At 56.6% G+C, this 115343-nt stretch carries 79 protein-coding genes (1 of these 79 cut by a window edge); 18 read left to right on the top strand and 61 right to left on the bottom strand.

Features of this window, described 5'->3' with window-relative positions:
- From WHS88_00845 to WHS88_00835, 3 genes are all read left to right on the top strand, one after another.
- On the top strand, positions 1–2639 hold the 3' portion of the coding sequence (locus WHS88_00845) for a glycoside hydrolase N-terminal domain-containing protein (protein ID MEJ5258720.1). It extends 106 nt beyond the left edge of the window; the window shows 2639 of its 2745 coding nt (coding positions 107–2745); its start codon lies beyond the left edge, outside the window; it ends in the stop codon at positions 2637–2639.
- Positions 2636–3883 (top strand): NAD(P)/FAD-dependent oxidoreductase, encoded by a 1248-nt coding sequence (locus WHS88_00840; protein ID MEJ5258719.1) that lies wholly within the window; start codon positions 2636–2638, stop codon positions 3881–3883. The genes WHS88_00845 and WHS88_00840 overlap by 4 nt, the downstream gene beginning before the upstream one ends.
- A 266-nt stretch (positions 3884–4149) precedes the next feature.
- Entirely contained in the window at positions 4150–5463 is a 1314-nt protein-coding gene (locus WHS88_00835; GenBank protein ID MEJ5258718.1) for an SH3 domain-containing protein, read from the top strand.
- 114 nt (positions 5464–5577) lie between these two features.
- Here WHS88_00835 and WHS88_00830 read toward each other — a convergent pair whose 3' ends face one another.
- The 6 genes from WHS88_00830 to msrA all read right to left on the bottom strand — a co-directional run bounded on the left by WHS88_00830 (position 5578) and on the right by msrA (position 13586).
- A complete protein-coding gene (locus tag WHS88_00830) occupies positions 5578–8811 on the bottom strand; it encodes a hypothetical protein (protein ID MEJ5258717.1) in 3234 nt (1077 codons plus the stop codon).
- Positions 8812–8845: 34 nt separating this feature from the next.
- Positions 8846–10114, bottom strand: coding sequence for a phosphoribosylamine--glycine ligase (purD, locus tag WHS88_00825; GenBank protein MEJ5258716.1), 1269 nt, complete (start codon positions 10112–10114; stop codon positions 8846–8848).
- Positions 10115–10272: 158 nt separating this feature from the next.
- Positions 10273–10929: a PEP-CTERM sorting domain-containing protein gene (locus WHS88_00820; protein ID MEJ5258715.1), complete on the bottom strand. Its 657-nt coding sequence runs from the start codon at positions 10927–10929 to the stop codon at positions 10273–10275.
- 183 nt (positions 10930–11112) lie between these two features.
- Positions 11113–12069: a PAS domain S-box protein gene (locus WHS88_00815; GenBank protein ID MEJ5258714.1), complete on the bottom strand. Its 957-nt coding sequence runs from the start codon at positions 12067–12069 to the stop codon at positions 11113–11115.
- 215 nt (positions 12070–12284) lie between these two features.
- A complete protein-coding gene (locus WHS88_00810; GenBank protein ID MEJ5258713.1) occupies positions 12285–12929 on the bottom strand; it encodes an HAD family hydrolase in 645 nt (214 codons plus the stop codon).
- A 33-nt stretch (positions 12930–12962) separates the two neighbouring features.
- Positions 12963–13586, bottom strand: coding sequence for a peptide-methionine (S)-S-oxide reductase MsrA (gene msrA / locus WHS88_00805; protein MEJ5258712.1), 624 nt, complete (start codon positions 13584–13586; stop codon positions 12963–12965).
- Positions 13587–13806: 220 nt separating this feature from the next.
- On the opposite strand from msrA, the gene WHS88_00800 reads away from it, so the two are divergent.
- A complete protein-coding gene (locus tag WHS88_00800) occupies positions 13807–15294 on the top strand; it encodes an AAA family ATPase (protein MEJ5258711.1) in 1488 nt (495 codons plus the stop codon).
- A gap of 1 nt (position 15295) precedes the next feature.
- Positions 15296–15571, top strand: coding sequence for an acylphosphatase (locus WHS88_00795; protein ID MEJ5258710.1), 276 nt, complete (start codon positions 15296–15298; stop codon positions 15569–15571).
- 1 nt (position 15572) lies between these two features.
- Here the strand turns inward: WHS88_00795 and dtd are convergent, their stop codons facing one another.
- From dtd to WHS88_00690, 21 genes are all read right to left on the bottom strand, one after another.
- On the bottom strand, positions 15573–16022 hold the full coding sequence (dtd, locus tag WHS88_00790) for a D-aminoacyl-tRNA deacylase (protein ID MEJ5258709.1): 450 nt from the start codon (positions 16020–16022) through the stop codon (positions 15573–15575).
- 72 nt (positions 16023–16094) lie between these two features.
- Positions 16095–17138 (bottom strand): hypothetical protein, encoded by a 1044-nt coding sequence (locus tag WHS88_00785; protein ID MEJ5258708.1) that lies wholly within the window; start codon positions 17136–17138, stop codon positions 16095–16097.
- A gap of 153 nt (positions 17139–17291) precedes the next feature.
- A complete protein-coding gene (locus WHS88_00780; protein MEJ5258707.1) occupies positions 17292–18065 on the bottom strand; it encodes an imidazole glycerol phosphate synthase cyclase subunit in 774 nt (257 codons plus the stop codon).
- A complete protein-coding gene (locus WHS88_00775; protein ID MEJ5258706.1) occupies positions 18062–19744 on the bottom strand; it encodes a PrsW family glutamic-type intramembrane protease in 1683 nt (560 codons plus the stop codon). The genes WHS88_00780 and WHS88_00775 overlap by 4 nt, the downstream gene beginning before the upstream one ends.
- A gap of 35 nt (positions 19745–19779) precedes the next feature.
- Positions 19780–21306 (bottom strand): YifB family Mg chelatase-like AAA ATPase, encoded by a 1527-nt coding sequence (locus tag WHS88_00770; protein MEJ5258705.1) that lies wholly within the window; start codon positions 21304–21306, stop codon positions 19780–19782.
- Between the two features lie 80 nt (positions 21307–21386).
- Entirely contained in the window at positions 21387–22700 is a 1314-nt protein-coding gene (gene lysA / locus WHS88_00765) for a diaminopimelate decarboxylase (GenBank protein ID MEJ5258704.1), read from the bottom strand.
- Positions 22701–22762: 62 nt separating this feature from the next.
- Entirely contained in the window at positions 22763–23419 is a 657-nt protein-coding gene (gene hypB / locus WHS88_00760; GenBank protein MEJ5258703.1) for a hydrogenase nickel incorporation protein HypB, read from the bottom strand.
- Positions 23416–23763, bottom strand: a complete 348-nt coding sequence (locus tag WHS88_00755) for a hydrogenase maturation nickel metallochaperone HypA (protein MEJ5258702.1) — start codon at positions 23761–23763, stop codon at positions 23416–23418. The genes hypB and WHS88_00755 overlap by 4 nt, the downstream gene beginning before the upstream one ends.
- Entirely contained in the window at positions 23763–24851 is a 1089-nt protein-coding gene (gene hypE, locus WHS88_00750; protein ID MEJ5258701.1) for a hydrogenase expression/formation protein HypE, read from the bottom strand. The genes WHS88_00755 and hypE overlap by 1 nt, the downstream gene beginning before the upstream one ends.
- Positions 24826–25608, bottom strand: a complete 783-nt coding sequence (locus WHS88_00745; protein ID MEJ5258700.1) for a prepilin-type N-terminal cleavage/methylation domain-containing protein — start codon at positions 25606–25608, stop codon at positions 24826–24828. The genes hypE and WHS88_00745 overlap by 26 nt, the downstream gene beginning before the upstream one ends.
- Positions 25605–26414, bottom strand: coding sequence for a hypothetical protein (locus WHS88_00740; protein ID MEJ5258699.1), 810 nt, complete (start codon positions 26412–26414; stop codon positions 25605–25607). Before WHS88_00740 ends, WHS88_00745 begins: the two co-directional genes overlap by 4 nt.
- 54 nt (positions 26415–26468) lie before the next feature.
- The gene (locus WHS88_00735; GenBank protein ID MEJ5258698.1) at positions 26469–28946 is read right to left on the bottom strand and encodes a PQQ-binding-like beta-propeller repeat protein; all 2478 of its coding nucleotides are present in this window, start codon (positions 28944–28946) and stop codon (positions 26469–26471) included.
- Positions 28947–28966: 20 nt separating this feature from the next.
- Complete coding sequence (locus tag WHS88_00730; GenBank protein MEJ5258697.1) at positions 28967–30529, bottom strand: 2Fe-2S iron-sulfur cluster-binding protein; 1563 nt, start codon at positions 30527–30529, stop codon at positions 28967–28969.
- The gene (locus WHS88_00725) at positions 30526–32886 is read right to left on the bottom strand and encodes an NAD(P)H-dependent oxidoreductase subunit E (GenBank protein MEJ5258696.1); all 2361 of its coding nucleotides are present in this window, start codon (positions 32884–32886) and stop codon (positions 30526–30528) included. The genes WHS88_00730 and WHS88_00725 overlap by 4 nt, the downstream gene beginning before the upstream one ends.
- Positions 32883–34628 carry a PQQ-binding-like beta-propeller repeat protein gene (locus WHS88_00720; GenBank protein ID MEJ5258695.1) on the bottom strand — a complete coding sequence of 582 codons (1746 nt, stop codon included), beginning with the start codon at positions 34626–34628 and terminating at the stop codon, positions 32883–32885. Before WHS88_00720 ends, WHS88_00725 begins: the two co-directional genes overlap by 4 nt.
- On the bottom strand, positions 34625–35926 hold the full coding sequence (locus WHS88_00715) for a 4Fe-4S binding protein (GenBank protein MEJ5258694.1): 1302 nt from the start codon (positions 35924–35926) through the stop codon (positions 34625–34627). The genes WHS88_00720 and WHS88_00715 overlap by 4 nt, the downstream gene beginning before the upstream one ends.
- Positions 35923–36489 carry a 4Fe-4S binding protein gene (locus WHS88_00710; GenBank protein MEJ5258693.1) on the bottom strand — a complete coding sequence of 189 codons (567 nt, stop codon included), beginning with the start codon at positions 36487–36489 and terminating at the stop codon, positions 35923–35925. Before WHS88_00710 ends, WHS88_00715 begins: the two co-directional genes overlap by 4 nt.
- Complete coding sequence (locus WHS88_00705; GenBank protein ID MEJ5258692.1) at positions 36470–36730, bottom strand: twin-arginine translocation signal domain-containing protein; 261 nt, start codon at positions 36728–36730, stop codon at positions 36470–36472. Before WHS88_00705 ends, WHS88_00710 begins: the two co-directional genes overlap by 20 nt.
- Entirely contained in the window at positions 36727–37764 is a 1038-nt protein-coding gene (locus WHS88_00700) for a hypothetical protein (protein MEJ5258691.1), read from the bottom strand. The genes WHS88_00705 and WHS88_00700 overlap by 4 nt, the downstream gene beginning before the upstream one ends.
- Positions 37765–37820: 56 nt before the next feature.
- Entirely contained in the window at positions 37821–39224 is a 1404-nt protein-coding gene (locus WHS88_00695; GenBank protein ID MEJ5258690.1) for a PQQ-binding-like beta-propeller repeat protein, read from the bottom strand.
- A gap of 144 nt (positions 39225–39368) precedes the next feature.
- Positions 39369–40001, bottom strand: coding sequence for a LysM peptidoglycan-binding domain-containing protein (locus WHS88_00690; GenBank protein ID MEJ5258689.1), 633 nt, complete (start codon positions 39999–40001; stop codon positions 39369–39371).
- 174 nt (positions 40002–40175) lie between these two features.
- Here WHS88_00690 and secA point away from each other — a divergent pair, with 174 nt between their 5' ends.
- A complete protein-coding gene (gene secA / locus WHS88_00685; protein ID MEJ5258688.1) occupies positions 40176–43805 on the top strand; it encodes a preprotein translocase subunit SecA in 3630 nt (1209 codons plus the stop codon).
- 35 nt (positions 43806–43840) lie between these two features.
- A complete protein-coding gene (locus WHS88_00680; GenBank protein MEJ5258687.1) occupies positions 43841–46273 on the top strand; it encodes a glycoside hydrolase family 2 TIM barrel-domain containing protein in 2433 nt (810 codons plus the stop codon).
- Positions 46274–46338: 65 nt separating this feature from the next.
- Here WHS88_00680 and WHS88_00675 read toward each other — a convergent pair whose 3' ends face one another.
- The 3 genes from WHS88_00675 to murF are packed head-to-tail and all read right to left on the bottom strand — an operon-like array spanning position 46339 to position 50455.
- The gene (locus WHS88_00675; GenBank protein ID MEJ5258686.1) at positions 46339–47913 is read right to left on the bottom strand and encodes a glycosyltransferase family 39 protein; all 1575 of its coding nucleotides are present in this window, start codon (positions 47911–47913) and stop codon (positions 46339–46341) included.
- A 4-nt stretch (positions 47914–47917) separates the two neighbouring features.
- Positions 47918–49063 carry a phospho-N-acetylmuramoyl-pentapeptide-transferase gene (gene mraY, locus WHS88_00670; protein ID MEJ5258685.1) on the bottom strand — a complete coding sequence of 382 codons (1146 nt, stop codon included), beginning with the start codon at positions 49061–49063 and terminating at the stop codon, positions 47918–47920.
- 15 nt (positions 49064–49078) lie between these two features.
- Positions 49079–50455, bottom strand: a complete 1377-nt coding sequence (gene murF / locus WHS88_00665; GenBank protein ID MEJ5258684.1) for a UDP-N-acetylmuramoyl-tripeptide--D-alanyl-D-alanine ligase — start codon at positions 50453–50455, stop codon at positions 49079–49081.
- A gap of 609 nt (positions 50456–51064) precedes the next feature.
- On the opposite strand from murF, the gene WHS88_00660 reads away from it, so the two are divergent.
- Complete coding sequence (locus WHS88_00660) at positions 51065–51892, top strand: prepilin-type N-terminal cleavage/methylation domain-containing protein (protein ID MEJ5258683.1); 828 nt, start codon at positions 51065–51067, stop codon at positions 51890–51892.
- A gap of 24 nt (positions 51893–51916) precedes the next feature.
- Here the strand turns inward: WHS88_00660 and WHS88_00655 are convergent, their stop codons facing one another.
- Positions 51917–52111, bottom strand: a complete 195-nt coding sequence (locus WHS88_00655; protein ID MEJ5258682.1) for a DUF6485 family protein — start codon at positions 52109–52111, stop codon at positions 51917–51919.
- Positions 52112–52146: 35 nt separating this feature from the next.
- Positions 52147–53418 carry a UDP-N-acetylglucosamine 1-carboxyvinyltransferase gene (murA, locus tag WHS88_00650; GenBank protein ID MEJ5258681.1) on the bottom strand — a complete coding sequence of 424 codons (1272 nt, stop codon included), beginning with the start codon at positions 53416–53418 and terminating at the stop codon, positions 52147–52149.
- A gap of 62 nt (positions 53419–53480) precedes the next feature.
- Between murA and WHS88_00645 the strand changes: the two genes are divergently transcribed.
- The 6 genes from WHS88_00645 (at position 53481) to WHS88_00620 (ending at position 60209) form a co-directional block, all read left to right on the top strand.
- Positions 53481–54374 (top strand): type II CAAX endopeptidase family protein, encoded by an 894-nt coding sequence (locus tag WHS88_00645; GenBank protein MEJ5258680.1) that lies wholly within the window; start codon positions 53481–53483, stop codon positions 54372–54374.
- Between the two features lie 116 nt (positions 54375–54490).
- Positions 54491–55069 carry a DUF2062 domain-containing protein gene (locus WHS88_00640; GenBank protein MEJ5258679.1) on the top strand — a complete coding sequence of 193 codons (579 nt, stop codon included), beginning with the start codon at positions 54491–54493 and terminating at the stop codon, positions 55067–55069.
- Between the two features lie 250 nt (positions 55070–55319).
- Complete coding sequence (gene mgtE, locus WHS88_00635) at positions 55320–56699, top strand: magnesium transporter (protein ID MEJ5258678.1); 1380 nt, start codon at positions 55320–55322, stop codon at positions 56697–56699.
- A gap of 2 nt (positions 56700–56701) precedes the next feature.
- The gene (gene mtnA, locus WHS88_00630; protein ID MEJ5258677.1) at positions 56702–57784 is read left to right on the top strand and encodes an S-methyl-5-thioribose-1-phosphate isomerase; all 1083 of its coding nucleotides are present in this window, start codon (positions 56702–56704) and stop codon (positions 57782–57784) included.
- 69 nt (positions 57785–57853) lie between these two features.
- Entirely contained in the window at positions 57854–59197 is a 1344-nt protein-coding gene (locus WHS88_00625; GenBank protein MEJ5258676.1) for an oligosaccharide flippase family protein, read from the top strand.
- 160 nt (positions 59198–59357) lie between these two features.
- Positions 59358–60209, top strand: a complete 852-nt coding sequence (locus WHS88_00620) for a hypothetical protein (GenBank protein ID MEJ5258675.1) — start codon at positions 59358–59360, stop codon at positions 60207–60209.
- Between the two features lie 96 nt (positions 60210–60305).
- Here the strand turns inward: WHS88_00620 and WHS88_00615 are convergent, their stop codons facing one another.
- The 18 genes from WHS88_00615 to WHS88_00530 form a co-directional block, all read right to left on the bottom strand.
- On the bottom strand, positions 60306–61868 hold the full coding sequence (locus tag WHS88_00615) for a hypothetical protein (GenBank protein MEJ5258674.1): 1563 nt from the start codon (positions 61866–61868) through the stop codon (positions 60306–60308).
- A 164-nt stretch (positions 61869–62032) separates the two neighbouring features.
- Positions 62033–62875, bottom strand: a complete 843-nt coding sequence (locus WHS88_00610; GenBank protein MEJ5258673.1) for a prepilin-type N-terminal cleavage/methylation domain-containing protein — start codon at positions 62873–62875, stop codon at positions 62033–62035.
- 307 nt (positions 62876–63182) lie between these two features.
- A complete protein-coding gene (locus WHS88_00605; GenBank protein ID MEJ5258672.1) occupies positions 63183–64064 on the bottom strand; it encodes a PEP-CTERM sorting domain-containing protein in 882 nt (293 codons plus the stop codon).
- 90 nt (positions 64065–64154) lie between these two features.
- Positions 64155–66206 (bottom strand): LamG-like jellyroll fold domain-containing protein, encoded by a 2052-nt coding sequence (locus WHS88_00600; GenBank protein ID MEJ5258671.1) that lies wholly within the window; start codon positions 66204–66206, stop codon positions 64155–64157.
- Positions 66207–66269: 63 nt separating this feature from the next.
- On the bottom strand, positions 66270–68498 hold the full coding sequence (locus WHS88_00595; GenBank protein ID MEJ5258670.1) for a LamG-like jellyroll fold domain-containing protein: 2229 nt from the start codon (positions 68496–68498) through the stop codon (positions 66270–66272).
- A 515-nt stretch (positions 68499–69013) separates the two neighbouring features.
- Positions 69014–71665 (bottom strand): glycoside hydrolase family 95 protein, encoded by a 2652-nt coding sequence (locus tag WHS88_00590; protein ID MEJ5258669.1) that lies wholly within the window; start codon positions 71663–71665, stop codon positions 69014–69016.
- Between the two features lie 25 nt (positions 71666–71690).
- Entirely contained in the window at positions 71691–74714 is a 3024-nt protein-coding gene (locus WHS88_00585) for a LamG-like jellyroll fold domain-containing protein (GenBank protein ID MEJ5258668.1), read from the bottom strand.
- 242 nt (positions 74715–74956) lie between these two features.
- The gene (locus WHS88_00580; GenBank protein MEJ5258667.1) at positions 74957–76519 is read right to left on the bottom strand and encodes a DUF5060 domain-containing protein; all 1563 of its coding nucleotides are present in this window, start codon (positions 76517–76519) and stop codon (positions 74957–74959) included.
- 42 nt (positions 76520–76561) lie between these two features.
- Positions 76562–78568: a glycoside hydrolase family 127 protein gene (locus WHS88_00575; GenBank protein MEJ5258666.1), complete on the bottom strand. Its 2007-nt coding sequence runs from the start codon at positions 78566–78568 to the stop codon at positions 76562–76564.
- Complete coding sequence (locus WHS88_00570) at positions 78565–81921, bottom strand: glycoside hydrolase family 2 TIM barrel-domain containing protein (GenBank protein MEJ5258665.1); 3357 nt, start codon at positions 81919–81921, stop codon at positions 78565–78567. Before WHS88_00570 ends, WHS88_00575 begins: the two co-directional genes overlap by 4 nt.
- Entirely contained in the window at positions 81918–84668 is a 2751-nt protein-coding gene (locus WHS88_00565; protein MEJ5258664.1) for a family 78 glycoside hydrolase catalytic domain, read from the bottom strand. The genes WHS88_00570 and WHS88_00565 overlap by 4 nt, the downstream gene beginning before the upstream one ends.
- 21 nt (positions 84669–84689) lie before the next feature.
- Positions 84690–84878, bottom strand: a complete 189-nt coding sequence (locus WHS88_00560; GenBank protein MEJ5258663.1) for a hypothetical protein — start codon at positions 84876–84878, stop codon at positions 84690–84692.
- Positions 84875–86545 carry a hypothetical protein gene (locus tag WHS88_00555; protein MEJ5258662.1) on the bottom strand — a complete coding sequence of 557 codons (1671 nt, stop codon included), beginning with the start codon at positions 86543–86545 and terminating at the stop codon, positions 84875–84877. The genes WHS88_00560 and WHS88_00555 overlap by 4 nt, the downstream gene beginning before the upstream one ends.
- A gap of 50 nt (positions 86546–86595) precedes the next feature.
- Positions 86596–88203, bottom strand: a complete 1608-nt coding sequence (glpK, locus tag WHS88_00550) for a glycerol kinase GlpK (protein MEJ5258661.1) — start codon at positions 88201–88203, stop codon at positions 86596–86598.
- Positions 88200–89165: a transketolase C-terminal domain-containing protein gene (locus tag WHS88_00545; GenBank protein MEJ5258660.1), complete on the bottom strand. Its 966-nt coding sequence runs from the start codon at positions 89163–89165 to the stop codon at positions 88200–88202. Before WHS88_00545 ends, glpK begins: the two co-directional genes overlap by 4 nt.
- A complete protein-coding gene (locus WHS88_00540) occupies positions 89162–90037 on the bottom strand; it encodes a transketolase (protein ID MEJ5258659.1) in 876 nt (291 codons plus the stop codon). Before WHS88_00540 ends, WHS88_00545 begins: the two co-directional genes overlap by 4 nt.
- Before the next feature lie 2 nt (positions 90038–90039).
- A complete protein-coding gene (locus WHS88_00535) occupies positions 90040–91623 on the bottom strand; it encodes a DUF5060 domain-containing protein (protein ID MEJ5258658.1) in 1584 nt (527 codons plus the stop codon).
- 25 nt (positions 91624–91648) lie between these two features.
- A complete protein-coding gene (locus WHS88_00530) occupies positions 91649–93073 on the bottom strand; it encodes a hypothetical protein (GenBank protein ID MEJ5258657.1) in 1425 nt (474 codons plus the stop codon).
- Positions 93074–93455: 382 nt separating this feature from the next.
- On the opposite strand from WHS88_00530, the gene WHS88_00525 reads away from it, so the two are divergent.
- Together WHS88_00525 and WHS88_00520 are read left to right on the top strand one after the other, a co-directional pair.
- Positions 93456–94274: a helix-turn-helix domain-containing protein gene (locus WHS88_00525; protein MEJ5258656.1), complete on the top strand. Its 819-nt coding sequence runs from the start codon at positions 93456–93458 to the stop codon at positions 94272–94274.
- Positions 94275–94323: 49 nt separating this feature from the next.
- Positions 94324–96999 carry a hypothetical protein gene (locus WHS88_00520; GenBank protein ID MEJ5258655.1) on the top strand — a complete coding sequence of 892 codons (2676 nt, stop codon included), beginning with the start codon at positions 94324–94326 and terminating at the stop codon, positions 96997–96999.
- A gap of 10 nt (positions 97000–97009) precedes the next feature.
- Here the strand turns inward: WHS88_00520 and WHS88_00515 are convergent, their stop codons facing one another.
- From WHS88_00515 to dnaK, 9 genes are all read right to left on the bottom strand, one after another.
- A complete protein-coding gene (locus WHS88_00515; GenBank protein MEJ5258654.1) occupies positions 97010–98110 on the bottom strand; it encodes a hypothetical protein in 1101 nt (366 codons plus the stop codon).
- A gap of 3 nt (positions 98111–98113) precedes the next feature.
- Positions 98114–100120: a hypothetical protein gene (locus WHS88_00510; GenBank protein MEJ5258653.1), complete on the bottom strand. Its 2007-nt coding sequence runs from the start codon at positions 100118–100120 to the stop codon at positions 98114–98116.
- Positions 100117–101757: a sodium/solute symporter gene (locus tag WHS88_00505; protein MEJ5258652.1), complete on the bottom strand. Its 1641-nt coding sequence runs from the start codon at positions 101755–101757 to the stop codon at positions 100117–100119. The genes WHS88_00510 and WHS88_00505 overlap by 4 nt, the downstream gene beginning before the upstream one ends.
- Positions 101750–102553: an L-rhamnose mutarotase gene (locus WHS88_00500; protein ID MEJ5258651.1), complete on the bottom strand. Its 804-nt coding sequence runs from the start codon at positions 102551–102553 to the stop codon at positions 101750–101752. Before WHS88_00500 ends, WHS88_00505 begins: the two co-directional genes overlap by 8 nt.
- Positions 102554–102556: 3 nt before the next feature.
- Positions 102557–104923, bottom strand: coding sequence for a glycosyl hydrolase family 65 protein (locus WHS88_00495; GenBank protein MEJ5258650.1), 2367 nt, complete (start codon positions 104921–104923; stop codon positions 102557–102559).
- Positions 104924–105608: 685 nt separating this feature from the next.
- Positions 105609–106946, bottom strand: a complete 1338-nt coding sequence (locus WHS88_00490; protein MEJ5258649.1) for a M50 family metallopeptidase — start codon at positions 106944–106946, stop codon at positions 105609–105611.
- A 405-nt stretch (positions 106947–107351) separates the two neighbouring features.
- Positions 107352–107609, bottom strand: coding sequence for a NifU family protein (locus WHS88_00485; GenBank protein ID MEJ5258648.1), 258 nt, complete (start codon positions 107607–107609; stop codon positions 107352–107354).
- 214 nt (positions 107610–107823) lie between these two features.
- Entirely contained in the window at positions 107824–108201 is a 378-nt protein-coding gene (locus WHS88_00480) for a DUF4174 domain-containing protein (GenBank protein ID MEJ5258647.1), read from the bottom strand.
- 301 nt (positions 108202–108502) lie between these two features.
- Positions 108503–110428, bottom strand: coding sequence for a molecular chaperone DnaK (gene dnaK / locus WHS88_00475; protein MEJ5258646.1), 1926 nt, complete (start codon positions 110426–110428; stop codon positions 108503–108505).
- Between the two features lie 242 nt (positions 110429–110670).
- Here dnaK and WHS88_00470 point away from each other — a divergent pair, with 242 nt between their 5' ends.
- Positions 110671–111444 (top strand): MBL fold metallo-hydrolase, encoded by a 774-nt coding sequence (locus WHS88_00470; protein MEJ5258645.1) that lies wholly within the window; start codon positions 110671–110673, stop codon positions 111442–111444.
- Positions 111445–111558: 114 nt separating this feature from the next.
- Here WHS88_00470 and mscL read toward each other — a convergent pair whose 3' ends face one another.
- Positions 111559–111975, bottom strand: coding sequence for a large-conductance mechanosensitive channel protein MscL (mscL, locus tag WHS88_00465; GenBank protein ID MEJ5258644.1), 417 nt, complete (start codon positions 111973–111975; stop codon positions 111559–111561).
- A gap of 195 nt (positions 111976–112170) precedes the next feature.
- Here mscL and WHS88_00460 point away from each other — a divergent pair, with 195 nt between their 5' ends.
- Positions 112171–113664, top strand: coding sequence for a nitrilase-related carbon-nitrogen hydrolase (locus WHS88_00460; protein ID MEJ5258643.1), 1494 nt, complete (start codon positions 112171–112173; stop codon positions 113662–113664).
- Here WHS88_00460 and WHS88_00455 read toward each other — a convergent pair.
- Positions 113617–115343, bottom strand: a 1727-nt coding sequence (locus WHS88_00455; GenBank protein MEJ5258642.1) for a hypothetical protein, incomplete at its 5' end; no start/stop codon positions are given. The two genes, WHS88_00460 and WHS88_00455, sit on opposite strands and share 48 nt — an antisense overlap.

Genomic DNA, 115343 nt, shown 5'->3' with positions numbered 1-115343 from the left:
CGGTGGGCAACGGCCGGCTGGGGGCGATGGTCTTCGGGGGCACGGTGGAGGAACGGCTTCAGCTCAATGAAGAAACAATTTGGGCGGGTCCTCCGGTACCGCAGGCCAAAGAGGGCTTTCGGGAAGCGGTTGAAAAGGCCCGGGCTCTCTGGTTCGAAGGACGATACGCCGAAGCCCAGCGCGTCGTTCAGGCTGTGATGGGTGACCCGATTGAACCGCGAAGCTATCAGACGCTCGGAGACCTCTATCTGCGAATGGACGGTGCGCCGCAGCCGACAGTGCCTCCTTTGCCTATCCAGGGCTGGAAGCGGGGACCGGTGCTGGACGGAGTTGATGCATCTCAACTGGCTGAAACGTTTGACGACAGCGGCTGGCCGGCGGCTTCGTCGCTGGACGTGCCGGAGGGAAAAACCGTTGTCTTTCGCACCCGCTTTTCTCTGACGGCTGAGCAAATCGAAAAAGGGCTGACCCGTCTGGAGCTGGAGCCGATTGACGACCGAGGCATCCTTTCCCTGAACGGCAAAGAGCTGGGCCGTACCAGTCAATGGAACAAACCATATGCGTTTGATGCGGGTCCTCTGCTTCGGGCAGGAGAGAATGTTCTGGCGGCAGCCGTGACCAACTATTCCGGCCCCGGACAGATGGCCGGGGAGGTTCGTCTGGCCCAGCAGCAGCGAGTGCCGGTGGAGAACTACCGCCGTCAACTGTGCCTGGACACCGCCGCCGTGACAACTCGCTTTACATATGAAGGAGTGTCCTACACGCGAGAGGTCTTTTCATCGCCTGCCGCCGATGTACTGGTTATTCGAATTACGGCTGAACAGCCCGGGCGACTGAATCTGAAAGCAGCCCTGGAACGGCCCGCCGATTTTACCACCGCCGCCGCAGGACCGGACGCCATCGAAATGTACGGCCGGGCCCAGCACGGAGGCCGGCAGTTGGGGGTCAAGTGGCATTGTCTGCTGAAAGGACAGACGCAAGGAGGACGCCTCCGCACGGAAAACAATCAGCTGGTGATTGAAGAGGCGGATGCGGCGACCTTGTATCTTGCGGCCGCCACGGATTACAATCTGAAAGACCCCGCCAAACCGCTGACACGAGACCGCCGGCAGGTCTGCCGACAGCAGATTGAGGCCGCCTGCAGGAAACCCTATGAACAGCTCAAGGCCGAGCATATCGCCGAACACCAGCGGCTTTTCCGACGGTGTCTTCTTGATTTGGCCGGGCCGGATTCTTCCAACAAACCGACGGATGTGCGGCTTCAGGCAGTCCGAGACGGGGCGGATGACCCCGGTCTGGCGGCCCTGTATTTTCATTTCGGCAGGTATTTGTTAATCAGCTCGTCACGGCCGGGCTGTCTGCCCGCCAATCTGCAGGGAATCTGGAACGACAACATTCGAGCCCCGTGGAACAGCGATTATCACATCAACATCAATATCCAGATGAATTACTGGCCTGCAGAGGTGACGAACCTGTCGGAGTGCCATATTCCTTTTTTGGATTTCATTGAGCGGCTGGTGCCCAACGGCCGCCGGACAGCGCAGCGGCTTTATGGGGCCCGCGGTTTCTGTGCATCGTTTACAACGGATGCCTGGCTGTACACTGACCCGTTCGGGAACGTCCAGTACGGCCTGTGGCCGCACGGGGGCGGCTGGGCCGCTCAGCATTTCATGGAACATTACCGATTCACGCAGGATAAGGATTTTCTGCGGAAACGCGCCTATCCGCTTTTGAAGGAAGCGGCCCTGTTTTATCTGGACTATCTGACGCCGCATCCGCAAACAGGCCTTTTGACAGCCGGGCCGGATACCTCTCCGGAAAATCTGTACCTGAGCCCCGACAAACAGAAAATCGCTGTTTCGATGGGCGCTGCGATGAGTCAGCAGATTATCTGGGACGTCTTTAGCAATACGCTCGAGGCGGCGGAGATTCTCGGCATTCGGGATGACTTCACCCAGCGGGTGCGGACGGCACTGGAAAAACTGGCTCCGACACAAATCGGGCCGGACGGCCGCCTGATGGAATGGGCGCAGCCGTTTGAAGAGGCCGAGCCGGGCCATCGGCATATGTCGCATTTGTTTGCGCTGCATCCGGGCCGCCAGTACAATGTCTATGACCATCCGGACTTTACGCAGGCGGCCAAAAAAACGATTGAATACCGTCTGGCACACGGCGGCGGACACACGGGCTGGTCGCGGGCCTGGATGATTCTTTTCTGGGCGCGCCTTCACGAACCGCAAAAGGCCTATGAAAACCTGCAGGCCCTGCTGGCCAAAAGCACGCTGGCGAATCTGTTTGACACACATCCGCCGTTTCAGATCGACGGCAACTTCGGAGGAACGGCGGCCATCGCGGAGATGCTGCTGCAGTCTCATGTCCGTACACCGGATGGGACGGTTCTGATTGAACTGCTGCCGGCCTTGCCCGCTGAATGGCCGCGGGGGCGTATTCAAGGGCTGCGGGCACGGGGCGGTTTTGAAATCGACCTTGCCTGGGAAGAGCATGGTCTCGAAAAGGCCGTCATTCGGGCGGGGGCGGACAATGCCTGCCGGATTCGATACCGCAATCAAACACTGAACAGAACATTCAAATCCGGTGACACTCTGACTTTGACCGCCGACGAGTTTAATAAAAGATGAAAACGAAACTGTGCATCATTGGAGCCGGGCCGGCGGGCCTGACAGCGGCGATTTTTGCCGCCCGGCAAGGCGCGCAAGTCCTCCTGGTCGAGCGCAACACCACGGCCGGACGGAAACTGCTGAAAACCGGACGGGGCCGGTGCAATCTGACGCATACGGGAAGCATCGAGGAGTTTGTGCGGGCTTACGGCCCCTGCGGCCGCTTCCTGAAACCGGCTCTGTATGCCTTTTCGCCGCAGCAGGTTCGAGAGTTTTTTCACAGCCGAAATGTGCCGACGCAGGAAGAAAAAGACGGCTGCGTATTTCCGGTCAGCAGCAAAGCTTCGGATATCTCTCAATGTCTGCTGGAAACGGCCCGCGAACTGGGGGTCTGGTTTCTGTACGGGCGGCGTGCCGAACATATCACCGCCAACCATCAGGAATTTGAGATTCGCACCGACAAAGAGACGATTGTCAGCCGGGCGGTCATTTTGGCTACAGGGGGAGCCAGCTGGCCTATGACCGGCTCCACCGGCGACGGATACCGTCTGGCGGCGGACTTCGGCCATTCCATTATTGCCCCCAAACCGGCCCTCTGTCCGCTGGTTACGGAGGAAAAGTGGCCCGGCTGCTTACAGGGGGTGGGCATCCCAACTGTTCGGATTCGGGCCTGTGCCGAAGGACGCCGGTGGGAATCGGAAGGCCCTTTAATGTTCACTGCAGACGGAATCGGCGGTCCGGCCGTCTTCGACCTGAGCCGCCATCTGACGGATATCCTCTCTCATAATGAAAAACCGGTTCCGGCTCATATAGACTGGCTGCCGGACCTGGACCTTCAGACGCTCGAAAATCGACTGCTGGCGGAAATGGCGGCTCACCCCAAGAAAGAGCCGGCCGGAATTCTGTCCGCCTTCCTGCCGCGCCAGCTGGCCCAGCAGATACAGTCCCTGCTGTGGGGAAACGAAAAGATTCCGGCTTCTCATATCAGCCGTTCCCAGCGAAAAGACCTCCTGAATCTCCTCAAATCCTGTGCTTTAACTGTGGCGAAAACAGCCCCATTGGAACAGGCTACGATTACGCGGGGCGGGGTGAGCCGCAATGAAATCGACCCTTCGACAATGGAATCACGCCTGCACTCGAATCTGTTCTTTGCCGGAGAAGTGATTGATGCCGACGGCCCCTGCGGCGGATATAATCTGCAAATAGCGTGGTCCACAGGTGCCCTGGCCGGCCTGTCAGCCGCCCAGAAAAACAGACAACAATAGTCTTGTTATAAGGCCCGATAATACCGTTTTTTAAGCCATTGTTTTGCCCATCTTAATTTTTGGTCCAGTTTGATTTGTGAACTTTTGAGGAAATTGCCGATAATAAGAGAATGAGCAGGGGCTCAAAATATCCCTTGTTTGTCCTGAATCAAGTCAAAAAGCCTTTGACAGGCCGTATCTATAGTGATAAGGTGAAAAACAAGATAATGGAATAAAAACCTCCGGTTTTCGGAGACGAAGGATTGGTTTTGGACGGAGACAAAACTATGGTCATCGGAACAAATTCGATTGTTTATATGGTTGGGCTTTTGTGGAGTTTGTCGGCCGCCGCGGCCGCAACGGAACCGGCAGCTCAGCCGTCCGGCGGAAATCTGCTGGAAAAACTGGCCCAAATGGAATTTCCGCAAATTGCGGAGGTAACAGGCACCGATGTGAATATTCGCTCCGGCCCGGGAACCAGCTATTATCGATGCGGAAAATTGAACCCCGGCGATAAGGTCACGGTGGTGGATATTCTGCACAACACGTGGGCCAAGATTGTTCCGCCGGAGGGAAGTTACTCGTGGATTTCCAAAACCTATGTGCAGCTGAATCCGAACAACCCCAAAGTCGGTGTTCTGACGGGCGACGATGTGCGCGTCTGGGCGGGGTCCGATTTTGTCGAGCCTCTTCATTCCCATTCTCAACAGACGAAGCTGTACAAAGGAGATATTGTAGAATTGGTGGGACCGGCGGACCTGGATGCAGACTATTATAAGATTAAACCGCCGGCGGATGCCTATTTGTGGGTAAGCATGGATTATCTGAAACTGCTGGGCCCGGTTTCCGCCCTGAAACCCGCTCAGCCGACTCCGGCGGCTCCGCAAGCCCCGGCAGCACCGCAGCCCAGCCCTGCGGCTGTGACTCCTCCGACTGTACCACCGAGTGCCCCGGCCGCTCCTGCCGCAGAGCAGCCCGCGGCCCCTGCCGCAGAGGCGGCACAGCCGCAGCCGACTCCTCCGGCTCCGGCGGCTCCGTCTGCGGACAGTCTGGCCCTGCAGAGATGTTCCCAACTGCGAACAGAAATAGAAGAACAGCTGAAAAAACCGCTTCCGGAGCAGGATTACAGAGCCATCAAAGATGAACTAAACAAAATCCTTCAGTCCCCGGATGTTGACCGGGCGAAAATTTATGCAGAATCGCTTCTGAAACAGGTAGCCAGCTATGAATTGGCTGTGGAAGTCCACAGACAGCTCCAGCTTCAGGACAAGATGCTGGAAGAAACCAGAGCCAAAATTGCCGCCGCCCATCAGGCCCAGCTTCAGCAGGCCATCCCGGCGGAGGCCAAATATCTGTTTGTGGGAGTCCTGAAACCCTCGTACATCTACACTGGACGAGTGGGACCCCGGCGGTTTGTCATTATGGACCAGAATACCCGTATTCTCTGCTACCTGATGACCAGAGATCCCGCTCAGCAGTCAAAAATGGAAGTCCTGACGGACAAAATCGTCGGCGTCAGGGGCACCATTCTGGACGCTCCGAATGCCCTGATTCCGGTGGTTATGGTTGATGAGGTCGTGGGGATTTTTGAACAGCAATAGCCGTCGGAACAAGCAGGAAACTGCTGCTGAAAAATTTGGATTCCCGCCTACCTCCTTCGCTAAAGCTTCGGAGGATAAGGCAAGAGAACGGCAGGGCTCAAAGGGCCGTGTCTGCTAAAAGGGTCGGGGCAGCAGCGGAAGCGGGATTTGAGTAATCACCGGCTGAGCAAGTGTGCCGCTGATTTCGACTCGGGCCAGGGCCGCTCCGAGATTTTCCGCCAGTCCCGTCAAAAGACCGGGGTCCTGGTTTCGGCGTCTTCCAAATGCCGTCAGAGCCAACTGAACCGTTCCATCGGCTAAATTCAGGCGTCCCTGCCCCTGATAGACATCATTTCTCCCGGCCAGAAGAATCCGTTCACAAAGGACCGTACGCCCCTTCAGGGCAGCTTCGGCAAACAGCTGATTAAAAAGATACTCATCGGCCTGGCGCAGCTGCATCACCATCAGCGCCTTTCCCAGCAGCGACTCCCGTCCAATCTTCATCTGGTCGGCTTCCAGTGTGATTCGCCCCTCACTTTCCTGGAGGGCGCCGATTTTTCCCCGGATGCCGGCCGCCCCGCGAATCCGTCCGGAGGTTCCCTGCCGGCTTTCTGAGGGCGACTTCAGAAGCCAGGACAGAGGGATATCCTCAAAGGCCGCCTCTGTCTCAAACGGCAGCCGGGAATCCAGCAGATTCAGACGCAGACCGCCTGCAAAACGGCCCTCCTGACCGCATCGTCCCCGAACCTCCCGAATCTGCAGAAAGCCGCTGTTGGGGTCCGCCGTCCAGAGACCCTCTATGTCAGAAAAAGAGCGGCTGAGCACATCGGCCGAATCGAGCCGAAAACGCCCCCCGCCCTGCGGCAGTCCGCCCTGCGGCGGCCAGTTCAGCACCCCTTCCAAAAAGCCGCCCGCCTCCGAAACAGCCAGACCGGTTATTCCGCTCTGATGAAATTGCGCTCGCCATGCAATCTGCTGCAGTGGAGGCGACAGATGCGGATTCCACCGAAGCGAAGCGATATGCACATCCGCCCGTCCCATCGGTTTCAGGTCGGTCGGCGTCTTGGATACCTGCCGATTCAGAGCGGACAAGACTTCGTGAATCGGTACAGCCGAAATGCGCCAATCGTCGAAGGTCAAATGACCGTTCTCAAAAATCAGAGTGCCCGAAGCCGAGCCGCTTCGCCATCGGCCGTCGGGTGGGCACAGCACCCCTTCCTTCAGACGCAGGGTCAAAAAACTGTATTCGGACATTTCGGACGGGTGATTCGGCTCCGGAACATTGAAGGAAAAATGCCCGTCTGCCTGGGCAATTCCCTCCGCGTGCACTTCCGAAAGCAGTTCCCGGTACAGTCCTGTCTGCTCCATCGCCTTCCAAACCGCCGCAGAGAGTGCAACATCGTCCGCCGTAAAGGCGATTTGAAGCCCTGGCTGATGGGGTTCTCTGCCGCTCCCCCAAAAGCGGCCTTGAAGCTGACCGCTTCCGCCGTCCGGAAAAAGAGCTGCCGCCTGCCATTCGGCGTTTCCATTTTCCGCCGTGCCCTGAACCGAAACGCGTTGAAAATCAAGCGGAAACGGCTTCCATCGCAAACGCCCTGCTTTGGCGGCAAACGATGCGCGATACGGCAGCGGTTTCTCTTCTTCATAGGTTCCCTGCACCTGAATCTGCAAATCCACAGCGCCGTCTGTGTCAAAGTCAGATAAAACATGCTGAGTTCGAGCGGGAAAAATACTTCGAAATGCCGCATCCAGAGGAAGGTTCCTCGCCCGGATGCTCAAATCGCACACCGGAGCCGCAGACCGCAGGTTTCTGATTGTGCCGTCGATTCGAATTTCCTCCCCTCGGCCCGAATGAGCCGTAATGTCCTGCAAAGCCAGCATGTCGGGCTCAATCACGGCCGTTCCGGTCAGGTTGTTCAGCGGATACGGGAAGCGGTCATACAGGCAGCTGAGTCCCTCCAGCCGGATTACCGACTTATAGAAACGCTCTGCATTCGGATATCGCGTAAACTGATAATCGAATCCGCAGGTTCCGGCGGGGGCAAACTCAAACCACTTCTTCTGCAGGGCCTCCGGCAGAGCCCGCTTGATTTCCTCCGTCAGAAATACCTTCTCCGAGGTAACTTGAAGCTGAATTTCGGCATTCGGACCGAAATTTGTGATTTGCCCGCGGATGGTAAATTGTGAAGCACCATTCTGTGCCTGCAAATCCTTCAGATGCAGATTCCGGCCCGTGAATTCAATATCGCCGCGGATATGCTCAAGCCGATAGGGAAACTGCCGGTCCAGAATCGCAATATCCCGGCAGACAATCTTCCCCTCGAGCCGGCTTTGAGCTAAATCCGAAAGCGGCCCGGTGATTCGGACAAACGCATCCGCCGTCCCTTCGGGCTGATAGCGCCGCAGAAACCGCTCCAGCCCGCCGGTCATCATCCGAAGAACCGGTTCAGAATAAACGATTCGGTCCGGATGAGATGCTGCAGATAAATACAAATTTTCCAGCTCCGTCTCCAAAGACAGATTCCGGCGGCCTGCCTGTCCGCCGAGCTGACCGCGAAGAAGAATGCGGCCGTCCCCAAGTCCGCAGGAAAATTGTTCCACCCGAAACTGCTCCCGATCATAGTTGCATGCAAACCGAATATCCTTCAGGTTCCAGGCGTTTCCCCAGATATAAATCAGCGGCATTCGAATCTGCCCGCCCCCTTCCAAACGGCCGCGGCGGCCTTCGGGCCTCCAAATTCCCTCAAGACAGCTGCCGGCAAACGGTCCGGTCGGCAAGGCATCCAGACGCACCCGATACTCTCCTGCATCTTGTTTCATCCGCCCCTGGAAATCGACAACCGCCAGTGTCTGCCGTTTTCCGTCTTCGATTCTCTGAACGGTCAGTCGGCCTGCTTCTATAATGATGTCAGGTATTCGGACGGGCCGTTTTCCCTTTCCGGCCGATTTGAAAAGGTTCAGATTCCACTGTTTGGAATCGGCGTCGTACCGCAGTTCCGCCGCCGCCCTTTTGATTCGAATCCGCTGGGGCTGAACATCCAGCCGCAGCAGCTGCTTCCACGACAAAACGCAATCCGCCTGTTCCGCCCAGAAAAGCAGCGTTTCCTGAGGACAGGCGGCATCTTCCGCCAGAATCAATCCGGTCAGCCGCAGGGTAAAGGGGCTTCGCCAACGAACATGCTCCAGACAGACCGCCGCACCGGTCCCGGATTCCAAAATCCGCTTCAGTTTCGGAGTGAGGAACCAATCAGATGCCAAATAAAACAAAAAAAGGAATCCGATTGCCAGTCCGCCTATCCATGCAACCCGCTCGGCCAATCGGCTGACCCGCCGCGGGTGAAGCCATCGGATATAGGTCTTGACCTTCATCGGAAACCGGCTCTCTGCTTTGCCGCAGTCCAGACTACCGCAGGGCCTTATCGGCAATATCTCTGCGGTAATAAGCCCCCTCAAAATGAATCAATGAAACGGCCTCATAGGCGCGTTTTTTGGCGTCGGCAATCGTCTGTCCCATCGCTGTCACCCCCAGCACCCGCCCGCCGGCCGTGACGATTTGTCCATCGCGTTTGGCCGTGCCCGCATGGAAGACTTTGACATCTTTCAGCCGAGATGCCTCCTCCAGACCGGTAATCACCTTGCCCTTCTCGTAGGCATCCGGATAGCCTTGAGAGGCCATCACGACACACACAGCAGGCCGGGGGTCCCACTCTATCGTAACATCGGACAGACGGCCTCGGCAGACGGCCTCCATCACTTCCAAAAGGTCGCTTTTCATCCGCATCAGGATGGGTTGGGTTTCCGGGTCACCGAATCGGGCATTGAATTCGAGCACACGCGGCCCGCCCGGCGTAATCATCAGCCCCGCATACAGCACCCCTTTGTAAGGCGTTTCGTTGCGGTTCATTCCATCGACGAGGGGCACAAGAATTTCCCGGATAATCTGGTCCATCAGGGCATCCGTGACAATCGGGGCCGGACTGTAGGCCCCCATCCCGCCGGTATTCGGCCCGGTATCCTGTTCTCCGATGGGTTTGTGGTCCTGCGCGCTTTCCATCACATAAATCGTCCGCCCGTCCACGAAAGCCAGAACCGAGGCCTCCTGCCCGAGCAGCTTATCTTCCACCACAATGGTATTGCCCGCATCGCCGAAGATTTTATTGACCATAATCTTCTCGGCAGCCAGGATGCCGTCCGCGGGGTCATCGCAGACAAAAACTCCCTTGCCTTTGGCCAGACCGGCGGCCTTGACGACGACGGGTTCATCCCGGCTGGCGATATACATTTTGGCGTCTTCATAATGGGTAAAGATTCTGGCTTCGGCAGTCGGAATGCTGTTGGCCCGCATGATATGCTTGGCAAAGGCCTTGTCGGCCTCCAGCCGTGCAGCTTCCTGTGTCGGCCCAAATGCCAAAATTCCTTCCGCTTCCAGCCGGTTGACAAGCCCGGCGGCCAGCGGGTCCTCCGGTCCGACCACCACCAGGTCTATCCGCTTGTCCTTGGCAAAGGAAACCAAACCGTCAAGATTGGTGTCGGCAATCTCTACATTGGTGCCGACTTCCGCTGTACCGGGATTGCCCGGGGCAATATACAGCTGCTTGAGCTGTTTGGATTGACTTAATTTCCAGGCGATTGCGTGTTCCCGCCCCCCGCTGCCGACCAGCAAAACTTTCATAAAATACCTCGATTCCGGACCTTGTTTTTTCTGTAATCCGCCAGCCGGCAATCTACCAAAAAAGACCTTTTTCGACAAGGTTTTCCAGCACAGATACAAAAAAAGAGGTTCCTTGCTGAAAGGAACCTCTTTTCCAGGCGAATCCCTGCCTGAAACGTTTATTTTTTACGCCCGACCAGCCAAAGTCCCAGTCCTATCAAGCCGAGACTAGCCGGTTCGGGAATCGGGGACACATCAATGTGATACCAGTCCGGATTCGAGGGATTCGTCGGGGCCCAATAGGGATACTCATCCATATTAGCTCCAACCTGGAATCCGATATTGGTTACATGATGGAGATTCACAGCCCCTACAGCGGAAAAATCGAGGATGATTGTTGTCATCTGACCCGGCAGCAGCTCAACCCAGTCGCTTTGATAAAAATTATCCGGTTCATTGTAGGGCGGGTCGGTCCAGCCGGTGTTCAGATAGAGATTGACAAACCGGGCACTGTTGTTGGTATTCAGGAAGTTAAGGGCATACCCATCATAGCCGCTTAAGTCCTGCAATCCTGCCGGCGGCGGCCAATCATATCCGACCCCCATCGAGGCCCAGCCGTCCGCCGTCCCGTCTCCAGATTGAAGCAGGCAGGAAAATCGGATTGCCATGCCTACGTTCTGAACTGTCAGGTCTGAAGACGTGGTGTTTGCCGCATCCCATGTTTTGCTCATCCCCGCGATTGTGGACAGATCGGGGCTAAAATACAGTGCCCCTTCCGCCCCCAGCGACCCTAAAAGGATTAGAGCCGCTGCCAGACATACAATCCCATTCTTCATTTCCTCACTCCTTTCCAAAACAAAGCCGCTTTTCCACTTACGAGGAGATAATTGGGGAATATCTTCCCTCACCCTCTCCTCTCCATAATAACCTATTATGTTTAAGATTAACCGAACTCCGCCGACCTAACAATCGTGGAAACTACGGGATTTTCTATAAAAACCATCATACCTCTTTTTTGTCTATTTTTGTTTTGACAATGATCGGGCTGCTGCCGCCAATTCCACCAGATTATGGGCATTCAGTTTGTGCATAATGTGCGCACGATGGTCTTCAATGGTTCGTACAGAGCGAAACATCTCTCTGGCAATCTGTCGGCTGCTTTTGCCCTGCATGACAAGTTCGAGAATCCTCTTCTCTGTCTCCGTAAGAATCTTGGCCGCGGTAATCTCCCTCATCGCCCCTTCAATATACCCCTCGTTCGGATAGAGCTCTGCTGTTATTTCCACCCAAATAATTTTTCCATCCTCCCGGCGAACCTGGATTTCAAAGCCCGTGATTTTTTTCTCTTTCTTCAGACGCTCTAACAAGATTTGCCTTTGCTGCGGCTGGACATAATGATGAACCGAATAATGCTCCGCCGTACACTCTTCGACGCTGCTGTAGCCCAATAAATCCGCCAGGGCTCTGTTGCATTCAAGCAGCTTGCCGTCGCTGACCCGCGTTCGGTACAGACCGATCGGGGATTGATTATACAGTTCTTTGTATTTGTTTTCCTGCTCCGCCAGCTGTTCCTGCATCTTTTTGTATTCCGTAATGTCTCGGCACAAAAGGATAACCGCGTGAACCTTTTGGGTGGAATCTCGAACGGGAATGCATTCCGTCTGCAGGATTTTCATTGGCTCCTGATGCCTCAATTCAGAAAGGAATTGGGCTCGTCTGCCTGTGCGGAAAATCTGCTGAACTTTCTGAAGCCAGAGAGCAAACGGCTCCGGCTGGTTCTGAGCCCTGTCGCAAAGATTCCAGGATTTTCGACCCTGTCCGCATTGCCGCAGAAAAGAGACAGCCGACCGATTGGCATAAAGACAGGAAAATTGTTCGTCAAAAAGAAACAGGGCATCCGAGTGACTCTCGATGACCTCCGTCCATCCCCCAAAAACAAAAGACCGGTTTGGCGGTTCCTCCTCAACTGGATTCAAAATGTGATTTTCGCCTGAATGAGGGGTTTTCGTCTTCGGAAACTTCTCCTTCCGGGCCCGCCAATGACAAAATTGACATGGGTCGCGCATAGTTTCTCCCCGCCGACCCCTGTGGTTTCACTTTCTGCAAAAAAGAACCCTTTAGCGGTGAATTTCTCGCGGGAGCATCCTTCTTTCATTATTGTAAAAAACCAAACCTTAAACGTCAACCCCAATTACAACAGGGTGAGAATTTCCTGAGGATGATTTAAAATCTTCGCCGCCCCGGCTTCTTTGAGCCGTTCGACAGGACGAAATCCCCAGCTGACGCCGACGGGCTCTATGCCGGCGGCACGAGCCGTGAGGATATCCATATCACTATCGCCTACAAGAAGGACTTGTGACGGGGTTAGCGAAAGGGCATTTAGAGCCGCCAGAGCCATATCAGGGGCGGGTTTGGGACGGAAAGAGTCCGACATTCCGCAAATAAAATCAAAGGTACGCGGACCGAAATAATACTCGACAATCTTGACCGTTTGGGGATGGTTTTTATTGGAGATGACCGCCAGCTGCACCCCCAGCTGTTTCAAACGAGGCAAAACCTCCTGCAGACCGTCATAGGGACGGGTCTTCTCAAGACAATGATGGTGATAATAGTTCAGCATCAAAGACTGGAGCCGTTCGGTCAAATGCTCCTGACCGGCCGGCAAGGCCCTGCGGGCAAATTCGCGGGTGCCGTAGCCAATCATCTCTCGGCAGGCCTGGGGCGAATGCGTCGGAAAACCGAGCTGCTGAAGGCCCCAATTCATTGCATCGGTCAAATCCTCGAGCGTATCGACCAGCGTACCGTCCAAATCAAATAGGATTCCTTTGTATTTCATGGCCGCAGATTGAACGGCACTGCTGTCAAAAAGTCAATCTTCCTTTTTTGAAGGAACCTGATTGGGCTCGGCGGGGACAGATTTCTTCAGCTCTTCGATAACAGGGACCGGAAAGTGAATATGACAATAGCCCGCCGGATTCTTTTCCAAATAGCGCTGGTGGGATTCGGGACCGGGCCAAAATGTGCCGGCCGGAACAATTTCCGTAACAATCGGCCGACGATACCGGCCGCTTTTGTTTAAATCGGCTATAGCTGTCCGGACGGCTTTTTCCTGTTCCGGATTATGGATAAAAATGACCGAGCGATACTGTGTGCCGATGTCGTTGCCCTGGCGGTTCTTCAGGGTGGGATTGTGGATTTCAAAAAAGACCGTCAGCAGCTGAATATAAGAAACCGCATTGGGGTCATATCGCAGCTGAACAACCTCCGCATGGCCGGTATCGCCGCGGCAGACCCGCTCATACGTCGGATTTTCGATTCGTCCGCCCATAAACCCAACGGCCGTCGCGGCCACACCGGGAACCTCACGGAAGGCCTGTTCAACACCCCAGTAGCAGCCGGCCCCAAAGGTCGCCGCCGGCAGCGATAGGAGCTGATTGGGGTCCTGGATTTTCAGGACTGTTTGTGCGTACTTTGTCAGCGAATAGGGAATCATGGCGGCCTCCCTGCGAGCGTGTGCCGACGAAATCATCGGCCAAACACAGCACAACCACAGAAACCATCGTTTTGTTTTCGCATGTTTCACAATATATTCTTACGGTCCCTGTCCGGCCGCAGTTCTCGGAAAAAGCCGCCCGAAGCCGCCGATGAAAAAACTTGAAATTTTGCGGTCCGCCGGTACCATACCAATCAGGATGGCCAAGTCAGAAACAGCGATGAATGATGTTCAGGAACTGCTCCGGCTGGTGGAAGGCGGGGTCAGCTGCCTTTCGATTGTCACCTATGAGGAGCATCAGGCCCTCGAGCTCATTCGCAAGGCCGCTCAAATCCTGGACTGGAAGATGCGGATTTGGTCCGTCGGACGCGGCAGCCGAGACGGCCTCCACCCGGTGCTGGGCGGCAAAACGGAAAACCCGTCTCCGGAAGAGGGACTCAAGGAGTTCTGCAACCTGCCTTCCCGCACGTTCTGCGTTGCGCTGGATTTGGGCAGGTATCTTCAGTCTCATCTGATTCTGCGGATGCTGCGGGACACCATCCATCGGGTTGAACTTAACCAGAATGTTCTGATTCTGATTGACGGGGAGGATTGTCTGCCGGAGTGCATCCGCAGCTACAGCCGGCGGTTTGAGCTGTCGCTGCCGAGTGAAGAAGAACTGGAAAACGTTTTTCGAAATACCCTGCGTCAAATCCACAACAAAACCCCGCTGGAAATCGGCTTAAGCAAACAGGGCCTGAAGGCCATCATTCGGAATCTGCGGGGGCTTTCGATTCGCCAGGCCCGCCGGGTGGTGGAGGAGGCCGTGGCGGGCGACCACCGGCTGGATGATGAGGACGTCAACCGGATTATCGCCGGCAAACGCCGCCTTCTGGAGGCCGATGCTCTGCTGGAATATGTCGAGGCCCCCCTGACGCTGGACGAAATCGGCGGGATGAAAAACTTAAAAGAATGGCTGGCAACCCGCGAAAAGGCCTTCAGTCCTCAGGCGGCTGAATTCGGACTGACCCCGCCGCGGGGGATTCTCATCCTCGGCGTGCAGGGAGCGGGGAAGAGTTTGTGTGCCAAAGCGATTGCGGCGGCGTGGCGTCAGCCGCTCTTTCGGCTCGACTGCGGAACCCTTTACAACAAGTATATCGGCGAATCGGAAAACAACCTGCGAAAGGCGCTGCGCCAGATTGAGGCGATGTCGCCGGCGATTTTGTGGATTGATGAGATTGAAAAGGCGTTTGCCTCCGCCGCCAGCCAAAGCACGGACGGCGGGCTGAGCAAACGGATGTTTGCGACGCTGCTGACCTGGATGCAGGAACACAAGCAGCCGGTGTTTCTGGTGGCCACGGCCAACGACATTGAGGCCCTGCCGCCGGAACTGCTGCGAAAGGGCCGGTTTGATGAAATCTTTTTTGTCGGCCTGCCCGGCAAAGAGGTACGGCGGGAAATTTTTGCGATTCATCTGAAAAAACGCAAGCGGAAGCCGGAAGAGTTTGATTTGGAGGCCCTGGCGGAGGCGGCCGAAGGATTCAGCGGTTCGGAGATTGAGCAGGCCGTTCTCTCGGCTCTGTACAAGGCCTTCCACCAGAAAAAAGAGGTGGATACAGATCTTCTCCTCGAATCGGTGCGCAATACGGTCCCGCTGTCAGTTACGATGCGGGAGCGGGTGGAAGCCCTTTACCAATGGGCACAGGGGCGTGTGATTTGGGCGGATTGAGATGGAACCGATTGCCGAACATGTTATCTTTTCCGGACGGGTGCAGGGAGTCGGGTTTCGCTATACAACGCGTCGGATTGCCGAGCGGTACAACCTGACCGGCTGGGTGAGAAACCTTCCCGACGGGACGGTGGAAGCGGTCTTTCAGGGCTCCCCCGAAGCCGTGCAGGGCTGTCTGAATGAAATCAGCGAGCATTTCGTGGGGTATCTGCGGGACAAGCAAATCAGCCCAATGGTCTATAATCCGAACTGGAAAGATTTTCGAATCACATACTGAATTAAAAAAGCCGCCGGCTGTCCAGCAGAATTGTCACCGGCCCATCCTGAAGGCAGTCGATTTCCATCATCGCCGCAAAGATGCCGGTCTGAACCGTCAGGCCTTTCGCCCGAAGCAGTTCAATGAATTCTTCATACATCTTCCGGGCCTTCTCCGGGCCCGCGGCGGCGGTAAAATCCGGCCGGCGGCCTTTGCGACAATCGCCGTAGAGCGTAAACTGACTGATTAGAAGCACGCCGCCGCCGACCTGCTGCACATTCCGATTCATCCGTCCGTCGGCGTCTTCAAACACACGAAGATGAGCTATCTTGTCGGCCAGATAAACGGCATCCGCATCGGCATCCTCCGCACCGATGCCGACAAAGACCAAAAGCCCCTGCTGAATCTGTCCGGTGATCTGCCCGTCCACTCGGCAGACGGCTTTTTTGACCCGCTGAACAACCGCACGCATCGTCTTCTCCTGAAAAGAACGACTGGACAGATTATCCGCTTTTAAGAAAAGAAACAAGAGGAGAAAAACCCATCAGGACTGCGGCTGCAGACCGCTCAGGAGGACATAAATGCGAAGGGAGGGGTCCTGGTCCTCGTAAATGCCCCGATGAACGCGGGCTCGTCCGAGCAGGGCTGTCAGGACATCGAAACCATACAGCAGCACATCCGGCAGCCCCGGAATATCGGCCATCATCTCCTGTCCGCCGACCATCAGGCAGGCCGCCGCCTGTGTCTGCTTCAGGGAGAATCGGCCGCCGAGCGTGCATTGTTCGAGTGCCTGCCGGACCGCTCGGGAAATGCTGCTTCGGTCGGGCGGTTCAGACAGCCGGCTTTCTCCCATCACCGTCCAGCCGCCCGCCGTCAGGACATCCAGATAATCCATGGAATCAAATGTCAAATAGGGCGTCGGCTGAGCGCTGAACCGATTAAACAAAGCAAACAATTCCGCACGGCGGCGGAGGAAATCCTCATTCGCCTGTCTGCGTCCGCCGCCGACCTGCGAACCGGCCGCTACCATAGGCCGGATAAGGCCGTGAAACCTGTTGAGAAGATGCGGCAATTCGAATAAAAAAATGCCTGCGGTGCGTCCCGGACGTCGAAAACTGAGCAGACGGGCATAGCTGTTCACCACATCCATCAGGGAACAAACCAAACCGCCCTTTTCCGATTCGTCCTCTGACAGGCACAGCATCAGAAAATCTGCATCTTCCCCAAAGACCTCTTCCATTCTCCCGAATAAATCCCGTCCGATGGCACGGGGAGATTCTTTCGGACTGCCGAAACGGAGACGTTTTGGAAGAGCCGCGGGCCAGAGACATTTTTGGTTTTCCGGCAGATTGAGCGATTTGAGATGTGCCGCATCGGAACTGACAGCAATGACCTTTTCATAGCCGAGACGAGAAAACCATTCGGCCAGACAGCAGCCGGCCGCCCCGGCCCCTACCCAGCCAAACCGAACGGAACCGACCGGATGGCGGACCGGACCGGGCTCCGAAACCGGCGGCTGAAAGTGTTCCAGTTCCAGCTCCGGAATCAGAATCGGCCCTGTTCGAGATGAACGGCTTACGGCGGCCATATCCGAAATATCTTACTCCTCGAAACAATGCTCCGATAAAGTCTTCGACTTCGAAGTCTCTATCCATCCATCGGCAGGAAAAGACCTTCGGATAACCTCTTTTCCAGAGCCCCCCTGAAAAGCCGCTGTCGGAAATTTCTGTCCGATAAAACTCTATTTTTCCGACAGACTGACCGGAACTCCCTTGCTTTTTAAATAGCGTTTTAACTGGGGAATATCGATCAGGTGAAAATGGAAAACGGAGGCCGCCAGAAGGATAGAGGCCCCGGCCTGAACGGCCTGATAGAAATGCTCCATCGTACCCGCTCCGCCGGAGGCGACGACTTCCGCGGAACAATTTCGTGCAATCGCTTCGATAAGCGGCAAATCATATCCGGTTTTGGCCCCGTCGGCGGCCTTGCTGGTCGGCAGGATGACGGACACGCCGAACCCATCCACACGTTTGGCCCATTCGAGGGCATCCGTTCCGGTGGCAGTGCGGCCGCCGTCAATATAGACCTCATAGCCGGAAGGCAGAGCCGGATTGCGGTCCACGTCGATGGCTACAGTGATGCGCTCGGGACCGAACTCTTTGACCATTTCTCCGATGACGGACGGTCTTCGGAAGGCCGCACTGCTGACGGAGATTTTATCCGCTCCCGCCTCCAGAACCGCTTCCGCTGAAGCGGCATCCGTAATGCCGCCGCCGACCGTAAAAGGAACTGTAACCGCCTCTGCCGTGCGGCGGACCACCTCCAGCAGTGTCGGGCGGTTTTCCACCGTGGCGGTAATATCGAGCATAGCCAGCTCATCGGCCCCGGCCTCACAGTAGGCCTGCGCACAGGCGACCGGATCGCCGGCGTCCCGGATATCCACAAAATGCACGCCTTTCACGACGCGTCCGTTCTGCATGTCCAGACAAGGCATAATCCGAACCGACTTTTTCATAACTGCTCTCCTGCAACAAGATTTTGGGTGGGCAGCTTCGGTTTTCGCAGCCACGGAAGCCAGAAACCCCGTCGCAGATTGTAGGTCCCCAGCGCTGAGGCAAAGAAGAAAACCAGTACCCACGTAAACGAAATAGTCCCGCGAAACTGCTCATACGCCAGCGACGGCCCGACTGCAAGAGCCGCCGCCAGATACTCCAACATCACCACCCCAACCAGTCCGGCACCGAGCCGCTCTCGCAGACGAAAAAGCCGAGATGCCTGCGCCGCATCAAAATACTTGGACTGATTGAGCGCATTATTCAGCATCCGAACATACAAAAGCACTTCCAGAAAAACCAGCCCGACCGAAATCAGCCGCGCCTCTTTCCAGACAAACCGACTTATCAGAAAGAAATCATAAAATCCGTGGAGGAAAGATGCCAGCAGAAAACAGAACAGAACATTGCGCCGGACGGTGCCCGTACGTCCATAGCGGGCCAAAATGACTCCATACATCACCAAAGAAGTATAGAACATGTGGCCCACACAGCACATCATCGCTCTGGTTTTCACAAGGGACAGCCCGGAACGGTCAAAATAAAGAATATTCTCCAGAAAGGCAAACCCAAGGGCTCCCAGCGAGGCATAAATCAAATAATCAATCGATTCATTGATTTCTTTCGTAAAGCGCAGGATGACCAGCACCGGCAGCAGTTTGACAGCCTCCTCCGCCAGACCGATTGCCACGATACAATACAGCAAATCTCTGCCGGCACTGACATTCAGTCGGAGCGAAAAGGAAACGGCAAGCAAATCCCCCAGAGGAAAGACCAGCAGCAAGGCGGCCATTCCCATCAGAACGGTCAACCAGACCCAGCGGGCTTTTTCCGGCTCAAACAAATCCAGACGCCGCAGAAACCCAACCCAAAGAAGCAGAATGAAAAATGCGGCGGCAATCCCGGTCGGATGAGCCGCCTGCCGAAACGGCCGAAAAACGGCGGCGGCATACACAAGGGGCTGTCTGTTCCGGAGGGCCAGACGGCGGACGGTGGGGGCGGGCAGAAAAGCCCGGAAATGCGGATTCTCGCAAAGCCGACGCAAAGACTGCGAATCCTGGGTTTTCTCAAATAAGTCAGCCAGTTCTTTGACGGCCGCGGCGGTATGTCCTCTGTTCTGAATTTCCGCTTCAAATGCCGCCCGGGCTTGTGAATAGTTTCCCTGTCCGGCCAGGGCCTGTCCCAGAAAAAGATGCACATACGGCCAATGCGGATTTTCAATCTGCTGCAGATACGCGGATGCCTGAATGAGCTGACCGGTTTTGATATGAATCAGAGCATAAACCAGCCGTCCGATGTCGCGGCGGTTCGGCTCCGAATCATTCAGCCAGCCGGCATATTCTTCGAAAAGAGCCGAAACGGAGGAAGCTCCGCCGTCCTTCTGAAAAAACGTCTCCGCATAAAGGATATGGTACGGCAGCGACGCCGGATGTTCGGTGCGCAGGCGTTCAACAGCCGTCCGGACGGCTTCCGGATTGCGCATCTTGACTGCCGCGGCCAGTCGAGACGCATCATCCGGCGGCTCCGGCACAAAGCGGTTGACCAGCCAAACCGCCGCCAGAGGCGGCAGAACCACCATCAAAAGAAACGCCGGCGAAACGGAATGTCGGGGCTGTACCGGATTGTCTGTCTGCGCCTCCATCAAGTCCGGTTCATCCGTCAGGGTTCAATCTCCGTCTATAACTTCCGATCCAGTTTCCGATAGCCGACGGCCTCAGCAATATGGGCCGGCTGAATGTTTTCCGCCCCCTCCAAATCCGCAATCGTTCGGGCAACCTTGCAGATTTTATCGTGGGCTCGGGCCGAAAGGGCAAACTCCGTCATCGCCTGACGAAGCATCATCTCGGAGGTCGAATCGAGCGTGCAGAACTGCTCGACCTGCTTATGGCCCATCGCCGCATTGGTCATAAAGGGATGATCAAAGCGCTGCCGCTGAATCTGCCGGGCCTGCTGAACCTGAAGACGGATTTGGGCGGAGCCGTCGCCGCTGCGCCGGGAGCGAAGCTTTCGAAACTCCACCGGCGGCACATCAATATGGATATCCATTCGGTCCATCAGAGGACCGGAAATTTTCGCCATATACCGTTCAATCTGCGTCGGGGTGCAGCGACACCGCCGCATTGCCGTGCCGAAATAGCCGCACGGACAGGGATTCATCGCGGCAATCAGAATAAAACGGGCCGGAAAACGGAGCGTCCCCTTGGCACGCGAAACCGTTACCTGCCCTTCTTCGAGGGGCTGGCGAATCATTTCGAGCACGTGGCGGGGAAATTCAGCAAACTCGTCGAGGAACAAAATGCCGTGATGGGCCAGCGACAGTTCGCCCGGCCGCGGATGAGTCCCGCCGCCTACCAGTGAAGGCCCGGAGGCGGTATGATGCGGAGCCCGCACAGGCCGAGCGGCAATCAGCGCCTTATCTTTGGGCAGGAGCCCCACCGCTGAATAAATCTGCGTGGTTTCCAGCGACTCCGGCAGGGTCATCGGCGGCAGAATGGTGGCCATTCGCTGGGCCAGCATGGTTTTGCCGGTTCCGGGCGGTCCAATCATCATCAGATTGTGCCCGCCCGCCGCGGCAATCGTCAGGGCCCGTTTGACCGACTCCTGCCCTTTGACATCCGCAAAATCCACCTCGTAGGTTCCGCATTCTTCAAAAAGGGCCTCCAAATCCACGGTCGTCGGCTCAATCGGAAGCTGACCGCTCAGCAGGGCCGCCGTCTGGGCCAGCGAGCCGACCGGAAAGACCTCGATATCCTTGACTACAGCGGCCTCGCGGGCATTGTCCAGCGGCACAATCATTTTGGAAAAGCCGCCGGCGGCCGCCGTCATCGCCATACTCAACACCCCGGTTACCGGACGTACCCGCCCGTCGAGGGCCAGTTCCCCGATGACGACATAGTCCCGCAGCGCTTCCGGCGAAAGGGCTCCGCTGCAGGCCAGAATCCCCAGGGCAATCGGCAAATCAAAAGCCGGACCGACCTTTTTGACATCCGCCGGCGCCAGATTAATCAGAGATTGGGTGTCCGGATAGCGAAAACCGGAGTTGATGACAGCGCTGCGGACTCGTTCGATGCTCTCCTTGACAGCTGTATCGGGCAGCCCCACAATAACCGGCCGTTCAAAACCGCCGCGGGAGACATCCACCTCCACCTCACAGAGCACCCCTTCAATTCCCTCGACCGTCACCGAATACAAACGTGATAACATAGGCAAACTCCTCTCCATGCCCCGACTCTTCCCTGGGACGCGAGAGCGAGTATAGCCGCGGGAGAAAAAGAAAGCAAAAATTATTTTGCGGGCTGACCGGGCAGCCAGGACAAGTCTATTTTCTCCGGTGCAATGAGGTCTTCATAGGTCTGGCGGCGGCGGATGACGGCGAATCGGCTGCCGTCCACCAGCACTTCGGCACAGAGGGGACGGGCGTTGTAATTGCCGGCCATGGTAAAGCCGTAGGCCCCGGCGGTAAAAATCGCCAAATACTCCCCCCGCTCCACCGGCGGCAGAAGCCGGTCTTTGGCGAAATAATCCGTGCTTTCGCAGATGGGGCCGACGACATCGACCTTTTCCATTCCGGGCATGGCGGGTTCTTTGACGCGGGCGGGCGGCATCAGACGTTCCGGCACCGAAGTCGGCCAGATAAAATGAAACGCCTCATACAGACAGGGACGAATCAGGTCATTCATTCCCGCATCGACAATCACAAAGGTTTTCTGTCCGCCGACCTTTTTGTACAGCACCTTCGTCAGCAGAATCGCCGCATTGGCAATGATGCTCTTGCCCGGTTCCAGAATCAGCTTCAGGTTTGCTTTTTTCAGCAGCGGCACCAGACCGGCGGCATAATCCGCCGCTGAAGGTACCGTATCGCTTTCATAATCGGCCCCGTAGCCGCCGCCCAAATCGAGCGTGTCAATCCGAAACCCCTCTTGGCGAAGCTGCTCAATCAGCGGCAGAATCTTCTGAACCGCATTCACATATGGGTCAATAGTTTTGCCGCCGGAACCCAAATGAACATGAATGGCCGACAATTCCACCGCACCATTGCGTCCGTACTCGGAGAAAACCTTCTTGGCCCGTTCCATATCAACGCCGAATTTGGTTTCCTTCACGCCGGTTGTAATGTGCTTGTGCGAGTCATACTGAATATCGGGATTGACCCGCAGGGCTCCTTTGGCCTTTTTGCCGTGCTTTTTGCACAGGTCAATCAGGTTCTGCAGCTCCGCTTCCGATTCAATATTAAAATAGGCAATGCCCGCCTCGAGGGCATCCAGAATCTCCCTGTCGGTCTTGCCGACGCCGGCAAAAACGATTTTGGACGGGTCGGCCCCGGCCTGACGGGCGCGGTACAGTTCCCCGCCGGAGACAATATCAAAGCCGCTGCCGGCCTGGGCCAGCAGGCGGAGGATATGAATATTCCCGCAGGCCTTAATCGAGTAGCAAATCAGGGTCTCCAGCCCCGCATAGGCCTTCTGTATCTTGGTAAAATGGTCCAGAATCGTCGCTTTGCTGTAGATATAGACCGGCGTGCCGACGGCCTGTGCGACGGTCTCTACGGGCACATCTTCCGCGAATAAACGACCTTTTTTATATTGAAAACTGTCCATAAAAAACCTTTCGAAGGATTCTGCTTTCGTCTGAATGAAATTTCGGACGGGGTACTATAGCCCTACGGCTGCTTTTTTTCAAGATGCCGCCGGAGCCAGTCGTACCAGGCGTCTATCCCTTCGCCGGTAGCGGCCGACAGCTGCAGAACCGGCGCCTGGGGATTGACGGTGTGAATATCCGCCAGGACACGCGAAAGGTCGAAGGGAACATAGGGAAGCAAATCAATCTTGTTAAGGACAATGACGGATGCACCGGCAAATGTTCCGGGGTATTTGGCGGGTTTGTCATCCCCTTCCGGGACAGACAAAATGACGACACGGCCGCTTTCGCCCAAATCAAAAGCGGACGGACAGACCAGATTGCCGACATTTTCGATAAAGACAAGGTCCAGCGTTTGGGCATCAATCATTTTGAGGGCATTCTGGACCTGTTCGGCGGACAAATGACAGGCCCCTTTGGTCTCGATTTGAAAGGCGCGGGCACCGGCGGCCTGAATCCGTCGGGCATCGTTATCCGTCTCTATATCCCCTTCGATAACGCCGATGGCGTACTGCCCTTTCAAATCCCGGATGGTTCTCTCGAGCAGTGCGGTCTTGCCGGCGCCGGGGGAAGAGATGACATTCAGACAAAAAACCTTATGTTCGGCAAAAAACTGTCTGTTTTTGGCGGCCGCTTCTTCGTTGCGGCTTAAGATTTTCTGATTCAGCGAAACCTTCATGATTTGTCCTCAAACTCGATTTCTTCCAGCAAAAGCGGGGCATCCGGCTGTATCTCAAAATCTTCACTGCGGCACTGCGGACAAAGCGGGGTCATCAGGTTCAGCTCAAAAACCGTTCGACACGCCCGACAGACCGCCCGAAGCGGAATCTGACGGATTTGCAGGAGCATTCCCTCACACACTGTGCCTGCCGCCGCCGTTTCGAAAGCAAATTTCATTGCCTCTTCATTAAGGGCATTAAACTGTCCGCAGGAAACAACCGCCCGAACCGGTCTGGCCTTCAGCTTCTCGGCATGCTCCAGAATGGTGCGAAGAACACTTTCGGCGACAACCGTTTCGTGCATCAGCAAATCCTCGGCAAATCGCGTCCATAGGGCATCGGCACAATCCGTCGTCCGCCGATGCGGGTACACAGCTCCACCATCGGAACCCCGTCGGATTTGCAGACTCGTCCAATCAGGGCCGCCCGTTTGCCCAGCGGATGCTTTCGGCAAACCTCGAGGGCCTTGCCGGCTGCCTCTTCCGAAACAACAACCGCCGCCTTGCCCTCGTTGGCAATATGGAGGATGTCCAGCCCGAGCATTTCCGCAGCAGCACGAACCGCCGGCTCAACCGGCAGCGCCGCTTCCTCAATTTCGATTGACACGCCGGCCCCGGAGGCGATTTCGTTCAAAACAGCCGCCAGCCCGCCGCGCGTCGGGTCGCGCAGAAACTTAATCCCGTCCCCGCAGGCTTCAATCAGCTCTTCAATCAGACCGTTCAGGCAGGCGCAATCGCTCACAAGATTTCCGTCAAACGGGATATCGCCGCGCTTGGACAGAATGGTCATTCCATGGTCGCCGAGCGTGCCGTTAATCAAAATCCGATCGCCCCGGGCTATCCGCTCAAACCCCAGCCGGGCCTTCTCTAAGGGCAGCCCGATGCCGGCGGTATTGATGAACAGACCGTCGGCCGCTCCTTTTTCAACCACTTTGGTATCACCGGTCACAATGGACACACCCGCCTGCTGCGCCGCCTGAGCCGCCCCGGCCAGAACGGCCTGTAAATCGGCCACAGGAAACCCTTCTTCGATAATCAGGGCCAGACTGAGAACCAGCGGGCGAGCCCCGGATACAGCCAAATCGTTGACGGTGCCGCAGACGGCCAGCTTGCCGATGTCGCCGCCGGGAAAAAACAGGGGCCGCACGACAAAACTGTCGGTCGTAAAACAAAGCGGCTGTGTGCCGGCCAAGACCCGAGCCGCATCCAGAAGCGGCTTGTTCGGCTGTCCGAAATGGGGCACAATCACCCGCCGGATGAGGTCCTCCATCAGACGACCGCCGCCGCCGTGCGCCAGCAGAATGGTTGCCGTTTCATCCATTCCGAAGATTGTAGCAGACGCAGCCGGACAATTCAATCCGAGAATCTCAGTTGCCGGACAGGTCGAATTCATCGGCCAGTTCGAACCGCTTGAGGATTTCCTCGAGGGCATCATACGGTCGAGCGCCGACATCCACCGTAAAGCGGTCGTCGGAATTGTCGGCGGAGCGGACGGCCCCGTCTGCATACAGCAGATTGACGGTTTTCCGCAGATGACTGGTTCGGGTAAACACCCCAAAGGCCTCCAGCGACGGATGCACCAGGAACTGCACATCCATCACCAGCGCCCGAATGCGGCGGCCGTTTCGGTTTTTTCCCAAATCGCTGAGCCGGATGTGAAACGTATCCGGTTTGCCGCTCAGCAGGGCAACCGAGGCGTGGCGGTAATAATAATCGCTCTGGGCCTGGCGGCGCCCGACATTGGCCAGCTGCCTGTCGGCCTCGGAGGGCTGGTCGGCCCCCGGACAGAACAGGACCTTGGGCTGCTCGGACAAATAGCCGTTCAGCAAAAGCCCCAACCCGACGGGGCGGCCGTCCAGCAGCGACAGAAGACTGGTAACATTGCCGGTGGCCGTATAGAAATTATGCCCCATAATCGGCAGCCCTTCCGGGCCGAAGGGAATTGTGTCATTGTAATCGTAGGCATAGGCCCGTATCGCCAGCCCCACCTGGCGCAGATTGGACAAACACACCGTCTTTTTGGCTCTCTGACGAGCGGCGCGAAGTGAAGGCAGCAAGATAGAAACCAGCAGAACCACGACCCCCAGCACGGTCAGCAGTTCCAGCAGCGTAAAACCGCACCTGCCCCGTTGAAGCCGCTCTTTTTTCATTCTGCATCCTGCTGCAGCCACAGGTCCGTCAAAAGAATGAAATCGTCTAAATCCACAAATCCGTCGCCGGTCAAGTCGGACATCGACCAGGTTTGTTTGAGCCAGTCGGCCGAGAGAACGGCAAAGTCTTCCAGATTCACAAGTCCGTCCCCGTTCAGGTCCGGATGGTGAGGATATTCATAGACCCGCACGTTGTCCAAATCCCAGTATCCCCCGGCCTGTCCGACCGCGCGAAAGGCGATGCCGACGGCCTTGCCGGCCCAGGGGTCGCTTTCCTGAACCGTCGGCAGATACAGCGTAAATGTCCGCAGATAGTTGGGGACAATCGCAGAGCCCGGAACCAGCACCGTATGAAAATCATTGGCATCGGCACCGGCATAAAAACCGATGCTCAGATAATCCATCGGCTCTTCAGCACGCGGCGGAAACCGCATAGAAGGACAGACATCCACCAGGAGCCGATAGGACCGGCCGACCTGAAAAACCGAAGAAAGCGTCTGAAGAAAGGCATTGCCGGAGGCCGTGTTCAGAAAGGCCAGCTGAGCCCCGTGTGCATTGACAATATGGTCTCCGGCCGGACTGTTGGGAGGAGGATTGAGGAAGGTTCCCGTATTGGAACTATAAAGCGGGTCCAAATCCAGTTCCACCCAAAATGGGGCCACCGGGATAGCATAGAAAGGGTTTTGCTCCGGGTCGATTGTCGGGATTTCAAACGAATGATTGGCCACAAAAAGAGACGCCCCATGGGCAGCAGCCGCCAGCACAGCAAGAACCCCCAACCCTGTCAAACAACGAAGCGAAGTCATTTCACCATGTCCTCCCAAACCTATCCTTTTCTCATGAATCCGAATCCTTGGGAATTACCCCATAACCAACGCTCTTTTTTGAGAATCCTGACGGATAGAATACACCATCAGCGTATTGCCCCGCCGCACAAAAAGCCGCCCATGACTGATGACCGGATGCGTCCAGTGCTGCTTGTCGCCCAGCGTAATGGTCATTTCGCTGACGGGCGCAAATTCTTTCGGGTCGGCCTTAATCAGACCGATGACGCCGGGTTTTTCCGCATAGGCATAAAAAAGCCCATCCGCCCAGAGAATCGAGCCCTTGTTGTGCCATCGCTGGGTGTACATCAGCTCACCGGTCTTCCAATCAACACAGGCCCAAAGGCCGTCTTCATTTCCTTTCCATGTTGAACCGTACACATACCCATCATGAAAAACGACACCGCCGTGATGGCAGTCGAACTCCTGGTTAGTCCATTCCCGCTGAAGCGACCAGCCGTCCTGGGTAAATGTAAACTTAATCGAGCCCATATCATAGCCGCTGACAAACAGCAGCCCCCCTTCATAAAAAATCGGGGTATTGGGATGCACCCCCCAGTTGCGGCCTTTGATATAGTCTTTCATCGGATATTTCCAAAAGAGCTGACCGGAAGCGGCATCGACGGCAAAAAGGTAATTTTCCGTCATCCCGGCCAGAATGGTTCGTCCGGCCCAGCGAAAAATCGCCGGCGTGCAGTACGAGGCCGTATCATTCAAACTGTCCGTTGTCCAGACCACATGCCCCTTTTGGGCATCGACCGCCGCCATGGTGGTTTTCGGGCCGCCGATGGTCACAAAGACTTTCCCTTCCGCCACAACCGGAGACATCGATACCCCCCAGCGAGGCATAGGCCCCTGAAAGTCGGTGTACAGCTCCGCCGCCCATTTTTCCCGGCCGCTCTCGGGTGAAAAACACACAAGCCGACCCTGGCCGCTGAGAACATAGAGCAGGTCATCGGCCCAAACCGGCATCCCGCGCACCCCCGGGAATGAGCCGGTCCATTCCGGACCGTAATCGGCAGTCCAGAGCCGATTGCCGTCCCAATCCAGACAGGTGAGGACGCCGCGTCTGTTTTTCAGCCCCGTAACAAAAATTTTTTGCTGAGCCACGCAAACCGATGAATACCCGTCGCCCAAATCGTCGGCTTTCCAGAGCAATTCCGGACCTTCTGCAGGCCATTCCTTCAGCAAGCCGGTTTCGGGACTTCGATTGTCTCGATTCGGGCCCCGCCAGCAGGCCCAATCCGACCCTGCAGACGACTCGGCCATCTCGACAGCGGCAATGACCGGCGGCGAATCCAGCAGCGAGGCAGCCGGTTTGCGGCGAACATCGATGCAGACCAGATCACCCTTGGCATTGCGGGCATAAATCAGACCGTTGGACAACACCGGCATCGTCCAGCAGCGGCCCTTAAGAATCGGGGCTGAGGCAATCACGGAGAACTCTTTCGGAGAAGCCGGAGCAATCATCAGGCGGCCGTTTTCGCTCAAAACAATTAGTTTGCCCGCCGCCGCCGTCAGCGTGCCTTTGCCGACGCTTTTTTCCGTCCACTGCACCTGGCCGGTCTTCCAGTCCAGACAAACCAGCTGATTGTCATCAATCCCGTACACCCAGCCGTCCAGCAGAATCGGACCGGAAAGCTGCGAGCGGAGATTTTTGTTTTCCCAGACCTTTTTCGGCCCTTCCGGCGTGACCTTCAGAACCGAAGCTCCCCGATTGTAGCCGGAGGTAATGAGGATTTCATCGCCCCAAACAACCGGGTCGGAGGCATTAACATCCCAGCTGGTCTTCCACGGATACGCCCACAAAACGCGTCCGTCCTCCGGCGCAACACTGTACAAATGGTCTTTGCTGAACAGAAGGACTTCAAACCGGTCTTGCCGGGGAAAAAGCACGGCGGTTGCATATCCGCAGGGTTCCTTCTCGCTTTGCCAAAGGACGGCACCGGTTTCTTTGTGCAGGGCCACACCCGTTGAACCGGCATTCAGAAAAATGCGTTCGCCCGCAATCAGCGGAGAACCCGCATAGCCCCACTCCGGCTTTTTGAGGTCGGCATTCTGCTGCCAAATCACCGCCCCGCTGTTAAGGTCCAGACAGAAAACCTTGCCGGTCTTGCTGATGGTATAGACCTTTCCCTGATGAATGGTCGGCGTCGCATTGGGTCCCCCCTCATACAAATTAGGAGTCAGGGGTTCGTCATACGTATGCTTCCAAAGGAGTGTGCCGGTTTGAGCATCAAAACACCAGACGACATCGGTATCTTTGCCGATATTACCCATGGTCACGGCTTTGCCGTCTGCAACGGAAACCGCGGAAAACCCCGTCCCCACAGAAGCCGTCCAAAGGGGCTTGGTGGAATCAGACAGAACCATCGGGTCCCAATCCGTCTCGGAAGAAATGCCGTCGTGATTCGGGCCCCTCCAGCACGGCCAGTCCGCCGCAAGTGTTATCGAAATGAATCCAAGGAAAAAACAGACCGCCGCAAAAAAACTCGTTCGCTTACTCTGCATCATAATGCTGCACTCCATATGTTCTATCGATTTTTCAAGGCCCACGCACCGGTCGGACAAACCTGCACACACAGACGAGCCGCCTGCCCCGCCGCTTTATCAGGGGCCTCATCCAGAGCGGCGGAAACCTGCATCCCAAACCCCCGGCCGCGGAAGGTCAGGCCTTCTGAAACCTTGTTTCTGTTTAAAACCTGTACACAAAGTCCGCATTGAATACATTTGCCGGATTCAAACACAACCTCCCAATGAGAATCTGCACGCGCATATTGTCTGCGCTGCCCCTTATACGTCCCGACAACGGGCTTCAGTTCAGTAGAAAGTTGACGTAATTTGCAGTTTTTCTTTTTTCGGCAGTCGCAGTGAAGGCACCGACGGGTCTCTTTTGCCGCTTCCTGTTCGGAAAAACCCGTTTGAGGGTCAGCCGGTTCGACTCGAGGTATCAAGTCGGCTGAAGAGACAAATTTCCGCCATTCTTCCTCCGTTAAGGTTCCCAAACGGCTGTGAAACTCCGAGGGTTCCCCCGCCGCTTTGCCTTCCGTAAGATATTGGTGAATAGAGAGGGCCGCAAGCTTGCCATCTGCAGCAGCCCTGACACAGAGACGTCGGCTTCCGATAAGCCCCCCGCCTGCAAAGACCCCCTCCATCGAGGTTTGAAGGGTCGAATGGTCCACCTCGATGTGTCTATCCTTCATCCGAAGCCGGGATGCCAAATGCTCATCCGCCGCCCCTTCACCGAGAGCCAGAAAAACCGCATCAAAATCCCGACGCAGATTCTCCAAAGAAATGTCACGCCCCAGTTTCTGATTCGGGCGGAAAGAAACCCCCAAGTCAAAAATCAGCCCGATTTCCCGCTCGAGAATCTCTTCAGGCAGTTTCTCCCGGAAATCGCGGCATCGAAGCATCCCGCCGGCCGCGTCTTTTTGTTCAAAAATCACACATTCATGCCCATGCCGAGCCAGATAATACGCCGCGGAAAGTCCGCAGGGCCCGGCCCCGACAACGGCAGCTTTCTTTCCGCTGGAGGGCCTGCAAATAGGTCGATATGGTGTCGGGGACTGTAAATCCCTGTCGGCGGCAAACCGCTTGAGCAGGCAGATGGAAACGGCTTGGTCCTGACGGGCGCGTCGGCAAACCCTTTCGCACGGGGCCGGACAAATGCGGCCCAAGACCGCAGGCAGAGCAAGGTCTCTTTTGACAATCTCTATCGCTTTTGTCCATTCTCCGGCAGCCAGATAGCGAATCATCCGCGGGATATCCATCCCCGCCGGACAGCCCGAACGGCACGGCCCCTCACAATCGCCGATATGGTCGCTCAAGAGCAATTCGAGTGCAGCCCGGCGAGCCGCCAGAACCTGCGGCGTATCCGTTCGCACCCGCATCCCCTCCTCTGCGGCCAAAGCACAGGAAGGCATCAGGCCGCTGAAGCCCTCCACCTCCACCACACACACCATACAGCTGGCGGACGGCTCAAAATCCCGACGATAACAAAGGGTGGGAATAGGAATGCCGAGGGACTGGGCGGCCTGCAAAACTGTCGCTCCCGGCGGCACCTGAACCGTTCGATTGTCAATGGTCAGTGTAATCATCGTCCTGATTCCACACACACGGCATCCGCCGGACAAACCGCCCTGCAGGTCCCGCAGCGGATGCATCTGTCCTGATTAATCTGATGCGGCTGATAGGGCTGCATTTCAATGGCCCCCGCCGGACAATGCTGGGCGCAGCGCGTGCAGCCGATGCAGCGGTCTGTAATCGTATAATGAATCAACGCCCGACATCGCCCGGCCGGACAGCGGCCCTGCAGATGCGCTTCATACTCCTCCCGAAAATACCGAAGGGTCGAAAGCACCGGGTTGGGGGCGGTTGAACCCAGTCCGCACAGACTGCCGGCCTGAATCAGATGCCCCAGCGTTTCCAGCTTGCCCAAGTCGGCTGCTGTTCCCTCGCCGCGGCAAATCCGCTCGAGAATCTCGAGCATCCGTTTGGTTCCCACCCGACAGAACGTACAGCGTCCGCAGGACTGCCGCTGGGTGAACTCAAGAAAATACCGGGCGATTTCCACCATACAGTCGCTTTCATCGAGCACGACCAGCCCGCCGGAGCCCATCATCGCTCCGGCCTGCGTAAGCGAATCATAATCGATGGGAATATCCGCCATCGACGCCGGAATACAGCCGCCGGAGGGACCTCCGATTTGCACGGCCTTGAAAGGTTTTCCGGAGGCCGTTCCGCCGCCGATTTCCTCGACAATCCGCCGAATGGTCACCCCCATCGGGACTTCCACCAGTCCGCCCCGTCTGACCTTTCCGGCCAGCGCAAAGACCTTCGTGCCGCGGCTGCCGGCTGTTCCGATGGAGGCCATCGAGGCGGCCCCCTGCCGAACAATCGCCGGCACCAGGGAAAGGGTTTCGGCATTGTGAATCAGCGTCGGTTTGCCCCACAGGCCTTTTTCAGACGGGTACGGCGGGCGCAGCCGCGGCATCGGACGCCGCCCTTCAATGCTGGCAATCAGCGCCGTTTCCTCGCCGCAGACAAACGCCCCGGCGCCGGTACAAATCTCCAGCTGCAGGGAAAAATCCGTGCCGCCGATGTGCTCGCCCAGCCAGCCGTGCTGCGAAAAGATCTTCAGGGCCTCTTTCATCCGCTCCACCGCCAGCGGGTATTCATCCCGGATATACAGATACCCCTGCGAGGCTCCGACGGTCCAGGCGGCAATGACCATCCCTTCTAAAATCCGAAACGGGTACGATTCCATCAGCATGCGGTCCATGAAAGCGCCCGGGTCGCCTTCGTCACCGTTGCAGATAATATATTTGGGGGTATCAGGATTGTCCCGCACGGCCTGCCATTTGCGAAAGGCCGGATAGCCGCCCCCGCCCCGCCCGCGCAAACCGCTTTGTTCAATATCTTTTAAAACCTCCTGCGGGCTCTTTTCGAACAGGCATTTTCGCAGGGCCTCCAGGCCGCCCTGTTTTTGAAAATCCTCCCAATCCAGCGGGCCGGACCGCCCGGCACCATCCGTTGCCAACGGCACCTGCGGCTTTAGATAGCCGCTCAAGTCCTCATTCCGAATCGTGGTTTCAAATCGAACGGGCGGTTCGCCGAACCGGTCTTCAATCAGCGTATCCAGAAACCGGCGGACTGCCGAGCCGATGCGAGCTGTGAGGGTCTGCGGGCGAAAATGCCGATGCAGAATCGCTTCGGCATCGGAGGGCTTCACACATCCGTAGCGATAAATCCGCCCTCCAGTCTCCACCTCCACCAGCGGAGCCAGATAGGAGGCCCCATGGCAGGACACGTCACGCAGCCGCACCCCCAGACGGTCCCGGCGAATCACGTCCTCAAATGCCTGATAAACCCGATGACTTCCCACCGCCCGGCAGCTCGTATCCAGACAAATTCGTATTTCACCGTCTCCGCCGGAAACCGCTTTTTGTCCAGACGCGCCTGCGCCCGTCTGGGTCTGGCTTAAGAAATCCCGCAGAACAGAAGGCACCTTCTCCGGCGACAAGTAGCCGTAAATCACATCATCAATCTGCACGGCCGGCGCCAGCATACAGCAGCCCAGACAGGCCACCTGTTCCACGGTAAACAGCCGCTGGGAATCGGTGTCCTCCTCCCGCGGAATCTGCAGATGCCGCCGAAAGGCCTCAAACACCTCTCCGGCTCCCTTGACGTGGCAGGCCGTCCCGACACAAACCCGAATGCGGTGCCGACCGGCGGGTTTGAATCGAAATTGGTCATAAAACGTTGCAACCCCCCACAGCTCGGCCGGCGAACGCCCCAGCCGTCGGCTGAGATGCTGCAGGGCCTCGGGGGGCAGATAGCCGTACTGCTTCTGAACGGCCTGAAGCAGCGGCAGCGTCTTGTCCGGGCTGCTGCCGATTTGCTCGACACACCGGTCCACAAACTCCTGGACAGAGGATTCCGTCAAAGCATTCATTGCCGGTTCTCAATGCAGTACAGGTGCCGGCTGCCCCGCAGGTAGATGCGTCCGGGTGCAAAGGCCGGCGAGGCGGTAAAGGATTCCGGCAGCTCATTTTGTCCGATTTGTTCAAATGTGCGGGCGGCCCTGACCAGAATCATCCGCCCTTTGGTGCTGAGCAGATAGAGGGTATCGCCGACCAGAACCGGAGAGGCCTGGAACATGGCCTGAAGGTCCTGACTGTACAGCCGGCTGCCGTCCTGAACGTCGAAACATTCCAGCACGCCTTCCGAATCAACCGTCCAGACCAGACGGCCGTCGCTGACCGGGCTGCAGATATCCGGAATGCTGCCCTCGGCTTTCCAAAGAAGTTCGGCCTGTGCCTGCTCCGAAGCGGCCTGCGGCGGACGGACGGCCGCCAGATAGGTATAAGGATAAACCGCAAAAATTCGTCCGGCGGCGGCAATCTGCGTGGGCGCCACATCGCCGCCCAGACAATCCAGCCGCCACAATTCCCGGCCGTCCGCCGCATCATAGGCAATCAGCCAGGGTGAGCCGCTGGTTAAAATCTGCATCTGCCCGTTCCAGTCCACCACCGTGGGGGATGTCCAGGAATTGGGCACCGGCCGCTCCCGCTCCCACAGTGTTTGACCGGTGGTGATATCCAGTGCAATCAGTTTGCTCCGTCCGGGCTCGTAATCCTGATCGAGCTGAATAATCAGGCGGTTTTCAAACACCGTCAGGGAAGAAGCGTACCCGTAGGCGCTGGCGGGCACACCGAGCGAACGAACCCATTGTCTTCGCCCGTTCAAATCAAAACAGGCAACCTGGCCGTCGGCAAAAATGGCCGCCACAAATACCCCGTTTACGGCCGCCGTCGAGGCCGCATAGCCGGTGTCCTCCATAATGGTCATTTCCTCCCGCTGGTCTGCCGGCGCCAGGGGCACCTGCCCGGTCCACAGCAGTGTGCCGTCCTCGGCATTGAAGCAGTACACCTCCTGCCGCTTTGCATCGGCACCGGTCAGAAAAATCCGATTTTCCCAGACGACCGGCGAATTGTGTCCGGGCAGCTCCACCGGCACCTTCCAGCGAATATTTTTCCCCGAGGCCCCGTCCCATTCCGTCGGGATATTGTCAAACCGACAAATGCCGGCTCCCTGCGGACCCCGGAAGACCGGCCAGTTTTGGTTCATCTGCTCCCAGGAGGCAAATGCCGGACGGCTCTCGGAGGACTCCTCCGCACCCGCAGACTCCTGCGGGGTTTGAGACCCCTGAAACGACCAGAAAAGAGCCGCCGAAGCCAGAACAGCTGTTCCGGCGGAAACCGCCCAGCGTGCCCGGCGGGCGGCCTGAATCTGTGCGGCCGTTCGGTCTTCGAGCGGCTCCGGATGCGGGGGCTTCTGATGGAAAGACCGCACCCAGAGAACCGTCCCGACAAAAACGGCACCAAACAAAACAAACAACCCGCTGCCCCGATATAGGAACTGAAGGCGCGCCAGATGGTCCCGACGATAGCGGACGTCGAGCTGCCGAATTTCCTCCGCCAGCGATTCATCCGCCCCTCCGGCCTGGTACACATGTCGAAGGGCCTCCAGTTTCCGGCTGCGCCGTTCGTCCGTCACCTTCAAATGGTAAAACTGAATCACCAGCAGAAGAGCCGTAACCGCCCAAAAAACCGCCGAGACAATCAGCGAACTGACCGCCGCCTGATACTGCGGATTCTGCGGAAGAAGATACTTGGACTCATCGTGATTGTTCATGATGTCTCTCCGCTGTCGGTCGGCTTGCCGGTTTCCCAAATCCGATGTCTCGGACAGAACGCAAAACATCGTCCGCAGGCCAGACAGCCCGCCCGGTCGGCCTCATAATCCGTCCGTTTGAAATGGATGCTTATCTGAATCAGTTTAATGCCGGCGACGAAGCCGACAAAAGCTCCCGCCCAAAGCCCGCCCCAGGCAAACCGCTGGAAGACATCGGCTTCCTGAGCCCAGAGACTCCGGAGGGTTCTGCCGGACACTTCAAAGGCCCGGACCGTATCGGTCGGTTCCGTCATCAGTCCGGCCTGCCGAAGACGGACCTGCCGGGCCAGTTCCACCGTCGGATGGCCGGCGGCCAGTCCGGTGTGTACGCGGTAGCCCAGCCAACCGCCCAGACCCATCAGAACAAACAGCAGCCCAAACAAAAACACCAGACGGCGCCGCTCGACTGGACGCATGGACTCCGGCCAAGGCGCCGTCGGCGGCTGGATGGCCCCAAAGGGGCAGGCATCCTCACACAAGCGGCACTGAATGCACTCGTCCGGCGTAATCCGCACCTGCCAAAAAGCCAAACGGCCCGCCTGCCGCAGCAGCAGCCCGTACGGACAAACAAACCGGCAGTACGGACGGGCGATAAACACCCCTACTGCCAAAAACAAAAGTCCCAAAAGCCACAGCGGAGTATTGAACCCCAGCCGGAAAAACGCAATAAAGGGATCGTATCGACAAATGAGCAGCCCGGCCCCGACTGCCGCAAACAGCACCGCCGCCGCCAGATACAGCCAGGCCCCGAGCCGAAGAGTCGTTTCCAGCCAGGCCGGAACAGCCAGCGGCCGAAAGACCACCCAGTCCTGAATGGCCCCCAGCGGACAAACCGACCCGCAGAAAACCCGCCCGAAAAACAGGGTAAACAGAATCGGCAGCAGGAAAAAGGCCGCAACAGTCAGCGGCAGCACATAGGAAGAATCGAACAGAGACAGCACAACATTGCCCAGCGAACCGACCGAACAAATGCAGCCCTTGCGCCAAAAGCCGAAATACAGCAGACTGAACACAGACAAGACCGCAATTCCGCGCCGACTTCGCTTTCGCAACGTCAGCCAGGAAGCCAGCCCGAGGGCCGCAGCCAATACCGCAACATCCGCAAGCTCCCACACGGCGGCGCGCGGCAGCGGCGTGGTCAGCGTCGGCATCTGGTAATCAGTCTCAAACTGCGGCGGCGGAAACCGCTCGGCCGCCTGCACCGCCGCAGCCGACAGAATCAGCCCCATCCAAACTCCAGCCCGTCCCAAACGACTCATGGATTGCGAACCTTCAATAAATAGGGGGCCGAGGCCGGAACCCGAACAATCGCACCGGACGGACAAACCCGCCCGATGGCACACTCGTTGCAGTTCAGGCATCGGTCATGGCGAATCTGCAAAAACAGCGACCCGTTGCCGAAGGCGGCACAGCCGACCACACACTTGCCGCAGCCGATGCAGCGGCTTTCATCAATCGTAAACTCAAAATACGGCTCTTCGATGAACCGCCGCCGGATTGCCCCGGTCGGGCACAACTGATGTTCGGCGCCGGTCTGAAGGGCTTTGGGGTCCGGACTGAAATAGCCCGTGCACAAATCGCAATAGCCGCACATCTCGAACGCATGCACACATTTGACCGCAGACTCGCTTAAGACACAATGCGTGGCACAGCGGCCGCAGCCGATGCATTTGTAGGGGTCAATCTGCCAGACCCATTCTTTCGCCCGGCTTCGCGAAGCCAAAGCCGCTGCAGCGGCCCCGGCAGCGCCCAGCGAAACCGTCCAGAGGCCGTCTTTGAGAAAACGGCGCCGGCTGAGAAGTTCAGAGGGCGGATGATTCATCGAATTTCTCCGAAGAGAGTTTTCTTTCAGCAGCCCCGGACCGTGAGCAGGTCCGGAACGAAGAGCACCGGCGGCAATCCGCAATCGCCGGATGAGCGCAGCCGGTCTCGGTCCGCCGGCTTCGAACCCAGAAAGCAGACAGCGCCCCCAAAGCCGCCCACACACCTGCCCGAGCCGCCTGCTTCAAAAAAAGACGCCGCGAAATGTCCGCACCGTCGTCGGAAATTCTGCAATCATTCATTCGTTTTTCTCGAAAATCAGAATGGTATTTCGAACCTGTTCCAGCACGTAAATCCGCCCCTGCCCGTCTGCGGCGACATCCAGTCCCCGGCTGCCGCACTCCTCGGGGGTCTGGCAAACCCGAATGGGGCCCTTCCAGCCCAGCTGCTGCGGCCCGGCCACGACGCCGACCAGACGGCCGTGGTCATCATGCACCTTGACACGAACCAGCCCTTTTTCGCCGGTCACAAAGGTTCCGTCCGGCAGCTGGGCCAGGGCAATCGGATTGCAGCAGCCGCTGAAGCCCTCCAGTTTCACGGACGGGATTCCCCAGTGCCATTCGAGATGGCCGTCGAAGGTGTAGGCCTCGATGCGCTGACGTCCGGGATTGTTGACCCGCAAAAGGCCGTCGTGAGCAATCAGGACATCAAAATACGGACTGGGAATCACAAACCCCTCGATGCCTCGTGAGGGATTCTTTTCCCCCAGGCGTCCGAGAGCATTCCCCTGTTTGTCAAAACGATGAATCACCTTGCCGACGGCATCCGCCGCAAACACATCCTCCGGCCCAACCGCAATGGAAGTAAACAATGCCGTCCGGACCGGTGCCCAGGCGGATAATCTCTCGCCGGTTGGTGAATAGGTTTCAATGCGGTCTGTCATCGCGACATAAAGTACTCCATCGACGGTTTTGAAAGCGGTTGGTTTGGCGGACAGGGAAATCTCTGTGTCTTTTCGACCGTCCGAATTAAACCGCAATAGCTTCCGGTCCCCTGCGGCCCAAATGGCTCCCTCTGAATCCACGTCTATAGCAACGGCCTCAAGAAGAGCCGTTTCGATAGGCGGCCTGCTTTGCCGATAAACCAGCCAGGATGGTTCGATTGCCGTCAATTCCTCGATGGAATAGCGATAGGCCTGCGGGACCTGCTGCCGGACAAACCGGCGGTCCACAAACCAGTACGCCAAAAACCCGGCCCCAAAGGCGGTCAGGGCCAAAAGCACCGCGACCCCCCCCCCATCCGCTTTTGCCCTCTGCTTGTGTAAACGCTGTTTCATTCAACCTCGCTGTTTTAACAGCAGCTAATTGTGCCCCAAAGAACAAGTCCGCTTAATTATTCCTGCCTTCGCAAGTCCAGGCATTTCATAGTTGTGAAATCTCGCACAATCAAACGTCCTTCAACCAAAGCAGGCGGGGCCCAGCTTTCGTGCCCCTCCAGCACCTTGGCCCTGGCCAGCAAAACAAACTCATCGGGGCGGGCCTCAATTAAAGACAAAACGCCGTCATCATTCAGGACAATAATTAGACCGTCTGCTATGATATAGGGCCCCAGTCCGAATTTGTTCTGCGGTCCGCTGGACCAACGGATTTTGCCGTCTGTATCCAAACAAACCATCTCTTTATTCGGCCTGACACCATACAAAAATCCCTGATAGAAGATAGGCGTCTGCTGGTCCGAGCCGAACACCTCCGGCCGGAGAGAAAACAAAATCTCCGGGACGAAAACATCCTGCTGCCTGATAAGACGCATCATCATACTGCCTTTATTGTAGCCGGCGGAAAAAAATAACCGGCCGTCCCCGAGCCAGACGGGTGTAGGAACATGGATGCGGAGCGTCCAGGCATCCGTTTCCCACAGGAGCGTTCCATCATCAGCAGCAATTCCGGCAACACCGCCGACGGCACAATAGACATACATTCGGCGCCCCTCCAGCGTAATTGGAAGAATGGACGAATGCGTCATCTGCCAGCGGCGCGGATTGGGGGTTTTCCAGACAACCTGCCCGCTTTCACAATCCACCGCCATCATCAGGACGTCTTTTCCCGCCGGAGCCAGGATAGCTTTCCCCTCTTCAATCCGCGGGCACTGCCCGGCATACCAGAGCGGCTCCTGGGTCCCGTATTCCCTGACCAGGTCAATTGCCCAGCGAAACCGCCCCGTATCCGCATCCAGACAGGTTACATCACAGCGCGGCCCCATCGTCACAACAAATCGGTCATCCACCGCCGGAATCGTTCGGCTCATTCCATGATTGCGCTTCACCGCAACCGGATAGCTGTACCGCCAGATTTCCCGCCCATCCTCCAGAGAAAAACAGCGAATCGCATCGGCCTGACGGTCCATGTCATAATCAATCAGATAGACCCGCCCATTCCGTACAGCAGGTCCTGCATATCCTTCCCCCAAAGAAACACGCCACAGCTCTTTCGGACCGCCGGAAGGAAATGAACGGATCAGAGGAACTGATTCGGTGCTGACGGCATCGTAATTGAAGCCGCGAAAAGTCGGCCACATCCCGGCAGACTTGGAGGGAATCCCGTCGAATGTCTCCAGGTGCCCCTGTTTGGTTTTGCCGGCATCTGCTTGCGGCACGGAAACATCCGGCCGCCCATCCTCTCCGGGCAGACGCATCGGGACCGACAGATGATAATAAGAATAAATCCAGCCGCTCAGCAGACCCGCTCCGGCGGCTGTCAGCATCAGGGGCACTAACCAAGGCAGATAATATTTGCTCATCGGTCGCCTGTTCCTGTTGATTTCCGAACGGCTGCGGCGGTCTGTGACATCTCCTCCTCAGGCCGTTTCTTATCCCATTCGACAGAACATACCCCCCTTCTGCGAAAGCCCTTTTTGCAAGCCCCCGACCGTTACACCGGACCGCTATTTGGCCGGAATTCGAATTTTGGAGCCAACCTCCAGGGGTTTATTGGAAGAAAGATGCGGGTTCAACTGGAGAATTTCCTTATATCGGGTCCCGTTGCCCAACTGGGTGGCGGCAATCTTCCAGAGACTGTCCCCTTCTTTGATCACATATTCACGGGTCCCCGCCGGTGCCGCTGAAGAGGAAGCGGGCGAGGGAGAAGAGGAGCTCGGCGCCGCCGCAGCAGGGGAAGCGGCCGCAGGAGCCGAAGTCGAGGGTGCTGTCGGAGAGGAAACGGAGACAACGGCTTTGTCCGGTTCTGCAGCGGGCTGGGAAGCCGAGCCGGAAGCCGCTATTTGTTCGAGAGCCGTCTTCATCTGAGCCAAATCGGTCCTGGCCTTGATTAAATCGGTATTGGCCCGCGTGAGGTCATTGCGGGTCCGCATTAATTCCGCCCTCAATTTGGCGATTTCATCGTCCGCCGCCCGCTGTTTTTGCTGCGACTGCAGCTCCAGATTCTGCAGCTGGATTCTGACTTCTTCCGTTTCCGCCCGAGCCGCATTGATTTTGGGTTTGGAGGCCAGAAAACCGAGGCCAAACCCCACTGCAGCAGCTGCCAATAACAGGACACCCATTATCGCTAATTGACGCATTTTCATTTCCTTACAAAAATAAAACGCGAATAATTTACCGTTTCAATGTTTGCAATGCAAGCAAGATTCTCAAGGGGAACAAATCGGATTGAAGTTGCCGTGTTCGCCGGAATCCATTATAAAGGAATCGAAATATTACTGAGAAAGTGAACCGACAATATCAGGATAAATGGTATGGCAATCACCAGTCTGAATCGATGGCTTCTGAAACTCTTCGGCTCCCGCAACGAACGTCTGGTACGCGCTTATATGCAGACGGCCAAAGCCGCCGGGGAATATGAACAGGCCGTTGCAGCCCTGACGGATGAAGAATTAAAAAACAAAACCGCAGAGTTCAAGCAACGGCTTCAAAACGGGGCCCGTCCGGAAGAGATTCTGCCGGAGGCCTTTGCGGTGGTGCGGGAGGCCGCACGACGGACCGTCAAGATGCGGCACTTTGATGTCCAGCTGGTCGGCGGAAATGTCCTTTATGAAGGGAAAATCGCGGAAATGGCTACCGGTGAAGGAAAAACGCTGGTGGCCACGCTGGCGGCCTATCTGGTTCACCTGACCGGAAAACACGTTCACATTGTTACGGTCAACGACTATCTGGCCAAACGCGATGCGGAATGGATGGGCCCTATCTATCGGGCCCTGGGCCTGACGGTCGGCGCCATTCAGGCGGATATGGACACCGTCGGCCCCGAACGGCGGAACCAGTACGCCTGCGATATTACGTACGGCACCAACAATGAATTCGGCTTTGACTACCTTCGCGACAATATGAAGCTGTCGCTGGAGCAGATGGTGCAGGGGCCGCTCGAATATGCTGTCATCGACGAAGTTGACTCCATTCTGATTGACGAAGCCCGAACCCCTCTGATTATCTCCGGCCCGGCCTTTGACGATGTATCGCGTTATAAAAAAGCCGATTCGGTCGCCCGCCAGCTGGTCAGCAGACAAAAACAGATTTATTCCTCCATGCTCAGCCGGCTCGGAGAGCAGGACTATCTGCGGCAGCGGGCGGCATCGGCCGGAAAATCCGAAAAAGACCTGTCCGAAATGCTCGCCAAGTTCCGCTATGACCCGTTTGACCTCGACGAGGAAGAAGCGGAACTGCTGGGTATTCCGCAATTGTTTGTCGTCAAGAAGGATTCCAAGTCCGTTCATCTGACCCATGAAGGCATCGGGACCGCACAGGAGCTGGCCGGTGTCGGCTCATTCTTTACCGGCTCCAATATGGACTGGCCCCACATGCTCGAGCAGGCCCTGCGGGCTCACGTGGTTTTTGAGAGGGAAAAGGACTACGTGGTCCTGGACGGCAAGGTCATTATCGTCGATGAGTTCACAGGGCGTCTGATGCACGGCCGGCAGTGGTCGGACGGGCTTCATCAGGCCGTGGAGGCCAAAGAAAACGTCCAGATTAAGGAAGAAACCCAAACGCTGGCCACCATCACCCTGCAGAACTTTTTTAAATTGTATGAAAAAATCGCCGGAATGACCGGCACCGCCGCCACAGAAGCGGAGGAGTTTCTGAAGATTTACAAACTGGAAGTAGTCGTCATTCCCACCAACCGTCCCTGCATCCGCGAAGACCGCGATGACCTGATTTACAAGACCGAACGCGAGAAATTCAACGCCATCGTGGAGGAGATTTACCGCACGAGCACGGCGGGCCGTCCGGTTCTGGTCGGCACAGTCAGCATTGAAAAAAGCGAGGCCCTTTCGGCGGCGCTGTCCCGACGGCACGGTCTGGAGCACGAGGTCCTCAATGCCAAGCAGCACGCCCGCGAAGCGGCTATCGTCGAAAAAGCCGGCCAGCAGCATACCGCCCCGGACGGCTCCAAACGCGGCAACATCACCATCGCCACCAACATGGCCGGACGCGGCACCGACATCAAACTGGCCCCCGAAGTCCTTTGGGAGGTTATTCAATCCGAGCCGAGTCCCGAAGAAAAAGGCGTTCAGATTTATACCCTCCGCCAGAACGGAACCGGCAAAACGCTCACCGTCAAATCGAACGAGCCGCTGGCGGAGGTCTTCCAGCTGCGCCGCGGCGATCGGTGGGTCGGCGGACTGCATATCATCGGCACCGAACGCCACGAGGCCCGCCGCATCGACAACCAGCTGCGGGGACGTGCCGGACGTCAGGGCGACCCGGGCTCGAGCGTCTTTTTCCTGAGTTTTGATGACGACCTGCTGCGGATTTTTTCTCCGGAATGGGTCATCAAGGCCCTCTCGATGCCGATTATGGGCTGGGAGGAGGGAATGCCGATTCAGCACCGGCGCATCAGCAAAGGCATTGAAAAGGCGCAAAAGAAGGTCGAGGAACGCAACTTTGAAATCCGCAAAAACCTGCTCGAATACGATGAGGTGATGGATTATCAGCGAAAGATTTTTTATGCCCGGCGCCGCAGTCTGCTCAAAGGCGAAGACCTTCAGGGCATTATAGAGTCGATGCTCGAGGCCGTCATCGACAAGGCCCTGCATATTATGCTCGACCCGCTGTATCCGTACCGATGCATCGCAGAATGGGCCAAAAATGAATTCTCCGTGGAGCTGGACGCCCGTCAAATCGAAGGGATGGAGGCGGAGGAAATCGAGGAACGCATCAAAGAAGCCGCCTGCAAGAACCTGTCCAGTGAAATCTCAATCGCCTTGGGGGAATATCTCGAAGATTACACAGACCCCGCCACCTGGAAACTGGATGCCCTGACCCGCTGGGCCATGAGCGCCTTTAAGGTCAATCTGTCGGTCTCCAAACTGCGGCAGATGTCCGCCGAAGAAATCGAGGAAACGCTGATTGACTCGGCCTGCCAGCTGGTGCGTAAGAAAGACGCCGCCCGTTTAGCCGATTTCCTCCGGGAGGATTTTGCCCGGCAGAGCCTGCGGACCTGGACGCGAAACAAGTTTGACATTGACCTGCCGGCCGATGTGCTCGGAGAGAAGAAAAAAGAGCAGATTCGTTCGATCCTGCTGGAAAAGGTGCGGGAAAAATATATCCGACGGCAAATCGAATACCCGGTCGAGTTTGCCATGAATATGGCCTTTGGTCCGCAGGGGCCGAATGTGTACGGAATGGAAGCCCTTGTCGAATGGGCCAACCGCCGCTACCAAATCGGCCTGACCCTCGAAGAGGTTCAGACGGCCAAACCGCAGGACCTTTACCAGAAACTGCTGGCCTGCAGCGAGCGGTATTATCGGGGCGGTCTGGAGGAGGACATCGCCCGGATGACGGAACAGGCCGCCTCCCTCGAACAGCTGGCGCAGCAGGCCGCCGAGCGGTTTGCAGCTCGCTTTGACCCGAATCAGTGGTCTGACAAACAACAGGCCCAGGCGGACATCCTGACGGCTGCGCGGGCCTTCCTCCGCCGGGAACTGAGCGAGCTGGAAAAATATGTGCTGCTGCAGATTCACGATGCGGCCTGGAAAGACCACCTGTACGCGATGGACCGGCTCAAAGAAAGCATCATGCTGCGGGCGTACGCGGAGAAAGACCCCAAGATTGAGTACAAACACGAGGGGTATCAGATGTTCGAGCAGATGCTCGAATCGATTGACGACAAGGTGACGGATGTGATTTTCCGGGTGCGGCTGGTTGAACCGGCGGCCCAGCGGCGCAGCGTCTGGACCATCAGCCAGGCCCAGCATGACCAGGTCGGCCAGTTCGAGATGGCCCAGCGTCAGCAGGCCGCCGCCCAGGCCCCGCAGGGTGAAGTCAAGGTCAAAACCATCCGTCTCGAACAGCCCAAAGTCGGACGCAACGACCCCTGCCCGTGCGGCAGCGGAAAAAAATACAAAAAATGCTGCGGACAAAATGCCTGACGCATTTCGGGAAACTCTTTGATCTGAGGAGCCCAATGAACACAAACCAATCCAAAACAAAAACCGCTGCCCAACGGGTATTTCTTTTTCTTCTGCTGCTCATTTCATTCGGTCCTGAAAAGGCGAAAGCAGACGCATCGCCCCGAATCGTCCTGGATTTCGACTGGGACTGGAAGTTTCTCAAAGAAGACGCTGCCGGTGCACAGCAGACCGATTTTGAAGACAGCGCCTGGCGGATGGTCAACCTGCCGCACGACTGGAGCATTGAGGGCCCCTACAGCCGGCAATGGGCCAGCGGCACCGGCTATCTGCCCGGCGGCATCGGCTGGTACCGCAAGACCTTCACCGCCCCGTCGGACTGGAAAAACAAGACTGTTCTGATTGAATTTGACGGCGTCTATAAGAACTCGGAGGTCTGGCTGAACGGACAGTTTCTCGGCAAACGCCCCTTCGGCTATATCGGCTTTCAGTACGACCTGACGGACCATCTGCTCTTTGACAGCCCCAATGTGCTGGCCGTCCGCGTCGATCATTCCGATTTTGCCGACTCGCGCTGGTACACCGGCTCCGGCATCTACCGGCATGTGCGGCTGATTATTACCGACAAGCTCCGCATCCTGCCCTGGGGCGTTTTTATCCAATCCAAACCGCTGGAGGGCGAAAAGGCCGCCGTGTCTATCGAGACCGCCCTGCTGAACGGCCGAACGCAGGCCGCCCGCATCCAAATCGTTTCCTCCATCTTTGACGCCCAAAATCGGTGCATCAGTCGGCAGCAGGATTCACAAACCATCCAGCCCGGCAAACAAATCATCCACCGCCGGCATTTCACCCTCGAAAACATCCGGCTCTGGTCGCCGGACAACCCGGTTCTCTATCGGCTGGAAACCGCTATTGTCGAGGACGGAAAACCCGTTGACCAAATCGACACCCCCTTCGGCATTCGTTCGATTCGTTTTGACCCCAACGAAGGATTCTTCCTGAACGGTCAAAACCTGAAAATCAAGGGGGTTTGCCTTCACCACGACGGCGGCCCGCTCGGGGCGGCTGTGCCGGAGAAACTCTGGCAGTTCCGCCTGACCCAGCTGAAGGAAATCGGCTGCAACGCCATCCGCACCAGCCACAACCCGCCGGCGCCGGAGCTGCTGGACCTGTGCGACCGGATGGGATTTCTGGTGATGGATGAGGCCTTTGATGAATATACCCCGCCCAAGAAGAAATGGATTGAGGGCTGGAACAAAGGCACGCCCGGCTTTGACGGCTACGGCAAGGTCTTCGAAGAATGGGCCGTCCGCGATATTCAGGATATGGTTCGCCGCGACCGCAATCACCCTTCGATTATCCTCTGGAGCATCGGCAACGAGATTGACTTTGCCAACGACCCGTTCTCGCATCCGTCAATGGGGGCGGAATATAAGCCCGACCAGCCGCCGGCGGAAAACCTGACCAAGCTGGCCCGCCCGCTGGCCGAAGCCGTCCGTGCCCTCGACAGCACCCGGCCCATCACGGCCGCCCTGGCCAACGCCGCCGTCTCCAACCTCGTCGGGTTTGCCGACCTGCTGGATGTCGTCGGCTACAATTATCAGGAACAGCGGTACGCCCAGGACCACCAGCAGTACCCCAGCCGCTGCATCCTCGGAAGCGAAAACAGTATGTCGTTTGCCGCCTGGAAAGCCGTGCTGGAAAATCCTTATGTCTCCGGGCAATTTCTCTGGATTGGTTATGATTATCTGGGCGAGGCCGCCGGCTGGCCCGTCCGCAGCTGGACGCGGGGGCTCTTTGACCTGTGCAATCTGAAAAAACCCATCGCCTGGCAGCGGCAGGCCTGGTGGTCCGACAAGCCGATGGTCTATCTGGCTGCCATATCCGGCGCAGACGGTTTTCGGCGGGGAGCGGAGCCGCAAAGCCATTGGAACTGGCCGGCCGGCTCAACCGTTACGGTGCTGATTTACTCAAACTGTCAGGAAGTGGAGCTGATTCTCAACGGCAAATCGCTGGGTGTTTCCGCCCCCTTGAGTGTGCCCGAGCGAACCATCCGTCGGCCGGTGCCCTTTGAAAGCGGCACGCTGACCGCCGTCGGCAGAAACGGGGGAAAAGAGGTCTGCCGGTACACCCTCACCACCGCCGGTGCCGCCGAGCAAATCCGTCTGATTCCCGACTGCACCATGCTGCGGGCCGATGGAAGAGACATCGCTCTGGTGGAGTTTTTCATTACAGACGCAAACGGAACCGTTGTGCCGTCCGCTTCAGATTCCGTATCCTTTGACATCCGCGGCCCGGGGCGAATTCTGGCGGTTGGCAACGGCGACCCCGCCTGCCACGAAAATCACAAAGGAAAGACATATCCCGCCTACCGCGGACGCGGCCTGCTGATTGTTCAGTCGGAAAGACAGCCGGGAACCATCGAAATCAAAGCCGCCGGCGGGGAGTTGAAACCGGCTGTGCTGACGCTGAAGTCCCAGGAAAAATAGAAACGGCCAAACTCTTTAGGTCCGCCGGGCAGGTTCATTGCACAGACGGACATTGTGCCTTCCGATTATTCCGCAGAGGCGGCCGGCTTTGAAAAAGAACTCGCTGAAGATGAATCAACCGGCTGCACAACTTCCAGCCGATTCTCAGGCGGAGTGCAGATCAGCAGCCGGCGGCCGTGCAGGAGGGGAATCTCCTCTATCCTCCAGCCGCTTCGTTCCAAAGCCGTTTTTATTTTCGGCAGGGATTTGGAATTCGGAAGCAGAAACAAATGAGGAAAAACATCCTCCCGCATCTCCTGAACTTCCTCTTCCATCGTTTCCGACAACATAAAAGCAGGATAAGGTGTATCGTCCCGGGAGATATTTTCGACTTCCATTGCCCCGTAAAACCAAAGACCGTCCACCCGTTCCCCGACGGCTGCAATTTCATATTGTCCGCTCGGCAAATACGGCTTCAGCTCCTCCCAAAGAGCCCGGCAGTCATTACGAATCGGCACAAACCCCATTCCCGCCCGCACACCCAAAAGCAGAACACACCAAATCGCAGCAAAAGCAAGCCCTTTCCGCCCCTCCGGTGAAAGAATCCATGTTGATTTTTCAAACCAGGCCGGAATCAGCCGCGCCGAAGCCAACGCCAGGGCCGGAAACACCGGCAGAGCATAAAGTCCCAATTTGGAACTGGCCAAGGTTAACACCGTCATCGGAACACAAATCCAGCAGGCCAAAAACAAAGAAGAAGGGTTTGCGGTCAGACGCTTCCACCCCTCCCAGCGGAAAAATCGCCGAATTCCATCGGGATGACGGAACCACTCCACACTCCACGGCAGGGTCCCCAGCAGCAAAACCGGCAGATAAATCAAAGCCCCCTTCAGACCCGGATTTCTCTGATACGCATCCGAAACCAGCCGGCCCCAGACCTGACTGATAAACAGATACTTTGCTGCGCCGGGAATCCGCAAACTCACAAAAAGATACCAGCTGAAACCAAGAAGAGCGAAAACCAATATCCCCGCGGGCAGCCACCATCCCCGCAGATAGGCCATCACTTCTCGGCGGACGAGCAGATAAACAAACATCGCCCCGCACGGAATCAGAACCGCCGGCCCTTTGGTCAGAAATCCCAGCCCGACCGCCGCACACAACAGGATTTTCCAAAGGGTCTTTCGGGGCTCTTTCGGACGGGTGCTTTTCCAAAAAGCCGCCATCGACAGGGTTGTAAACAGCGTCAGCGGTGTGTCCATTGTGAGAAAATTGGCCGCCGAAAACGGAAGAATCATCGTGGCATAAACCATCGCAGCCGAAAAACCATCCTGCAGACGGCCCGTGAACGACCGACCGAGCTCAAAGACTGTCAAACAGGTGAGTGCATAGCACAGTCCGAGGAAAAACCGTGCAGAAAATTCGCTGTATCCGAAGAGTTTCAGACCGGCCAAAATACCCCAATACAGCAGAGGCGGTTTGTCCAGAAAGATTTCTTCTCCGAGTCGAGGAACCAGATAATCCCGGTTCAAATCCATATTGACGGCCGTTCCGATATAATATCCTTCGTCGGGCTGCCAAATGCCGCGAACCCCCTGAAACCCGAAGGATAAAACCAAAAGAACCGCCCCTGCTGACCAGAAGAGTGTTTTGGATTGCATCGTCTTACCGCAGTTTCAGAGTCGCCAGCGCCAGAATCGCAAACGCAATCGACAGAAGCCAGAACCGCACTACCACCTGGGGTTCCGACCAGCCGCTCAAATGGAAATGGTGATGAATCGGTGCACATTTAAACAGTTTGCGTCCGGCCGAGTATTTATATTTGGTATATTTGAAATAGCCGACTTGCAGAATCACGCTGCCCAGTTCCATGACAAAGACCCCTCCAATCAGCAGCAGCAGGATTTCATTACGGGTCACAATCGCCCCATAGCCCATCGCCGCCCCCAGCGGCAGCGACCCGATATCGCCCATAAACACCTGCGCCGGATGACAGTTGTACCACAAGAAACCCAGAATGGAGCCGGTAATCGCTGCAAAGAAAATGCACAGCTCCCCCGCCCCGGGCACCCGCGGCAGCAGCAGGTATCCCGCCCAGGTCATCGTGGTGGCCCGTCCCATCGCCTCTGAGGCAATATAGCAGAGAATCACCAGCACCGTCGAAACAATCCCGATGCAGCCCGAGGCCAGTCCGTCCATCCCGTCCGTCAGATTCACCGCATTGCTCGTGGCGGTAATGTACAGCATCGACAGGATCACAAACATCCAGCCCGCCAGCGGGATGCCGTGCTTATAAAACGGAAGCCACAAAAGCCGCGCATCCTCCAGCTCCCTCATATCCGAATACAAAAACCACGCTACCAGGAAGGAGCCGCCCAGCTGATAAACCAGTTTCTGCCAGGCCAGCAGACCGTCCCGGCTTTGTCCGGCGATTTTTCCGGTCAGCTTCCAGTAATCATCCAGCCCCCCAATCCAGCCGAAGAAGAGCACCAGAATCACCGCCTTGTGCATAAACGGATTGGTCAGTTTGGACCACAGAAGTGTACTGGTTAAAATTCCGGTCAGAATGATAATGCCGCCCATCGTCGGGGTATTGGCGCGGTCTTTCATCAGTTCATTGAGAGCAGCATGATGAAACTCAGGCCGGTCGCCGATTTTCTTGCGCATCAGCCAGCGAATCACCTTCGGCCCCATCCAGAATGTCAGCCCCCAGCTGGTCAGGGCCGCTATGACCGCCCGAAAAAGAACATCCTCATAGGCATAAAAACCGATGCGGTAAATCTGTAAAAGTTCGCAAAGATGATAAATCAATTTCTTCCTCGTTTTCTAAGAGGCACTCTGTCGTCCGGCGAACAGCTCCCGCAGCCGTTCCGCAACTCGTTCCAGACGGACGGAGCGGGACGCCTTGATGAGTATTATATCGTCCGGCTGAACATAAAAGTGCAGATTATTGCACAGGGCTTCCACCGTTCCAAAAGCAATACGCACACCGGTACTGCCCGAAAGATTATCGGCTTGAGCCGCTCCTTCCGCCAAAGCCTGAGCGAAACGGCCTGCCGCCAAAATTACCCCGACCCCGCGTTCGGCGGCAAACTTTCCCAATTGACGGTGCAGGGGGTCGCTCTCACTGCCCAGTTCGAGCATATCCCCCGCGATAAACACGCTCCGCCGTCCCTGCGACTGAGCCATCCGCACCAGACAATCCACGGCATTTTCCATCGAGGCCGGATTGGCATTGTAGCAGTCATTGAGCACCGTCAGCGGCCCGATATGCTCCAGCTGCATCCGCATATCCGCCGGTGTGACCGTCTTCATCGCCTCTGCAAAGTCCGATAAACGGACGCCCAAATCCCGACAAACCGCCCATACCATCAAACTGTTGCGAAGCGAACCGATACCGGCCAGCGGGACCCGAATGGTCTGCCCTTCCAGCTGCAGCCAGCCGTTGGTCCCGCAGCTGTGCAGCCGTTCCGCTCGAACCATACAATCAGGCCCTTCGCCGACGGTAATGACCGGATGGGAATAATTTTGTCGAACATAACTTACCAACTCGGGAATATCGCCGTTGATGTAGGCCCTTCCTTCAGAAGAAAGTCCCTCCAGAATCGATGCTTTTTCCTGAATAATGGCCGCTATGGAACCCATCCCCTCCAAATGGGCCGGCGCAATATGGGTAATCACGGCAATATCCGGACCAGCCATCCGGCTCAAGGGGGCAATCTCGCCGGGATGATTCATCCCGATTTCCACCAGAAGAATCTCATCCTCCGGCTGAGCGGACAAAAGCGTCAGCGGCACACCGATTTGATTGTTAAAGCTTTTCGGGGCCTGCCGAGCCCGAAAATGACGGCCCAGCACGCCGAATAGCAGATGGCGTGTAGTGGTTTTGCCGACGGAACCGGTAATTGCAATCACCCGGGCCTTCAGCCGTCTTCGATACCAGGCCGCCAGCTGCCCCAGCGAACGAACCGTATCCTCCACGCGAATGACCGGAATCTTTAAATCCGCCGGCAGTTCTTTGTGAACGACGGCACAAGCCGCCCCTTTCTGCTCTGCCTGATGAAGAAAGTCGTGGCCGTCAAAACGCTCGCCCGGAACAGCAAAAAAACACTCCCCCGGCTGAATGGTACGAGAATCAATGCTGACCCCTGTTATCATCCGTTCCGCCTGCGCAGGAAACGGATGCTGCAAGACTTCGCACATTTCCGATAAACGCAGAGATTCCATTCAACTGCCCAGCTTTCCCAAATACGCTATCATTCCTGGCCCGCTCGAACACCCCATAATCTACCAAAAGATTTGTCACTGTGCTATGGACTTCTTCCTCGAACGGCAGCAAGAACCATACCAGAAATGGGATGACAAGAACATCCGTATTATTCCCTATATAAGTGAAAGAAAAATGTTTTTTGAAACACTTTAAAAAAAAGAAAAGCAGCGGCAAGGAGGCAACCGCTGCTTTTTTCCCAGGTTGAAGAACCTGGCATTAGGAGGAGGAGGGTAATCTTGTTAACATATTCTACGGAATATTCCCTATGCAGTTCAAGTCTCTTTTTCAAAATTTTCTAATTTTTTTTAAATTTTCCTTATTATAGACGATATATACTGTCAATAAGCATATAATAAATCAGGAAACCCTTTTAAAATAGATAAAAAATCATGTTATTATAAGACCTTAATAGGAGATATACTATTGTCTATATATGATAATAATATAAAGTCCTTATTTTCTTATTGATTTTCTCCTGACCCTGCGATACGATGAATCAGCAGAGGGGCGATAAAAAAAGGACGGAATCGCGCCGGAGGATTATGAACAGCCGGTATTCCAAAACCGGGTTTACAGTCCTTGAACTGCTCGTAGTAGTGTTTCTGATTGCACTGCTGCTGGCAATCGTTATCCCCTCTCTGTTCAAGGCCCAGGGAAGGGTTCAGACCATCACCTGTCAATCCAACCTCAAACAGTGGGGGATTTATCTGGTTATCTATTCCAATGACAATGACGGTTATCTGCCCGCAGACAGCCGCGACTGGATGATTTCGCTTCTGCCCTATTCCGAGACCGCTCGAGGCCCTTCCGGTTCCCCCTCCTCCGTCAGCGCCGGCCCCAACAAAAGCATAAGCTGCTGCCCGACAGCCGCCCAGCCCGGCACCATTCCTCCCAGCGATTTCGGTCAGCCGTTCGCCGCTTTCCCGATTCAGTATCCTCACTCCTCCGAACCAATCGCCCTCGGCAGCTACGGCATCAACGGCTGGGTCTGCCATGTCTCTTCATCAGAAAAAGAAATTTACGGCATCTCCACCTCGAAGAACTGGAGACGCTTCGATGTCGGTGAAAGTGCTTCCAAAATCCCGCTGGTGCTGGACAGCATGTGGATTCGGGCCTTTCCGGACAACAACAATCTGCCTCCTGAAAAAAACGGGGATTTCAGCAACTGCGACCTGACCGGCGGGGGAAGCCGCCAGATGCGTCATTTCGCCATCGCCCGTCACGATGGGCGCACCAATATCCTGTTTCTGGATTTGGGAGTTCACCAGAACGGGCTGAAGAAGCTCTGGAAGATGAAATGGCACCGCGGAAGCGACACCAACGCTCCTGAACCCGCCTGGCCCGAATGGATGCAGGGCCTTCCTGACTAAAGGGCAGGGAGCGGCAGACAATTCTTACAGATTCCAGGCCTTCGCAAACGCCGCAAAACTGCGGTCATAGGTCTTTTCCGCTGACGGTGGAAAACAGCAGCCCGGCAACTGGCGGTTTTTTAAATGGTATTGAAGGCAGTCGCAGCAGATGCCTTTTCGGCTGCATCCGGGATACGAACAGCTGCAGAATTTCAGATTCTTTTCCTGCTTGCACTCCATAGCACCCTCTCAATCAGACAAGGCATGAAATATTTCTACACTGCAAGTCGGCGGATTTTGGCCCCGACTCGGTTGAGCTTTTCCTCGATTTTTTCATAGCCCCGGTCAATGTGATAGACCCGCTGCACCGTGGTCAGCCCGTGGGCGGCCATGCCCGCCAGCACCAGGGCCGCCGAGGCCCGCAGGTCCGAGGCCATTACCGGCGCGCCAATCAACTTTTCCACCCCCTCGACAATCACGCTGGAGCCCTCTTTGCGCAGATGCGCCGCCATCCGGTTCAGTTCCGCCACATGCATAAAGCGGTCCGGAAAGATTTTTTCCGTAATCACACTGTTTCCCCTGGCCAACGCCAGCAGAGCCATAAACTGCGCCTGCAGGTCCGTCGGAAATCCCGGATACGGCTGCGTGGTAATATCGGCCGGAAGCAGCTGCCCTTCGTAGCGCACTGTGCACTCTCCGGGCCCCTCCTCTACCGTCAGGCCGATATGGCGAAGCCGGTCCGTCACCGCCAGCATCTGGTGAATGGGGCAGTTTCGAATTCGCAGACACCCGCGGGTAATGGCCGCCGCCGCCATAAATGTGCCCGCCTCGATCCGGTCCCCGATTACGGAATAGGAAACGGGATTCAGATGCCTGACCCCTTCAATCACCAGCCGCGGCGAGCCGATGCCGCTGATTTTTGCCCCCATTGCATTCAGGCAATTGGCCAGGTCCGCCACCTCCGGCTCGCAGGCAGCCGACTCAATCACCGTCGTGCCTTTGGCCAGCACCGCCGCCATCATCACGTTGTCCGTGCCCAGCACGGTCGTTCCGAACGGCCCGCCCAGAAAAATCTGCGTCCCCACCAGGCCGCCCGCCGGGGCCTCGGCCACGATATAGCCCTGCTCCAGATGAATCTTGGCCCCGAGGGCCCGAAGCCCGCGCAAATGAATATCCACAGGCCGGTCCCCAATGGCACATCCGCCCGGCATCGACACCCGCGCCTTGCCGAAACGAGCCAAAAGCGGCCCCAGAATGCAGATGCTGGCGCGAATCTTGCGCACGATGTCGTACTCCCCCACGGGGCGATCCAGGGGCCCGCTGTCAATCTGCAGGGCCCCGTCGGCCGTCCGTTCGACCCGGGCTCCCATGCTCTCCAGCAGCGTCTCGAACGAGGCGATATCCGCCAGATACGGCGCATTGGGGATTGTGCTCACCCCGCCGGGCAGAATCATTGCCGCCATAATCGGCAGCGTCGAGTTCTTGCTGCCGGCCACCTCGATTTCGCCTTCCAGACGTACCGGTCCTTCAATTTCAAAGATATCCATCCTGCTTTTCCTTTGCCAAAAGAACGGCTTTTCACTATAACACGCTCCAGCGGAGATTGCAAATGCCCTCTTGGACAGGCAGACATTTCATTGGCTCTCTGGCAGCCGCTCAGCAATCGGCTTTCGACGGCTCTGGGCTTCGAACGCTCGATTGGTTCGGCTGGGCCGTCTGTACGCTCGGCGGGCTGCTTCTGCTCCGATGGCTGATTTCCCTTCGCGGGGGCGACCCGCTGACTCGCTGCCCCGTCCGCCGGCATCGCCTGCCGGCCTGGTTTGTTCCGGTTCAATTGCTGGTCTGGATGATTGGGACAGTCCTGATTGCATCCGTCATCAAAGCGGCTGTTCCTTCGGACAGGCCCTCCCTCCTTGAAGCCGCTCTGCACGGCGGCATTATCCTCTGGTATCTGCACCTGGCCGCTCTGTTTCTGGCTGTGGCCCATTTTGGTTTTGTCCGCGGACTGAAAGGGTTCGGCCTGGACTTTCGACGAATTCGAAAGGACTTTTTCATCGCGGCCGCCACCCTCTGTGCCCTGCTGCCGCTGATTGTCCTTGCCCTCGAAGGAACATACCAAATCGGACGCTTCTTCTTCGGACCGGACTTTACGATGGACCGCCATACGTCCCTGTCGGCCCTTCAGGACTGCCCTCAGGTCTGGATTCGACTGCTGATTCTTGTCAATGCCGTCCTGGTGGTACCCGTTTTCGAAGAAATTCTCTTTCGCGGACTTCTTCAGTCGGTTTTGACGGCCGCTCTGGGTCGTCCCTGGCTGTCCATTGCCGTCGTTTCAATTCTGTTTGCCGCCATGCATCCTTACCCAACCCACCTGTCCGCCCTGGTGATTCTCTCTATCGGACTCGGTTATGCTTATGAAAAGAGCGGTTCACTCTGGCAGCCCATCTTTATTCACATTCTTTTTAACGGAATCAATGTTGCCGCCGTCCTTCTGGGGGCCTGAGAATTTCCCGTCTTTTCCGGATTGACACCCCCGCAAATCTCTCTATGATAAGCCGGACAATCTGGATAAGAAGGCGGAACCTATCCGTATAACTCAAAACCCAGAATCCAAAACTTATGTGGCTTCGTCTTTGGCGAAAAAAACAGGCCTCTATCCGGCAAAACCTTCACGGCAGCCGGCTTCATCAATTTTGGGGCCAAACTCTCTTTCATGACCTTGTCTGGCGGACAGACCGGCGCTCCATCGCGGGCGGGATGGCTCTGGGACTATTCATCGCTTTTACCCCCACCATTCCGTTCCAAATGACCCTGGCCGTCATCGGGGCCCTTTTTCTGAAGGTGAATCTGCCGATTGCTATGGCCGCCTGCTGGATTACAAACCCCCTGACTGCTCTTCCGGTTTATACGGCTGCCTGGAAAGTCGGCAAATACCTGATAGAACACATCGGCTTTATACAATCCATTATGGATGTTCACCAAATAGAAAGCAAATCGGCCCATCTGATTCTAAACGGCATCTATCTCTGGACCGGCTCTCTGCTTTTCTCTACGGCAGCAGCGGTTTTGGGCGCCCTTCTGGTCATTACACTGTGGAAGATGCCCCGACTCCGGCGTCGAAAACGCCGCGGCTCTCCTGTCCAGTCCACGTCCTCCTCTCCCACAGCAGGCAACCCGAAAAATTCTGAAAAATTTTAAAATTTCCGTCAAACAGGCGTTGGCGCTTCTTTCCGCCTAAAGGTATAATTCCAAATTTCTAACACAGAGAGACGTAGCAATGTTGGAAGAAGAAAGGACACCTCCCAAAGAACCTTTGGGCAAAGCTGAAGACAGGGATTATTCAGAACCGCTGCGGCCTGACCAAACGGCCGGCAGACCTTTGGAGTACACCGCCTAAACTCCTTGTCTGCCTCCGGCCGGATGGATGCCGCGGCAGGGGAGGCAGAACATGATTAATCCGATTCTGATTCCGGAACTGAGAGAGCTGCTGGCAAGCGGCGACACGGAAACCATTCGAAAATTCTGCCAGCAGAACCACCCGGGGAATGTGGCGGAATTAATCAGCGGCCTGGAACCGGCGGAAATCTGGCAGGTCCTGCACCTTCTTGAGCCGCCTCTTCGGGCGGAAATCTTCTCCTTCTTCGACCTGAACAAACAGGTCGAGCTGGCTACCGGGCCGAGCCGAAAGGATATGGCACGGCTGCTCGAAGAAATGCCTCCGGATGACCGGGCGGACCTGGTCCAGAAACTCGACGAATCCCTGCTGGAGGAGATTCTTCCGCTTGTCGCCAAGGCGGAGCGGGAAGATATCCGCAAACTGGTTTCCTATGAGGAGCGCACGGCCGGAGCGGTCATGAGCACGGATTATGCCGTGCTTCGCCCGGAAATGACCGTAGCCGGAGCCCTGGAACAGCTGCGTCTTCAGGCCCCATCCAAGGAAACCATTTACTACATCTACGTCATCGACGAAAACCGCAAACTCATTGGATTCGTCTCCCTGAAAGATTTAATCACCGCCAAGCCGACTCAGCTGGTGCGGGATATCATGCATACCGACGCCATTTACGCCCGGGTCAGTGATGACCAGGAAGTCGTCGCCAAACTGATCGAAAAATATGACCTGATTGCCATTCCGATTGTCGATGAAAACGGGGTCCTCGTCGGCATCGTTACGCACGATGATGCGATTGACATCATTCGACAGGAGCAAACCGAAGACCTTGAAAAGCTGATGGGTATCGCCGGCACCCACGAGGTCAGCAACTACCTCCAGACGCCCTGGTGGAAACATTTCTCCAAACGGGTTTACTGGGTTGTGGGTCTGGCGGCACTCGGTCTGGTTTCCGGAATGGTTATTCACAGTTTTGAAACCACGCTGATGAACATGCTGATTCTGGCTCTGTATATGCCGATGGTAGCCGACACCGGCGGCAACACCGGCAGTCAGGCTGCTACAGTTGTGGTTCGCGCTTTGGCCCTCGGACACCTGCGTCCGAAAGATTTTTTCAAGGTGATTCGCAAAGAGTTTCAAATCTCCATCGGGATAGCCGTCCTGCTGGGTCTGCTGTCGTTCGGCAAGGTCCTCTTTCTGTCCCGCAGTTCTGAAATCCCCGTCGGGTATTCCCTGCCGACGATTGCCAGTGCCATCGCGATTGCTCTGGGGCTTCAGGTGATTACCGCGACTCTTATCGGCGCCGCCCTGCCTCTTATCGTGGCCCGCTTTAAGTACGACCCGGCGGTTGTCGCCAGTCCGGCTTTGACCACCATTGTAGATATTACCGGTCTGGTCCTTTACTTCTGTACCGCCAAAATTCTCCTCGGAGTTTAACGATGGCGAACCCGTTTGAGCCCCCCTTTCATACGATTCGATGGAACGGCGGCCTTGACGGGACTGTCGTGCTGCTGGACCAGCGGCAACTGCCCGGTGAAGTTCGATTTCTTGCGTGCCGGACCGTTGAAGACGTAACAGAAGCCGTTCGCACTCTGGCTGTTCGCGGTGCACCGGCCATCGGGATTGCCGCCGCCTTCGGCCTGTGCATTGGTGTTTCCCAAGCCAAACCCACCTCGATTCCGCAGGCCCTGACAGCCCTCGAAAATGCCGCCGCCCGGCTGGCCGCCAGCCGTCCTACCGCCGTCAATCTTTTCTGGGCTTTGGAGCGGATGAAAAAAGCCGCCCTCCGTTTTGCCGAACAGAACCCGACATCCGATGTCCAGGACTTCCGCCGACACCTTCTTCTGGTAGCCCGCACCATCCTTCAGGAAGACATTCAAACCTGCCGGGCCATTGGAGAACACGGTTGGTCCCTCATTCCGGACGGCGGCGGCGTCCTGACCCACTGCAACGCCGGCGCTTTGGCCACCGCCGGAATCGGCACCGCGCTGGGCATCCTCTACACTGCCCGCCGATACGGCAAACCATTTCGCGTGTATGTGGATGAAACCCGCCCGCTGCTGCAGGGGGCCCGGCTCACCGCCTGGGAGCTGAGTCAGTTTGGAATCCGGCCGACTCTGATTTGCGACAATATGGCCGCCTCCCTGATGAAGGCCGGCAAAATCAGCGCCGTGCTCGTTGGAGCCGACCGCATCGCCGCCAACGGCGACACCGCCAATAAAATCGGCACGCTGGGCCTGAGCATACTGGCCGCCCATTTTCAGATTCCTTTCTATGTCGCCGCCCCGACCAGCACCTTCGACCTGTCTATCCCTTCCGGGTCTTTCATCCCCATCGAGCACCGTTCACCGGATGAAGTCTGCTCTTTCCAAAACCTGCGGATTGCTCCGCCCGATGTGGACGGGTATAATCCGGCTTTTGATGTTACGGATGCGGAGCGAATCAGCGCGATTGTGACGGAAAAAGGCGTTCTTCGTCCTCCGCTGTCAAAGGCGATTAACGAACTGCGAAAAAAAGGATAACGGTTGCGTGCTGTGCAGTTTGAGCAGACTTTCTGACCGCTTCACAGCCCCAAAAGGATGTTCTCAGCCATGACGGCCGCTTCATTGGGAAAAAACATTCAAACGCAATTTGCCGGGAATATCCTGTTTTCCCTGCTGATGGTGGCGGCGGCCATGCTCACAGCCCGCATCCTCGGCCCGGCAGACCGCGGTCTGCTCCGTCTGGCCCAGCTGCTTCCTCTGGTCCTGACCAAAATCTTCAGTTTCGGCCTGGACGTCAGCAGTGCCGCCTTCCCCGGTCTGTACCCGGACCGCCGGCGCGAGTTGTTTCTCTTGACGGTTCTGCTTTCGCTGGCCGGCTCTTTGCTGGCCGTCCTCGTTGAATTCCTCTTCTTCGCCCTGCCTTTCCCCAAAGGCCAGTTCGGCCAGATGACTCCGATGCTGATTGCCCTGAGTCTTGTGTATATTCCCTTCTTTATGCTCGCCCAGAATCTGATGACTTTTGTACGCGGCTGCGGGCAAATCAGCCGGTCCGTCCGCGTCCAGCTCGTCCAAACCGCCACCCTGCTGGTTCTCCTGCTGATATGGATTTTTGCGGGCCGCCTGACCGTCGTCTGGTCTATGGTCCTGTTTATCCTGTGCACCCTGCCGGGCATTGGGCTGGCCGCCGCCTATCTGCGCCCCTATTGGAACTTCCGCTGGCTCCCCCAGACCGGCTCACTGCTGAAAACATCTTTGCGTTTCGGCCTTCAGGTCAGTTTGTCCCACATCGCCTCCTTTCTGGTGCTCTATCAGGACCAGATTATGCTCGGCTTTATGGTTCCTCTGGAGCAGGTCGGCCAGTATATGATTTCCGTCTCGATTGCGGAACGGATGCGTCTGCTGCCGAACGCGGTTTCGATGGCCTTTCTGCCGCATCTGTCCTCTGATTTGCAGAACCGTCAGGCCGAGGTGCCCCGAACATTCCGGCTGACGCTTCTGTTCTGCCTGCTGTCTATTGTGCCGTACGGTCTGCTCGGCGCCGCCGCCATCATCCTTCTGCTGGGCCGCCCGTATGCGGGCTCGATTGCTCCTTTTCTTGTCCTGATTGCCGGGGTGGCCGTTGTCAGTGCCGCCGACATCCTTGCCGGCGATTTGGCCGCCCGGCAGAAACCCAAATACGCCGTCATCAACGGCTACACTACGTTCCTGCTCAATCTTGTCCTGAATTTCCTCTTTATCCCGTCCATGAGCATCATCGGCGCCGCCCTGGCCAGTACCCTGGCTTACTGGCTTTCGGCGGCCTTGTGGATTTTCTTCTATCTTCGCGAAAGCAAACGTTCCCTCCGCTGCCTTCTGTTTGAACCCGATGACTTTCGGTTCCTGTTGCGGACCGCCGGCGACCTTCTCCAGCGTACCATCCGCCGATTCGGCAAGTCCGCCGAACCCGCCTGAAAAACGGCCTCTGTGAATCAGAGGGCAAGCTGTCACGAAAATTATCTTGCTTAACAGATGATTTTCATTTATGAAGGCGGAATTGATGCGGATTTTCCTCAAACAGATTGTTTGCACAGCGTGCTTTACATTTTACCAACATTGAGAAAAGGAGAACAAAATGAAAAAAGTGATTGCAGCAGGATTGATTTGGGGCCTACTGGGAAGCTGTGTCTGGGCGTCGGGTTTTATCGGAACACCGACGGCCGGACTGGACAAAGGTCAATGGAGCGCCGGCTATGAATACGCCTATTCAGAGCAGGAGCTGGAGAAAACCGAAGTTCCGGGAACGCAATACACTTTGGACGCCGACAGGGAGATTGTCAGCAGCAGCAGGGATGGATATTTCCTCAAAATCGACGAATTAAAAATCCATCGGCACTACATCACCTTCGGGTACGGAATTGATTCCTGGTGGGAAATCTCCGCATCCATCGGAGCCGCCGACCTTAAAATGGATTCGAACGCCCCCTTCGGCCGGCCTATTTCCAATCTCGATACGAATTATGCCTGGGGACTGGGCACAAAGTTCACCTTCTTTCAGCAGGATAAAATCGACTGGGGTCTGGCCGCCAAATGGAACTGGATTGATAATCGGGCGGACACGAGCGGCAGCACGGACCTTGGCGGAGAAACCATTGTAAATAAACTGGAAACAATGGTGGAATACTGGGATTTGGTGATTGCTTTCGGTCCGACAATCGATATGGGCGGCTGGAAGCTGTACGGCGGCCCCTTCTACTACTATCTGGACGGCGATATCAAAAACCGTTCAACAACCTCGAACTATACCGACGGCACTTATACCGGCGGAAGTCTGCTTAAGGAATCCGGCGAGCTGAAGACCGAAGACAACTGGGGCGGATATATCGGGGCGCAGTTTGAACTGATGAAAAATTGGGATACCAATCTCGAACTGTCCGCCACACCGGAGGGCTGGGGCTTAGGCGCTGCTCTCAAGATAAAATTCTAACTCCATCGAAAGCCCAAAACTTTCCTGAAACTGCGGTTTGCCGCCGCGGTTTCTTTTTTTCTCCACCTCTCTTGACAGGAAAATTATGCGACAGCCCTAACTGATTGTGTCTATGTTGTTGTCCAGATTGAAGTAGTCGATTTTTTCCTGAGGATTGGTGCCGTTCAGATACTCTTCAATGTTGGTATAGCCGTCCCCGTCCGAATCGACGGAGGCATCTGAAGGATCTTTGGGATTCAAACCATACTTGACTTCCCAGTCATCCGGCATTCCGTCTTTGTCGGCATCCGCCGGCACCTGGTCAGGCGAGAATGTATAGTCCGGATATCCGCCGACCTGCTGGGGGTCGCTGATAATACCATTCTCAAAACTTACCTTGCCGGTTCGCACCATCTCGACCACGCGTGCATCGACAGGGTCGCGCCGCGGCCGTGTGGCCCCCGCCTTTGCCAGAACCTCCTGATACGCCTGAAGGGCCGTCTGCTGATTGACCGGCCATCCCTCAAAAGGCGTATTGACCCGGGCCATCTCGAGGGTCCCCGGCCCTTCCATCAGTTTGACCCCCTTCCAGTTGTCCGCCGTCACATCCGGATGCCCTTCGATGAAGTTGCCGGCTATATACCACTTGCCCGGCCGTTTTCCGGCCGGAGGATACCAGCGGCTGTTCTGGAACCGCCGTCCGGGCGAGTACATATCCCGCTGTTCAATGCGGACAATCGTGCTGACCATATCCTCCAGCGTCGCCGGTCCCGGCTTATAGTAGTTGTTGATCACGTTGATCAGCGAGGTCTCATCGCCGCCGTCCATCGTCCGGTGACGCCAGTTAAAAATGACATTGTTGCGGAAGTCAAACTCGCCGCCCATGCCGATGGAAGGATTGCGTCCGGTATTGCACGCAAACAGATTGTGATGGAACGTCGAATCCTGTCCGCCCCAGGTGCCGCCGAATTCGTGGCCCGGCTTCATCCCTTCGCTGGAGATGCAGTATTGAATCGTCAGATTCCTCACGGACGTCTTGACCATTTTGGTCTTTCCGGGATTTTTCGGGTCGGGCTGCTCGACCATCGCGCGGTAAAGCGAAAGATTTTCGTCGCGCCCCCAGCTGGTCGAACAATGGTCAACAATAATATGATGAAGCGGATTTCCGCCGATGTTGTCCGAACCCTGCCCGCCGGTGGTAATTCCCCGTCGAACCCGCAGATGACGGACAATCACATTGTAGGTGTTGATATCCAGCGAGGCCCCGGCAAGGCAGATTCCGTCCCCCGGTGCGGTCTGTCCGGCAATCGTAATATGCGGGTGATTGATGGCCAGGTTGGATTGAAGCTGGATGATGCCCGCCACACGAAAGACCACAATGCGGGGGCCTTCCGTCTCAATCGCCTCCCGCAGACTGCCCGGGCCGCTGTCGGCCAGATTGGTAACAAGCAGGACTTTTCCGCCGCGTCCGCCTGTCGCAAACATCCCGCCGCCCCAAGCCCCCGGAAAGGCCGGAACGGCCTCCGGCAGGTCCGGCGGAAGAGGAGGAATCATCCCTGCGACGGGCTCCTTGACTTGTGCAGCAGAGGAGGCGGCTTCCTGAGCCGCTGCCCAACCAACAAACAGACACGTCATCCATACGGCCCAAAACACGCTCGAGGAGAAATCCCGCTTGTTCACAGTCCGCTCCTGATTTGAACGTATCGTAAGAGAGAGATTATTCAATTATCGGGAACTAAGCAAGTAGCTAATGCAATAAAAGAAATCAGAAAACACTGCAACGGCGATTTTACGGGCGGCAAAGAGACCACCGTTGATTGACAGCCCGTCCCTTGAAATACGGATTACCGGGACCCTTTCTTATACGCCCAGCCCTGCTCCATGTATTCCGTATCGGTCACCTGGGACGGGTCGCGCGGGAACCGGTCGTTCAGACAGTTGTTCCCGCCGTAGCCGTAATGGTCAATTCCTGCCGTCTCAAAATAGAACTTGAGCCGATAGGTCGTCTGCCGGTCCACCCACTGATGCACTTCTGCATGGCCGTCGCAGAAGCCCAGAACACTGCCGTTGCCGTGAGCCACAGAAATGGGGTCGCGCCAGTAGGGAAATGCGCCCACCGGATTGGTTTCGGAGGTATAAAAATCCCACGTGCCGACGTTGAAGTTGCGGCCTTCGGCTTCTTCTACAAAGTTGTATCGTCTCGAAGGCTGCTTGATGTCGGATATCTTCCGAATCTGACTGCCAAGACAGCCGGGCATGGCATAGGAGCGGAAGATAGGGGTCAAGTCGTATTTGCTTTTTCGATTATCCACAGGACAACGGTATGCATCATAATCTTCAATACCCATTTGCTGGTACATTACACCGGCGGCAATGCCGCGCCATTCGTCCTCGTCCGTTACCGGCGGCGTCACGGCAAAACCATCACAGGCCGTGCCGTTCTCACGGAACGGATGAAGAACCCAGCCGTCCGGGTTGCTCGGATTGGAATTCATGATTCTTCCATTATTTTCCCCATGGTAGGCATTCCAGGCCAAGGAAAAATTCTTAACGTTCGTCAGGCATACGGCGGCACCGGCTTTGCGTTTTGCCATTTTCACCGCAGGGATGACAATCGACAGCAGCAGGGAGACAATCGCGATGACCACGAGCAGTTCGATAAGTGTAAATCCCTTTTTTTCGGTCATTTGCGTACCCTTCCATTCAGCCGTTTGAGGGTCATAAAGGGGAGAAAACCCCTTCCTTTAATATTGTCGAACATTCGACATTTTCTCACAAGGCAATTTTGCGCCTGAAAAAAGACAATTCTGCGCAAATCTGTTTTTCTTTACCGATTGGAACCTTTCTTTCAAAACCCGGTTTTTTTCCAAAAAACCGTCGGATAAATCCCGCACAGCCGATGCCGCCCAGCAAAAGAAGCCGTGACATTTTCTCAGAGCCCTGGAGGCGTCCTTTCAGAGACGCCTCCAGGCTCTTCTGACTGGGTAATAAGGTTTATTGCCGCCGACGCAGCAGCAGTCCGCCGGCCAGCAGGATGACCATCGTTGCCGGCTCCGGGACAAAAATCAGCGCCGGAGAGAATTCGCCGTTGGCGTTGGACATTCCGCTCCACGGACTGGCCGCATCTGTGTTCAGCGTCGTCATCTCTTTCGGATTAAACAGATAGTTAAATCCTTTCCATTGCGAATTGTTCGTGCTCTGATCGTGAGCAATGGCCATCACAATGGTAACGGTCTTGTGGTCGGTCTCGAGGGCCGCCGCAACCGCATCGTGAAGGGCGCTGCCGGGTTCGCAGACGAAATTGAATGGTCCGCCGACAGGCAGATGCAGGGGCGAACCCACCAGCTCAGCACTGTCATAGAGTTTTCTGCCCAAATAGGTCAGACCGTCCATCGGTTCCTCGGGCGTTCCGCATCCTTTGGTAAAGAGGTTGCCGTCATAGTAATAGCCCGGTGCATTTCGCGGTGTAATGGTGGCCTCATCCCAATCGGCGCCGGTCAGCCAGGGGTCCATCACATAATAATCCCAGCCGGTATTCGGGCCGCCGAGGGGGTCCTGAATTCGTCCGGCTGTGATGTTGTTGTTGCGGTATGTCGTCTGCACGATGATGTTGCCCAGCAAATCAGAGGGGGTAATGCCCGCTACGCCGAACTTCAGGTAAATCAAACTGTTCTGCGTCGGATTTTCCACCGTCCCGGAAACCCGCGAGGCCAGCTCGTTGCTGGAGCCTCGGTTGGTATCCGGCGCCTCTTCCCGCAGCTCCGCATCGGCCCCGCCGGGCATGTTGGTGGTGATGCGAATGACCGCCGGAGCCTGCGCGGCCAAAACCATCGCCGCCGCCATTGCCATCAAGAGCATCAGATTTCTTTTCCTCATCTTTCTTCCTCCAAATCAAGTTACGGTTTACTAACCAAGAGAGCCCTCACAACAGGTATTCTCCTGCACAGCACACTTCACACCAGGCATTCAGTCGGCATAAATCCGAAAATCTTTGAGCCACTTTAAGGCAATCTGAGCCAAATCCGCCAAATCGACCCGGCAGTTGCGGTCGTAGTCGAAGGGGGCCAAATCATAGATTTCTTCATTGCAGATCGAATTCACATCGGTTCGAACCGCCATATAGTCTTGGGCGATTTCCGCCGAAGACCGCACATAGTTGTAAATCTTCAGTTCGTCGATAAAGCCGTTAAACATCGGCTGGGTTGTCGTCGTGACGCGCCGACCGATATAGGCGGCTGTCTTGGGAAGATTCAGCGGCGGATACAGGTCATTGACGCCCAGATATTTGCCGTCGATATACAGCTTTCCGGTGCCGTTCTGGTCCACGGTCATCGTCACAAAGTACCACTGGTCCGCATTCATTTCATAGCCGCCGTCCAGCGTACGAAGATTGCTGCCGACCCGGAACTCGCTGCGCGCCACATCCAGTCCGCCGTAGGCTGACTGGTCCTGCTGATAATAGGGATAAAACGACCAGTTGTTGTTGTCGTCCGAACCGCAGTCCCAGACGCCGGCTTTCCGATCCAGCGTGCTCATCCGGAACCAGGCAGAGACGGTCAGCTGCCGATTGTCAAACACAGCCGGATCCAGGATATTTACGTACTGAGTGTCTTCCGCATCGGAGCCGGGATTGCTGAGGACCAGATAGCCGCCGACGATGGAGTTTTCATCGGCCCCACTCACCGAGGCCCCTCCCATCAGCTGCGCCTGAACATCCCCGACAACGTCCGCTGTCAGACCGTTTTCGGCCTGCTCAAACGGAAAGTAATGTTTCAGCCGTTTGATAATCAGTTCACCGGAGGACAGGCTCTGGGCCGTCTGGCCGGTCGATGTCTGCGTGCCGATACAATAATAGGCACCTTCCTGTTCAATCTGAACGCCGCGGATGGTCAGCGTATTGGTGTTGACTCCCTGATAAACAGCTCCGTTCGACAATGCCCCGACGCCTTCTTTGTACCACTGATACGCATCCACGTTGGCGCCGAGCACGGTAAAGACTACATCGGCCCCTGCGTTCACCGTATGATTGGCCGGAGAAACCGGATCGAGATAGGGACCGGTCATAACGGTTCGGAATGTCCACGGCTGAATCCCGTTGGGCTCCGTATTGACCGGAACGACGCACCAGTAATAATCCGTGTCATTCAGAAGATTGGAAGGCCATTCGGTTTCGAGCGTGATGCTGTACAGTCCGGTTGAAACGGGCTTGCTGCTGACAATCTTAAAGGCCGGGTTCTGGAACAGATTCGGATCTTTCTCGGGTCCGAAATAAACATCCACAGCAGTCACAGCCGGGTCCAGAATTGTGAAAACCAAATCATTCGCGGCAGAGGTGCGTTCCACCGGAATAAAACGGGCTTTGTTTTTCGGCGACTGCCGGGCAATCTTGCTGACCGTCAGGGTGATATTGTCGATGCAGATCCACGGGGCAACGCCTGCATTGTAGTTATTAAGGCGAAGGAACAGCTCCCGGCCGACAACGGCCGCGGACAAATCCAGCGTAAAAACGGCCCTGACCGACTGACCGGGAACCAGATTTCGCACAACCGTCGCGCGCGTAATCTCCCGAACACCGGCCGCGCCGTAAATATCCTGAAAGGCATACCATTCGCCCGGTTTGAACGTGCCGTCGGATTCGAAAATCATCACCGTCAGCCCCATCAGACCGCCGTCACGGTCGCCGGCAGCACCCCAATCCAGGGACAGTTCGACAGACGGCGTGCCGTCATAGAGGCCGATGCTCTGATAGACATAGACCCGGCGTCCGCCGTCCTCCGTACCGGTCGCCGCCGCTCCGGGCAGAAACAGACATCCGGTAGCATTGATGCCGGCCGAGCTGCTGCGTTCATACCAGGGACCTGCACTGTAATTGCCGCTGTTGTCAAAGTCATACCAGCCGGCCACATCCGCCGCTCTGCTCAGGCGGAACTGCGCTTCAAAATCCCCATTGGTGATGGACAGCGCCCATCCCGTCGAAGCCGCTCCCAGGCAAATCAGTATATACAAAACATTTTTCATGCCGTCACCCTTTCGATAAGAATGTTCTTCTATCCACTCTCGGTCCTTTTCGCAGGATTACGCTTAGGGTCTGTAAATTCGGTCGTCTTCCACCCACCTGGACAGAAAGATTGCCAAGTCCGCCAGGTCCGTCCGGCAGTCCCTGTTGTAATCAGTCTGCCCCAGGTCGCTGATTTCCTGGTTGCAGACAAAGGGAACATTGGTCCGAACCTCCATGTAATCCCGGGCAATCTGTTCGGTCGAACGGACGTAGTTGTACACCTTCAGCTCATCAATCAGCCCGTCAAACTTCGGCAGATTCGGATAGATGCGCCGGCCGATGTAATTGATAGGCTTGCTGATGGCCGTCAGATTGGCCTGCAGATTGTAAGAGCTCTTGAACTGACCATCGATATAGGTCTTGGACATTCCGGTACTGTCCACGGTGATCGTTACAAACTGCCAGTCATAGGTTCTGTCAAACACCGCAACATATTCCCGCTGGGCCGCATGCCGATATTCCACTTTTGCCTGGTCGTCTTTGTAGCCCATCGTGAAGGTAAAGTATCGTTCCTGCGACTGACCGAAATCCCAGACACACCCGATGTCGCGGGTATCCTGACGCACCCAGGCGCTGATGGTGATTTCCGGATAATCTGCAATGCTGCTGAGGATTTCCGCATACTGTGTATCGGAGGCCGTCGGTCCGGGGTTCTCCAGCCGCAGATAGTTCCCGACGATGGAATCGGACGGATTGGTTCCAATAGAGGCTCCGCCGACCAGCTGCGCCCAGACGCCGCCGACAACATCCCGGGTTTTTCCGTCAACCACATCACTGAGGTTAAACGGGAAGTGATGCTTCAATTCCTTAAAGTCCAGTTCTCCGGAAGGCACACTGACAACATTGGTGTATCCGGTTTTCATCCCGACACAATAATAAAAGCCCCGGTCAGCCGGCTGTGCATTCAGAATCGTCAGCGTATCCGTATTGACCCCGCTGTACTTGGACCCGTTGACCAGCGGATTCGGATTGCCTTCTTTGTACCACTGATAGGTTTCAACATTCTCACCGGTTACGCTGAACACGACATTTTCGCCCGGGAAGACGCCTATCTTTGCCGGAGAGACGCAGGAAATGACCGGCCCCTGCGCCGCCGTCGAAAATTTCCAGACAGGCCCCTTTGACGTCAGCATCGGAATGCCCGTTACGGCGTTGGGCTCATAACAAAGGACTCTCCAGTAATAATCTGTTCCGTATGTAAGATTATGGGGCAGTTCACCGACCAAATCGACCGTATTCTGCCCCGGCGTTACCGGCAGGTTCTGAACAATCCTGTACTGGGGCTTCGCCGTCAGATTTGGTTCATTCTCCGGCCCCAGATAAACATCTACGGCCGAAACGTTTGAATCCAGAATCGTAAAAATCAGGTCATTTTCCGCAGCGGCAAGGTCCACCGGAACATTTGTTGCACGATGTGCGGGGGAATTGTTGACCGCCTGGACCGGCTTCATGGCAATAGCAACGGCCCTCGCAAAAAGATTTTTGTAGGCAGCCGTCAGATTCATATCCCAGGGATAGGTAGAGGCGGCATCGTAGCCCCAGTGGCCGAAATAAACGCGGCGGGCGCCGGCAATCCCGAAAAAGTTTGTCTTCCCGCAAAGGACATCAAAATCCGTCCCTGCCGGAATATCAACCAGCATCGGGTTGCCGCCCTGGGTTCCAACCACAGAGGTATAGGCATCCCAAAGTGCACTGGCGGCGGGATTCGTTACATTCCTGCCGGTCGGAATGTCCGTAAAGAGTGCAACGGACGAACCAAAGCCGTCCACCAGCTCATGGCCCATCACAATCGGCATATTCAAATCTCGCGAAGTAGCGTTTCCGCCGTTGCTCCAGCCCCATCGGTCATATTGGGAGCGAGCCAGGGCCCCGTTCTGGCACAGAATCGGCACAGGAAGTTCATTCCAGACTTTCCGGCTCTGATGGTACTGACCGCTGTCTGTCAAACGACTCACAATGATCAGGTCGGCATTGGAAAGAGCTGCCAGCTTGTCCGAATCCGTTGTCCACCCGGTGGAATCCCGATAGCGGCCTGCCATTCCGCTGGTATCGACTGTATAGCCCAGACTGATTAGAAACTCCACCAGTTGGGTGTCGTTGTAAAAGTTTGTTTTGGGGCTGACGCCGTCAAATAACGGGTTCGGTGCCCCTGTCGGCCAGTACCCGCCGTCACTGATGATAAGGATAGTCTTCGCAGAAGCAGCACCGACACAGAATAAAATTATCATGAGCAATGCTGATATCTTTCTCATCTTCAATCCTCTCAACAATCGGGTTTTTTACGTTTTGACATCCGGCGTATAACAAAGGCAGGAAAGAGTACGGTCCGCCGACAGAACAGATATGTACCGCAACAGGCATGGAAGGTAAGAAATCCTCTCAAGCCGATTCCCTGTTTCGGAAGCGACGGAGGCACTCCATCGTGTTTGCACCCTCATCCTCAAGAATTTGCCCATCTCTCACATCCTCCAAACCAAACCCGCAGCAAAACACCAGACAGCCCTCGGACTCGACCTAAACCTCCCCTGTTCCGACTCTTTTCGATTCGCTGATTCTATTTGGCGTTTTCAAGGAGCGCTCCCTCTCACTCTTTTGTGCATTATGAAAAAGGTAAAAAGGGAATTCCTCCTGAAATCTTAAAAAAACTGTTCATTTTTTTAGGTTGACGGAAAAGAACAGTCCGTTCGATAAATCACGACAAAAAACAACATTCAGACAAAACATCCAATATATCCGATTATATCTATCCATTAATATTGTTTTGTTCTCACAACCAGCAAGTCTGTCCGGGGTCTCGGCCGCATGCGAGCCAGTCTATCGCCATTTGGGCCAAGTCCGACAGGTCCAGCCCTTCTCCCTCACGGAGCCACTGCCCGGCAAGGGCGGCAAAATCCTCAAAATCTACCTGACAATCCTGGTTATAATCCGATAAAAGCGGGGCTGTACAGGAATACGCCGTAAGCGTGTAGCTCTGCCCGGCTTGTGTGGGGAATTCGTAAAGATTTTCCCCCGGCGACTGCACGGGAACACTCCCGCCGGACCCATCGGTTACGGCAATCGGCCGGGCCGAACGAACCCGGCAGGTCCTGCCGAGCAGCGAGCGGATTTGTGCCGTCTGGAGGGTGCGATTCTGCCAAGTAATATCCACCTCAAAACCCCCGCGGGCTCTCAAACCGGTTATGCTTCCATTGGCCATCTTGTCCGGCAGGGCCGGCAGCAAATACACTTCCCCCTGGTGGCTCTGCAGGAACATTTCGGCCATGCCCATCAGAACCCCCAGATTGCCGTCAATCTGGTTCTCTGAAGTTCCGCCGGCAGTCCCTCCTTTGCGTGAAAAGGTCATGTTATAGGTATGGGATTTCCCAATAATCTTATTGAGAATCATATAGGCGTGGTTGCCCTGTCCCAGACGCACCCGACAGCACATCTTCCATGCCTGACTCCAGGACGTGTTATTGGTGTCATCCCCTTTCCAGTTGAGAACCACTTCCGCCGCCGCCGCCAGGTCCGGCGTGTGATGCGGGGTAATGGTTCCGGCCGGCATCAGGTCCACCAGATGCGACAGATGGCGATGCGTATTCGGCACATCCACATCCTCCAGCCATTCCTGCAGCTGGCCGTATCGTCCGATTTGGTTGGGCGGCAGCTGGGAACGCTTCTGCTCCAAGAGCTGGCGAAACTCCGCATCCACCCCCAGAATTTTGCTCGCCTCTATTACATACGTAAACAGCCCCCGAATCAGCTGGCAGTCCATCGTGGGGCCGGCCACCAGTTCCCCGTTATCCCCCAGCGCCGGATTGGGCTGCTCCGGCGAATGCGAAGGATTTGTCAGCAGATAAGGGATTCTGCCAGTCCGCGGGTCCGGCACCAGAAAATCCACAAAAAACTCCGCCGCCCCTTTCATCAACGGATAGACCTCCGCCAGAAAATCGACATCCCCGCTGTATTCATAGTGCCACCACAGATGCATACACAGCCAGGCCCCGCCGCTGGGCCACAGGCCCCCGGGATTGTTGATCGGCGCCGCCCCGCGCCACAAATCGGTATTGTGGTGCACAACCCAGCCGTCCGCACCATAGTGCTCCGCCGCCACGACAGCCCCCGTCTCCGACAAATCCCGAATCAAATCAAACAGCGGCTCGTGGCACTCCGCCAGATTGGTCACCTCCGCCGCCCAGTAATTCATCTCCTCATTGATATTGAGGGTCATCTTGCCCTCCCACGAGGGCTCCAATTCATTATTCCACTTGCCCTGCAGCCCCAGGGGCTGGGAGCCGGGCCGAGACCCGGAAATCAGCAGATACCGGGCCATCTGAAAATTCACCGTCAGCAGCTGCAAATCATCCGCGTTGAAAAGCGACCAATTCGTCTTGGCGGCATCCACCCCCGCTTCGATGGCGGCAATCCGCTGGTCGGTGGGAAGATTGACCTTCTCCGAGGTTCCCAAATCCAGCGTCACACGGTTAAACAGGGCCTGATAGTCGGTTAACTGCCTCTGCCGCAATGCGGCAAACCCTTTGGCGGCGGCGCTGGAGACCGTGTCCAGACACCGCTGACTCGGATTGCCGGTGATATCATTGTAGCGGACATAATTCGACGCCGCCCCCAGCACCAGTGTCACGGCATCCGCTCCGCTGACCACCAGCGTCTGCCCGGAGGGGGTCACCGAACCGCCCTCTGCGAGAATCCGCACGCGGGTTTCAAACTCCACATCACTAGCCAGATTGTTTTGGCCCACATGATCGACTGCCCCGCGAAGAACCACGTCATTGCCGCTGACCGAACGGCTGACCACCGTATGCGGTGTGGTTAAACTGCATGTAAAACCAATCATTCCGGGCCGGCCGGCCGTCAGCCGAACCACAATCACGTTGTCCGGATAACTGGCAAAACAGTCTCGCTGATAGGTCACGCCTCCAGCTGTATACGTTACGGATGCGGTGGCTGTTGTCAAATCCAGCTGCCGTCGGTAATTCGTGCCCGAATGATTAAACGTCAGCCGCAGCTCCGCCGTCGGCTGATAGGGACACTGTCGCAGCGGGATGCTCATAAAATTATTTTTGGCTACAAGATCATAGGCATTCTTGCCCTGCCCGGCCCAGACATAGTTGCGAATTTGTTCCAGATAAGCCGATGCGCCGGGATGAACGTAATTATGCGGATGGCCCGCCCAGACTGTATCCTCATTGAACTGAATAATTTCCTCACTCATCCCGCCGTACACCATGGCGGCCAGTTTGCCGTTGCCAATCGGCAGCGCCGCATTGGACGTCGCATTCGCCGTGTATGTCGCCGGACTGGTATAGAACAGCACCAGCGGCCCCGGGTCCGCACCGGCCATCAAGGACAGCTCCATAGCTGCAACAGCAAACAAAACCCAACCCAATTTTCGAGAAGTCCCTGTACCGCTTCTTTTCATACAAACCCCTCAAAAACGAACTTTTTTACCTGCTGCCCTGCTGATAAAGAGTTTGGATTTCCTGCGGACTAAGGGCCCGCTCATAAAGCCGGACATCATCAAGGCGGCCGCTGAAAAAACTCCCGAGAAGTCCGGAGGTCTGCTGAATCGCCCCGATTCGCACTGGACAGGCGGTTCCGGTATTGATTGCCAAAGAAGGATTCGTATAGGTTCCTGAAGCCGGCTGACCGTCAATATACATCCGAAGATGCTGCACACTCGCCGGTCCCGTTTCCGGGGCCTCCAGAACCGCCGCCACATGATGCCACTGCCCGTCAGCTACGGTCTGATTGCTGAGAATACTGCCCCCGCCGACGCCCAGCTGAAGTCTGGAATTGTTGACAAAAAACAGCCAGCGGGACCCTGTATCCAGGCCGCCGCAGGTCAGAATCATTCCGCCGGTCTGCGTGGTTTGAATCCAGGCACAAACGGTCCGCGCCCGGCCGCCGCTGATTCCAAAAAAGTCAGGAAACTCTGCATAATCATCCAGCCCGTCCAGCAGAAGACCGCCGCCCGAAACGCCCTCCGTCCAGGTTGGGCCCCCCGCCAGATTGGCCGTTCTCGAATAAAGGGATATATCCTTCGTTGTATTTCCGCTTGTTTCCTCAAAAGGCAAAGCAAGCACAAGCGTCTCATCCGCCAGCCAGGCCCAGGCAAGCCGGGCAAAATCGAGCATATCCACCTTGCGGTCGCCGTTTCGGTCCGCCCCTCCGCAGGCAGGACTGTCGCCGCAGTCCGCCCAAAGCCATTTTTCGGCTATTCCGGCCAAGTCTTGCAGACCTTTGACGCCGGAATAAACGTTGGACACGTGGATGGTCATTACGGCTGTATCAGACTGTCCGGAGGTATTCTCATAAACAACGGTGAAGGTGTTGAGCCCTCTGTCCGCATCCTTCGGAGCCCCCGACAGATTCCCGTTGGGACTGACAATCAGCCAGTCAGGGCCGGAAAGTTTGCGGAACGTGCCGATGCCTTCCGCATAAGGCCGCAGGGTCCGGCCGACATACGGTGTCAGTTCAACTGTGTTCGGATTCTCAATCAAATCCGTTGTAAACACAGGATTTCCGACAGCCGTCCTGCCCAACCCGTCGTTGTAAAGGAGTTCCGCAAAAGTTCGGTCGGACCAGCGGCTCCAGACGGCCACATCATCAATATAGCCGGTGTACTCCCCCCGGCTCATTCCGTTGACGCTCGGTTCATCTCCATAGAAACCGATTCCGGTGTACTGGCCGTTGTAGTTGTTCGATGCGGAAGTCGTCAGAGCAATCGAGCCGGCCTCACTGGCATTCAGCCAGCCGCGGAGCTGACCGGCTGCATCAATAGACACCAGCACATGGTTCCACTGATTCAGCACAGGCCGATTGCCGAACTCCGGCGTCTGGGTATCAACGGTCAGCCGGCACGCTCCGGACGGCAGCAGCTCAATCCGGAAGGTCTTGGCGGCTGTCACCGTGCCGACCTTCGTGCCCAGCATGCAGGCCGTCTTGTCGGAAGCGGGCAGGGCCGTGGGCCTAAACCACAGCGAAATCGTCATCGGGGCGGCGTTCGGGAAAACCCGGTTGGTTCCCGTATCCGACCAGCCGACAATCAGGCCGTCCTTCGGATAGGTCAAATCCAGACAGCCGCTGCCGAGCAGTTTGGCATCGGTATCCACCCAGGCCGCCCCGAACGGATTGTTGGGATTTGAAGCATAGACCTTCGATACATCCAGAAAATCCGCATCAAACGGCCAGTAGTGAATCAGGTCCGACGGAAGAGTCGGTGCTGTCTTGAACATCCACAGTTGGCCGGGAATCACCGTATTGTCGGCGGTCACTTCATCAATCCGCCAGTAATACTTTGTATCGGCCGTCAGGGTTGGCGGTGTAAAAGTGGTCGCCGTCTGATTGCCGAAGCTGACCAGTTCGGTCGGCGAGGTCCCGAAATAGACATTGTGGCTGACGGCCGTATGGCCGGCACGCCAGCTCAGCGTCGCCGTCGTCGCTGCATTAGACTCCCCGTCGGCCGGGTTTGGAACCGTCGCCTGAACCGGCCAAAGCGCCGAATCCCCAACCAGAATCGTCGTTCCGGCCCCTTGCGCAACAATCGAGGGGACATCGGCCGCTGCATCCAGCGCGTACGAATACGGCGGCACAAAAGCACTGCCGTACCCCGACATCGTCCCGGTGCAGGCATTGAAGATATTGCCGACGGACTTTATCTCCACCGTAAAGGTGCCGCTGGTGCCCGAATCGACTCGTCCGGCATCCGCAATCGGGTTTTTTACCTGGTTAAAATAATTGTTCTCCAAAAGCACCTTAAAACCCCAGGAGCCCCCGACGCAGTAGGAGTTTCCCGTACAGGAGTAGTAGTTGTTGAACACGTGATTTTTTCCGTATCGTCCGCGGGGCATCCGCTGGTCCACGTAGGGCCCCCACCAGTTATGATGAAACGTCACATTCAGCTTGCCCACATCCGTGGGGTTGTCGTCGGTCGAGCCGACCAGACAGGCAAATCGGTGAGGATTCACCTTGCTGGTATAGTAGAACCGGCACCAGGAAACCGTGATATAATCGCTCTGGTCGGTAATGTCGCACAGCCCGTCCGCACAGTCCAGGAAAGTACAGTGGTCAATCCAGATGTGAGTGGCGCGCCGGCAAATCAGACCATCCTGCGGCATCGCACCCTGAAAAGTCAGGTTGCGAATAATGACGTTGTCCACATCGCTGACCTTGACGCTGAACCCCACAATCTTCGCATCGTAGCCGATACCGAGAATGGTCTTGTTGGACCCCACATTGGGAATATTGTAATCCCCGTGAATTGTCCCGAGCACCTGAACGATACGGGGTGTATCTCCGCTGACAGCGTTGACAAATTCGGCCTTATTCGTCACGGTCACCACTTCACCGCCCAAACCGCCGGTTGTACCGCCGGCTGCGGTCGCCCATCCAATCGGCTCTGAATCCACGGCAAAACAAGGCGGGCACAAAAGGATAACAAGGACAGGAAATATTGCGATGATTCTCATCCATTGCCTCCAGGAATCTCGGCTCCAGAACCTAACCATACCGACCATCCCCCTTTACGGAGAGCGCCGAAAAAACAATATCCCTTCTCACATTGTACCTATACTAACAAAACAATCAGATAGGTTCTCCCCGAATTACTGAAAAAACTTTTCATATTCATAGATTTGAAAGGAAATCCGGAGAAATCAGCCTTGTCTTTCTGAACAGCACCTCCGCGGGCACCAAAATCGTCGGCAACGGGTTAGTCCACCCGCTGCAGCCGCAGCGCCATAAAGGGACGGCCCGGCAGAGAAACGCAGCGCCCGTCCTTGTCCGCAAACGTATAGGCATCCAGCGGTTTGACTTCAAAGACCTCCTCCAGCGGTTCAATCGTCATATTCCAGGTATCAATCACTTCCGCCCGGAACCGCATCCCCTCCTTGAGATTTTTCTTCGGCAGGCGAAAGGTCCACTGCTGAATCGGGTCCCGCCCGAAATAAATCAGATAAAACTCTCCGGCCCGGCCTCCGATGTTCGTTTCATAGGCATAGTCAATCGGGTCAAGCCCGCCGGCGGACTCGACAATCCTGCGCAGAAAGGCAATCCGCGGGGGGCTTTGCCCCTGCATTTTGCCGCCGATGGAAATCCACGTCGGGTCCTCCGACGTCCCGTAGCAGTCCCCGTGTGTCGCATACGCCCCGCCGATATAAGCCGACCAAAACCGAAACACCATCTCCTCGCCGGAGATGTTCCCCCAGCGTTTCGCAATATTCCCCTCGTAGTTAATCTCATCGTGCACAATCGGCTTTTGATACATATCCCGCAGCATCGGCGAAATCCCCAGATACCGCACGGCCATATAGTACTGAAGACTCACATGGGTTACCCACGGCTTGCAATAGTCGTAAATCCGGTCGGCATTGTGAATCGACCGCAGGTGCCCGTGGGGGTCGCGCTCCTGCACAATCTGAAAGAGCCGGTCCCAATCCGCATCCGTCAGGTGCGTCATAAAACTGTTTTCATTCGCCAGACACCACCAGACATTGCGAAAGGCGGCAAAACGGGCGATGACATAACGCAGATACCGCTCGTTCGTCGCCGCATCCATCCGGTCAAATCCCCACTTGCCGTCGTCATACGGATGAAAGAGGATCAGGTCCGCTTCAATTCCCAAGTCGCGGAACTGCCGGACGCACCATTCCAGATTCCGAAAATAGCCCGGATTGAATCGGGAAAAATCCCAGTTCTCCCGAGACGTACCGACAAAGGGAAATTCCGTGAGCTTCTCCGGCCCCTTCACATAATGTTCTTTCCACGGCGGAATCAGCAGAAACCGCGCTTTGTTAAAGGGCGACTGTTTGAGCGTCTCCAGCGTCTGTTTTTTCAGGTCTTCCGTCTGAAAAGGCCATTCATAAAGAGTCGTGCCGAACGGGAAAAACGGCGTGCCGTCCGCATAGGCGAAATGGTACTGCTGGCGCACCCGCACAGGCCCGTGATTGCCGGCCGCCGGAGCCGTACAGACAAATTGTCCTTCTTTGCCGTCCAGCTCCGGGTAGTTGCTGCGGGTTTTATATTTCCAGACGCCCTGTGCATCCGGCATAAAGCGAATTCGGAACACGCCGTCACCGTCATAAAAGCCCTCCGGCTCAAACCGCCGCCCGGCGTTTTCAAAAACGGCGCTGAATTCAACCCCGATAAACGGATTGCCGGTCGCCGGGCCTTTCAGAGACAGTTCAAAAAAATCCCACTGTTCCACCCTGTCGGATTCGGCCGCATAGAGGCATCCCGCCAGTCCCATCCAGACAAACAGAATCGTTTTCTTCATAATCCCTTCCTTTCCCAAACATCGAAAGGTTGTCGAAACGGTCTATCGCACCGGCAGCCAGACGCACATCTCGCCCTCGCCGCGGTTGCCCCAGGCATAATAAGGCACCAGAGAAAGACGAACCGGCACCGGCTTCTTCAAGCGGACGGGGCGATAAAGCTCATCGCCCCATGGCTGCCCATCCACAACATACCCCCGTCCCTCGACGACCACAACGCCGCCCAGCAGGTCCTGCCGCCGGCGGGCTTTCCAGTCATCCGAAGGCCGCACAGCCACATCCGCCGGCCGAATCCTCTCCGGCAAATCCGCCGACTCCAGGCAATAAACAATCGGCCCGCGCTGCAGCGCCGCCTGGCCGCGAATCTCCTCCGCCAGCGGATGCCCCTCCATCCACCGCGGCTCCATCGGAAACTCCAGTTCAACCCGGTCACCGGCGTTCCAGGTCCGCCGAAGCGGAACATACTGCGACGGCGCCGCCTCAGCCGCAAATGTGCGTCCGTTGATTGTGATGCAGGCCCCTTTCGACCAGCCCGGAATCCGCACAAATACGGTGAAGGGGTCATTCGGCGCCTCCTTTATCACAAGCTGAACCGTACCCTCCCAGGGATAATCCGTCGTTTGCTGCAGCCGAATCTTCTGCCCCGACAGCAGTCTCGTTTCCAGAACATTGCCGCCGTACAGGTGCACATACACCCCTTCCGGCGACAGACTGTAAGCATATTCGGCGGATTCGGCAATCATCCGTACCACATTGGGAGGACAGCAGAAGCAGCTGATATAGGGCTGACGATAGCGCGACCAGCGCAGCTCAAACGGCAAATCCTTCGTCACCCGCAGCGGATTGGTATAGAAAAACTTCGTTCCGTCCAGACTGATGGCCGCCAAAACCCCGTTGTACAGCGCCTGCTCCATCGCGTCAGCAAACCTCGCTTCGCCGGTGAGCATCAGCATCCGCTTGTTCCACAGGACAAATCCCACCGTCGCACACGATTCATTGTGCGCTGTGAGATTCGGCAGCTGATACGGACGACCGTAGGCCTGATGCACCGGCTGAATCGTGTCCTGCTTCGAGGAGCCGTCCGGCGAAGCCCCGTTATAGAGCGCCCCCGTCGCCCCCGTAATATACAGTTTGCGTCCGGTCACATCTTTCCAGATGCTCTCCAGCGGCGTCCGGAGACGCTCATCGCCCGTCTCGGCCAGCAGGTCGGCCGCTCCGGCATACAGATAGTTGGCCCGAACGGCATGGCCGACCGCCTCCCGCTGCTCATAAAACGGAATGCGGTCCTGATTGTCATCCATCCCGTTTTTGTACAGACTGCGAATCTCCATCAGCCCCTTCAGCAGCTCCAGATACCTCGGCTCTCCCGTAATCCGATACAGGTCCGCCGTCCCCATATAGTGCGACGGGCAAATCGCGTTGGCCGCCAGTGTCTCGGGCTGCGTTTTATACACCCTGTACAAATAATCGGCGGCATTGCGGGCAATCTGAAGCAGCGTCGTTTTTCCCGTCGCCTGATAATGCACAACCGCACAGGTCATCAGATGGCCCATATTATATGTTTCAAAATCCAGCCGCTGGGCAAACTCCGCCGCCTGGACCGCACCGGTCCGCTGCGCAATCAGCACGGGCGTATGAATATACCCGTCCGGCCGCTGCGCTGCGCCGATGATCTTAATGATTTCATCCATCTGCCGGTTGAGGGCTTCATCCTTTGTCACAGCATAGACATAGGCCGCCGCCTCCAGCCACTTATAAAAATCCCCGTCATTCCATTTCGGCCCGCGATGCCGACCCTCTTTTCGTCCGGCGGCAACCAGAAAGTTCTCCCAGGCATGGCTGACATTCGGGTCTGAGAACAGACGCCACATATTCGGAACCATCACATCCCGACATACGGCAAACCGCTCCGCCCAAAACCCTTCCGTCCACCGCACCGAACCGAATTGCGGGTTTCTGAGCTTGGCATACGGGCTGACCGCCGGTGCAGACCCGACGGCGGAGAGAACCGCCGCCAAAACCAAAAAGACCTTTCGGCTAAACTTCTTCATTTTTGACTCTCCCTGATTGCTGTATTCTGAATAGAGGGCTGCATCAAATCCGCCGACCCGGCGTCTTTGCCGGCTCGACACGGAGAAAACTGCAGACGCATCTGGACGGATTCCGGCGGCACCTCGTACTTTGGAAGCACCCCCGGACCGCAGCTGGCGTTGCCCAGCCCGCTGTGACGGGCATCCAGCGAGACAATCACATCGTCCCGGGCTGTCAGTTCAAAGGGATGAGCGGCCTTCTCCAAATCCTCCGCCGTATAAGGCAGGGCCGAAAAGGCCATCGGTGTCTCCGCCGTAATCTGCACCCCCCGTCCGGAAACATCCGTAAGCTGAACCCACCGCACATCCGTCCGAAGCCCCGTTTCCTGCGGCCGCGGATAGGGAACATACATCTCCTGCACCGTCGCCGACCAAAGACCGACGTCCGCCGAGGTATTTCGGTCCGGATAATTTTCATGCGGTCCGCGCCCATACCAGCGGACGAACGCATAGTCCCCGGCCACATGCAGGACCAGACCCACCCTCGGCAGCGGCGGCAGTGTCCCAAACGGTTCAAAATGGTGAACCGATTCAATCACACCATCCCCCTGCACCGTCCACACCGCCCGATGAACAACTCCGGCTCCGGATGGTGTCGTGCTGACGGCTTCCGTCTGTATCTGAACGGAGCCCGATTCTTTTTTGGAAACCTGCAGCGACTTCACCGTTCGAGTCAGACGGTCCAGTCCCGCCTGATGCCACTCGTACGCCCGGCCTTTTCCGAAGGCCCTGTCATTGCTTGTCGGCGCACGATAGAGCTGCAGAACAGGGCCGCCCTGCGGCGACAGGATTTCCCGCCCGTCATAAACAAGCGAAAACAGCGTGCCGCTCTGTCGGCTGAAAACGGCCTCAAAATCCGGCCCCTTTATCCGGGCTGCATCGGGCTCTTCCAGAACCTCGATTTGCGGCACAACTGCCGAACATCTGTTTTCCTCCGGTTTGACCTCCCTGACCGGCAGCTGCTCCCAGGCCGCTTCATAGCCCGCTGGGGCCCAAAGGGTCGGCTCCGTCAGATGAAAACTCACACGAACCCGATAATCTCCCGCCGGCAGCGGCTCCGGCAGCTTCAGCGGCAAAGCCGCCGTCGTTTCCTCACCGGGCTTGCATTCAAGGCGCCCCAGCACCCCCGATTGAATTTCCATTCCGTCCCGCGTCAGGACCCAGCGGGCCTCCAGGGTATTCAGATTCGTAAATGCGTACCGGTTGATGACTCGAATGGTGTGCGATGCCCCGTCAGCTGCTTCAATCCGGACCGGCTGATAGACCTTCTTAACCTCCCAAAGTTTGGGCGTTACAGTCCGGTCAGCCAAGACCAGTCCGTTCAGACAGAAGTCTTTCGAATTCGGCCGGTCGCCGAAATCCCCGCCGTAAGCAAAGTATTCGCGGCCGTCGGCCGCCCGCCGGCGAATCCCCTGGTCCACCCAGTCCCAGATAAAGCCGCCGACAAGCCGCGGAGCAGATTCAATCTCCTCCCAGTATTCCTTCAGGTTCCCAACCGCATTGCCCATCGCATGGGCATACTCACACATCAAAACCGGCCGGCTGTCTCGATTGTCCTGCGCCATCTGCAGAATGCGGGGCCACCGCCTGTCCATCGGCGATTCATAAAGGTCACGCACTTTCGGATACATCCGGCTGATAAAATCCACCGCCGCCGGGTCGCGCGGGTCATTGACATCCTCCGCAGACGCCTGTGCCCCTTCATAATGAATCGGCCGCGTCGGGTCAAACGTCCGTATCCAGGCCGCCAGCGCCGCAAAATTCGGCCCCCAGCCGGACTCATTCCCCAGCGACCAGATAATCACAGAAGGATGGTTCTTGTCCCGCTGAACCATGCTGATGCCGCGGTCCAGAAAAGCGGCCTGCCAGCTCGGTTCATTGGCCAGAAACCCCCGAATGCCGTGACTTTCAATGTTCGCCTCGTCGATGACGTAAATCCCGTATTCGTCGCACAGGTCATACCAGCGCGGGTCGTTCGGATAATGGGCGGTGCGCACGGCATTGATATTGAAACGCTTCATCAGGACAATATCCTCCCGCATCCGCTCCAGCGGGACGGCCTGTCCATAATCCGGGTCAAATTCATGCCGATTCACCCCATACAGCCGCACCGGACGGCCGTTTATCAGCAATCGGCCGTTCTCGATGCGCACCTGCCGGAACCCCAGCCGGCACGAAACCGCCTCCGCCGTACGGCCCTGGGCATCTTCCAGAGCCAGCACCAGCGTATAAAGATGCGGCGTCTCCGCCGTCCACAGCCGCGGATTGTGCACCCTTCCCCGCAGCCAGTCAAACTTAGCCGGTCCGCGCTGCGGCGTTCGCTCGTTGAGAATTTCAGCCGAATAGTCCGCATTCAAAATCTTTTCGGCATCAGCCCGCAGCGGCTCCGACCACACCGCCCGCCCCGACGGGTCATACAGCTGCGCCCGAACAGCCCATCCGGAAATCCCGACATCACCCGCTCGGTCCAGCCGGGGCTGAATGAGCACCTGCCACACAGAGTCCCCCGCCTCGGGCTCCGTGCGGACGGCAAAGTCGGCAATCCGAACCGCTCCGGAACAGTACAGAAAAACCTCCCGGAAGATGCCGCTCAGATGCCACATATCCTGCCCTTCCAGATAACTGCCGTCGGACCAGCGGTACACCTCCACGGCCAGAACATTGCCGCCGGGGTGTACATAGGATGTAATCTCAAACTCCGCAGGCGTCATACTCCCCTGGCTGTACCCGACGGCGGCCCCGTTCACCCAGACATAGAAGGCGCTCTTAACCCCGGCAAAATGGAGGAAAACCCGCCGACCCTTCCACGCCGCCGGCAGCTCAAACGTCCGCCGATACGACCCCACCGGATTGCGGTTCTTCCATGAAGTCCACTCCTTCGGGGGCTCTCCCGTCACACGCGGCGGGTCGATGCGGAAGGGATATTGCGAACTCGTGTAAATCGGTACATCATAGCCCTCCATCTGCCAATTGGAGGGAACCCGGATGGTCTTCCACCCATCCACGCTGTACTCCGGCCGATAGAAATCAGTCGGACGCTCCTGCGGACAGGACGACCAGTGAAATTTCCACAAACCGTTCAGAGAAAGACGATACGGTGAATCCTCCGGCCGGCCGGTTCGGGCCGTCTCTTCATCCGGATACGGCACAAACGTCGCCCGGGCGGGCAGGCGATTCCGCTGCACAACAGACGGATTCTCCCAGTCCGGACAGTCGGGCACAATCGGCGCCGCCGCCGGACGGAGGCAGCCGGACAAAAAAGAAAGCAGCACCGGCCAAACCGGCCATTTCACTGTTGTTCGCAAGCCCTTCATCCCGAAATCGTTTCCGCACACGAATAATGACTCACAAACCGATACGTCCCCGAAGGAATCTCATAAACCGCATAGGAGCCCTCGCGTCCCAACGGGGCAATCCCCGACACCTGTTCAATCGGCCCGCCGCTTTCCTGAATCGGTGTGCCCGGCTCGCTCGGAATAAATACGCGGGCGGCGGTGTTGGCCGGAATCGTAATGTCATAGCGGAAGAGCTGGTCTTGCCGCTGCCAGCGGCTGCGAATCCATCCGTACAGACAGCGGTATTCCGCCCCGGCCCAGTCCAGACGGCGGCTTGGATACGGTTTGAGCACAAACCGCTGAAAACCGTTTTCCTCCGGGTCCAGTTCAATCCCCGCTGCAAAACGGTAAAGCCATTCGCCCACCGACCCCAGCGAATAATGATTAAAGGAGTTCATCTGCGGATTGAAAAATCCCTCCTCCTTCGTCCAGCCGTTCCATCGCTCCCAAATCGTCGTGGCCCCATGAAGCACCGGATAAAGCCACGAGGGATAGTCTTCATTCAGCAGCAGCTTCCAGGCCGCGTCCGGCCGCCCCATCTCCGTCAAAACAGGATTCAAAAAGCGAACCCCGATAAAACCCGTGCTCAAATGCCAGTTTCGGCTTCGAAGTTCCTCCATCAGATGTCCAAAGGCCGTCTGCCGAACCTCTTGCGGGAGAAGATTGAACGCCAGCGCCAGCAGATACGCCGTCTGGGTCGAAACCGTCAGCCGGCCGTCCGGAAGCAGAAACTCTTTTTGAAAAGCCCGTCGGACCCGTTCAAACATCGCCTGCCATCGCCGGGCCTCCTGCTCGCGTCCAATCGCCCTCGCCATCCGGGCTAGTTTGGCCGCATCATCCGCCCAATACGCTGTCGCCAGCAGCGTCTTCATCGGCGAGTGCGTGCGAAACGTCGTATCGGCGGGAATACAAAGCCAATCCCCGTAGTTATTCCCCAGTGCATTTCGGCGGATGCCCTCCGGATTCGTCCGCTCCAGATACTCCAGCCAGGCACTTATCGCCCCATAATACCGCTCGATGATTCGGGTATCGCCGTAAAAACGCCAGAGCACCCACGGAATCACAATCCCTGCATCCGCCCAGCCCGCCGCCCCGCCCAGCCCGTCCAGCCCAACATAGCTGCCGTCCTCCCGCAGACGCGGCGCCGTATCGGGAAAGATGCCTTCAGGAGTCTGCGCATCGGCAATATCCCTCATCCATTTTGTAAAGAAGGCGGCCGTATCCATATTATAGCTGGCCGTATGGGAAAAAATCTGCGCATCCCCCGTCCAGCCCAGTCGCTCATCCCGCTGCGGACAGTCCGTCGGAACGCTGATGAAATTGCCCTTCTGGCTCCAGAGCGCATTCTGCCAGAGCCGGTTGACCAGCGGATGCGAACAGTCAAACCGTCCGGTCTGCTCCAGGTTCGAATGCACTACACAGCCCGTAATCGTATCTTCAGCAGGCCGGCCGTCCAGACCGGTCAGCTCGACATACTGGAATCCGTGAAAAGTAAACCGCGGCTGCCAGATTTCCTCGCCTCGACCGCTGAGGATATAGACATCCGTCGCCTTCGCACGCCGCAGATTCTCGGTATAAAGCGTCCCGTCCGGATTCAGCCGCTCCCCGTGCCGCAGGGTAATTTTCCTTCCGGCAGGACCGCGCACCTTCAACCGGACCCAGCCGGCGATATTCTGCCCCAAATCAAAAATCCAGGTGCCGGGCCTGCTTTCATGAACCGAGACCGGCTTGAGCATTCCGGTAATTCGAACGGGCTCGGAGGGCTGAGCCGTCAGCGGAACCGCCGGCGGCTCGACAAGTCGAACCGGAGACCATCCGCGGTCATCGTAATCCGGCTCTTCCCATCCGGTCAGCTCGCAGCGTGCATCATAGACCTCGCCCATCATAAAATCCGAAGAAACAATCGGCCCGGCGGCACATTTCCAGCTCGAATCGCTTCGAACCGTCCGCCGCACCCCATCGGCCCCCGTCAGCTCCAGCTGAATCAGCAGACTGTTTTCCAGTCCGTAGCGTCCCCGGGTCTCCTGCCAGCCGACATAGCCGCTGTACCAGCCGTCCCCCAGAACCGCCCCCAGCACATTTCGCCCGCTTCGAATCAAGTCCGTCACATCATACGTGCGATAGTGAATCCGTTTGGTATAATCGGTCCACTCCGGCACAAAGACATCCTCCCCCACGCGCCGCCCGTTCAGATACACCTCCGCCAACCCGCGGGCACTCACATACAAAGTCGCTCTCCGAACCGCACCGTCCGCCGAAAAAACCTTGCGAAACCACGGCGGCGTTCCCGGTTCGGTAAGAGTGGGCCTTACGGCATGGGCGGCCTGCTTCAGATAATCCGGGTCGGCGGCCATCCACTGGGCCTGCCAATCCTCCTTCTCCAGAAGCCCCATCGTCCAGAAGGCCGGCTCGGACAGCGCCGTCTCCCCCCGCTCATCCCAAACCTGCACCTGCCACCAACACTCCTGCCGAGATATCAGAGGTGTCCCCTGATAGACAATCTGCGCCGACCGGTCATCCTCGATCCGCCCGCTGTCCCACAAATCCGCTCCGCCTGCGGCCAGAAGCGCCGCCGAGGAGGCCGCCCGCACCCGCCGGGCCGTCTGCCGGGCGCCCCGACGGCTCGAAACCATAATCCAGCTCAGACGCGGCTGCCTTTCATCAATCCCCAAGGGATTCTTCAGATACTCACAGCGCAGATGTGAAACCGCTATCGATTGGTCCATCCTTGACTCTCAAAAAACAGTTCAGCCCAAATGGTCTTTTCGAATCCAGAAAACAGCCGTGCCGAACCACATCAGCATCCCGACATTCATCAGATGAAAATACATCTCTTTGGACAAAAGCCCCCCGAAAACCAGAAATGCCGGAACAATCGAAAGCCCCAGCCCCGCAAACGAAATTGCCTGAAGAATCCGTTTTCCTGTCGAGGTCATATCTTCTGCTCCTGTTCAATAGGATGCAGCCGCTGCTGAATCAGACTGCACACGGTATAGAGGGAAATCGCGATCAGCCATGCCGGCAGCACCTGCAGAAACAAATCCGGTTTATAGCGGCTCAGAAAAGTCGGCAGATACGAATTGACCCAGGCCATCGAGGCATACTGGTCTTTGGCATACAGGACAAAACAGATGCCGAACGAACCAAACCACCCCACGGCCGCCGGCCAGCTGAGCCGCAGCCCCCGCTGCTGCGCATAATACCGCACAAGCCCCAGACGCGGAAACAGCCAGAAATCAATAAAAATGAATGCTCCCAGCGGCATAAAGAACAGCCCGTAATAGGCCACAATCCGGTCCAGATAGTGCAGCACGGACGGAATGCACGCCGTAACAATCATCAGAATCCCCGCCGCCAGCGTCACCGCCCAGCGCCGCCAGTTGGGCGTAGCCACCTGAAACGCCAGCCCGGCTCGATACAGCGTCGGATTGGCCGTCGTCCAGCCGGCCAGCAGCACACAGACAATTCCGGCGTACCCGGCGCCGAACATCGCGATGTTTCCCGGTGTCGGGTTGGGGTCCGCCACACCCGCCGCCCGCTGGGAATGAACAAACGCCGCACACAAAACCCCCGAACAAATCCACGCCAGATAATGCCCGATGAACATCCCGAACGCCGAGCAGAACCCCATCTGCCACTTCCGGGCATATCGAAAAATCGTCACATCCCCCATCCCCATATGCTGGGCGATATTGCAAAGCCAGGCCAGCCCGACACAATGCCAGAATCGGTACGGCATCTGCCCGGGATAAGGTTCTCCCGTCCAGATTTTCTCATTGGCAATCTGCCAGAAATTGCTCAGCCCCGTCACCCCCAGCGACGGCAGCGACGCAATCGCCCCGGACAAAAACACAAACGGCATCCACGGCGCCACCACTTTGGCAAAATGAGCCAGTCGTTCAAAGCCGAGAATCGCCAGCACGGCAATGACAGTCCCCACACCAACAGCAATCAATATCCAGGGAATGCTCGGCACGGTCTGTCCGGCCGCATAGTTCGGGCTTGCAATCCCCAGAGGCAGCGTCACCGCCGTTGTGGAAACATTCACCATCGAACCGGCCAACAGACACAGAATCAGGGCAAACAGACCCGAATACAAAACCGTCAGGTACGGTCCGGCGATTTTGCGGATTTGCCAGTAAATCGTCAGACGCTCTTTGACGGCAATCGGAGCACAGATAAAGGCCCAGCTCAGAACCGCCAGCAGATTGCCCAGCGCCAGCCCCCCGAACACGTCAACCGCCCGGACGCCGTGCATCACCAGCAGCGTCCCGAGCACAAACTCCGTCCCCGCAATGTGCTCGCTGGAGAACATCGCAATAAACGTCCGCCAGCCCTGCAGTTTGCTTTCATGAACGGGTTCCCGGTCATACTCATAGAGGGCATCAAGCCGTTCAATCAGCGTGGATTTGACTTTGGAGGGAACAGAAGCCGAAGTCGATTGGGTTTTTGTGCTCATATCCGCCTGTACCATATCTGTGTCAGACTGCTCAGACTGCCGCTGAGCTGCCGCCGATTCTATACACGCATTCCGCTTTGTCAACGCCGCTTGCCGGTCCTGCCGGCAGATGTCCGCCGAAAAAAACACGCCGATTCCTTCCATAGACCTCTGAACAGCTGCCTTCTTCTGCGCACCGTCAGACCATTCAGCGATTACCGCTCTTTGCGGGCAAACGCCTCGTCTTTTTTCCCGGCAATTTCCGCAATTCGAAGCGGGGGCTGTTTTTTCTGCCGGCTCTCCCGGTCGGTTTTGCGCACCGCCGCCGCTCGGTTCAGACGCTCCACCTCCAGAAGCCATCCCTGATAACTCGTTTGGACCTCGGACGTGTCGGCGCGTGCCTGATACCGCACCTCCCCCAGCGTCTGCTGCGGCAGGCGTTCCAGGTCCTCAAAAATCCCCGCCCCCAGACCCGCCAGACAGGCCGCACCAAAGGCCGAGACATCCTGAAACCCGATATTGATGACGTCCTTGCCGAGCAGGTCCGCCAAAAACTGCAGAATAAACCGATTTTTACTGATGCCTCCGTCCACCCGCAGCTGCGCCAGCGAAAGCCCGCTGCACTGCTCCATCGCCGCGATGACATCCTGAATCTGGTACGGAATGGATTCAAGGGCCGCACGAACCAGATGATTCTTCGTGCTGCCGAGCGTCAATCCCGTAATCGCAGCTCTTACGTCCATATTCCAGTACGGAGCCCCCAGTCCGCTGAACGCCGGAATCAGATACACCCCGCCGCTGTTTGGAACCGACCGGGCCATCGCTTCGCTCTCTTCGCTTTCCCGAAGCAGCCCCAGATTGTCCCGGAGCCACTGAATCGTCGCACCGCAGGACACAATGATTCCCTCCAGGGCATAATCCACCCGCTCGCCTGTGCTCCAGCAAATCGTGCTCATCATCCCATCGGATGACGGGACACGGCGGCTTCCGGTATTCAGCAGGATGGAGCAGCCGGTCCCCAGCGTGGCCTTGGCCGTTCCCGCCGTAAAACATCGCTCCCCAAAAGCCGCTGCATGCGAGTCGCCGACCATCGCATGAATGCCGATTGGAGCCGGCAGCAGCCCCTCAAAGTCCGTTTGACCGAAAGCAAACGAGGACGGCCGAACCTCCGGCAGCTTCAGCCCCGTCAGATGAAACTGGCCCAGCAAATACGGGTCCCAGCATAAGCGGTCAATATCGAAAAAGAGCGTCCGAGAGGCATTCGTATAGTCCGTGCAGTAGCTTCGGCCCCCCGTCAGCTTATACAGAAGCCATGTATCGACCGTCCCGAAAAAGGCCCGGCCGCCCTGAACAGCCGTTCGAATATCCGGACGATTCTCCATCAGCCAAACCAGCTTGGTTCCCGAAAAATAAGGGTCTGCAATCAGACCGGTCCGACGGATGATTTCCTGCTCCAAAGACGAGCCTCGAATCCGGCTGCAAATCTCCGCCGAACGCTTGCACTGCCAGACAACCGCCGGGCACAGCGGCCGACCCTGCGCATCCCACAAACAGAACGTCTCCCGCTGGTTGGATATGCCGCACGTGCGAATCCGGCTCAAATCCGAACAGACCTCTGCGCGAAACTGAGCCAGACAGGACTGTACGGCGGCCAGGACATTTCGGTAGATTTCCAGCGGGTCCTGCTCCACAAAACCCGGCCGGGGATACGAAGAGCCCAGCGGTTCAGACCCTTTGGCCGCAATCCGGCCGTCTGTATCAAAGACGACCGCCTTGGTAGCGCTGGTGCCCTGGTCAATCGCCAACAGATAGTCCTTTTTCATAACCGTTTCCTGTTCAACAGGGTTCTGGCGGTTTCGGCAAGCCCCTCCGGCGAAATCCCGTAATAGGCCATGATGTCCAGCTGACTGCCGGAAACCGTCTCTTCATCCGGAAAACCGACGATTCGAAAAGGAACCGACACACCGGCCTGCATCAGAACGGCCGCACACGCCTCTCCCAGCCCGCCGGCACAGCTGTGCTCTTCCACCGTAATCACCGCTCCGCACTCCTGCGCGGCCTGCAGAACCGCCTCCTCGTCCAGCGGTTTGACCGTGTGCATACTGAGCAAACGGGCCGAAATGCCTTCCTGAGCCAGAAGGTCGCAAGCCCCCGCCGCCTGAACGACCGTCTCTCCCGTTGCAATAAAAGCAAGGTCATTTCCTTCACGAACCAGCAGTGATTTGCCTACTGTAAACGTCGTTCCGGGCCGATGCAGAGGCGGCATCGGCCGTTTGCCGAAACGAAGAAAGACCGGGTGCGTCATTTCGGCGGCCGCCTTGACCGCCTCGGCCGTTTCAAAATTGTCCGCAGGCACAACAACCGTGCAGTTCGGAATCGCCCGCAGCACCGCCAAATCATGCAGCGAATGATGGGTCGAGCCGAGGGCTCCGTAACTGACCCCGGAACTGATGCCGACCAGCTTGACCGGATGGTCGGAATAACAGACATCGTTCTTGATTTGCTCCAGCGAACGCGCCGTCAGAAAACTGCCCGGAGAGACGGCAAAGACAATCTTGCCGGCCGAGGCCAGCCCCGCCGCTATTCCCACCAGATTCTGTTCGGCTATCCCGACCTCAATAATCTGTTCGGGCAGGGCTTTGGCAAACGGCACCAGTCGGCCGGAGCCGCGGGAATCACTGGTCACAACCAGAATGTTCCGGTTGCTCCTGGCCAAAGCCAGCAGCGTCTCGGAGAACACATCCAGATTGGCCTTTGCCGTTTCCATCGCTGCAGCGCCGCTCATCGTTCCGCCTCCTCAAGCTGCGCCCTCAGTTCCTCTATCGCCCTCTGGTACTCCTCATCACTGGGGACGCCGTGATGCCATTTGACATCGTGTTCCATAAAACTGACGCCCTTGCCTTTGACGGTATGGGCAATCACCGCACTGGGTCTGCCGACCTCGAAAGGCACCGCACACAAAACCTCCCGCAGGGCCCTGACATTGTGCCCGTCCACCTCCCGCACCGACCAGCCGAACGCAGTAAACTTATCCACAAGACTTTCCAGCGCACAAACCTCCTCCGTCCGGCCGGTAATCTGCAGCTGATTGCGGTCCACAATCGCCGTCAGATTGTCCAGCCCGTAGTGGGCCGCCGTCATCATCGACTCCCAGTTCGACCCTTCGGCCAGTTCCCCATCCCCCAGCAGGACAAAAACACGATAGCCCAGTCTATCCATTTTGCCGGCCAGGGCCGCTCCCGCACCGAAAGCCAGCCCGTGCCCGAGGGCCCCCGTATTGTGCTCAATCCCCCGAATCTTCCTCGTCGGATGTCCGACATACGGCGACCGAAACCGACAGAGTGTTTCCAAATCCGACTCCGGGAAAAAACCCCGGTCCGCCAGAACCACATACAAGGCCTCGACCGAGTGTCCTTTGCTCTGGATATAGCGGTCCCGCCGGGGGTCGTCCGCCGTCTCCGGAGAAACATTCAGCACGCAATTGTACAAAACATTCAGAATATCCACACACGACAGACTGCCGCCCGTATGGCCGGCCTGCGCTTTCCTGATATACCCGAGCAGCCGAATGCGATACTCAATGGATTTTCTGTGCAGCAGCAAATCCAGGGCCGCATCGTTCGCCTTTTCAATCGTTCTCTGCTTGGAGCACGGCATATTCATTCAATCCGGCGAATGCGAATCGCCATATAAGGCCTTCCCGGCAGCGTAATCGAACGCCCCTCTTTGTCCACAAACGTATAGTTATCTCGTTTCCTGATTTCAAAGACGCCGTCCGCCGGCGTAATCGTCATATTCCACGTATCAATCACCTCCGCCCGAAACTTCATTCCATCCGAAAGCCCCGCCCGGTACAATTCAAACGGCCATTCCGAAAGCGGCTGACGGCCGAAATACCCCAGATAGTATTCCCCGCGTTTGCCCGCAAACGGATAGTTCTGCCATTTGTCAATCGGTTCCAGACCTTCCGCGGGCCCTTCTTCCAGAATCCGGCGAAGAAAAGCAATCCGCGACGGGCTCTGCCCCCGCAGAACACCCCCTTTGGCCCACCAGATAACGTCATTCGGCTCCAAATACGTCTCGCCGTGCCCGACATAGGTGCCCGCAATGGTCCCCTCCCAAAACCGGTGAACCATTTCCTCCGCCGAAAGATTTCCCCATCGCTGCGGCAGATTGCCCTCGTATTTCACTTCATCAAACACAATCGGCTTGACATAGACATCCCGATACAGAACCGCCCGCCCGAAGTCCTCCACCGCCGAGCCGTTCTGGATGCTCGCATGCGTCACCCAGGGTTTTGTATGATTATACAGAACCGTGCCGTTGTGAATGGAACGCAGATGCTCGTACGGGTCGCAGCGCTGCACAATCTGGAAAAAGCGGTCCCAGTCTTCCGGGGTCTTTTCCTTCATAAAATCAAACTCATTGGCCATCGACCACCACACATTTCGAAAGGCCGCCAGCCGTGCAACCACATATCGAAGATAGCGGTCATCCGCCTCCTTCGGCATTCGGTCAAATCCCCAATGCCCTTGATCGTACGGATGAAACAGAATCAGGTCCGCCTCAATCCCCATTTCACTGAGCTGCTGAATCCGTTTTTCCAGATGACGGAAAAAGGCTGGATTGAACCGCGCAAAATCCCACCGGGACGGCGGCGTGCCTTCAAACGGATACAAGAGCGGCTCACTTCGATTGTAGGCATACCATTTGGGAAATACGCAGAAGCGGATTTTATTGAAAGGCGATTCCGCCAGCGTCTTTAGCGTCTGCTCCTGAAGCTCCGGCGGCTGATGAATCCAGGCATAACAAGTCGTTCCAATCGGCCGATAGGGTGTCCCGTCCGCATAGGCAAAATGAAACGTGTGGGCAACCCGGACCGGCCCGTGATTGCCCTTGCTCGGCTCAACGGCCTTCAGCGTGCCTGTTTTCCCCGCCAGTTCCGGCCGATTGCTCTGTGTCGTATAGGTCCACTCTCCTGTTGCAGGAGGACTGAACCGAATGCGGTACACCCCGTCCCCGTCGTAAAAGCCCGAAACCGTCAGCGTCTTGTCCCCCTGCCGAAAGGCTGCCGTCAGCTCCACATCCGCAAAGGGATTCCCTTCGGCAGGCCCCGCAAACGACACCTCAAAGACGCCCCACTGCTCCACGGTGACGGGCTGTCCCCACCCACTGATTCCCCCAAACCAAATCAGCAGGGCCGCTGCCGCACCTCTGATTGCCTTTTGACCGTTCTTCCGCAAATTCGAAATTCCCTCCGGCTTGCCTTTACCGGTGATAATACAAATCCCAGCCCAAATACTTGGAAACCGCCTCCTGGAGAACCTGTGCACAATGAGACCGCGCCATTGCCACATGATGCTCAAACCCGTTTTGGCAGATATGCCTCAGCAGGGCTCTCAGGTTGTCCACCTGACAGACCGCAATGCCCCCGTCCATCCCGAACGAATCGTCGGTAAACCGCCCCTCTCCCAGATAAGACTTGATTCGGCCCTTCACATCATCTGTGGAAATTCGGAAATACGTCATCGGTCCCGGGGCCACTTTGCCCTTGACGGCCCCGAAACACCGTTCGCGGTCCAGCACGGTCCCCAGCACATCCAGCTTGGAGATTTCAACCTCATTTCCCATAAACGACTTGGGATAATTGCTGCAGTGCGTGCAGACGCATTTATCCCGCTCCTGACCGAAATTGTTGTTCCAGTCCAGCAGGGCCGGAACCGAACCGCTTGCCAGCAGCAGGGCCGCCATCGAAACCGCTCCCGTTACATCCGTTTCACAGGCGCTGGGAAGATGCCGCTGGCCCATCATCGACATCGACAGACACGTCGCACACCCATAGTGATTTTCAATGGAGCTCCAGCACTGAATCGCACTGGCATCCAGTTCATACTCCTCCATCAGCTCCTCGAACACCACCGACAACTTCGCCTGCCGAAGCACACTCTCGGCCCCCACATCCGCCGGAATCCGCCCATATTTCCGGATGGCTGTCAGTTTGGTCTGGACCGCCGCAGACAGCGAATCCAGTTTCTGAGCCCGCGCAATTACCTCTGATAAATCCACAGGAACCACTGTAATGCCCGCCGCCTGCAGGATTTTTTCACTGAAGCGAACCGTCTGAAACGCCCACGGACGCGTCCCGAACGCCCCGACCCGCAGCGTTCGAAGCCCTTTAACCACCCGACACACCGCGGCAAAAAAACGCAGATCCTTCCTGAAAACATCGCTGTCAATATCGCACGTATGCTCCGTGGTGTCCGTAAACGGAATCTGATACTGGTACAGATTGTTGCAGACCGAAATCTTGCCGCAAAAAGCGTCCCGCCGGCTTTTTACATCCACTTTGTCTATTTCATCATTGCATGCCTGGACCAAAACCGGCACCTTCAAGTCCGCCAGTTTCAGGGTTTCTGCAACCCCCAATTCATCCCCGAAATTGGGCAGGATGACAAGAATCCCGTCAATGTCATCCCGCCGGGCCTTAAACAGCTCCCCGCAAATCTTGGCATCCGCCCGCGTCTCAATCGCTCCGGCCTTCGTCGCCTTCGCATCCGGTATCACGGCTCCGTACCCCAGCTCCTGAAGCACCGAAAGCACCTTTTTCCGCTGCTCTATGGCCAATTCGGCATTAAAAATATTCCGAGTCCCTACAAGAACCCCAAAGGTGATTTTCTTTTGCATGATTTTCATAGCGCATCCTTCAGACTGCCGAGCCCTTCTCTGATCGAATCAATGCGGACACAAGAGAACAAGACCCTCCGGACCCCAAAAATGGAAAGAAGAGCAGAAGATTCAGCCAACATCGATTCTTCTGTCCGGCTGTTTGTTTTCTGTCATCTGCGTACATAGTACCTTGTAAAAACGGAACATCCCTTTTCCCCTTTCACAGGGGTTTTTTGGGCCTCCGCTGATTTCTCTTCTCACCTGTTTTCGCTTGTACTGATTTCTATCGTAAAATTGAAATCCGGCAGATTCCTCCTTGATTTTCGAAATAACTTACCATATATTTAGGTCCATGAAACACTTCAACCCAAACCGGAAAGAGTTCACGCCGTACGGGTTCACCTGTGAAATGTGGGAACCCATGTTGATGAGCCGCCCCGACAAGCATTCCGAAATCGAAATCAATTTTTTTGAAAAAGGAACCCTCACTTATCTGTTCTGGGGGGAACGCGTCACCATCCGCGGCGGAACCCTCGCTCTCTTCTGGGCGGCCGTGCCCCATCAAATCGTCGATTTTTCAAAACTCAAATCGTACTATGTGATTACGATTCCGCTGCCCTGGATGCTCAGCTGGGGAATGCCGGAAAAATTTGCCTCGCAGGTTCTGAACGGACAAATCCTCCAGGAGCCCGAACCGTCCAGCCGGGTCCCCGACAAACATCTGTTCGAACAATGGTTTGAGGACATCAATCAGAATGCCGCCGCCACCCGGGAAATCGTCCTGCTGGAAATCAAGGCCCGTCTGCTGCGGATGGCCATGAACCTGGACAACTGCAAAGAGCCGGCTGACGCGTCCCCCTCCAAAAGCTCGCTGCGGCACGTCGGCACGCAGAATTTCAGCAAAATCGAAACGATGGCCCGATTTATCGCCCAGCACTATACCGAACCGATTCATCTGGCGGACATCGCCGCCGCCGTCGGTCTGCATCCGGACTATGCGGCCTATGCCTTCAAAAAAACCTTCGGCGTTACGATGAATACCTTCATCATCCAGCACCGCGTCCAGCACGCCCAGCGTCTGCTGGTTACAACCAACAAAAAAGTACTGGACATCGCTTTCGAATCCGGCTTCAACTCGCTGAGCCGTTTCAATACCTCCTTTAAAGAACTCTGTCACTGTACGCCCCGAGAATACCGCGAATCCCATCGACTTGCGGAGGGCTCCTGAATTCTCCGGACGGCGGCAGCAGCAGACAACACGAACAGGGGCATAGACCATGAAGCAGCAGTTTCTTACGGCAGCAATCGGGTTGGTGATAAGTGCTGCGGCAGTCCTTGCCGCGGAAACACAAGCCCCCCTTGGACAGGAAAAGACCGCCGCTTTGTCCATCGAAATCACGGGACAGCCCTCCCCCCGGCTTCTGTACGCCTCCCGGCGGCTGCAGGAAACACTGAGCCGATTCGGTCCCGCCCGCATTCTTCTGTCCAGCGACAAACTGAACAAAATCGAAGGCGGCAAATCTCCCGAAGGCTTTCGTCTTTACCGCGATGAGCGGGGAACGTACCGCATTCACGGCTTCGGCGATTCCGGAGCCCTCTATGGAGCCCTCGAGCTCATCGACCGAGTCAAAGAAGCCGGCCGATGGCCGCAAACCCTCGACATCACCGATGCACCCGACTTCCGCCTCCGCGGCCCCTGCATCGGAATGCAGCTGACCTATCTCCTGCCGGGCCGGGAAACCTATGAATATCCCTACACCCCGGACAACTTCCCCTTCTTTTACGACAAGAACCAGTGGCTGGAGTTTCTCGATTTCCTCGTGGACAACCGGATGAACACCCTATACCTGTGGAACGGCCATCCCTTCGCCTCCCTGGTCAAGCTCGAGGACTATCCCTATGCCCTCGAGGTTTCCGAAGAAGTCTATCAGCGCAACGCAGAGATGTACCGTTTCCTGACGGAGGAAGCGGACAAACGCGGCATCTGGGTCATCCAGATGTTCTACAACATCTTCGTCTCCAAACCCTTTGCCGAACACCACAACATCCCCACCCAGCACGCCGCCCCCACCCCGCTGACTGCCGACTACAACCGCAAATCCATCACCCAGTTCATCAAAACCTACCCCCATGTGGGACTGCTGGTCTGTCTGGGTGAGGCCCTGCGCGGACAGGAAAACCAGGAGGCCTGGCTGAATGAAACCATCATCCCCGCCGTCAAAGACGCCATGGCCGCCCTCGGCCAAACCGAAGAACCCCCGATTATCATCCGGGCCCATGCCGTCGGAAACGTCCAGCAGCTGATGGAGTCCGCCTTAAAACACTACACAAATCTCTATACCATGGCCAAGTACAACGGCGAATCCCTCACCACCTACGAGCCGCGCGGACGCTGGCAGCAGGTGCATCTGGATATGAGCCGTCTCGGGTCCGCCCATGTGGTCAACATCCATCTGCTTTCCAACCTGGAGCCCTTCCGCTATGGAGCAACAGATTTTATCCGCCGCTGCGTGCTGGCCTGCCGACAGCGCCTGGGGGCGCAGGGCGTGCATCTCTACCCCCTGACTTACTGGGACTGGCCTCATTCCCCCGACAAAACCAACCCGTATCTCAAACAGATTCAGCGGGACTGGATTTGGTTTGAGGCATGGGCCCGCTACCTATGGCGGATGGACCGAGACCCGCAGCAGGACCGGCAGTACTGGCTCCGGCGGCTGACCGACTGCTACGGAACCCCTGAGGCGGCCGAATGCATCCTGACGGCCTACAATGAATCCGGATACTGTGCTCCCCTGCTGCTCCGACGCTTCGGCATCACCGAAGGCAACCGCCAGACCCTCTCGCTGGGGATGTTCCTCGATCAGCTGGTCAACCCCACTCCCTATAATCCCGTCAGCGGCTTGTGGGAATGGTTTGCCCCGCCCGGCGAACGGCTGGACGAATATGCCCGAAAAGAATGGGCCGGCGAACCCCACGAAGGCGAAACCCCCGTCACAGTCATCGAAGAAGCCGTCCGCCGCTCCGAAGCAGCCGTGCAGGCGATTGAAAAGGCGGCTCCCTCCGTCACCCGTAATCAGGAGGAGTTCGAACGGCTTCGAAATGACATCGCCTGCATCGACCTGATGAGCCGCTTCTATGCCGAAAAGGTCCGGGCGGCTCTGCTGGTCCTCGATTACAACTACAGCCGCAATCCGGACCGCATGCGCAAAGCCGAAGAACACCTCCAAAAAAGTCTCGAATTCTACCGGGCCCTGACGGAGCGGACCAGCCGATTCTACCGCTACGCCAACAGTCTTCAAACAGGCCACCGCCGCATCCCCATCCGGGGAATGAAAGGCGACATCCCCTACTACTATCACTGGGAGCATATGCTGCCGCTCTACGAGAAGGAACTGGAGGAGTTTCGGGCACGCCTGGCCGAACTGTCCGACGGCAAACCGCAGACCGTTCAAAGCATCCCCCGTCTTCAGAGCGTCCCCTTTGAACTCCTCAGCAAAGATTGTCAAACGTACGAAGTGCGTGTCGGCGCCAAACCCTTCCTCGACCGCGACTACCGCATCCTCCAGCTGGCACAGGAACTCGAAGGCCTCACCGGCATCCGACTGTCCCATACGGCCGGCAAAAACGGGCAGCTCAGTCCCATCCGCCTGAAAACCCAAACACCCGTGCAGATTCTTGTCGGTTATTTCAAGGAAGACCGGTCCATCTGGGCCAAACCGCCCAATCCGGACCTCGACAGTCAGGCCGCCAAATACGGCGGTGTCGAATGCACCCTGCAGAACGCCCTGCAAATTGAACAAACGCCCGGCGTCAATATCCACATCTTCACCTTCCCGGCCGGCGAAATCACCTTCGACCCGCGCAGCCCGGGCAGCTATTTGATTCTCGGCGTTATTCCTGCCGAAACAAAAGTGCCGCCGCGCGACGTCGGTATTCCGCCGGGACGAATGTAAGCGCGCTCCTTCAGGTGCGGTAGGGTTCTATCTTGTCGGCAAGTTCTTCCATCTGACGAGCCGTAATGGGCTTGCCGCCGGCGGTGGTCACCGTCAGATACACTCCCTTGGGCCCGACGGCATCCAGCAGCGGTATTACCTCCTCCGCATCCAGATTGGCCGCCCACACGGCCTTGCCCGCCCGGAGGATTTTTTTGTACAGGTCATACCAGTGCGGCGAGCCCCCCGGCGGCACCTGCGGGTCCGGCGTCCATTCAATCGCCTTCAGCCCCTCAATGGCCAGCAGCGAATCCACACACGCCAGACACTGATGCCCGTCCACATGAAACATCGAATAATCCAGAAACTCCACGGACTGCTTCAGATACGGCACAACAAACTCGTCAAACATCTTCGGCGAAATCATCACCGCTGTATCGCACTGAAGCAGCCCCGTTTTCCCCGGCCCCCACAGCATAAAATAGCCGAAGGCCATGCTCCCGTCTTCGTCTTTGAGAATTTCATACAGCTCATCAAACACCTGCCGGTACGCCGTTTCAATCTCCTGCAGCTTCTGATGAACCCACGCCGGACGCTCGAGCATATCCACCAGCAGATTTTCCGTCCCGCGCACCGCCGCCAGCACATCCAGGTTGGAAATGATTGCAGGCATCCCTACAAAATAATGCCCTCCGCTGCGGGCGACCGTTGCGCGAAGGACCGCCTTCAGCATCCGGCTGTAAGGGGCATCCGGATTGTACCGAAGCGGCGGATGGGTTTCCGGGTCGGCAATGCACGGATGATACCAGATGTTCTCCTTTTCGTACTTTGGGATTGCCCCCAGAAAAGGCGCCAGCGTCACCGTGCCGATATCCGGCCAGGCCGCCGGCAGCATATCCGCCGGCCAGACCTTGTGCGCCATTTCATAATGAATCCGTTCCGCAACCCGATTCGGGTCCGTATGGTACTGTTCCGCATCGGCCGCCGCCGCGGGCGGAGGAACATCCTCGTGAGGCGGGCCGTCACCGTCAAGCCCCGTACCCCAGCTTCCCAGCACCAGCCCGCGGCCCGCCCACCAGTCCAGAAAATGCTGACGGGTCTTGGGCCAATTCGTCTTCCAAAGCGGTTTCATAGTCTAACGTCTCGATTCATCCTTTTCTGAAGACGGCCGGATATCCTGATAGGCGGCCTCCAGTCCGGCGGCATCCGCAATCGCCTGGGCCTCCGGAGACCAGGGCGGCGTTTCCGGTTCCACAATCGTTCGCGTAATCGTACAGCGCGTCCCTTCACAGCGAAAACGGTCCGCCTTCACATAGTTGCGGTCAATCTCCATATCCCGGCAGGCCGGCGTCCAGATATGCAGCCACAATCCCTCCCGATCATCCGAAAAACCGGGCCTGTTGAGAATCACATTCTGATAAATCCTCCAGTATGCCGACCCGTCATCCGGATAAATGCACCGAGGCCCGTCATACAGGTAATTAAAGGCTATCTCCGAACCGGGCTGTTCTCCCAGCACATAAAGAATCCCGCCGTCGCGAAGTGCCCGATGCGTACGGCCGATCCGGTTGTACAGAATCTTATTCTCTTTGGCTGTCGTCGAAGCGGGAATCCCGGCATTGCCCCACCACCACCCCAGCGCCAGACCCCCATACGGCGTATCACGGATTTCATTGTGAACAATCTTGACATTCTGGACAAAAAAGCCGGTCATCCCCTCCACCTGCCGAAAGTCCAGACACACATCCCGAACATAGTTGTTGGCAATCAGAATATTTTTGCAGACTTCCTCGACGCCCGGCGGAAACTGCTCCCCATCCCCGATTTGGTAATGCTGAGGATGTCCGACATTAATCGAAGTCCCCATCAGGTCAAGAAAGGTGTTGCCGACCGCCTCGGCGTCCGACACATCATTTTCAAAACTCAGGGCCGCCGCACTGCCCAGATGCTCAAAGCGATTCCGCTCAAACCGGATCCGCTCCGCATTGCACACGTTGACCGTCCCTTTGGGAATCGTAATGTCGTTGTAATGATTGCGATGCCAGTTGCCCTCCGGAATATACCGCGTAAACTGACTCAAGCTTTGCACGCTCACCCACCCGCGGGAGTCCCCCAGAGAAGACAGCAGGTAATCATCATACGCAAACGTCAGCCCGTAAAACTCAACATTCTGCACGCGACGGGAAACGCCCTCGCCCTGAATGCGGACAAGTCCCTCAACAGCCGGGGCATACACCTCCGCCGTCGTCATATCCTCTCCGCGGGAATAATAGTACAGCATCTGCTCCTGCTGGTCGAAGTAAAACTCCCCCGGCTCATCCAGCAGCTCAAACGCATTGCGAATATAAATAGGACGGTCGGGACGTGGGACAGCCCGAAACGGCACCCAGCTCATATTCATTGCAATCGCCCCATACGGCTGCTGAAGCACAGCGACTGTATGGCCGTCTTCGGCAAACATCCGGCTGACGCACACAATCGGCTCGCTCCAGACATTCGTCTGAACCAGCTCGACATTGTAAGGATTTTTATAGACGCCGACATCCTCCGCCCGAAATCGAATCCCGGCAGGGTGAGACCCGGATGCGGACGCCCACGGCTCCCGGCCGGTAATGACGAATGTTCCGTACCCGCCCTGAGCAACTACCCCCTCGGTCTTTCGGGCCATGACGGCCCTTTTGCCGTTGACATACAAAGCCCGAAGCTTTCGGTCCCGCACCAGCGGCGCCTTCCAGATATCGCCTTCATGCCGCTGCCAGCCCGTCACCCGAACCGCTCCGCTTAAGACCGGCTTTTCCCCCGGATACGCCCGATAGCAAATCCAGTGCCCGTTCGTACCCGAATCGCTGGGCCCCAGCACAAAGGGCTTCTCCAGCGGATACAGCCCGCCGCGAAGATAGACGACAATATCCTGCTGCATCGTTTTGTTAAGCTGTCGAATCCGGTCCCTCGCCTGCTCCAGTGTCCGCCACGGCCGCTCCGCCGTCCCGTCCGCTCGGTCATCCCCATCCGGCGCAACATAAAACTCCGTCGGCCCCGACGTCGGCACAACGGCACAGCCGGCCCCCAGAATCACCGTCAGAAACCCCAGAACGCCGGCTTGCACCCACCCAAACGCCGCTCTTTTGTTTTGCTGGCTCATTGTGCGCCCATCCCGAACTGAAAGAACAGATACAAACCAACCATCACCGCCGCCAGAACTCCCCATCCAAGAAAACCGGGCAGTCCCAAACCCGGATTTTCCCGATACGTCTGGTGCAGCGTCGGCAGCGGCGTTTCCGAAGCACTGTGCCGCGTAAGAAGAGAAACCAGCATCATAAAAAGCCCGATTCCGACGAACAAATAAAACGACAGCAGAAGAAAGTGCGGGAAAATATCCTCCCCTTTCTCGTTAGCAAAAATGCTGGTAATATCGCAGATCCCGATAGTCAGGGAAACCGCCGAGCCGACCATCAGGGTCAGCAGGGCCGCCTTCGCCGTCGAACGCCTCCAGAAAATCCCCAGCACAAAAACCGCCGCCACCGGCGGAGCCATATACCCAATAATCCCCTGAAACAGATTAAACAGATTCGTTCCCTCCACCCGGCTCAGAAACCAGGCAATTCCGACCGCCAGCAGCGCCGCCGCAAATGTAGTGATGCGGCCCACCTGCTTGGTCCGATGCTCCGACGCCGTCGGCGCAATCCAGCGTTTGTAGATATCCAGCGTAAAAATCGTGCTGAAGGAATTGAGCCCCGAATCCAGCGTCGAAATCACGGCGGCCACCAAAACCGAAATCATCAATCCAACCAGACCGCTCGGCAGAAAGGTGCTGACCATCCTCAGAAACACCTGCTTGTCATCCGGTATCCCCGGCAGCAGCCTTGCCGCCAGAATCCCCGGTAGCAGAAACAGAAACGGCGGGAGGATTTTCAGAAACGCCGCAAACAACGTACCCCCCTGGCTTTGCTTTAAATCCCGCGCCCCCAGAGCCCGCTGCACAATCGTCTGGTCCGAACACCAGAACCACAGCGACAAAACCGGATACCCGAGCACAAACGCATACCAGGGATTGTCTGCACCGGCCGGATGCAGCAGCTTCCATGTCAGCTCCGCCGGCACAGAACTGCATCGAATCTGTGTCAGTGCAGCAAAGGACTCCAGCCGGTTTGCCGCAATAACAGTCAAAAGTGCCGCTCCGACAATCATCAGAACGGATTGAAATGAATCCGTCACCATCACCGCCGCCAGCCCGCCGGCAATTGTGAAACTGGCCGATACAGCCGCCAGCAGCCACACACAGGGCATCAGGTCCCACCCCAGAAACTGCGACAACAGCGCCCCGCCGGCAAACAGCGTCCCCCCAATCCATAACACAACAATCCCCAGCAGGGAGTAAAACGTCATAAAGGTATAGCAGCCCGGCCCGAAACGCTTCTTCAGAAACTCCGGCATCGTGGAGATTTTCGTGTGCAGGTAAAACGGCAGAAAAACCGTGCCCAGCAGAAACAGAAAGACCCACGCCATCCATTCAAAATTGGCCGTCACCATCCCCGTCGTATAGCCGGCGCCGCACGTGGCGATTAAAAACGTTGGGCCGATGTTCGTGCCGAAGATGCTCAAGCCCACATTCCCCCACCCCATCGACCGGTCCCCCAGAAACAAATCCTCACTCCGGCGGCGCCGATAACTCACAAAACCGCCGATGGCCAGCAGCGCCGCCAAATACCCTCCGAACACCCACATATCCAGCGGACGCATCACAACTCCGGCCGCCAAAATCCACGCCGGCTCAGCCATTTTTGGACTCCTTTGGGGCCGCTGAATCGGCTATCGGCATCATCGGTGCCCAAATCTCCTTTTCCCCCGGCAGCGGCTTCTGACAGGGACCCGTCTGGGCCCACCACCGCTGATTGACCGGGTCCTGCTGGTTCATCCGGTCATCCTTGGCAAAATCAGTCCCCATATACTCCAGATAGAAAAACTCATACAGCGTATCCCCGATTTCCGCCAGAAAGATGCAGAAGTTTCGATTGTTCCCCCGAATCATCTGGTCCACCACCCCCGGCCAGACGGTCTGGTGCAGACTGCGGTATTCCGCTTCCTTGTCCGGCCGAATCGTCGTCACCATCGAAAGAACCTGCGACGGAGTCCCCTCCACATTCAGCCCTCGGATATAATTAATCCATTCCGCCTGCAGCCAGCACCGCCCGTACCGCACCGCCCGCGGATGGGGCTCAATCAGCTCCTTCAGCTCCGGCGTGATGCTCTCAAAGGCCTCCGCCGCCGTCAGATAGGGTTTTCCGCCTGCATACTGAAACACCACCAGAAACCAGGTTTCGCCCTGAATCTGCCGCCGAAACGCCGCCGGATTCGAAATCCCCGCCCGCAGCATCCGGACATTCTCCCTGTCCGTGCAGACCTTCAACAGTCCCTCGGCCAGCTGGGCCTCCCGCCCCGCCCTGGCACGCGCCAGCAGCCCCGCAAAGGTAGGTCTCCCCGACAGCAGATAGTTCTCATACGGGGAAAACGCAAACGCATCTGCAAAGCCGATTGCCGCTATTGCCGCCGGCACAATCCACCGAAAAAGTCTCATCGCTCATCTCCTTTCTTCCGCCGGCTCAGACCTCAAAGGCACTCGCACGCCGGCCGAATCAATCCGATACACCCGATCATAAATCTTAATCTCCACAGGGTCGCCTTCTTTCAGCCGAAACCTCGCCTGCGTCCTGTCCACGTCCGCTTCAATCAGACGCCCCCGATAATGCACCTGGAATCGGTACCGCCTCCAGGCCGCGGCAATCTGCGGCCGAAACGACAGCACCGCACCGTCGCTGCGCATCCCGCCGTATCCGCAAACCAGATTCGCCCACACCCCCGCCGCCGACGTGGCATGAAGCCCCTGCTCCGTATTGCGGTTGTAGTTGTCCAGGTCCAGCCGGGCCGCATACGTGAAAAACGCATAGCCCTCCTCGGCCTTTCCCAATTCCAGCGCCAAAATCGAATGCAGCGACGGCGACAAAGACGACTCGTGAATCGTCCGCGCTTCGTAAAACTCATAATTCGCCCGCTTCTGGGCCGGTGTAAAATCCTCACTGAAGAAGAACATATGATTCAGCACATCCGGCTGCTTAATCATATTTTTCCGAAAGATGCGGATATACGCCCAGTTCTTGTAAATGGGAATCTCGCTCATCGGAATCTTATCCACCTCCACATGCGGCAGGTCAAAGTAGCCGGCGTGCTGCTCAAAAACGCCCGTCCTGGGGTCCTGATGAATCCGCATCTTTTCAGCCATCCGTCTCCAGTCCTCCGGTTCGCCCGCCTCCAGCCCCACCTTCTGAACAACGGCCTCATATCGGTCCGGCGCTTCGCGCTTCATCTCCTCCAGCACCTCCAGCGTATAGAGGAAAATCTTCTTGGCCAGGTAATTGGTGTAGAAGTTGTGGTTAACCATCATATGAAACTCATCCGGCCCCATCACCCCATACAGACCGAAATCCCCGTTCAAAGGACTCCAATCCCCCGCACTGGCAAAAAATCGGGATATCTGAAGCAGCATCTCGATGCCTTCCCGATACAGAAACTCCTTGTCGCCGGTCACATGAACATACTGCCAAATCGCATACCCGACCGCCCCGCTGATATGATGCTCCAAATCCACATGCTGCCAGGTCCCCGAGTCCTCGTACCCCGAAACCGTAGCGAACGGATAGCGTGCCCCCCGGCAATCCAGGTCCCTTGCCCGCCGAAGCGCCTCCGGCAGGGTGTGGTAGCGATACATCAGAAGATTCTTCGCCGCCTGAGGATTGGCAAACAAATGAAACCGATGGCAGTAGATTTCCGTATCCCAGAACGCCCAGCCGAAATACACCTCCCCCGTCATCCCCTTGCACAGCGGATTCAGCCGCGGATTCTCTCCGTGATAGGTCTGATAGCAAGACAGGATGGAAAACCGCACCCCCTGCAGCGTCTCGTCATCCCCCTCGATATCAATCCCGAAACGGTCCCAAACCCGCTCCAGAAACGCCGCATGCCGCCGGCGGGCTTCCTCAAACGTTACGTCTGTGTATTTGGCAGCCAGAGCACACCCCTGCTTCCACACTGCCTCGGCATCGCTGTTCTTTTCCCAGTGATTGACAGCGATTTTTTCAATCCAGGCCGGCTGGTTTTCCTCCAGCGGCAGAGAAAATTCAAGGCCGATAAACTTCTCCCGGCTCTGCACCCGCGGACAAACCGGCCGCCCCGTTCGCATCCGAAAGCCGGAAAACAGCGGAAAACCCGTTCCCTTGGTTTGGGCCAGAATCCGGCACCCCGCCTCGTCCGAATCCTTCCGGACCTCCCGCCAGAAATTCTCCCCTTTCGCCGAATCCGCCGAACCGGTCGTCTGCGTCTGCGTCCAGCCGGATGCAATTTCATAGCGGGGATTAAAATCAAGCCCGAGCACAACCTCGGCCTGTCCCGAAAAATTCAGCGGTTTCAAAACAATCCGCTGGCAGCCCATTTTCGTTATGTCCAGACTCAGAAAACGCGTAAACGTTATCTGAACCTGCCGGCCGGACGACAGATGCCAGACAAACTCCCGCGTATAGACCAGCGTCTTCATATCCAGAATCCGCCGGAAGCCGCTCACACGCGAGATGGCAAGGTCCAGCGGCTCTCCGTCAATTCGGATGCGTGTGTACAGCCAGTCCACGGCTGTAATCATCGCACCGCCGCGGGTAATCATCCCCTTGAAAAACTGGTCATGCTGAATCGGCAGGTAGTCGTAGAGATGATTGAAATAACTGCCCAGCAGATGGTCGCCGCTGTAGCCCTCCTCGAAATAGCCCCGCACCCCCATGTACTCATTTCCCAGGGAAAAAATCGATTCGCTGAGCCGCTGTTTTTCCGGATGAAACCCTTCCTCTATGATGGTCCAGGTGTCGCCCCCGTAAATCCGTTCCGGATGCTTTGCCAAATGCATAACTGTCCCGTTTCAAAGAAGTTCGCCCGCTCCCAAGACGAAAGCGGTTCCCGTTCTGTTTGGCACTGCCGTCAATGGCACGCGTCGTCCGTTCATCGGTACAGACAGCTCGGCCCCTCCGGTTTCCGAGCATACGGGCTTGGATTGTACTGACTGCCGTCGGCCTTTTCAACCGCCTTCTTCCGCCCTCCGTCTGCTCCCCCCTATCCGCCGAATCTTTCGTGAAGGAGGACACCAAGAGCCGGAAGAGCAGCCCCGCCCGCAAGGGCGGGGAAAAGAGACGTCAAATAAAATTTAATCTTGTCCTTTTCGTTTCTCTTCGCTCTTCCCGCTTTCTTATTATTCCCGCTTTCTTATTATTCCCGCTTTCCGCTATTATTCCCGCTTTCCTCTATTATTCCCGCTTTCCTCTACTGTTCCCGCTTTCATAAAATCATTCCCGCAAAAACCCGAGTCATTCCCGCGCAGGCGGGAATCCAGGCCTTTCCCCGACTAGTCCTTCGAAGCTTCACCGAAGAACGAAAACAGAATAGCCCCGCCCGCAAGGGCGGGAAAAAGAGAAAGAAACCCCTATCCCCATCTTCCCCGGGCTTGCGCCCGGGGCTATTTTTCTCGCTGAGATTTTCCGCCAACCGACAGAGGAAATTTTGGCTCCCGCTTTTTCTTCATTCTTAATTCTCAACTCTTAATTCTTCTTGAGCCCTTCCTGATTCCCCGACCGCCTGTCCTCCTCCCCGTACAGTTCTTCACACTCCTTCAGATAATCACGAATAACCGGCCAGAGCACTTCATAGTACGTAAGGATTACAATCACTTCCGGAGATTCAGTCTCCTCGGGATCAATCAGTTTGGTAAACTCAACCCGGATGCAGCGAGGACTCAAATCATCCAGTTTGAGCCACTGCTCGGAGAACTTGCATACCTGTACTGACGGAAAGGTCTCTTTTTCCTCTTTTCCCTGTAAAGGCCGGCAAATCCACTCGTCCGAAAGAATCTGATTCGGATCAGAAAGGTGATAGCGAAGTTTCTGATAGCCGTGATTCTGCAGATGAGTATGAATGAAGCCCTGGACCTGTTCAAACGGATGGTCTTGTTCTGTATATCGATAAGAAAGCAAACAAGCAGAAGACGCTGCTCCATAGGAAGCTTCCTCCGCCCAGTCCGGCGGCACCAGTTCTTCCGGAAACCCTTCGGGACGTTTCATCTGGAAACTGAACAAAATCTCCTCTTTATATCCCAGCTGAATCAGCAGAACAGCCAGCAGAAAAACGGCAATTCCCTGATGGGCCAGCACTGCACGCCGGCTGATTCTCGCAGGCGGCCGGTTTCTGAGCCCGGACAGTCTTTGCTGAAGCCAAAAAGACAATCCGGCAAAAACCAGCAGTCCGATACAGGCCGCCGCCGCAGAAAACAGCCAAAACCGAAGCCCCTGCCGATGCCCAAAATACTGCACCCCCAGAATGACCAATTCATAGGGGAGAATTCCAATGGCCAAGACCGCTGTTCGATGAACAATGCCGTCAGCCGCACCAAACCCGAGCTCCGGAATAATCAGAACCGCCAACAGCATCCCCGCACAGAGCATCAGCAGTCCGACGGCGGCCACAGCGCCGGCGGGTGCATACCGGGCCGCCAGAATGGAACCGTCCCCGGCCAGATGAAAAACACTTCCCAGCACCAGATAACTCCCGTTGCAAAGGCAGGCAACGGGACCAACCAGCAGAGGAATCAGAAGACGGCCGCTGCGCCATTTGAACACAGAAAGAGTAATCAGAATCCCGAAAAGACTGCCCAGAACAGAGCCGGCCCAGGTCGTTATATCATTACGAGGGGAAACGATAATCGCATAAGACCAGGAAAAGGGGTGAATGACAACTCCATGCACGGTGCCGCCGGTGCTCCAGGCGCCGAGGGCATGTCCGATTTCATGGAGAAACTTGGCGAGATTCGTCGCCGCAAACAACGCCGCAAGCAGAAGAAACCCAGCCTTGAGGATTCGATGTCCCGCCCTCTCTTCCTCCATAAGAAAACCTCCTTCTTCTCCATACCTCTGTTCACTTATTCCGCTTTATTCGCCGCCGACAGACAGCGCGGCGGAAAAACAAACTGCCTTATTCTCCTGCCCTGTTGGCCCCGCAATCCTACTCTGTCTCTTTGCACTTCGTCAACAACAAACGCTATCCTAAAAAGCCTGCCGGCTTCCTTTCTTGCTCCCAATGGAACAAAAAAGCCTCTCCAAAAAAGAACGGATAAAGAAATTAAGATTCAGATGTTCGTTAATGAACATCTGAAACCTCTTTTTTACTCAGAGCTAAAATACTCCCAAATCCAAAAAACAAAATGGCCCCGCCTTTTCGGCTGGGGCCATTTGTAAATCCTGTTCCAAAATAAACAGAACGACTGCCGGAAAAACCGATTCTTTGCGTCCTTATTCGACTGCCACCACTTCTTTGACTTCCGGCACCCGCTGTTTCAGAAGCCGCTCAACCCCCATTTTCAGGGTCATTCTGGCCCCCGGACACCCTCTACAGGCCCCCTGAAGCCGCACACGTACCTTATGGTCCGCATCAACACCAACCAATTCAATATCCCCGCCGTCATTCTGGAGCATCGGACGGATGGAATCAATCACCTCGGATACTCTCGTTTCAAAACTCTTTTGCCCGCAGCCGCATGAATCGCACATGTCTATAATCTCCAAAGTATATCTTGTTTCTCGTTCCAAAATATTGTACCGAATCGTAACAAACGGTACAACTGTTTTTCGAAAACTCTAACTTTCCTTTTTACAATCTCTTATATTCTACTGAAAAAAAAGAAACCGGTTTACAAAAAACCGGTTTTAAAATGCCCCCTTTCTCCGCATGACCATCTTGCCTTCGGCCTTGACTGACAGCAAGTCAAATGCTCGGGGTAAAGGTCTTGGCCGCGTTGTCCACCCGCATCAGCAGCTCCTGCCAGGAGATGCAGTCTTCAGAAACCAGATGCACCTCCGAATCGCTGCCGACCAGAAAGACCTTAAACTGGCCCGGACAAATATGAAACTTTTCGCGAAACCGGGCACACCCATCAGCAGGAAGGTCAGCCTGACCAATCCGTCCCTGTCCCTGCTCAAAAATCTCCGCCACCGTCAGACGGCAGTCCTGCATCGCCAGACGAATGCTTTCCAGCTGTTCGACCTGCATTTGATAACAGCGATGGTCCGGGGTAGGGGAAAAAATAATAAGCAGGGGTGCTTGGGCCTTTAACTCGCTGAGCCGTGGTTTGGGTATTACCATATTCGACTCCCTTCTTTTATACAACACGGCATCACCCTCGCAGATGTTTCTCTTTATACGAACAAAATCGCAAAAGGTCAAGAGAAAAAAAGATTTTATGGGACAAAAACTTCCTTTTTTATCTGAGAACCTTTGTTCGGATTCCTTACGAATCCGGTGAGCATCCTACTTCACGAAACTTTTTAGGACAATACAAAGAAATGGGCTGCGGGTTTTGCAGCAAAGAAAAAGAAAAAAGCCGCCTTTTCAATCCTGAAAAAGCGGCTTTTCATTTCAGACAGGAACTTGACGGCAGAGTGGACTATTTGGCCTCAAACTCGGCATCGATCACATCATCGGGACCCTTTCGTCGGACCTCCCCTTCCGGAGGCGGTGTATGGGTTCCGGCTGTTTTTGCCGAGCCGGATGCGGCCTGCCGCTTGGCGGCTTCCTCATACAGCGTCTTGCCCAGCAGCTGCACTTCACTGTTGAAGTTGTCCAGCGCCCGGCGAATCGCCTCGCCGTCATCGCCTTTGATGGCCTCTTTGAGGTTATTCATAGCCGACTCAATCCGGCTTCGTACATCAGCCGGCACCTTGTCGCCGAACTCCTTGAGCTGCTTTTCCGTCTGGTAAATCATCTGGTCGGCCTGATTTTTCATCTCGACTACCTGGCGGCGCTTCTTATCCTCCGCCGCATGGGCTTCCGCTTCCCTGGCCATCCGCTCGACCTCTTCCTTGCTCAGGCCGGAACTGGACTGAATCACAATCGACTGTTCCTTGCCGGTCCCGAGGTCTTTGGCCGAGACGTTCAGGATTCCGTTGGCGTCAATATCAAACGTCACCTCAATCTGAGGCACTCCGCGAGGCGCCGGCGGAATCCCCGTCAGCTGGAAGCGTCCGAGTGTGCGGTTGTCTCGAGCAAACTCACGCTCTCCCTGCAGAACGTGGATTTCCACGCTGGTTTGGTTGTCCGCCGCCGTGGAGAAAATCTCCTTTTTGGTTGTGGGAATCGTCGTATTCCGCTCGATGAGCTTGGTCATCACACCGCCGAGTGTCTCGACCCCCAGCGACAGCGGCGTCACATCCAGCAGCAGAATATCCTTCACGCCCGCATCGCCGGCCAGGATCGCCCCCTGAATCGCTGCCCCAATCGCCACAACCTCGTCCGGGTTGAGACTCTTGTTGGGTTCCCGCTTGAAGATTTCCCGGGCAATCTGCTGGACTTTCGGAATTCGCGTCGAACCGCCGACCAGCAGGACTTCCTGAATATCTTCCGGACGCAGCTTGGCATCTTCCAGCGCCCGATAGCAGGGAGCTTTCAGTTTTTCAAACACGTGTTCGCAAAGGGCTTCAAACTTGCTGCGGGTAATCGTAATATTCAGATGTTTGGGGCCGTTGTGGTCCGCCGTGATAAACGGCAGATTGACCGTGGTTTCAACCTGGGTGCTCAGTTCGCACTTGGCCTTTTCGGCGGCCTCTTTGAGCCGCTGATGAGCCATCGGGTCCTGCCGCAGGTCAATCCCTTCCGTCTTGCGGAACTCTTCGGCCAGATAGTTAATCAGGACTTCATCGAGGTCGTCGCCGCCCAGATGCGTATCGCCGTTGGTGCTGAGGACCTCGAAAACATTATCTCCGATGTCGAGAATCGAGATATCAAATGTTCCGCCGCCGAAGTCAAAGACGGCTACTTTCTCATTTTTCTTCTTTTCCAGACCGTAGGCCAAAGCCGCTGCGGTCGGCTCATTGATAATCCGCTCCACTTTCAGCCCGGCAATGGTGCCGGCATCTTTTGTGGCCTGACGCTGGGAGTCGTTAAAATAGGCAGGCACGGTAATCACAGCCTGTGTAACCTTTTCGCCCAGATAATCTTCCGCCGTTTTCTTGAGGTCCTGAAGGATCATTGCGGAGATTTCCGGTGGAGTATATTCTTTATCTCGAACCTTGACTTTCACCAGTTCATCCGGCCCGCCGACGATGGTATAGGGAACCATCTTTTCCTCCATGCTGACTTCCCTGTGCCGTCGGCCCATAAACCGCTTAATGGAGTAAATGGTATTTTTCGGGTTGGTGACCTGCTGATGGCGGGCCGCCTGGCCGACCAGACGTTCTCCTTTTTCGGTGAAAGCCACCACCGAAGGGGTCAGTCGGCTGCCGTTTGCGTTAATCAGCACCTTCGGTGTGCTTCCTTCCATCACCGCCACCACAGAGTTGGTTGTCCCCAAATCGATGCCGATAATTTTTGCCATATTTCGATCTCCTCTTTTTGTTGTCAAAATCGCTTGACTTCGGGATGTGCAAAGGTTGTGCCAAGCCCCGCGAGAAATCATATCTGCTTTATTGATAATATTTTATGCACACCCCGCAATCGTCATCTTATGCCAATTTGGCAGAACGCTGACAAAAAAACTTGATTTCCAAGCCAAAAATGACTTACCATTCTTTTTTCCTTAAAAGACAATCCATACTGTTCCGTTCAGGAGGGAATAAAATGAAAAGGGAAACCGTCTTTCTTCTTGTTTCCTGCCTGCTAATGTTCTTTTTTGCCTTCGCCCGGGCGGCGGATGAGCCGAAAGACTCACAAAAGCAGGAAAAGGCCTTCGAAACCGATGTCTTTCCGACCGATCTGGGGGATTTGGTCATTACCTTTATCGGGCACGGCACGCTGATGATGACCTGCGGCGGCAAGGTCATCCACATAGACCCGTGGACCCAGCTGGCCGACTACACAAAACTGCCCAAGGCGGACCTGATTCTGATTACCCACGAGCACCGGGACCATCTGGATGCCAAGGCGGTCGAGCTGCTTGGAAAAGACGGCACTATCGTAGTCATCACGGAAAAATGCCGGGAGACCGTCCCGAACGGTTTGGTGATGAAAAACGGCGACAGGAAAAAACTGCTGGACCTGGACATCGAAGCCGTGCCCGCCTACAACCTGGTTCAGAAACGGCCGGACGGCCAGCCCTTCCACCCGAAAGGACAGGGCAGCGGCTACATCATCACATTCGGCAAGACACGGGTCTATATCGCCGGCGACACGGAAAACATCCCGGAAATGCAGAATCTCAACGATATCGCCGTCGCCTTCCTGCCGATGAATCTGCCCTATACGATGACGCCTCAGATGACCGCGGCGGCCGCCCGGATGTTCCGCCCCAAAGTGCTTTATCCCTATCACTACGGGCAGACCGACCCGAATGAACTGGTCCGGCTGCTGGCCGAGGACAAGGACATCGAAGTCCGCATTCGCCGGATGTCCTGAAGCCCCCAGCAGACCCTTTTATCGGGTTGGACGTCAAAACCAAACGTTCCAGATTCCCGCCTTCCTTCTTCGCTGAAAGCTTCGAAGGACGGGACGCGGGAATGACAGAGGATTTTACCTGGATTTCAGAATGTCGCGGATTTCTTCGAGCAGGAGCTCCTGCCTGCTCGGCGCCGGAGCCGGTGCAGCCGCCTCTTCTTTCTTCTTGGCCATATTGATAACTTTAATTAAGGCAAAGATGGCGGCGGCCACAATGATGAAATTAATCACCGTGTTGATGAACATCCCGTAGTTGATTTTGACGGCCTGCGAAACCACCTGCCCGGTCTCGGAGACCACGGCATCCCGCAGCGTAATCGAAAACTCTGAGAAATCCATTTGCCCCAGCAGCATCCCCAGCGGCGGCATCAGGAGATCGTTGACCAGCGAATTGACAATCTTGCCGAAGGCGGCCCCGATGATGATGCCGACGGCCATGTCAATCACATTGCCCCGCATCGCAAACGCTTTGAATTCCTTCCACAGACTCATACGGCTCTCCTTTCCTGAAAAAGTCATTTTCGAAGTGTTTCCTCCAATTCTGCATTAAACCATATCCAAAGAAAGAAAAAAAACAATGATTTTGTCTGAAAAATCCGAGGCAGGTTTTTCTTGCAGGACAAAATCCTCCGGATTATTTTCATGTAAAGGCAACAGGAGGCTTTGTCAATCCCCGAAGAGGCAGATATGGACAGGAGAGAATGGGCTTATAGAGGAGCGGGAATCGCAGGCGGTCTGCTGCTGATGGCGGGCAATGTGTATGGGCCTCTGTGTCTTTTGCAATCATTGGCTCTGCTTGCTCTGCTGACGCTGAGTCTGCAAACCTTCAAACCCAAGGCCGCCGCACTGTGCGGGTTTTATACGGGACTGGCCTTTTCGATTCCGCAGATGTTTCTCCTGCGAATGCCTTTGCTTGTTACCGTCGGTCTGCTGATTTGGTTTACCGCGATTCTGACGCTGTTTTGTCTGGGCTGTGCGTTCCTTGTGCGTCGAGGAGCTCTCATCGGCTCGCTGGCCGTCGGGGCCTTCTGGGCCCTGTTAGACTGGGCATCCTGCACAGCCGTGCCCATCTGGGGACTAGGCCAATCCTTTGCGCGGAGCTGGACGGCTTATCCGGCCCTGATCCAGTTTATTTCGTTAACCGGTATCTGCGGCGTTCCGCTGGTGCTGGGCACCCTGCAGGGACTGACAAGCTATCTCCTGGTCCGCCCCGACGGCCGCAAACAGGCCGCAGCAGCCCTGGCCGGTATTCTGCTCGGTCTGGGCATGCTGAACATTGGACTCTATCTGCAAAAACCGAGCGGGCATCTTCGCGCGGCTGCGGCGGGCTGGGTGTTTGACGACACCTTTGCCGAAATTGACCCGCACAGCACCGAAGGATTTGAAAAACTGTTTGCCGAGCCGGCACGGCAGGCCGCCCGTCAAGGAGCCGTGCTTTTTACCACCGGAGAGCTGGGCTTTTGTATTGCAGACCACAACCGGCAGGAATGGATGGAGCGGTTCGGGCGGATTGCCCGGGAATGCCGTCTTTGGCTGGCCGTCGGATACCTAAACATCTCCGAACACAAAAACCGCATGTTCTTTCTGTCGCCCGAAGGGGAGATTGTCGAAGAATACACCAAAACCTATCTGACGCCGATGGAACCGCGATGGGGCGGAAGCGGAGAACTGAAAATCGTTCATATCAAAGACATTGCCGTCGGCGGATTGATTTGTCAGGACGACAACTTTCCCCGTCTGACGCGGTATTACGGGCGATGGAAGACCCCGATTGTGCTCTGCCCGACGGCCGACTGGCAGACCATCCGCTATCCGCATCTGCAGGCGGTGCGGGCACGAGCCATTGAAGGTCGATACGGAATTATCCGCGGCGCCGCCTGCGGCATCAGTGCCGCCATTGACCCGAAAGGAAGGATACTTGCCCAAATTGACCATTACAAAGAAGGTCCGGGCTTTTTCGTCGTTGATATGCCGATTATGGAGACGATTACCCTGTTCAGCCGCTTCGGTTTTGTGCCGCTCATGGCGGTCTGCGGGGTTATTCTGGCCGCCGCCTTATTGTGCGAATTAAAACCCTCCAATAAAAAAGGCGGTCAAAAGACCGCCTCAGAAAAAACACCGTACAATGCTTCGCTACTTCCCGGAGCCCCAGCCGCCCAGCAGACCGAACTTGCGGAATAAGGATTTGGTCTTTTCATCGGGTTCGGCGACCTGCGGTTTGGCCGGAGGGGTGTGCGGCTCTTCCGACTCCGCCTGCGGCTTCTGGGTTGATTTTGCATGTGAAAGGGCCGCAGCCGGAATATGAATCGGGGCCGGCTTGGGACCGGCTTTGCGCTCCTGCTCTTCGAGGAACTGCCAGACCGCCGCACGGGCCTGCTGGCGTTCGGCCGGCGGCTTGCTGATCCAGGATACCTCCGCCGAGGCATTGTCGTTCAGCGATAAAGGGATTGGTCCGGGCGCGGAGGCCTGCGGAGCGGGATTGACCGGCTTCTGCTCCCGCAGCAGACGAATCGTCTCGTGGGCCCGCCGCAGATTTTCCGTCTGCTCCATCAGCTGATTGCGCAGGGCCGCAATTCGGGCCTCCGCTGATTCCGGCGAAGCGCCAGCCGAGCTGGTAATCAGACACGGCTCCTCCGTCAGGGGCTGATTGCGCGGTCCCTCCATCGGAGGCACCGGCGGCTTGGGAGCCGGTTCCGCGGGCTTGGGCGGTTCGGCCGGGCGTATCGAAGGCAGCTCCCAGATGCCTTCGGACTGCCGGCTGAGAATCTGCAGCTGCCGGGCAAACTCCACATGCTTGCTGAGCTGCTTTTGTGTGGCCTCCAGCTCGGCGGTCTGGCGGGCCAGCATCTGTTCCATCGATTCAATGTACCGGCGGGCCTTCTGCAGCTGGCTTTGCGTCTCGGCCAGCACCCCGACGGTTTCCTGCAGCTGCTCGACCTGCCGACGAAGCGACTGATTGTCTTCCTCGCAGCGGCTCAGCCGCGCCTGCAGGTCTGCGGCCTGTTCCTGACTGCGTTCCAGAGCCCGTCGCAGCTGATGATTTTCTTCGTGCCGCTGGACGCTGAGCCGCTCAAACTCCTGCGCCCGGCCGGTCATTTCCGTCAGCTGTCCCCGCAGCTGCTCAATCTGCTCATCCCGCTGACGGCACTGCTTCTCAAATTCCTGCTGACGCAGCTCCATTTCCTCCGCCAGCTGCTCATAAGCCGCACGGGACTGCTCAATCGTGCGGCTGTGGGCCTCAATCTGGCGAAGCAGATGCTCCTCCTGCTGCTGCATCTGGGCCGCCTGCTGGGTTTTCTGCTCCAGTTTGGCCTGCAGGTCATCCAGCCGCTGCTGCAGCTGCTGTTCGGCTGCGGCGCTGCGCTCGAGCAGACGATTTTTCTCTTCCAGACGCACCTGCAGGTCTTCCAGAGTATGCTGGAGCTGCCGGGCCGTCTGTTCAGCGGCCAGATACTGCGTCTCAAACTCTTCCAGCGAAGTCAGCTGCTTCCGCAGGGCCACCTTTTCCTCCAGCACCTGCTGCAGACAGGTTCGCAAATCGGCCGCCTCCGCCTCCAGTCGGGCTATTTGCTCTTCCGCGCGGCTTCGGCTCGATTCCTGCAGCTGAAGTTTCTGCTGGGCCTCCTGAAGGGCCTTTCGCAGGTCATCGGCTTGCTGGCGGTGCCGCTGTGATTCCTCCCGCAGAGAGGCCAGATAAGCACGGCTTTCCTCGAGCTGACGAACCGCATCCTGCGACGAGTCGGCCTGCTGACGCAGCTTCTCCTGAAGCATCTGCTTTTCCTGCTCGAGCATCTGCCGGGCCTGTTCGGCCTCGTGCAGCCGGGCCGTCAGCGTATTGCATAGCGTCCGCTGCTCCTGCA

The organism is Anaerohalosphaeraceae bacterium (genome assembly GCA_037479115.1).
Classification (GTDB): domain Bacteria; phylum Planctomycetota; class Phycisphaerae; order Sedimentisphaerales; family Anaerohalosphaeraceae; genus JAHDQI01.
The sequence above is the reverse complement of the archived record's forward strand: the minus strand, read 5'-3'. Positions and strand labels throughout refer to the sequence as shown.

Bases quoted from the DNA above. Each gene is read 5' to 3' on its own strand.
- WHS88_00840 (MEJ5258719.1), top strand. From the start codon at position 2,636: ATGAAAACGAAACTGTGCATCATTGGAGCCGGGCCGGCGGGCCTGACA.
- WHS88_00835 (MEJ5258718.1), top strand. From the start codon at position 4,150: ATGGTCATCGGAACAAATTCGATTGTTTATATGGTTGGGCTTTTGTGG.
- WHS88_00830 (MEJ5258717.1), bottom strand. From the start codon at position 8,811: ATGAAGGTCAAGACCTATATCCGATGGCTTCACCCGCGGCGGGTCAGC.
- purD (MEJ5258716.1), bottom strand. From the start codon at position 10,114: ATGAAAGTTTTGCTGGTCGGCAGCGGGGGGCGGGAACACGCAATCGCC.
- WHS88_00820 (MEJ5258715.1), bottom strand. From the start codon at position 10,929: ATGAAGAATGGGATTGTATGTCTGGCAGCGGCTCTAATCCTTTTAGGG.
- WHS88_00810 (MEJ5258713.1), bottom strand. From the start codon at position 12,929: ATGAAATACAAAGGAATCCTATTTGATTTGGACGGTACGCTGGTCGAT.
- msrA (MEJ5258712.1), bottom strand. From the start codon at position 13,586: ATGATTCCCTATTCGCTGACAAAGTACGCACAAACAGTCCTGAAAATC.
- WHS88_00800 (MEJ5258711.1), top strand. From the start codon at position 13,807: ATGAATGATGTTCAGGAACTGCTCCGGCTGGTGGAAGGCGGGGTCAGC.
- WHS88_00795 (MEJ5258710.1), top strand. From the start codon at position 15,296: ATGGAACCGATTGCCGAACATGTTATCTTTTCCGGACGGGTGCAGGGA.
- dtd (MEJ5258709.1), bottom strand. From the start codon at position 16,022: ATGCGTGCGGTTGTTCAGCGGGTCAAAAAAGCCGTCTGCCGAGTGGAC.
- WHS88_00785 (MEJ5258708.1), bottom strand. From the start codon at position 17,138: ATGGCCGCCGTAAGCCGTTCATCTCGAACAGGGCCGATTCTGATTCCG.
- WHS88_00780 (MEJ5258707.1), bottom strand. From the start codon at position 18,065: ATGAAAAAGTCGGTTCGGATTATGCCTTGTCTGGACATGCAGAACGGA.
- WHS88_00775 (MEJ5258706.1), bottom strand. From the start codon at position 19,744: ATGGAGGCGCAGACAGACAATCCGGTACAGCCCCGACATTCCGTTTCG.
- WHS88_00770 (MEJ5258705.1), bottom strand. From the start codon at position 21,306: ATGTTATCACGTTTGTATTCGGTGACGGTCGAGGGAATTGAAGGGGTG.
- lysA (MEJ5258704.1), bottom strand. From the start codon at position 22,700: ATGGACAGTTTTCAATATAAAAAAGGTCGTTTATTCGCGGAAGATGTG.
- hypB (MEJ5258703.1), bottom strand. From the start codon at position 23,419: ATGAAGGTTTCGCTGAATCAGAAAATCTTAAGCCGCAACGAAGAAGCG.
- WHS88_00755 (MEJ5258702.1), bottom strand. From the start codon at position 23,763: ATGCACGAAACGGTTGTCGCCGAAAGTGTTCTTCGCACCATTCTGGAG.
- hypE (MEJ5258701.1), bottom strand. From the start codon at position 24,851: ATGAATTCGACCTGTCCGGCAACTGAGATTCTCGGATTGAATTGTCCG.
- WHS88_00745 (MEJ5258700.1), bottom strand. From the start codon at position 25,608: ATGAAAAAAGAGCGGCTTCAACGGGGCAGGTGCGGTTTTACGCTGCTG.
- WHS88_00740 (MEJ5258699.1), bottom strand. From the start codon at position 26,414: ATGACTTCGCTTCGTTGTTTGACAGGGTTGGGGGTTCTTGCTGTGCTG.
- WHS88_00735 (MEJ5258698.1), bottom strand. From the start codon at position 28,946: ATGATGCAGAGTAAGCGAACGAGTTTTTTTGCGGCGGTCTGTTTTTTC.
- WHS88_00730 (MEJ5258697.1), bottom strand. From the start codon at position 30,529: ATGATTACACTGACCATTGACAATCGAACGGTTCAGGTGCCGCCGGGA.
- WHS88_00725 (MEJ5258696.1), bottom strand. From the start codon at position 32,886: ATGAATGCTTTGACGGAATCCTCTGTCCAGGAGTTTGTGGACCGGTGT.
- WHS88_00720 (MEJ5258695.1), bottom strand. From the start codon at position 34,628: ATGAACAATCACGATGAGTCCAAGTATCTTCTTCCGCAGAATCCGCAG.
- WHS88_00715 (MEJ5258694.1), bottom strand. From the start codon at position 35,926: ATGAGTCGTTTGGGACGGGCTGGAGTTTGGATGGGGCTGATTCTGTCG.
- WHS88_00710 (MEJ5258693.1), bottom strand. From the start codon at position 36,489: ATGAATCATCCGCCCTCTGAACTTCTCAGCCGGCGCCGTTTTCTCAAA.
- WHS88_00705 (MEJ5258692.1), bottom strand. From the start codon at position 36,730: ATGAATGATTGCAGAATTTCCGACGACGGTGCGGACATTTCGCGGCGT.
- WHS88_00700 (MEJ5258691.1), bottom strand. From the start codon at position 37,764: ATGAAACAGCGTTTACACAAGCAGAGGGCAAAAGCGGATGGGGGGGGG.
- WHS88_00695 (MEJ5258690.1), bottom strand. From the start codon at position 39,224: ATGAGCAAATATTATCTGCCTTGGTTAGTGCCCCTGATGCTGACAGCC.
- WHS88_00690 (MEJ5258689.1), bottom strand. From the start codon at position 40,001: ATGCGTCAATTAGCGATAATGGGTGTCCTGTTATTGGCAGCTGCTGCA.
- secA (MEJ5258688.1), top strand. From the start codon at position 40,176: ATGGCAATCACCAGTCTGAATCGATGGCTTCTGAAACTCTTCGGCTCC.
- WHS88_00680 (MEJ5258687.1), top strand. From the start codon at position 43,841: ATGAACACAAACCAATCCAAAACAAAAACCGCTGCCCAACGGGTATTT.
- WHS88_00675 (MEJ5258686.1), bottom strand. From the start codon at position 47,913: ATGCAATCCAAAACACTCTTCTGGTCAGCAGGGGCGGTTCTTTTGGTT.
- murF (MEJ5258684.1), bottom strand. From the start codon at position 50,455: ATGTGCGAAGTCTTGCAGCATCCGTTTCCTGCGCAGGCGGAACGGATG.
- WHS88_00660 (MEJ5258683.1), top strand. From the start codon at position 51,065: ATGAACAGCCGGTATTCCAAAACCGGGTTTACAGTCCTTGAACTGCTC.
- WHS88_00655 (MEJ5258682.1), bottom strand. From the start codon at position 52,111: ATGGAGTGCAAGCAGGAAAAGAATCTGAAATTCTGCAGCTGTTCGTAT.
- murA (MEJ5258681.1), bottom strand. From the start codon at position 53,418: ATGGATATCTTTGAAATTGAAGGACCGGTACGTCTGGAAGGCGAAATC.
- WHS88_00645 (MEJ5258680.1), top strand. From the start codon at position 53,481: ATGCCCTCTTGGACAGGCAGACATTTCATTGGCTCTCTGGCAGCCGCT.
- WHS88_00640 (MEJ5258679.1), top strand. From the start codon at position 54,491: ATGTGGCTTCGTCTTTGGCGAAAAAAACAGGCCTCTATCCGGCAAAAC.
- mgtE (MEJ5258678.1), top strand. From the start codon at position 55,320: ATGATTAATCCGATTCTGATTCCGGAACTGAGAGAGCTGCTGGCAAGC.
- mtnA (MEJ5258677.1), top strand. From the start codon at position 56,702: ATGGCGAACCCGTTTGAGCCCCCCTTTCATACGATTCGATGGAACGGC.
- WHS88_00625 (MEJ5258676.1), top strand. From the start codon at position 57,854: ATGACGGCCGCTTCATTGGGAAAAAACATTCAAACGCAATTTGCCGGG.
- WHS88_00620 (MEJ5258675.1), top strand. From the start codon at position 59,358: ATGAAAAAAGTGATTGCAGCAGGATTGATTTGGGGCCTACTGGGAAGC.
- WHS88_00610 (MEJ5258673.1), bottom strand. From the start codon at position 62,875: ATGACCGAAAAAAAGGGATTTACACTTATCGAACTGCTCGTGGTCATC.
- WHS88_00605 (MEJ5258672.1), bottom strand. From the start codon at position 64,064: ATGAGGAAAAGAAATCTGATGCTCTTGATGGCAATGGCGGCGGCGATG.
- WHS88_00600 (MEJ5258671.1), bottom strand. From the start codon at position 66,206: ATGAAAAATGTTTTGTATATACTGATTTGCCTGGGAGCGGCTTCGACG.
- WHS88_00595 (MEJ5258670.1), bottom strand. From the start codon at position 68,498: ATGAGAAAGATATCAGCATTGCTCATGATAATTTTATTCTGTGTCGGT.
- WHS88_00590 (MEJ5258669.1), bottom strand. From the start codon at position 71,665: ATGAAAAGAAGCGGTACAGGGACTTCTCGAAAATTGGGTTGGGTTTTG.
- WHS88_00585 (MEJ5258668.1), bottom strand. From the start codon at position 74,714: ATGAGAATCATCGCAATATTTCCTGTCCTTGTTATCCTTTTGTGCCCG.
- WHS88_00580 (MEJ5258667.1), bottom strand. From the start codon at position 76,519: ATGAAGAAAACGATTCTGTTTGTCTGGATGGGACTGGCGGGATGCCTC.
- WHS88_00575 (MEJ5258666.1), bottom strand. From the start codon at position 78,568: ATGAAGAAGTTTAGCCGAAAGGTCTTTTTGGTTTTGGCGGCGGTTCTC.
- WHS88_00570 (MEJ5258665.1), bottom strand. From the start codon at position 81,921: ATGAAGGGCTTGCGAACAACAGTGAAATGGCCGGTTTGGCCGGTGCTG.
- WHS88_00565 (MEJ5258664.1), bottom strand. From the start codon at position 84,668: ATGGACCAATCGATAGCGGTTTCACATCTGCGCTGTGAGTATCTGAAG.
- WHS88_00560 (MEJ5258663.1), bottom strand. From the start codon at position 84,878: ATGACCTCGACAGGAAAACGGATTCTTCAGGCAATTTCGTTTGCGGGG.
- WHS88_00555 (MEJ5258662.1), bottom strand. From the start codon at position 86,545: ATGGAAGGAATCGGCGTGTTTTTTTCGGCGGACATCTGCCGGCAGGAC.
- glpK (MEJ5258661.1), bottom strand. From the start codon at position 88,203: ATGAAAAAGGACTATCTGTTGGCGATTGACCAGGGCACCAGCGCTACC.
- WHS88_00545 (MEJ5258660.1), bottom strand. From the start codon at position 89,165: ATGAGCGGCGCTGCAGCGATGGAAACGGCAAAGGCCAATCTGGATGTG.
- WHS88_00540 (MEJ5258659.1), bottom strand. From the start codon at position 90,037: ATGCCGTGCTCCAAGCAGAGAACGATTGAAAAGGCGAACGATGCGGCC.
- WHS88_00530 (MEJ5258657.1), bottom strand. From the start codon at position 93,073: ATGAAAATCATGCAAAAGAAAATCACCTTTGGGGTTCTTGTAGGGACT.
- WHS88_00525 (MEJ5258656.1), top strand. From the start codon at position 93,456: ATGTGGGAACCCATGTTGATGAGCCGCCCCGACAAGCATTCCGAAATC.
- WHS88_00520 (MEJ5258655.1), top strand. From the start codon at position 94,324: ATGAAGCAGCAGTTTCTTACGGCAGCAATCGGGTTGGTGATAAGTGCT.
- WHS88_00515 (MEJ5258654.1), bottom strand. From the start codon at position 98,110: ATGAAACCGCTTTGGAAGACGAATTGGCCCAAGACCCGTCAGCATTTT.
- WHS88_00510 (MEJ5258653.1), bottom strand. From the start codon at position 100,120: ATGAGCCAGCAAAACAAAAGAGCGGCGTTTGGGTGGGTGCAAGCCGGC.
- WHS88_00505 (MEJ5258652.1), bottom strand. From the start codon at position 101,757: ATGGCTGAGCCGGCGTGGATTTTGGCGGCCGGAGTTGTGATGCGTCCG.
- WHS88_00500 (MEJ5258651.1), bottom strand. From the start codon at position 102,553: ATGAGACTTTTTCGGTGGATTGTGCCGGCGGCAATAGCGGCAATCGGC.
- WHS88_00495 (MEJ5258650.1), bottom strand. From the start codon at position 104,923: ATGCATTTGGCAAAGCATCCGGAACGGATTTACGGGGGCGACACCTGG.
- WHS88_00490 (MEJ5258649.1), bottom strand. From the start codon at position 106,946: ATGGAGGAAGAGAGGGCGGGACATCGAATCCTCAAGGCTGGGTTTCTT.
- WHS88_00485 (MEJ5258648.1), bottom strand. From the start codon at position 107,609: ATGTGCGATTCATGCGGCTGCGGGCAAAAGAGTTTTGAAACGAGAGTA.
- WHS88_00480 (MEJ5258647.1), bottom strand. From the start codon at position 108,201: ATGGTAATACCCAAACCACGGCTCAGCGAGTTAAAGGCCCAAGCACCC.
- dnaK (MEJ5258646.1), bottom strand. From the start codon at position 110,428: ATGGCAAAAATTATCGGCATCGATTTGGGGACAACCAACTCTGTGGTG.
- WHS88_00470 (MEJ5258645.1), top strand. From the start codon at position 110,671: ATGAAAAGGGAAACCGTCTTTCTTCTTGTTTCCTGCCTGCTAATGTTC.
- mscL (MEJ5258644.1), bottom strand. From the start codon at position 111,975: ATGAGTCTGTGGAAGGAATTCAAAGCGTTTGCGATGCGGGGCAATGTG.
- WHS88_00460 (MEJ5258643.1), top strand. From the start codon at position 112,171: ATGGACAGGAGAGAATGGGCTTATAGAGGAGCGGGAATCGCAGGCGGT.